A 111,927-nucleotide genomic window follows, 5' to 3' on the forward strand; every position below is an offset into this window, starting at 1 on the left:
GACGTGGATCCGCCGCTAGTCGAGGTCGAACCGCCGCTGGTCGAAGTCGAGCTGCCGCCGGTGGAGGTCGATCCGCCGCTGGTGCTCGAAGTCGTCGACACGCCACCGGTCGAGGTGGAGACGCCGCCCGTCGAGGTGCTGGTGGAGGCGGTGAAGATGGCGTTGCCGCCGCCGCCGCCGAAGAAACCGCCGCTGAAGAAGCCGCCGCCGAAGCCGCCGCCGGGGAAGCCGGGGCCGACGATCACCGCAGGGACGCCACCGCCGCCGCTGACCACGGGGGCCACGGGCGGGAGCGGGTATGGCACCGGAGGCGGCGCGATGCCCGGATAGGTGATGGTGCGGGTGGTGGTGGTCGTGCCCGGCGTCACCACGCATTCGGTGCGCTTGACCTGGGCGACTCGCTTCACGCGCTTCGGACCCTTGGTCTGCCCCTTCACATAATAATCGGCGGGCTTGGCCTTCGCCTTCTGGATCAGCGCGGGCCGGGCCGGCGGGTTCGCCGCCGTATAGACCGCGCCGCCGCCGATGATCGCTCCGCCGGCGGTGCAGGCGCAGAGTTTCGACAATGCCATTTTGACGGACATGCTACGCACCCTGTTCCTGGGCGGCCGCGAATAGAGGAGGATCCGCTACTCTCAGGCTGCCTCTAACCTCTCTCGACCAATGCCAAAGCGGCCCCGGAGTTCAAGTCGTTAACCAGTAAAAGCGCCCCGATTCGAGCCGTCTGACTGGTTCCGTCCCATAACTGAACAGAGTGGCGGACCTTATGAACTTCAGGGCTGCCGCACTTGACTGAACGACATGGTTAATGGCCGGGACGAGGAGCTTTGTCGCAGCTGCGGCGGCTTCGAGTCGGAGGCGGCAGAATAGTGGTCCCGCCGCACGCCGCCGCCCGTCAACGGGACAAATATGTCACGCCGCCGCCTCAAAATGGGAGAGCTTTTCGACCGCTTTTTGAGTGACTTGTATGATGCCGTTCGCACGCGTATAGGCGCGCTGGGGCAAGCGCCGACAAATCCCGCTTACAAAGACGGGCGGCGCACTTGGTTCGCGGCTCGGTCCGTACCACCGGCCGCAGAGGAGCGGAGGGGTTATGGCTACGGCAATTAGCGGCATCTACGACAGTCAATATGGCGTCGCGCGCGGGGTGGTTCCGGAGACGGGTTACCAGCCGAGCGCGAACGAGGAATTCATGAATCCGCTTCAGCTGGAATATTTCCGGCAGAAGCTGCTCAACTGGAAAGAGGCGATCGTCAAGGAATCGCGCGACACCATGGCCCAGCTGAAGAGCGGGCCGATGCGCGAGCCCGACCTCACCGACCGTGCGTCGAGCGAGACCGATTGGGCGATCGAGCTTCGCACCCGCGATCGTCAGCGCAAGCTGATCAGCAAGATCGACGCAGCGCTGCGCCGGATCGAGCAGGGCGAATATGGCTTTTGCGAGGTCACCGGCGAGCCGATCTCGCTGGCCCGCCTGGAAGCGCGTCCGGTCGCGACGATGACCGTCGAGGCCCAGGAGCGGCACGAGCGCAACGAGCGCGTCAGCCGCGACGACTGAATTGGATTCTCCCCTGCTTCGGCAGGGGAGGCCTTCGGGGACAGGCTTGGGCGGTTGCCGCCTCTCAGCTCCTTTGCGGCAATCTCAGGCTTCAGCCCGTCGCCGGCGTTGAGCCATTATGAAGCGGCTACTCAGCCCCGACTCAATCGAGTGGGGCTGAGGCTGTTCAGGTTATCGGATGTCGGTCAGTTCAGGCGATGCCGACGATCGCTTCCTTGACCCTCAGCTTTTCTTTCTTGAGGCGGGAGAGAGTCGCATAATCGGGGTGCGGTCGCAAATTTTCCTGGCTGATGCGGGCATCGAGATCAGCATGCTTGCTCTGCAGTGCCGAGATATGCGCGTTCTGCATTCCCATCTCCTTCGCTTGTGATGTGGCCGTTAGAACATCCCCTGAGACCTTTGTCTCCCGCCGGTCGGACGGTCGCCCGATATATACGACGATCCGTTGATGGACTATCTATAGCCCAGTTGCGGAGCGTTGAGTAGCGGCCGTTGGGGGCATGAGCGATATGGAAGCACAGGAGGCGGCCGCGACGGCGCGGCTCGCCACGCTGAGGATGGAGCATCGTGATCTCGACGCCGCGATCGAGGCGCTGCGCGCAGCGGCGGGCCAGGACCAACTCCAGATCGCCAGGCTGAAGAAGCGCAAGCTGAGGCTCAGGGACGAGATCAGCGCGCTCGAGGACATCCTCATCCCGGACATAATTGCCTGAGCTTCTGTTCTGCGGCGGGACGAGTGCCCGTTCGCATTGATTGGCCGTTCACCGCCGCCGCCCGCTGTGGCAGGCTCTGCATCCATGAGCACGACTCCGATCCGCGCCCGCCTGACACCCAAGCTCGTCGACTCGCTTTACGTCGAGGCGATGGTGCTCGCCGACGAGGCGCGCGCCTATTTCGACCGCAACGGCCGCGACGACCGGATGGCGCTCGACCCGCTGCTGAGGGTCGGCTTTTCGGTCGAGTCGCTGAAGGTGACGACGCGGCTGATGCACGTCATCGCCTGGCTGCTGACCCAGCGAGCGGTCGAGGCGGGCGAACTGACCCCGGCGCAGGGTCGGGCGAAGACGCGGCGACTCGGCGATGCGCCGGTCAGCGACGAGACGGTGGTGGGGAAGCTGCCGGACGGCGCAGTCCATCTCGTGAAGGCGAGCCAGGAACTGTTCGCCCGTGTGAGCCGCCTCGACGAAGGCAGCGTCGAGGCCGAGCCGAAGCCGAGCCCCGCGCGGAGCCTGATGAGCCGGCTGGAGCGCTCGCTCTGATCTTGGACTCGGTCTCCCGCGCCCGCTAAGCCGGGGCGATGAAGGCGTACGAATTCACTTACGGACCGAAGCTGATCTCCGGTGCGGGGTCGGTGGGAAGACTCGGTGGGCTGTTGCCGGGAGGGCAATGCCTCTTCGTAACCGACGCGAAGCTTCGGGAGCTCGGCCTCGCCGACGCCGCGTTGGAAGCATTGAGCGAGGGCGGGATAGAACCTGTCATCTTCGACGCGGTGGAACCAGATCCTTCACAGGCTACGTTGCTGGCTGCGGTGGAGGCGGGGAAGGACTGTGCCTCGGTGGTCGGGTTCGGCGGCGGCAGTCCGATGGATGTCGCCAAGCTCGCTGCTTATCTGATCGGCAGCGGCGACGATCTCGAGGAGATCTGGGGCGTCGGCAAGGCGACGGGTGCACGGCTGCCGCTGGTGCTGGTGCCGACCACGGCGGGGACGGGTTCGGAGGCGACGCCGATCAGCGTGATCACCGTCGGCACCAGCCTGAAGCTCGCCGTCAATAGCTGGCCGCTGGAACCCGACTGGGCGATCCTGGATGCGGAGCTGACAATCGGCCTGCCGCGCGAGGTGACGGCGGCGACCGGCATCGACGCGATGGTCCATGCGATCGAGGCCTATACGTCGGCGCGGCTCAAGAACCCGATGTCGGACCTCTTGGCGCGCGAGGCGCTTCGGCTGCTCAGGGAGAATTTCCTGCGGGCGTGCGACGAGCCGAATGATCGCGAGGCGAGGGGGGCGATGCTGCTCGGCGCACATCTCGCCGGCGTCGCCTTTGCCAATGCGCCGGTGGCGGGGGTGCATGCCCTGGCCTATCCGCTCGGCGGGCATTTCCACGTGCCGCACGGCCTCTCGAACGCGCTGATGCTGCCGCATGTGCTGGGGCACAATATGCATGCGGCGATGCCGGCTTATGCGGAGCTTGGCGTGCTGCTCCAGCCGGCGCTGGCGGCGCAGGGCATGCAGGCGCAGGCGAACGGGCTGATCAAGACGCTGGAGACGCTGTCGGCGGCGGCCGGCGTGCCGCGGCGGCTGCGCGAGGTGGGAGTGGGTGCCGAGCATCTCGACCTGCTCGCGAGCGAAGCGATGAAGCAGGATCGGCTGCTGGTGAACAATCCGTGTCCCATCACTGAGGCGGATGCGCGGCGCCTCTACGAGGCGGCGCTTTGAGCCGCGCGCCGTTCAAGGGCCGGGAGCATTACAAGGTCTGGCGCGAGATCGGGACGCGCTGGGCAGACAATGACGCCTATGGGCACGTCAACAATGTCGTTTTTTATGCCTGGTTCGACACCGCCGTGAATGCGTGGCTGATCGAGCAGGGGCTGCTCGACGTGGTGGGCGGGGATCCGATCGGCCTGGTCGTGGAGACCGGCTGCCGCTATGCGAAGCCGCTCACTTACCCGCAGCCCATCGAAGTCGGCTTGGCAGTCGAGAGCGTCGGGACGTCCAGCGTCCGGTATCGCCTCGGGGTCTTTGCCCGGCAGGACGACGAGGCTGCCGCGGAAGGGCATTTCGTCCACGTCTATGTCGGCCGCGAGAGCCGCCGTCCGGCTGAGCTGCCGCCTGCATGGCGTCAGGCGTTCGAAAGCATTACCGGCTAGAAGCGGGTCTTGCGGCTGAGTTCGGCCTTAGCGGCCTCATATTCGCGGGCGAGGCGGGCGATATAGTCGGCCGCCGGCTGGACCTCGCGGATCGCGCCGATGCCTTGGCCCGAACCCCAAATGTCGCGCCACGCCTTCTTGGCGCTCTCGCCGCCGCCGAAGTCCATCGTCTTGAGATCGCCTTCCTGAAGCTTGTCCGGGTCGAGCCCCGAGGCGGCGATCGACTGGCGGAGGTAGTTGCCGTGCACGCCGGTGAAGAGGCTGGAATAGACAATATCGGCTGCACGACCTTCGACAATTCCGCTTTTATATTCGGTGCTTGCAGCGGCTTCTTCAGTCGCGATGAAGGGGGAGCCGATATAGGCGAAGTCGGCGCCCATCGCCTGGGCAGCGAGAATCGAGCGGCCGTTGGCGATCGCCCCTGAGAGGATCAGCGGCCCCTCGAACCACTCGCGTATCTCCTGGACGAGCGCGAACGGCGAGAGCGTGCCGGCATGGCCGCCGGCGCCCGCCGCGACGGCGATCAGGCCGTCGGCGCCTTTCTCAACCGCCTTGCGGGCGAAGCGGTCGTTGATGATGTCGTGGAGGGTGATGCCGCCCCAGCCGTGCACCGCCTCGTTCACCTCGACCAACGCCCCGAGCGACGTGATGACGATCGGCACCCGCCACTTGGCGCAGGTCGCCATGTCCTGCTGGAGCCGGTCGTTGGAGCGGTGGACGATCTGGTTGACGGCGAAGGGCGCTGCCGGCCGGTCAGGGTTGTCGCGGTCCCAGGCGGCCAGTTCCTCGGTGATGCGGTGGAGCCATTCGTCGAGCAGCGACTGCGGCCGCGCGTTGAGCGCCGGGAAGGAGCCGACGATCCCGGCCTTGCACTGCGCGATGACCAGGTCAGGATTGGAAACGATGAAGAGCGGGGCGCCGATCACCGGCAGGCGAAGGCGGGTGAGCGGCGGCGGCAGCGTCATGGCGACACCCTTAGCGACGGCGCCTTGCGCGTCAACGTGACGGGTTAGAAACGGCTGCCGATGACGAAGGACAGCCGCGGGTCGTGCGACTCGCCGAACGCGCCGTCTTTCAGAGGAACGCCCACTTCGAAAGCCGCCTCATGGCTGGGTCCGAGCCGGATGCGGACGCCGCCGCCGGCCGAGACGAGCGAGCCGCCGCCGCTGCCGCCGTCATAATTGCCGACGCTTCCGGCATCAGCATAGGCGTAGAGCTGGGCGCCGCGGAGCGGGGTCGCCGGGCGAGGAAGATCGAAGCGCAGCTCGGCCGAACCGGCAATGCCCTTGTCGCCCGAAAATTCGCGATAATCGTAGCCGCGCAGGAAATAGCGACCGCCGAGGCCCATTTCCTCGCTGGAGAGCAGGGCGCGCGAGGCAGCCTGCGCTTCGCCCGTAAGCTGAAGGCTGAACGGGCCGCCGAGCGGAACATCGAGGCGCGTCCAAAGGTCCATTTTTGAGAAGACGGCGCTTCCCTCGTCGCGCGAGGCGAGCGGATCGCCTGCGTGCGTCGCATCGAAGATGCCGAGGCCGCGGGTGAAGGTAAGGCGTGCGCGCAAGCGTGCTTCGCCCACTCTGGCAACGACGAAGCTGCTGGCCCGGAGCATGGCGAGGCGATCGTCGCGGACGAGGATGTCCTCCCGCGTCTGCTCGGCGTCGCGCAGGTTGAACTCGACGTCCGTCCACAGGCTCAAAGCACGGCGACGGAGGACGGGGTGGCTGACGCCCACGGTCGCTTCGAGGCTGCGGCCTTCGAAGTCGCGATCGGAGAGGATGCCGCCGGGCTCGGACCGTGCGGCATAGCCGCTGACGCTGATCACCGTGCCTTCGCTGTCGACGACGGTGTCGTAAGCCGCGCGGACGAGCCCGAACTCGTCGGGCTGCAGCGGCGTGCCGACGGCGCTCAAGGTGAGTCGGTCGCCGATGCCGAGCAGCCGGTTGAGCGCCAGCGCGACCTGCGCTCGGACGGGACCGACCGTGTCGGAACCCCAATTGTCGAGAACGACGCCGCCTTCGGTCCGGTCCAGCCAGGTACGGACCACCAGCAGGTTGCGGCCGTTGCGGCGCTCGAGCCGTGCCTTGCCCACCGTGACGCCGGGAAGGTCGCCGGCGAGGAGAAGCCGCTTCTCCAGCCAGCGGGTCGGGATCGGGTTCCCCGTAGCGAGTGGGGCGAGCAGCGCCTCCACCGAAGCGGTGGCGGCGCCCGATGCGGAGATCTCGTCCACGCGTCCTTCGTCCACCACCAGGACGAGTTCGCCGCCCTCGATCGTCTGCTCCGGGACCCAGGCGGTGGCGAGGCCGTAGCCGGCGCGGCGGGCGACGCGCGCTATCGTGGAGGCAAGTGCGCGCAGATCGCGGGCAGCGAGGTCACGGCCGAGGAATGGCGCGGCGGCGGCCAGGTAAGCAGAGCTGGGGATGGCGACCGAGCCGCTGATCCTGAGGGTGTCGATCCTGACCGGCCGAGTCAGCGCGGATTGACCCGCTCCATCTCGATCGAGGAGCGGAGTCGCGGCGCCGTCTTCCTTCCGCAGGACCTCGCGCGGGTCCTTCAGCTCCTGCTCGACCACGGAAGGATCGGAGCGATCGACGGGATTCTGCGCGCCGGTCGTCGTAGCCGCTGCCGGCACCGCCGCGAGGCTCATCAGCATCCAGGTTAACAAGGTGTATCGCATCCGCCCGCTCGCCGTTCAGAGGGCAAGCTAATTGGGAGAGTTGAATTTTTCGTTATCTCAAAGACTTGGTGAGGACCGCGTTAACCGCTGGTTTTCACTTCCCGGCAAGCTTGAACGCATACTTTTTGGTCATCGATCAACGCGGCCGCGCATCCTTTTGCGGCTGATTTCCGGGGGACCGCCCATGATTCGGAAGCTGATACTGGGGACCGTGCCGGCTCTCGCACTGATGAGCACCAGCGCCATCGCCGCCGTTCCCGAATGGAAGGTGAGCGAAGTCAGCGGCAATGTGCAGCTTTCGGAAGGCGGGCGATCCCGTGCGGCCACCAAGGGCGCGCTGCTCGCATCGGGAGCGATGATCACGACGGCGCGCGGGGCGCGAGCGGTGATCGTGCGCGGCCAGGAATTCGTGGTGATCTCGCCGGGCACCCGCATCCGCGTGCCGGCGGCGGACAGCCCCAACAAGATCATGCAGCTGATCGAGGATTGGGGCTCGGCCCTGTTCAAGATCGAGAAGAAGAGCACGCCGCATTTCGGCGTCCAGACGCCGTACCTCGCCGCAGTCGTGAAGGGCACGACCTTTACCGTAACGGTCGGCCAGGAAGGCGCGGACGTGAAGGTGACCGAAGGCGCGGTCGAGGTGTCGACGCTGGACGGCGGCGCTTCCGATCTGGTGCGGCCGGGCGTGGTCGCGACGGTCGGCAAGAGCGACGTCTATAAGCTGACGGTGCAGGGCGACGAGACCAAGGTGCTGAGGTCGGAGAATGCGCCCGCGGCCAGCCTGGTAACCACGCCGGCGGTGCCGGAGCCGGTCCGCATCGCCGCGGTCATCACCGAGGAGCCGTTCTCGCTCGAGGAAGCGACCGGGGGCATGCTGGAAGGCGGATCGGCGGCCGAGATGGTGCAGGCCGACTTCATCGCCCAGAGCCGCGCGGCCGAGGAAATCGAGCTGCCGACGTCCGGCGGCGGCGGCGGCGCACAGCCGGAAGATCCGGGCAAGCCGGATGATGTCGGCAAGCCCGATGATGCCGGCAAGCCTGCCGATCCCGCCAAACCGGAAGAGCCCGGCAAGCCCAATGATGCGGACAAGCCGGGCGGCGGCAAGCCGGAAGATCCGGGCAAGCCGGGCGACCCTGGCAAGCCGGACGATGCTGGAAAGCCGGAAGATCCTGGCAAGCCCGGCGACCCGGGCAAGCCTGACGATGCGGGCAAGCCTGCCGATCCGGGCAAACCCGGTGAACCCGGCAAGCCCGCTGATCCCGGCAAGCCCGATGATAGTGACAAGCCGGATAATCCGGAGAAGCCCGATGACGTCGGCAAGCCCGACGACAAACCAGGCAAGGACGACGATGGCGACAAGCCGGGCAAGGGCGACGGTGACAAGCCCGGCAAGGACGACGACGGCGACAAGCCCGGCAAGGACGACGATGGCGGCAAGCCCGGCAAGGACGACGACGACGACGACAAGCCCGGCAAGGACCACGACCACGACAAGCCGGGCAAGGATGACGACGGCGGAAAGCCCGGCAAGGACGACGACGGCGACAAGCCCGGCAAGGACGACGACGACGACAAGCCCGGCAAGGACGATGATGGTGGCCGCGGCGATGATGACGACGATGATGGCGGGCCGGGCAAGGGCGGTGACGACGATGACGATAGCGGCCCGGGGAAGGGCGGCGGTGACGACGATCGCGGCGATGACGACGATCGCGGCGATGACGATGATCGCGGCGACGACGACGACAAGAGCAGCCGGGGCAAAGACAATGTCGATGCCCAACTGATCACGGAAATGCCGAGCATTCTGACCGACACCGTCGGCTGAGCCAGTGTCGTGGCTGGAGGCTCAAGCTCTCATTTGATCGATCGACGGCGGCCCCTCCTGCTCGGGGCCGCCGCTGGATTCGGGCTGCTCTCGCTGGCGACCGGCCTCGTCGGCGGGATCGATCACAGCCTGCGTGAGCTCCGCGACGCCATCCGCTCCCATCCGGCGAGCGGCGAGGTCCACGTCATCGAGATCGACGCCCGCAGCATCGCCAGCATCGACCGCTGGCCGTGGCCGCGCAGCGTTCATGCCGCCGCTATCGACCGCCTCCATCAGGCGGGCGCGCGTTCGATCGCGTTCGACGTCGACTTCTCGGCCACGTCCGATCCGCGCGAGGATGCGGCCCTTGCTGCCGCGTTGCTCCGTGCAGACCGGAGCGTGATCCTACCGACCCTGCGCCAGCAGGCGGGCGCCGGAAGCTCGGACTATGTCGACAGCGTCCCCGCCAAGGCCTTTGCGGACAAAGCGTTTCTCGCCGCCGTCAACGTCGTTCCCGACGCGGACGGAAGCGTCCGAAGCATGCTGCTGGGCGTCGAGACCAAGGGCGTGCCACGACCTTCGCTGGCGAGCATGATCGCCGAAAAGAATGCGGAGATCGGCAGGGATTTCGAAATCGATTTCTCGATCGAGCCGAGCTCCATCCCCCGCCACAGCATGATCGATCTGATCAACGGGCGAATTCCGAAGGAGCAGCTCGCCGGCAAGCGGATCGTGGTTGGAGCGACCGCTGTCGAGATCTGGGATCGCTATGCGGTCCCGCGCCATGGAGTCATCCCGGGCGTGGTGATCCAGGCGCTGGCTGCCGAGACGCTGATGGCGGGCCCGGTGCCGACCAGGGCGAGCGGATTGTGGCCGCTGCTGATCGCGCTGCTCAGCATCCTCAACGCTGTGCGTCCCGGACCGCGGGCTCGCCGCATCGCCGCCTTCGCCGCGGCGGGGGCAACGATCCTGGCGCTGCCGCTGGCGACGGAGGCGGCGTTCGCGATGACGCTGCCGGTCGCGCCGGCGCTGGCGGCGATGCTGATCGCGGCGATGATCGCCGGGGCCTATCTCTACGACGAGGCGCGGCGCTCAACGAAGGATCCCGATACCGGCCTGCCCAATCTTCGCGCGCTCGCCAAGGTGGCGTCTGACCGGCGCGGGTCGGCCAACGTTGTCGTGGCACGGATCGACCGCTTCGCGACCATCGCGGCCGGGCTCGGGCCGGCGGCGGCGGCGAATCTCGTCAACCGTATCGCCGACCGGCTGCGCTTCGCCCATGACGAGAAGACGATCTTCCGCGTCGACGATGCGACCCTCGCCTGGATCGAGGGCAGCGGCGACGAGATCAGCCTGGAGGACCGGATCGAGGCGATCGCGGCCGTGATGCGCTCCCCCGTCGACTGCGGGCGGTTGGTCGACGTGTCGCTTAACTTCGGCCTCGCGACCGGCGGCGGCGATCCGCAACAGCTCGTGGCCAATGCCTCGCTCGCCGCTTTCCAGGCCGTGCAGAAGGGTGCGCGCTGGCAGCGCTTTACCGAGGAGGATGGCGAGACCGCCAACTGGCATCTCTCGCTGGTCGCCGAACTCGACCTTGCGATGACGTCGGGCCAGCTCTGGAATGCCTATCAGCCCAAGCTGGATCTCGCTTCAGGGCGCATCATCGGCGCCGAGGCGCTGGTGCGCTGGCTCCACGACGAGCGCGGTCCGATTGCGCCCGACAGCTTCATCCCGCTGATCGAGGAGCATGGCCGCGCCCGCGACCTCACCGTCCATGTTCTCGAGCAGGCGATCGAGGATGCGCTCGAATGGGAGGAGGCCGGGCACCCGATCGGCGTGGCGGTGAACGTTTCCGCGACCCTGCTGACCGATCACGAATTCATCGAGATCGTCCGCCAGATCCTCCAGGGCAGCCGGCTGCCGACCGACCAGGTGACGATCGAAGTGACCGAATCGGCCGCGATGGACAGCCCGGAGCGGGCGATCGCCGCGCTGGAGAGCTGGCGCGCGCTTGGCGTCAACATCTCGATCGACGATTACGGCACCGGACAGTCCTCGCTCAACTACCTGCAGAAGCTCCCCGCGACGGAGCTCAAGATCGACAAGAGCTTCGTCCAGACGATCGGCAGCGATCCACGTAACGCCATCATGGTCCGCTCCACCGTCGCGCTGGCGCATGAGCTCGGCATGAAGATCGTCGCGGAAGGCATCGAAGATGCAGACTGCCTCAGGCTGTTGACGGAGATGGGCTGCGACACCGCGCAAGGCTATTATATCGGCCGGCCTATGGCCGCCGATGCCATGGCGGACTTCCTGCGCGAGCAGACGCGGCCCGCCGCCGCAGCCTAACGGCCGTAGATCCGGTCCAGCGCCTCCGCCACGTCGACCAGTCGCTCGGCCTCCGGATCGAAGCGCTCGCCGGCGGCAAGGCGCGTCGCCCAATTGCCGGCGGCGCGCCCGCCCCAGGCGTCCGGCGGCTCGGCGAGCATCTCGCGCGCGGTGCCGCGGAAGCGCTCGGCCGTGAAGTCGTAGAAAGAGCCGCCAGTGTTGGCGAGCCGGGCGCCGCCTTCGGTGCCGTAGAAGGCCGCCGAGATGATCGCATCGGTCCCCGCCTGCAGCCGCCACGAGCAGGAGAGCTGGACCACCGCCCCCGTCTCCAGCTCGAGCGTCGCCAGCGCATAGTCCTCCACCCGGTCGGCTTGATTTCGGAGCGGCTCTCCACCTGAGAACAGCTTCGAGGTAGCACCCACAAGCCTTGGAAAATCAAGGCTCCATAGCGCGAGATCGACGAGGTGGACGCCAAGATCCATCACGCAGCCGCCGCCGGCGAGGGCAGGGTCGTAGAACCACGCTTTGTCCGGCCCGTAGGCGTTGTGGAACACGAGATCGGCCGCGTAGACGCGCCCCAGTTCACCCGTATCGATCAGCTCGCGGATGCGGCGCATGCCTTCGGTGAAGCGGTAGGACAGGTCGACGGCGAGCAATCGGTCCGCAGTGCGGGCGGCGTCGACCACGGCCCGCGCCTCGGCAGCGTTGCGGCCGAGCGGCTTCTGGCAGAAGACCGCGGCGCCTCGTTCGAGCGCAGCGATAGCCTGCTCGGCATGCATCGCGCTCGGCGTCGCAATGACGACGCCGTCGAGGCTGCAGTCGAGCAGTTCTTCGAGAGTGGAAGCATGCACGGCGTCGGTCGCGAGCTTCGCCGCCTCGGCCAGCATTTCGGGCGACGGGTCGGCAATCGCGGCGACGTCGATGGCGCCGGTGGCAAGCATCGCCTCCATCCGGTGCCGGCCGATCCAGCCGACGCCGAGGAAGCCGATCCGGGGACGCGGCGTCAAGGCGTCACCAATGCCTTCAGGAACCCGTCCGGCCGGTCGCGGGTGGCGTCGAGCGCCTCGCCGAGCCGGTCGAGCGGATAGCGGTGGGTATAGAGCGGGGAGGGATCGAGCCGTCCCGAGGCAACCGCCTCAACCGCTTCCCTGATGCCCTCGGCATAAGCCCTGGGATCGCGCTCATGGGCGTTGATGACGTCGATGCCGCGCCAGTTCCAAAGCCACATGTTGACCTGCCGCGGTCCGTCCTGATGGTAGCCGGCGACGATCAGGCGCCCGCGCTCCGCGGTAAGCTCCCCGGCGAGGTCGAGCGGCCATTGCTTGCCGACAGTCTCGATCACTCGGTCGCAGAAGCGGCCGCCGGTCAGTTCCTTCACCTCGGCGATGATGGCGTTGTGATCCTCCATCGGGATCGTCTCGCCGGCGCCGAACCGGCGTGCCACGTCGAGCGAGAAAGGGCGCCGGGAAATGGCGATGACACGCGCGCCCGCATCGGTCGCCAGCCGCGTCAGGTTCGCGCCGAGGAAACCAATGCCAATAATCGCAACATCTTGCCCAGCCTTGATGTCGGCGCGTCTGAAGATGTTGAAGGCGCAGCCGAGCGGCTCACCCGGAAAGGGTTGGCTGGCGAGCGAGGCGGGCAGGGGCACCACCGCCTCCGCTTCGGCGAGATCATATTCGGCGTAGCTCTTGTACGAGAGCGCGGCGACGCGGTCGCCCACTTTCAGCTCTTCGACACCGTCACCAACCGCGTCGACTACGCCCCAACCCTCATGCCCCAGAGCGCCCGGCTCGGTCGGAAACTGCATCCATTCGGGACCCGCCCATGGCGTCAGGTTGGACGCGCAAACGCCGCATCCCTCGAGCCGCACGCGCACCTGCCCCGGCCCCGGCTCCGGCCGCGCCACATCGTCGATACGCACTTCGCCCGGCCCGGCGAGCACCGCGGCCTTCATCATGTTCATGCTGTCTGAAATCTCCATCCTCGTTCGCCGTTACAATGCGCCGCGGAAGGGCTTGTTCCAGCGGTGAAACGAAGGAGCGGTGGTGGACGCACTAGGGCTCGAACCTAGGACCCGCTGATTAAGAGCGGGAACAAAGGGTGTCCGAGGACGTCCCAGCATCTTTTCTTCCCAATAGCTTGCGAGCTATTCTTTCCAAGAGTTTCCCAAGGCGTCCCGGGCAGGTGCTACCTAAGGTAGCGGCTTTTCCGGCGGGACCCGCTGATCGGAAAGGCGCCGGCCCATGTCCAAGGTAGCACCCCCCGAACCCGTCGTCCTCACGGACGCCAAGATCCGCGATCTGAGGCGGCCCAAGTCCGGTCAGATCGAGGTGCGCGACAAGTCCGTGCCCGGCCTTCGCGTGCGGGTCGGCACATCCGGGACGAAGTCCTTCGTCCTGCGCAAGCGGGTAGCGGGCAAGTACCGCAACATGGCCCTGGGGCGCTTTTCCGGACGCTTCGGCCTCGCCGAGGCGCGCAAGAAGGCGCGGCAGCTTCTCTCGGACATCGAGTCCAAGGCTGATCCGCTCGCGGCCCTGCCGCAGCCGCGCCGCCGTTCGGCCGCTGCCCTGACGGTGAGTGCGCTCTGGCCCGAATTCAAAGCGGCCAAGGCGCAGCTGCGGTCGATCGGAGAGATCGAGCGCGTCTTCAAGCGGCACATCCTCCCCGAGTTCGGTGACCGCGCGGCCGATCAGATCACGCGCAGCGAGATCACCAGGCTCATCGACGAGATCGCCCGCAATGCTCCGGTCATGGCTCGCCTGACGCTGGGCTATCTCTCTTCCTTCTATGGGTGGGCAATGCCGCGCCTCGACCGGCTGCAGGCCAATCCATGCCGCGACGCGGGGCGGCCGCCGGCGCCGAAGGCGAGGGAACGCGTGCTCAGCGAACAGGAAATCGGCGCATTGTGGCACGTGCTCGAAGGGGAGGGGAAGCCGTTCGGGCCTGCCATCAAGCTGCTGCTGCTGACGGGGCAGCGGCGCAACGAGGTGTTCGACGCGGACCGGGCGGAGTTCGACCTGGAGGCGAAGCTTTGGACGATCTCGCGGGAGCGGGCGAAGAATGGCGCAACCCACCTTGTGCCACTGACTCCTGCGCCGCTAGCCATTGTGAAGGAGCTGCTCAAGGACACGCGCAGCGAGAAGCTGCTGCCCGCCCGCGGCAACTGGGACATGAGCCCCAGCGGGTTCAGCAAGGCCATGCGGCGGATCAGGGAGTCGCTCGAGAAGGAAGTTGGGCACCCGGTGCCGCATTGGACGCTGCACGATCTGCGGCGGACCCTCGCGACGGGATTGCAACGGCTGGGAGTGAGGCTTGAGGTTACCGAGGCCGTCTTGAACCACCTCTCCGGATCGCGATCAGGGATCGTCGGAGTCTACCAGCGCCATAACTACTTCCACGAGAAGAAAGCAGCTTTGGCTGCCTGGGAACGGGAGCTGAAGCGGCTCGCACGCTTGCACAGGGCGAGGTCTCGGACGCAGCTCACCGCGCTGGCGGCGTGAACTGCCGATCTTGGCCGTTTGCCGACGGGCAGCTATCGGGCGCCGCAACCCGAATAGTTGCCGACAGCGCGTCGCTTTGTTTTTCCGTCCCATACCGTGTTGGGAAGTACGGCTTCATGGCTAGCAGAACATCCGTCTTCTGAAGCGGACGCCACGCATGCTTGACGCTCAGGCGAGCGCTCGCCGGAAGTGATCCGCGATGAGGGTGGCGGACTGGCGGATCGTTTCGGCGTCGTCGTAGAAGTCGAAATGCTTGCCTTCGGCCCAGCGCAGTTCCTTAGGCCCAGCCAAAAGGCGGTATGCCTTGCGAGCCTGATCCGGGAACGCAGCCTCATCCGAATGGATTAAGAGCGCAGGGGCTCTGACGCGGGCTGCTTGTGAGATCGGATCGAACTCCAGCCAGCGCTCCCATCCCATCACCGCGAACTCGTTGCGCCAAGGCCGGACGCCGCCGCCACGCTTTTCGTCCATGTAATACTCGCTCGCGCTGGCGCTTACCGCCTGCGGGTTGCCGGGTTCATAGGTCGGCACGATCTCGATGACGCCTGTCTCATCGTAGCGGACGCGCGCGGCCATGCCGGCGGCCTTCCGCTGATCCACGGCTTCCTGCCCCATCATGGTTACCATGAGCGACGGCTCACCGAACATCCCTGCGACGGCCGCGATCGCGCCGACATTGGGATCCTTGGCCGCAGCATACATGATCGTGCCGCCTGACGTGCAGATGCCCAGCAGACCTGTGCCGGAAACGTCGGAGCGCCTCTTCAGGAAGCGGAGCGCGGCGGACAAATCCTCGGCCTTCGATTCCTGGTCCTCATATTGACGCTTCGCGCCGCTGCTCTCGCCATAGTTGCGATAGTCGATGGCGAGCGCGATGATGCCCCGGCATGCAAGCTCGCCGGCGTAGAGGCCGCCCATCATCTCCTTGACGGAGCTCAACGATCCACCGACGGCAACCGCCGGATAGCGACGCGAAGGATCGTAGTCTTGCGGGAGAAACAGGTTCGCGACGGCCACGCCATCACCGCTCGAAAAGCTGACCTTCTCGGGCTTGGGTTCGTCTCGCTCGGTGAGTGGCTTCGACATGGCGTTTCCTATGCTGAGGAGAACGGCGCTCGCGCCGGCGCCGACTCCGAAAGCTCGACGCGTGAGTGATATGGACAAGAGCGCCCTCCTGTTGCGGCCTGCCGACAAGATGGTAATCTCCATCAGGATTGATAATCGCAGCTGACTTTCACGCGCTTTGAAGGCTGATTTGAAAATGAGGCCGGATCTACTCGACGGAATACTGGTCTTCACGCGCGTAGCGGAGCGAAGGAGCTTCACCGCCGCCGCCAAAGAGCTGGGTGTCACCCCGGCGGCGGTAAGCTGGAGCGTGAAGAGCTTGGAAAAGCGCGTTGGCGCACCGCTCTTGACCAGAACCACGCGTTCCGTCGGCCTGACCGAAGCCGGCGAGCTCTTCCTAGAACAGGCGCTGGTCGGAGTGACTCAGGTTGAGGCGGCCTTTGAGGCGGCCCAGCGGGTCGGGGCGAGACCCCAGGGGCGGCTGCGCCTCAGCGTCCCCTATGTCGCACATACCGTCTTGGTCCCGGTATTGAAGGGCTTCGCCGCCGCGTACCCAGATATCGAACTGGAACTGGTCTTCGAAGATCGCTTCGTGGATGTGGCGGCGGAAGGATACGACGCCGGCATTCGGATTGGCGAGATGATCGCTCAGGACATGGTCGCCGTCCGACTGACCCCACCCTGTCCCAAGGTCGTGGTGGGTTCGCCAGCCTATTTCGCGGAGCACGGCAAGCCGGAGCGGCCCGAGCAACTCGAACACCACGCCTGCATCAACGCACGATTGTTCGGCGGATCGCTCCATCGATGGGGGTTTGTCGAGGATCGAGGGCGGGAGGGCCAACGAACCTTTTCGATCGCGGTCAAGGGGCCACTCATCGTCAACGGACCCGCGATGTGCGTCTCGGCGGCGGTGTCGGGGGTGGGCCTCACCTACATCACTGAGGATGCCGTTCGACAGCTGCTCGACGAGGGGGCTCTGACGAGCTGCTTGGAACCGTTCCTACCCGAAAGCCCAGGCCTCTTCATTTTCTTTCCTAGTAGGAAGCACGTGCTTCCCAAGCTACGGGCGTTCATCGAGTTCTGCCACACGAAGCCGGATCTAAACGGATGAACAGGGTCGAGAACTCGGACCCTTCTCATCCTGTGTGAACTGACTGAATGGCAGCTTGCAGGAACTCGGCACCGCCGTCTAAACGGCTCAGAAGGGCACATAATCGACGCGGGACGTGGACGGCGGAAAATGGCCGTTTGCGGAATGGCGGGTTCCGGGGGCAAGAGGCGAATAGCTGCCCTTCCAGTCCGCCACTCAGCGACGGCAGCTTCCGACGAGACGGCGCCCGGTCATCACACCGGGAGTCCGCCACTCACATGAACAGCGCGCGGGCGATCTTCACGACCGTCTCGGCGTCAGGAGACGCACGCTCGCCCACCCGCTCCGCGAACACCTGCGCGGAGATGTCGCGGCGTCGCGGAAGGCGCTCGCGCTCCGCCGATGCCAGTGCCGGCGCCAATTCGTCATGAGTCAGGTCGGTGATGTAAACGGGCGAGCCGGGCTGCTGCCGCCAAGAGTCCGCAAGCTCGCCGGCGTCGAAGGCATCGAAGCCGGTGTCCTCCACCAGCGCCATCGCCACTTCGCGATCATGCGCCCGGTCACCGGCGACCGGCAGCGCAATACGACCTGCTTGCCCCTTAGGCAGGCCCTTCGTCTCGAAGGACACCATACCGATGTTGTTCCACGCTTTGGCGATCGGCCGTCCGAAATAGTCGCGGACAAACTCGCTCTCCGCTTTGCTCCCGTCGAGCTCAGGGTTCACGGGGTCGCGCCCGGGGAAGTAGTTGGAGATGTCGATCACCACCGTCTCCTCGGGCAACCCTGAGATCAGGGCACGGATCTTCTCGTGCCCCGGGTGGGGCATGGCCAGGATCACGACCTCCGCATCGAGCACCACGTCATCGGCGGTGGCTGCGGTCGCACCAGTCTCCAGCACCTCGGCTTCGATCGTGTCCGGGCCACGCGAATTTGCGGCCTTCACGTCATGGCCCGCCGCAGCGAGCTTGCGGGCAAGGTGCTTACCCATGAAGCCTGTTCCGAGAATACCAATCTTCATTGTGCCTGTTCCTTCTATTTGGGAATCGTCGTGCGACGGGCGGCGCAGCGCGCGCCGAGTCTCACATCTGCAGGACGCGGCTGATCCTGATGATCGTGGCGGCGTCGGGGTCCATCCCTGGGCCGAAGCGCTCTGAGAATATGGCGACCGAGAGGTCGCGACGCTTCGGGAGCCGGTCCCGCTCGGCTGCTGCGAGCGCAGGCGCGATCTCGTCATACCTCAGATTGGTGCAGTAGACCGGCGAGCCGGGTTGCTGGCGCCAAGAATCTGCAAGCGCCCCCGCGTCATAACCATCAAAGCCGGTGTCATCCATCAGCGCCATGGCGACTTCACGGTCACGGGCGCGGTCACCTGCTATGGGGATAGCGACCCGGCCCGGGTGCCCCTTGGGTTTCCTGTTCTCTGCAAAGGGCACGGTGCCGATCGCGTTCCAGGCCTTGACCACCGGTCGTCCGAAATAGTCCTGGATCCACTCGCTCTCGACCTGTCCCGCCTCAATCGCCGGGTTCACGCCATCGCGTTGCGGAAAATAGTTGGAGGTGTCGATCACCACGGTCTGCTCGGGCAAGGCCGCGACCAGCGGTCTGACCTTTTCGAAACCTGTGTGCGGCATGGACAGGATCGCAACGTCCACATCCCTCACCGCTTCCTCTGCCGTGGCGGCGCGCGCGCCGGTCTCCAGCACCTGGGGCGCGATCGTCTCCGGTCCGCGTGAGTTCGCGACCTTCACCTCGTGTCCGGCAGCAGCGAGCTTACGGGCCAGCGTGGTGCCGATGGTTCCGGCTCCGAGAATTCCAATTTTCATGGCTGCATATTCCGTTGAGCGAAAATCATTCGGCGGGGTGGCCCAGCGCCTCAAGCGCACGGTGAAGATCGCGAATGCCGGCTTCCGACAGCTGGCAGGCTGCCTTGATCTGGCCGTTGACGGCGCGGACCTCCGCCTCGATGGCGCGGCTCGCCTCGGTGAGGTCGACCAGCACCCGGCGCTCGTCGTTCAAATCGCGCGTGCGGGTCACCATGCCGGCGGCTTGCAGCCGCTTGAGCAAAGGGGTGAGCGTGCCGGTGTCCATGCCTAGGCGCGTGCCTAGCTGGCCAACAGTGCGTGGGGCGCCGTTCAGCAGCTCCAGGATCACCAGATATTGCGGAAAGGTAAGCCCCAGCGGCTCGAGCAACGGCTTGTGAAGCCGCACCACCCGGTTGGCCGCGCCGTACAAGGCAAACGACAGCTGCGCTCCCACGCTCTCCTGATCGACCGACATTCCCAATCGCCCTATTATGTTGTTCACTATTTAATGTCGCATTGCGGGATTGCAAGCTGCCCGTTCAGTCCTAATTGAGAGACACGCAATGCTTTTGCCCCTCGCAACTTTCTCACGGAGAGGTCCCAAGTGCCCGAGTCCAAGCTGTTCCGCGACGTTGTTCGTGAACGCCATTCCGTCCGCAGCTTCCTTCCCACGCCCGTAGCGGACGCATTGATCCGCGCCGTCGTGGAAGATGCTCAGCACGCGCCGTCGAACTGCAACACCCAGCCGTGGCAGGTCCACATCGTCTCAGGAGCGAAAAGGGATGCGCTCAGCAGAGCCATCCTCGCCGCCGACGAGGCCGGGCAACTGACACCGGATTTCAGCTTCGACCTCGGCCACTACCATGGAATCTACAGCCAGCGCGCCAAGTCGCAGGGAGCCGCTTATTACCAGGCGATCGGTGTCGCGCGCGAAGCCATTGATGATCGTCGGACTGCGGCTCGGCGCAACCTCGACTTCTTCGGCGCCCCGCATGTGGCCCTGCTGTTCATGCCCACCTTCGGTGACAATGTGCGAGCGGCTGGCGACATCGGCATGTACGGCCAGACGTTCCTGCTGTCCCTGACCGCCCACGGGCTCGGCGGAATCCCGCAGACGATGCTGGGGTTCTACGCCGAGACGATCCGTGAGGTGCTCGGCGTCGACCCATCCATGAAGATGCTGTTCGGCATCTCGTTTGGCTATCCCGACACCGAGGCATTGGGCAGCGCATACCGGATCGACAAGGCGCCTGTCGAAGACAGCGTCGTCTTCCATCATTGAAGCCGATGGCGAGGCGCCTAACAGGACGAACGATGTCATGACCGCTTTATCGATTCTCGAACTGGGCAGGGTGCGACAGGGGAGCGACCGGCGTGCCGCCCTCGACGAGGCGAGAACGCTCGCCCGCCACGCCGAAGCCTGGGGATACGAGAGGTTCTGGGTCGCAGAGCATCACAACATGCCGACCGTCACGACCGCCGCGACGTCGCTCGTGATCCAGCACATCGCTGCCGGAACCTCGACCATCCGGGTCGGAGCAGGCGGCATCATGCTGCCGAACCACGCTCCCTATGTGATCGCCGAGCAATTCGGCACCCTGGCCACGCTCTTCCCCGGGCGTATAGACCTCGGGCTCGGCCGGGCACCGGGCACCGATCAGATGACGCTGCGAGCCTTGAGGCGCGATCCGAGCAATTCGGATCACTTCCCCGAGGATGTGCTCGAGCTGCAGGCGTTCCTAGGTCCGGTTCGGCCCGGGCAGCGGATCGAGGCCGTCCCCGGCTCGGATACGAACGTCCCGCTGTGGATCCTGGGCTCGAGTCTCTTCGGAGCGCAGCTGGCGGCCGAGCTGGGGCTGCCCTACGGCTTCGCTTCCCACTTCGCGCCGCAAGCCTTGGACACCGCGCTCAGTATCTATCGCGAGCGGTTCAAGCCTTCGCAACAGTCAGGTGCACCCTACGCGCTGGTCGGGATCAATGTGATTGCCGCCGAAACCGACGAAGAGGCTCGCCGGCTGGCGACCTCACAGCAAATGTCGTTCGCCGGCATATTCAGGGGTGCGCGCAATCTGATGCAGCCGCCGATCGATGACATCGAGCTCTACTGGACCCCACTTGAGAAGACTCAGGCCTCGCAGATGCTGGCCTGCAGCGTCGTCGGGAGCCCCGAGACTGTCCGGCATGGAATCCGGAGCATGATCGAGCGAACCCGGGCCGATGAGCTCATGATCGTCTCGGACATCTTCGACCCGGAAAAGCGGCTGAGATCCTTTGAGATCATCGCGGACGTGAGCTCCTCCTTTTCCCGCTAAGAAGCCGTGCGGATGTCCGCTTCTGGCAGCTGCCCTTGCGGGTTTGAGTGGCTGCTGTTGCGCTTTGCGGACATTGTCGACCAAGCAGTCAGTCTTCGCTCGGCCACGATCGTGCTACCGTGGTCGCAAGGGCTCCGCTGCGACATAGTCGAGTGCCGAGCCATCACTGTTCGGGATGATCACCCGCGCTGTAGAACATGGGATTGTTGAGCCACGCGTCAACGGCGGATTGCCGCCAGCCTGCGCATCGCTCCGCGATGCGGATCTGCTTTGGAAAGGTCCCTTGGCCGATCTTCCTGTAGAGCGTCGACCGGCTGAGGCCGGTGCGCTCGAGAACTGTCTTCAGGCGGATGATGCGCTCCTCGCTATTAGACACGGCTTGCTCCTGAGATTGTGGCATCCCCTTGGGCGGCAGGAGCCGTCTTGCGATGTCCCGGCGCAAGGGGTTGGTGCACAGGATTCCATGAAGACGTAGTGCGATGCGTCGGGCGGGCATGTTCGCTGCGCCGCCCGAAGGCTGCCAGGCAGAGCCCCCCGCGCAGCGGCGGTGGGTTTCCGCTTGCGCTCCAGACGCGAGTCGCGGCCCTCGCTCGCGAAAACGTTCGGCGGCTGAGGGCCGAAAGGAGAGGGAGCCCCGGCGAGCTGCCGGGCGGGAGCGCCATCGTTCACGTCCCGGCGTCAGTTCGGGAAGCGGGTTCGCAATCATCTCCGTACTTCGGAGAAGCTGGCGCAGGCGCATGACTCTGTCAGGAAGGGGGTCAAGGAAATCCTGCACGACGGGCACGTGCCGATCTTTGAGGTGCTCGAACGCCAGCCGACCCGGCTTCTGTCGCTCGTCTCTGAGACCAATTTCGCGCGCGCCTGCCGCGGGCGCGGCTATGACATCGCCAATCTCCGGCGCCTCCAGAACGAGGCCGGGCCGCCGATCACCACGCGCGACATACCTACGGACTGGCTCTGGGAGTTCAGCCTCGAGGAGGCGATCGCTGACGCAATCCGCATCCGCCTCGCCTGTAAGGCCTGCGGAGAGGCCCTCATGATCGACGCCTCCCGCTTCCAGCAGCTGGACGCCGCGCCGAAGGATCTCCGAGAGATCAGGGAAGATCCTCTGTGGCGCGCCGAACCTTGCACCTCCTGCGGGCGGCGCGGCAGCCGGTTCGTCGACCTGGAGGTGCCCTGATTCGGCTCGGTTGGCGCGGCTGGGGCGCGCCTGGAGGGGAGGGGGCGGTCACCGGACGAGGGACGGGTGCGGAGAGGCCGCACCGGCTCTTCTCCGGAGACCATCAATGATCAGGACGATTCCTCTTAACAAGCTCATGCCGAGCCCCCGCAACGTGCGGCGGGCAATCGATGAGCAGGCCGACCTTCAGCTGAAGGCGGACATCGAGGCGAGGGGGCTGTTGCAGAACCTCGTCGTGGCCCCGGCGCGCAAGTCCAGGGGTCGATTCACCGTCGAGGCAGGCGGCCGCCGCTTGCGGGCCCTTGCCAGCCTCGCCGAGGAGGGGAAGCTGGCGGGGGACCACGAGGTCTGCTGCCTCGTCGTGGACGGCGGTCCCGCGGCGGCGCAGGAGGCAGGACTTGCCGAAAACTTCCAGCGGCTCGCCATGAACCCGGCTGACGAGTGCCTGGCCTTCCAGCAGCTGATCGAGCAGGGCGCCGACGTCGAGGGCATCGCCAGGCGGTTTGGACTTACCGCGCGGTTCGTCGAAGGACGGCTGCGCCTCGCGAGCCTCGCGCCGGTGGTGTTCGAGGCGCTCGGCGCCGGCGAGATCACGCTCGACGTCGCCAAGGCCTATGCGGCGACGCCGGATCGGGAGCGGCAGGAGTTCGTGTTCGAGCAGGTGAACCGGAGCTACATGGCGCAGCATCCCGACAGCATTCGCCGGATGATGACGCAGGCGACGGTGAGCGCGTCCGACCGGCGGGCCAAGTTCGTGGGCGAGGAAGCCTATGTCGCCGCCGGCGGCCGGATCGAGCGCGACCTCTTCTCCGACGAGGACGGCGCGCGTTGGCTCGACATCGCCCTGCTGGAGCGGCTCGCGACGGAGAAGCTGGAGGCGGTCGCCGCCGAGACCGCGGCTTCGTCCGGCCTCGCTTTCGTGCGGCCGACGCTGGAGAGCTGGGCCGGCTACGACGTCACGCGCGGGCTCCAGCGGGTGCAGCTCGAGTCGCCGCCGCTGGCTGACGAAGAGAACGCCGAGGTCGAGGCGCTCGAAGCCGAGACGGAAGAGCTGATCGGCCAGCTCGAGGACGAGGAGACGTCCGAGGAGGCACGCGAGGCTGCCGAGGCGCGGGTGCGGGAGATCGGCGCCCGGATTGATGCGATCACGGACAAGCCGCCGGTGATCCCCGACGACCTGAAGCCGCGGATCGGCACCTTTCTGCTGCTCGACGAGGCCGGTCAGCCGCGGCTCGACACAAGCTATTACGTGGAGCCGTCTGACGAGCCCGAGGAGTCGGACGAAGCCGGCACTACCGACGCGGGCGCCGACCGGCAGGAGGCGCCGGTCATCGTGGCGCCGCCGCCCAGCAAGGAGGTGACGCTCTCCCAGGCGCTCGCCGACGAACTGGCGATCCAGCGGCGCGACATCCTCGCCGTCCATGTGGCGGCCGATCCGGCGCTGGCACTGGACCTTGCCATCTTCCTGATGATCGACCGCGAGGCGGGCTACTCGTCGGGGAAGAGCGGATCGTCGCTCGTCGCGCTGCCGCCCTCCGACCCGGTGTTCGGCTTCAAGACGCCGGATGCGGCAGCGACGCGCGCCCGCGCGGAAGCGGCCGAGGCGCTCGACCGCAGCTGGACGGCGGCGGACACGCGCGCCGGCCAGTTCGACGCCCTCCGTGCCCTTCCCAACCAGGCACGGGCAGCCTGGCTCGGCCATGCGGTCGCCCGAACGCTGGAAGCGAGCATCAACCTGCCCGCCGGCCGGACCTGTCCGTTCCACGATCATCTCGGGCATCTGCTCGGGATCGACGTCGCCAAATGGTGGAGGCCGACCGGCGCCAACTTCTTCGACCGGGTGCCGAAGAGCGTGACCCTCTCCGCCCTGGAGGAGATCGGCGGCGCGGCCTTCGCCTCCGGCTATTCGAAGTCGAAGAAGGCGGAGCTCAGCGAGACGGCCGAGCGCATCTTCGGCGGGCACGTCGCTCCCGCCGATGTGAAGGAGCGGGCGCTCGCATGGGTGCCGGACGCGATGCGGTTCGCCGCGGCGCCGGAAGCAGCGGCGAGTGTCCCGGATGAAAGTCCGCCGTGGGAGGATCCGAGCGAGGATACGCCCGATACGGCGGAAGTCGGCTCCGGTGCGGAGGAGCATAGTGGCGGGGAAATCGCTCCGCCGGCGTCAATCGCACCGGAAGGAGAACCATGCGTCGGCCGCGGGTCCTCGCGTCGGAGGAAAGGGAGCGGCAAGGAAGCGGACGGCGGCGTGCCGCCCGTAATGCTGGAGGAAGCGGCCTGACGTCTGCGGCCGGTTCCTTCGGGGTGGCGCTTCGGCGCCGCCCCGCCTCGCCACGGGCTGGGGACGGTGACCGGAATTAGTCAAAAGCGGCCGCAGGGATCGCCCAAAGGGATATGCAGGCGCTCCCCACTATCCGCCGCGATCGACCCCGGACAACGCGCCTAGCTGAGGTGCCTCACTGAACAGTCGGCCATCACCCCAGCCGGAAGGGGCGGCGACGCTTCACAGGAGATTGGCAAGGATGGCGCAACAGCCGGAACGGATCGCCGCCCGGAATCCCCGCCGTCCCCACCCCGTGTCGAGAATTTGCTGAGTTCGGTCTTCCAACGCTACTTGTGCGCCAACGGATAGGCTGGTGCGAGGTCCGTCCAGGGCCCCCATTTTCAGCCAAGGAGAGTCCGCCGCAGAACGTTCGATGTGCCATCGCTTCGTTGTTCCTCTTCGACCACGCGGGAAAACCGAGTATCAGGGGGCATGTCCGACGACATTGAATATCTGGCGAACTACAAGCCAAACCAGCTGTACACGCACCCCGCGCCCAAAGGGGCGTTCGCCACCATCGTGGCGGAGAGCGAGGACGACCTAGGCGAGGTGGAAATCACGCCCCGGTGCAAACTGGCAGTCAAAGCCTTCTACGTCTCCGACCGACGGGACTTCGGCTCGCTCAAGATCACCAAGCTCCGCTACCACAAGCGGCATCAGTGGGTCGAGGACGGCCATATCCAGGTGAACTACTGCCAAGCCGCGCAAATGGCGCAGCTGCTGTCGATCATCTCGCGCCTTGACCTCTCGGAAGCTACGAAAACGAGAGTCTCCCTCGAAAATGTCGATGTTGCCGCGCTGGGCACGCTGTTAGCAACCGACAAGGGCCCGGCAATCGTCAAGGCACTCGCCGAAACGCCGTCGCTCCACCAGGACATCTACGCCGTAGCGGCAAAGCGACAGGCGCTCGGCGAATTCGAACGGATGTTTGGCGCAGGCCACAATGAGCGCGAATGGCAGGCGTACTTCGAACGAAATCCTTGGGTATTCGGCCACGGCTTGAATTACGTCTTCCTAGACAAAGTGGGGCCGAAGCTAGAGACACGCACAACCGGGAATGCATTCGACCGGCACGGCAAGACCGTCGACGCGCTTATGAGGACCCGCGCTGAAATCAGCCAGTACGTTCTGATCGAAATCAAAAAGGACGCCACGGACCTGTTGCACAAGGACACGTACCGTGCGGGCTGCTGGGCTGTGTCAGGCGAGCTTTCCGCCGCCGTAACCCAAACGCAAAAGACGGTGTTCGAGTTCGCGCGCGACCGGTTTCGGGACGTGCTGAAGGATCCTGACGGCAACGATACCGGCGAACTCGCTTATTCGCTCGAACCGCGCAATTACCTCGTGATTGGCAACATGGCTGAACTGCTTGGGAATGACGACAAGATTGCGTGCTTCGAACTCTACCGTCGGAACACCAGGTCACCAGAAATCATCACGTTCGACGAACTGTATCAGCGGGCGCGTTGTATCGTTGAGAATATCAGCGCCGAAGCTGGCGACACGAGCGACGAGGCGAGCGACCGAGCATACAACGCAGGCGACGATTGGGAACCGCCGTTCTAAGCTACCTACCCAGCGCGGCCGGGTTCGCGTGTGGGCGGCTTGGTAGGATCGTCAAGCATCCCCGTTCGTCGTACGAACGCCCACCATTCGGTCACCATCCCGTACAAGCTTTCCGCGGGAGCGGGAACATCGGCTTTTGCCAAGGCTTCGGCGCACTGGACCATATCGAACATCGCACAATGCAGGGCGAGAACGATCGGCATGTACGGATCGGGGGCGAGAACCAGCCCTCCCGGACCCTCGTGGAGGCCGAGCATATTGATGCTGTACAGGTCGTAGTGGGCGACCGAACTCCCCTGTCGATAGATGCTGTCGTAGAACCCGAATAGCTTTTCACGATCAACGCGGCTGGCAGTGATACCAGCGAGATCGTCCCTTCGCCGCGCCATTTGATCGATCGGCGTATTCCGCCAGTAGGCGAACCGCTCCCGCACATAAGGCGGCGCTTCGTCGAGCCCGTCGTCTAGATCGACGACCGGATCGATGCCCGTTTGCTTGAAGGCGTGCTTGAGCCGGTTCCGCGTCAGGTAGTAGTCGGCGATGTAGCGATACCATTCGCGGGCGTCGGATTGCCGCGCAAGCCACGAAAAGCGAACGCACTGCTCGAAACGATCGCGGCAGAGCGAAAAGGCTGGATGTGTCAGGGCCCAGCTCGCGTTCAGCCGTAATCCCACGCTCGACGCTTCTGCGACGTACATCATGCGGCGGATCAAGTCAGTCAGGGGACGGGACAGGTCCGCTTCGACGATGCGCGAATGGTAGAGACTGAATGCGCGCACGCTCAAACCGTGGAAGGCGCTGAACGCCGGGTTCGACACGTAGTCCCCGAGGTGATCAAAAGCCCGCATACGTTGCGGCAATCTAGCAAGAAGCGGACGCCCCCGTTAGGGGGGCGCTATCGTTTGAATATGTCCATGAAGCTGATCGTGCCGCTGAACAGGGCATGCGCCACTAGCTGGGATCGGCTCACGGCATCGTAGTTGGCGCGGGCGTGCTTCACGTACTGGTGCACCGTCTCCGGGCTTATCCCGAGGATCGTCGCGATTTCTGAATCCGACTTCCCGCGAGCAATCCAGATCAGGCAATCTCGCTCGCGGTCGGAAAATCGCGCGGGGTCGCCTTGCTTCTGATGATCGCGCTTCACCAGGCGCCTAGCGGCCTCGAAAGCGAAGGCGCCGACCAGCTGCGCCGTCGCCAGGTGCTCCGACTGCAGCCGTCTCCCGCCAGCGGTCGCGAACGAGCAGGAGCCGTTCACCTCTCCAGGCACATGCGCAGGGACGGTGAAGCCATCGCCGAGACCTTGTTTCGCCGCAGCCTCTAGTACCGCCCGATCCATGCGCGTGAGAGGGATCATCTTCGGCAGCTGCGACCAGGTGAACCCGACCAGCGTCATCTGACAGGCGCGGTGAACTGGATCCGTCCGCCCCAGCTGCTTCCCGATCGTAATACTGCTCCCACTCCTCGGGATAATTGTGGATGCGGATGGCGGGCTCGGATGAGCTGCGAAGGTCCACATGATGGCTGAGCGCGAAGTGGCGGAAGCCCAGCTCTCTGGTGATTTCCGCGAGGATCGCCCGCAGCTCCGCTTGGGTGCTTGCGGAGCTAACTTCGTCAACGAATGCACCAACTCGTTCGAACATGCCGAACCGCTGCGTTCCGCACGGTCACGAGGGGCGTACCAAGCTCGCCGGGTCCACGTGCCGCCCTCATAGGCCACGCTCCGGGATCTCACTCCGCAACGTGACCGCCAATGGCTGCGGCCGCGCTCACCGAACAAGTCAGCGAGCTTGTCCACCGCGCGACTATGACAGCAGATGGCGTGGCCGCGCAATTCCCCCAATTGGGGGAATAGCTTAGCCTAGGTTGGACTATAGAGGAGAGGGAGCCTCCGCTGCTCGGCTCGACAGGAGCCGGTCAGAATTCGGAGACCCCCCATGAAACATGTAGCCAGCCGGCGTTCGCCGGCCGAAATGATCACGGCCGCCATCGTGGAGCGGCTTGAAGCCGGCACGCGGCCATGGGTACAGCCGTGGACCGGCGCCTCGGTTTCGAGGCCGCTGCGCGCCTGCGGCACGCCGTATCAGGGCATAAACGTCCTCTGGCTCTGGATGGCGGCCGAAGCCGCAGGTCATGCTTCTCCCTTCTGGATGACCTATCGCCAGTCGCAGCTGCTCGGGGGACAGGTGCGGAAGGGGGAACGCGGCACCGTCGGGATCTTCTACCGGGCCTATCAAGCCGAGGAAGCCCACGAGAGCGACGAAGATGCAGGCCCGCGGACCCGCCGCGTCCTCAAGAGCTTCACCCTGTTCAACGCCTGCCAGATCGACGGACTGCCCAGCAGGTTCTTCCCGGAGCCGCGGCCTCTGCCACCGGGGACGGAGCGCGATGTGGCGCTCGATGCGTTCTTCGCAGCGGTGCCTGCGCGGGTCCGCCATTGGGGCGCAGAGGCCTACTATTCGCCGGGCCTCGACCAAGTGACGATGCCCGAGGCCGGGCTCTTCCGAGACCTGGACCATTACCGCGCCACACTCGCCCACGAGCTGTCGCACTGGACCGGCCACGAGAGCCGGCTCGCGCGGCAGATGGGCGGCCGGTTCGCTAGCGACGCCTATGCGATGGAGGAGCTGGTGGCGGAGCTTTCCTCGGCGATGCTCGGCGCCGAGCTTGGGCTGCCGGTGGACCATCTCGACCATCACGCCAGCTACCTCGCTTCCTGGCTCAAGGTGCTGAAGGCTGACAGCAGGGCCATCCTCACGGTTGCGGCTAAGGGCGAGGAGGCGGCCTCGCTGCTCCTGCGGCTGGGGCGAGGCGGGGTCTCGGGCGATTTCGTTGCCGGTGCGGCCGTTGAGGAGGCCGAGGCGCTCGCAGCCTGAGCGGGATCGGCCTCGAACCGAGGCAGCGCCGTTGGAAGTGCAGTCGCGTTGCTCCACACGTGCCGGAGTCGGCGCGGGAGAGGCCCTGCCCCGGCGGCGGTGGACCGCAACCCGCTTCGCCCGCGGCCCGTGTTGGCGTGCCGCTACGCCGACCCGCCTGCCCGCGCCAGCCGCGGCTTCGGGGTGTCCCGCCGCTCTTGCGGCGGTGCGGTCCGACGCCTTTGCCGGTGCTTCGGGCTCCCGGCGCCGATCCCCGGCGCGCTCAGGAGAGCCTATCATGCACACCACTCTTGCCGCCCAGCTCGCCGCTCTGGAACTCGGCCATCTCAACATTGCCGCACTCGATCGGGCGCCCTGCACCGATTCTGTCGATGCGGATGCGGCCGAACAGACCCTCATCGCGGTCTGGTCCGACCTGTTCGCGCTCTTCCCCGACACCGCTCTTGAGGACGATGCCGAAGAGCTCGGCTGGGCCTTCGTCAACCTGTTCCACCGTGCCGCGTTGAAGCGCTTGAGCCAGATCGACCGCGCTACCGACGAGATCAGATGCCTTCTCGCGTCCGGAGACGGCTCGGAGGTGCACACCTCGCAGCTCGAGAACGAGATCGCCCGTGCGCAGGCGGCCGAAGCTGCCATGCTGGCGCTTGAGAGCCTTCGGGAGACCGCTGCTCGCCTCTACCTCAACGAGACTGGCCACTCCTGGCGACCCGCGGGCGGTTCCCGCGCAAACCATGGCGCGGCTTTGACCTCTGCCGTGGTCGATGGCCGCGACTTCCTGCGGGCGCAGGCGGAGAGCCGCCGCAGGGGGGTCATGCCGGAGGGCACACCCGTCGTCTTTGCGGGCGGACGCCTGTCATTCCCGACAGATGAGCAGGCGAAGACGTTCGCCGGCAACGTCTGGGACACGCTCGACAAGGTTCGGGAGCATGTCGCCGATCTGGTCCTGATCCATGGCGGCGACACCAAAGGCGTGGATCGGCTTGCCGCCTCTTGGGCCGAGCGGCGCAGGGTGCCCCAGTTGGCCTTCTCGCTGGACCGGCGCCTCGGGCAGCGCGCGGGCTTTCGCCGCAACGAGCAGATGTTGTCGCTCAAGCCCCGCTACGTGGTCGCGTTTGCCGGCAGCGGCGTCGTGGAGCGGCTCGTTATCCAGGCCAAGGAGCAGGGCCTCAGCGTCGTCGATCGGCGCGGGCCGCTCGGAACCCATCCGAAGCGCGCGGCCCGTGAGGCAGCGGCGGCCTAGGCGCCCGCAGGCCGGACCGGCTTCGGCCGGTCCGGCCTCTCACTGGCCTCCAGAGGAGAGGCCGCGGCGTGGCCTGCGGAGGTGCAGGCACGTCGCTTGGACGCGGCCGGCCCCCAACTTACGAGAGGAACGCCGCCATGTCCGACAGCCCCGATCCCGATCTCCTGCGCCGCCTGGAGGAGGCCATGCTGAATATCCCTAAGCTGCAGCGGGAGATCTTCATGGCCCACCGCCTGGACAACATGCCCTACGGTGAGATCGCCCGCCGCACCGGCCTTACCGTGCGTCAGGTAGAACGTCACATGGCCCGAGCGATCTACAAGCTTTCGAAGCAGCTGGACGGCCGGAAGCTCAGCTGGTGGGAGCGCCGGTTCTGACCATCACGGGACGCTGTCTTGCCCTCGCCAGCGGCGTCCCGACCCCTTAGGATCGATACCAATGCGAACCGATCTTGATCATCTCCCTCCGGCAAAGCAGCGAGAGCTGGCGCGCGTTGTGCACATCCTAATGTCCGAGTTCGATGAGGTGACCGCCCGGGCCACCCAGCCTTGGCGGCGCAACGGCAAGATCTACAAGATCATCCTGTTCGGCAGCTACGCTCGGGATGATTGGGTCGACGAGCCGGAGAATGGCTACCAGTCGGACTTCGACCTTCTGATCGTGGTGAGCCACCGGGACCTGACGGAGATCGCGGACTACTGGTACATTGCCGAGGACAAGATCCAGCGCGATCCGGCGATTGGACGCCTCGTTAACATCATCGTCCACTCCATCGACGAGGTGAATCAGGCTCTGAAGCGGGGGGAATACTTCTGGGTCGATATCGTCCGCGACGGAATCGCGCTTTACGAGTTGCCGCAGCACGCGCTGGCCACGCCGATGCCGCTGACCCCGGCAGACGCTTACAGCATGGCTGCGGCCTACCTTGAGGATTGGCTCGGGAAGATCGACAGCGCAATAAAGCTTGCGTCATACGCCGTTGCCGAGGGTGAGTCGAAGGACGCAGCCTTCTTGCTGCACCAAGCGACTGAACGCGCCTACGATTGCTTCCTTCTCGTGCGTACGCACTACTTTCCGCGATCCCACAACATCAAGTTCCTGCGCTCTCTGGCAGAGGACATTGAGCCAACGCTGATCGAAGCGTGGCCCCGCGCCACGAAGCAGGATCGCCGCCGGTTCGAGCTGCTGAAGCGGGCCTATGTCGAGGCTCGCTATTCCGCGAGCTACACGATTGAAACGATCGATCTCGAGGTTTTGACGGCCTCGGTTCGGCGGCTGCGCGACATCGTCGAAGAGGTCTCGCGCGAGCGTTTGGAGCACCTACGAACAGAGGCTGAAGCGGGACAACCGTCCGCTCCGCTGCCTTAAACGCGTGGGGAGGGGTGCGCGTTAGAAACCGACCGGAAGCGGATTTAGTCGGCGAATCTCCTCGGTAGCCACCAGGCCACACCCATCTCCTTTCTCAGCCCTATGGCGCGGCGGCGACGGTTCGCAACCCGCGGCCCTGCGGCCCGTGTTGCCCTGCGGGCTGCCCGCGCCGGCCTTGGTCCGGGGTTCCCCTGCGGCTGCGCCTTCGGTGCATTCCGCCGCTTCGCGCGCGCCCTTCTTGGGGCTGTCGACGGGGTGGTCCCGGCGGCAGAACAGGAGATTTTCGATGACCAACACCGTTCTTCTCGTCGGCAACCTGGGCGCCGACCCCGACCTCCGCACCGCCAACAGCGGCACCGACATCGCCTCCTTCAGCCTCGGGACCAGCCGCCGGAAGCGCGACAGCGAGGGCAAGACCTACAAGGATGCCAGCGGTTTCACCGCCAAGGACACCGAGTGGCATCGCATCACCTGCTTCAACGGGCTGGGCAGGATCATCGCCCAACACGCGACCAAAGGCATGCTCGTCTCGGTCCGGGGACGCCTCCATTACACCCGCTGGACCGACAGCGAGGGCATCGAGCGCTACGGCTGCGAGATCATCGCCGACGATGTCCAGTTCCTCAGCCGGCCGCGGCAGTCGGGCGCCGGCGGCGGGTCGGAGCCGCAGCAGGATCTGGACGACGACGTGCCCTTCTGAGGCCGTCCATCGCCCCGGCGGCTTCGGTCGCCGGGGCTCCTTGCATGTTCTCTTGTGCTGCCATTCCACCGTCGAGAGGCTCCCTGGGCTCGCGCATCTTGGTGCGAGAGTGGAGGCGGCGGGGAGGAGGGTCTCGTCTCGTAGAGGCCTAGTGTGGCGGGCAGCGAAGCGGCTGATCAAGGCTGCGCGGTGCCCCCAATTTGCTGCGCAAATCGGCTCCCCCACGCCCCGCTCTGCGGCGCCTTCGGCGGCCCTGACAGCCGCCTCGCCGCCCGCTCCGCAGGCGCTGTCTTCGATCGGAAGACGATGCTGAGGAGACGGCAGATGAACATGATTTCGACCATCGGACGAGGGTGCGATGCGGCGCTTGAGGCGCTGAGGGCGGAGTTCGGGGCGGCTTTGGCGGAGCGGATCATCGAGGCTGAAGCGCTCGACTTCCTATGGGAGGCGCGCGTTCGAGAGCGGTATCTGGGACAGCAGATTGGCTGGGATTTTGACGATGAAGATGCGTCCCGGGAGCTCTCCCGGGTCGTGATTCTGACAGTTCTGGACGGACGCTGGTACGCTGGGATGTGCCTCGTCGATGGCAAAGGAGCCGCGGTGGAGCTGCTCTGGAAGCGGCAGTTTGGAAGCCGGGGAGAGGCTGAATTCGAGCTTCTTCGGGCGCGATAAGAGCGTCGGATCAGCTCTTGCGGGGGCGGCGCGGCAGCGTCGCTCCCGCTTTCTTTTTGCTCGCTCGGGTGCAGCTGCGCGCGCGATCGGTGGTGCTGGGGTGAGACGTCCTGGGAAGGATCTGCGCTAGGAGACAGAAGGGAGCAGGGGAAGGCAAGATTAAAGCAGTGCCTCCCTGAGGCCCTGAAAGTGGCGTCTGCACATCGTTTTTTGTGGAGGCATGCGAGGACGCATGCCTCCATTTGCTCCAAAAGTGGCAGAATTCTGCGGCTCTCGGTGGAGGACCTTGAAGCCGGTCCCTAAGCTCGCCTCATATCCTGTCATGGCGCAGGAAGAAGATTTTGAGCTGTGGCTTGGCCGCATCGGCGATCGCGGCCGTGGGAGCGGCAAGCGCTTCGCCAGTCGAATTCGGCAGGCGGCCCAGCTCGCCGGCGGCTCGAGGGCTCGTGGCGGTGCTCGGAAGTTCGACGGTAGCCGCATCGGCCGCGGTGCCGGGGCTGGGCGGGTGCTGTCGACCGCACTGAGGTACAGGGGCCCGACGGCGAGGCGCGTGCTCGTGAAGGCCAGCATTGTAAAGCTGGGCCGGAAGGGGCTTGCGCGAGCGACGGCACACATGCGCTACCTGCAGCGCGACGGGACAACGCGTGAAGGCGAGCGCGGGTCGCTCTACTCGGAGCGGGAGGATCGAGCGGATGGCAAGGACTTCGTCGCCCGGGGCGAGGGGGACCGCCATCAGTTCCGCTTCATCGTCGCGCCGGAGGACGGCTCGGAATACAAGGACCTGAAGCCGCTCGTCCGGCGGTTCATGGCACAGGCGGAGAAGGACCTCGGGACGAAGCTCGACTGGGTGGCCGTCGACCACTTCAACACCGGTCATCCGCACAGCCACGTGATCGTCCGTGGAAAGGATGATCGCGGCAAGGACCTGATCATCGCCCGCGAGTATCTGACGCAGGGGCTGCGGGAGCGCGCGGCCGAGCTGGTCAACCTCGACTTGGGGCCGCGCACGGAGCGGGAGATCTTTCGCTCGCAGCTGCGGGAGGTCGAGCAGGAGCGGCTGACTAGTATCGACCGGCGGCTGATCAGGTCCGTGGACGCGGAAGGGCTGGTCGATCCGCGGCGCGGGAGCTGGATTGAGCAGGACCTGCGCACGGCGCGGCTGCGGACGCTCTCGGGCATGGGACTGGCGAGCGAGCAGCGCGGCGGCCGATGGATGCTCGACCCGAAGCTGGAGACGACGCTGCGGGCAATGGGCCGGCGCGGCGACATCGTTCGCACGATGAACCACGCGCTCCAGGTTGCGATGCAGCCGCGGGCGCCGCAGGACCAGGCTATCTACGATCCGGATGCACCCGATGCTCGGCCGGTGGTCGGGCGGCTTGTCGCTTCCGGACTGGCCGACGAGCATGCTGATCGACGGTTCGTCATCATCGACGGAGTGGATGGGCACACCCACTATGTGGACGTCGGGGCCAGCGTCCTAGAGGCGCGACCAGGAGCGATCGTCCAGATCGAGGCGCGGCAGGCGGGCGTGCGGGAGGTGGATCGTACGATTGCGGCGATCGCCGCCGCGAGCAAGGGATGGTAACAGTGTCGAGCTTCATCAGTTCCGCGACCCGACGGCCTCCGAGGCGTTCGCCACGGCGCACATCCGCCGGCTGGAGGCCCTTCGTCGCAGCGGGCTTCCTGTCGAACGCGAGGTCGCTGGCTATTGGCTGATCCCGCCCGATCACTTGGAGAAGGTCGAGGCGCACGAGCGGCGACTTCGCGCCAGGATGCCTGTCACCGTTGCGCTCCTCAGCGGTGACCGGCTTGATCTCCTGCCCGAGCGCGACGGGACGACCTGGCTCGACCGGGAGATCGTTGCTGAGAAGCCGGTGGAGCTCGGGCGCGGATTCGGAGCTGAGGTTCGAAAGGCTATTGATCGGCGGATGCAATGGCTGGCGGCGCAGCGGCTGATCGATCTGGAGGGGGAGGATTACCGGTTCAGGTCGGACTTGGTGGATCAGTTGGAGAGGCGGGAGCTCACGGCCGCCGCCGCCAAGATTGGTCGCGAATCCGGGCGAGCCTTCCGCGAGCACGGGATCGGCGATCACGTGGAGGGGATCTGCCGCGGCAGGGTCCAAGTCGGCGACCGGAAGTTTGCGCTGGTCGAGCACTCGCTTGAGTTCAGCCTGGTGCCGTGGCGGCCGGTGCTGGAGCGGCAGATCGGCCGTGAGATTTCGGGCGTCGTGCGCGGCGGCGGTATCAGCTGGACGATTGGCCGTGAGCGGCAAGGCCCCAGCATCGGCATGTGAGCCGGGGACACGTGCGGCGAGCGGGCGCCTGATGCGTCGGAGGCGCCGTTTGGCCGAGCGCCGTCTGCCTCCATACTGGCGCTCCCATGAAGACCTTCAAAACCCGCCACCAATTCTACCTGCCCGACGATCTGTCGGAGGCTCTCGATCGGCTCTGCGCATCGTCAGGCTCATCGAAGACGGCGGTGCTCACCGAGGCGCTGAAAGCGGTGCTCGAGCGGCGCGCTGGGCACGAGCTGGACCAGAGGTTCGGCGTTCGCCTCGATCGCATGAGCCGCGGGCAGGAGCGGCTCGAAAACAAGGTCGACTTATTGGCCGAAGCCTTCGGCACGTTCGTTCACCATCAGCTGACGATGGTCGCTCACCAGCCGCCGTTCGATGATGAGACGCGGCAGCTCGGGCTTAAGCGATACCAGGCATTCATCGACCTTGTAGGGCGCCGGCTCGCGTCAGATTCGAAGCTGCGATTGGCGAGCCTCCGCGAACAATCCTCTGGATTAGAAGAGCATCGTCCGGGGTAGCTAGTGGCACCAACACCGGACGGCCGGAATTCTTCGTCATCGGTTCGCCCGCTTCGGCCGCCGCTCGGCGAAAGCAGACGTTCGTTCAGCCGCACCGTGACTGCAGCTATGCGCCCGTCCTTGTCGTTCAGCAGCCCACAGCCCATGGGCACTTAGCGCCAACAGCGGTCACTCAGCTGTCAGCCTGAGTTGCCCGATAGCGGAGAAGGCGGCTCGGCGCCGCGAGAGTGGCAGGGTCCTGCCTCCTGGCAGTTGTGGACGAGATCAAGATGATAGCCGGCAAGCTCGTAATGCGCTCGAACGCCGTCTGGATGATCCGCAAGCTGGGCGCGCCTGACTTCCTGCTCGCGCTCCCTGATAGAGTGAATGCGCGACAGATAGCGGAGTGCGGCGAAACTATCGCGGCCGGCCTTCCGACCTCGTCCACGACGGATTGGATTTTGGCTTATTTGGTGCTTGTTTGAATGTTAGACAGCGGCTCCTAGGAGCAGGGTGAGAGATGAGATTTCTTGATGTGTCACAGCGGATTAGGAGACGAGTCAGGCCGGATCGTCTTGCCCCAGGCCGAGTAAGGGGACGCGGGTCACTCACCGCCTGCTGTTCATGACGGGGTACTCGTGGGTCAGGATCGACACCCGAGACGATTACGACCAGTTGATCGGGCTGGTTGAGCCCCCGTTCGCGCCGGACAGGGTTGTTACCCAGCTCAAGGCGGCAATTCGCGACACGGTGCGCGGTGTGCTAGTCGAATTCGACTATATCGATAAGGACTACCGGAGCACCTATTACCGCTTTTACGCAAAGAAGGGCCGCACGTACCGCGACGATTGTGTGAGGCTGCACTTCTTCGATGCGGAGGTTGGCTTCGATGAGGCCACGACGGATCTCAAGTGGTCCACGGGCTCCCTCGATGAGCATTATTTCGGGTTCATCGTGCTCCGGCCGACGCTGATCGCCACAATCGGTCGCTCCATACTTTCTCCTGACGTGCGTGCCGGAGCTCGCGGTGTAGCAATTCAGGCAAGACACCGGGTGCATCTCCTCGGGCACACCCTGTCCGTGTGGGGTTTCCCTTCGATGGCGCAGCATACCGACATCTCGGTATGTGCCCATGTGTCCTGCTGGGCCATCCTGCGCCACTATAGCGAGCGCTACCCGCAGCATCGTGAGCTTCTGTTGCACGATATCACAATGTTAGCGAAACCATTCGACCCAGGTGGGATCACGCCGGCTCACGGCCTCACTATCGTCGAGGCGGAGCGTATCTTCCAGGCGGCGGGCACGTACCCAGTCATCGTGGGCAAGCGAAAAGGGGAGGAGGACCGCTTTTACGCGCAGATGCTCGCCTACCTCGAATCCGGGTTTCCCCTGTTCGGAGTGATGCGCAATCAGAAGCATGCAATCGTGCTGGTCGGCTATTCCTGGTCCATGCCGCCGGCGGGTCCGCCCTTCACGATCTCGCATGCCTGGGAGCAGGTGGAAAGCTTTCTGACAATTGATGACAACCTCTTCCCCTATGGCTGCGTCCCTGTGGACGCCGCACTCCCGGCGCCGCCGGACTCAGGGCCGCAGCCTGGCTACAGTTCGATCGACCTCGATGGCTTTGTTGTCCCGCTGCCCGAGAAGATCTTCTACCCTGCTCAGGCGGTTGAGACGCAGTCGGCCGAGTTCCACAAGCTGCTCAGCAAGGTGGAGCCATTGCCGGCGCATTCGCACCTGCTGCGTCGATATTTCGTCACGACCGTGTCTGCGCTGCGCCGGTTTGCACGCGACCGACGCTCGGAACTTGGGGACGAGCTCGTAAACATGATCATGCGCCTGAAGACGGCGCAGTTCGTCTGGGTGGTGGAATATGCCTCGCATGCGCAGTGGTGCGCCGGGCACATCGCCGCCCGGACAATCCTGGATGCGACGGCCAGTCCGCGTGATCCGATGCCTGTCTGGTTCGCTCATGGCGAACAATATGCCATTCATTTCGACCGCTCTTCCGCATCGCTCAAGCCAACGGCAGCGAAGCTCAACCGCCCAGCCGGTGCGCCGCTCGGACGGATGGAGCAGAACCTGCGACCGATTAGGTAAGACTTGGAAGACTAGAGTTGCTATTATGATCGTGATTGGCGAGAGGAAGGGGACCTCGCATGAATCAAGCGCTGAAAGCCTATCTAGAGAAGAGCGAAAAGCTCGAGCTCGATGTCGAAGCCTTCGAGGAGCATCTGCGCGCGATGACCGACACGGTAGTGCCCATCATCGTTGAAGACATCATGGAAGGTGAGCGCGTAGCCGCGGAACTCCGATATTCTCCCGTGACGACGAGTCGCAGGGACGGCTGACTCGCGGCGGGAGCTTCAGTCTTTCTTGAGTCGCTGGTAGGCGGCCTGCAGCATCGCCTCCAGCGTCTCAGCGCTGTTCGTATCCAGATTTGGATCCTCCCGGAGGATCTTGCCGACAAGCGCCAACGGCTCGGGCCGGGCCCGGGGACCGCTCACGAACTCCACTGGGTTAAGGCCTGACCAAGCGGCAAGCGCCGTCAGGCTTTCGGCGTCCGGCTGGCGCCCACGTCCCATCCTCGACAATGTCGTCTGCGAGACGCCGGTCGCTTCGCTGACCTGCTTCCAGTTCGCGCCGCGGCTGGCGAGCGTCGTCACGAGCGCCTTGTAGAAAGACGTGAAATCGAAGGTCGGCTTATCGATCACGGACAGCTCCGGCACGCAGTTGCTAAAAAGCAATTGAAAGGCGAATAGGCAAGTGCTACATAATTGCTCATCAGCAACCGAATGTCAAAGGAGACATCGAAATGATTGAGCAGCACGGCCCGAGTCCAGGCAGGGACCAAACGGAGGAGGATCGGGAGCAGGGCGGCGGCAAGAAGCCGAAGGACATTGAGATTCGGGTGAATAACAAGCCTGTGACTGTCGAGGAGAAGGAGCTTACCGGCGCCCAGATCAAGGAAGCCGCGGTCCGGGACGGCGTCAGGATCCAGCTGAACTTTGTTCTGCAGCAGGAGCTGGCGAACGGCTCCAGCAAGGTGATTGGCGACGCCGATCCGGTTCGGGTGCACCCGAAGATGAGTTTCACCGCCATCGCGCCCGACGACAACAGCTGAGGGTGGCGACGCGATGAACCAGGATGTTGCCGAAGCGGTGGAGGAACTGAAGCGCGCCTTCAGTCCCTCTGCCGTGACCGTCACCGAGGACAATGTGGGCGGAGCTTACGTCATCGTCGAGATCGTCGATCTTGGTCCTCAGTTCACGCCGCGACAGACCTGGATGGGGGGGCACATTCCCTCCCTGTATCCGGCGGCAGACATCTATCCCGTCTTCATCGGCGCCGACGTGCAGCGGGCGGGAGGGCGAGCCTTCGAGGTGCCCGTCACAATGGGGCACAGCTTCAACGGACGCCCCGCAATCCAGATTTCCCGGCGCAACAACCAGATCCACCTGGCCAGTCAGACGGCCGTGGCAAAGTTCATCAAGATCCTCGACTTTCTGGAGAAGCTTCCATGACCGCCACCTGTGACCTCTGGATCACCGCGCGAGACCATGATCAGCTGATGGCACATCTTTATCCCGGCGATGATGATGAGCACGGCGCTGTCCTCCGCGCCAGCTTGGTCGAAACCTCACGTGGGCCGCGCCTGCTCGTATCCGACGTGATCCCGGCGGAGGAGGGTGTCGAGTATGTCGAAGGGCAGATCGGCTACCGAGCGCTGACGCCGCGGTTCATCCACCGCCAGATCCTCGCGTGCCGCGAACGCGGCCAGGTTTATCTGGCGGTTCATAATCATGATTGCGAAGACGAGGTGGCATTCAGCCCCATCGATCTTCGCTCACACGAACGCGGTTATCCCGCGCTGCTCGACATTGCCGATGGCCTGCCGGTGGGGGCGCTCGTCTACGGTCGGCGGTCCGTCGCCGCGGATGTGTGGCTCCCGGAGGGGCATCGGCTGGCGCTCGGCGAGTATCGTATCATCGGACCGACGCTCAAACGGCTCTATACGAAGCCGCGCAGCGGCGCCGCCCCAGCGCGCCGGCATGATCGTCAGGTCCGGATGTTCGGTGCCGCCGGTCAAGCTCTGCTTGCCGAGGCGAAGGTGGCGGTGATCGGCCTCGGCGGCGTTGGATCTCTCATTGCCGAGCAGACGGCTCGGCTCGGCGTGGGCGAGCTGGTGCTGGTCGACAACGACGTGATCGAGGATACCAATCTGACACGGGTGGTCGGAGCGACCCTTGCCGACGTCGAGAGCAAGCTCCTCAAGACACAGATCGCCATCCGCCACATCCGGGAGGCTCGTCCCGACGCGGTGATCAGGCCCGTGGCAGGCGATGTCGCGAGCCGGGCTGTCGCCCGGGAACTTCGCGATTGCGACTTCATCTTCCTCGCCGCCGATTCCATGCGAGCCCGGCTGGTGGTGAACGCGCTCACCCATCAATATTTCGTGCCGGCGGTTCAGCTGGGCGCGAAGGTGCGCCCGGGCGATCATGGCGAGCTCCTCGATGTGATGAGCGTCATTCGCCACGTCCGGCCCGGCCAGGGCTGCCTCTGGTGCAACGGCTGGATCGACGCGACCCAGCTGGCAATCGAAGCCAAGTCCGATCAGGAGCGCAAGGATCAGGCCTATGGCGTCGAGGAGCCGAATCCGAGCGTGATCTCGTTGAACGCCGTTGCCGCCGCGCACGGCCTGAACGACTTCCTGCTCGATTTCCTCGACCTCCGACCGCGCGGGAGTGAGCATCTCTACGAGCATCACCGCTTCCTCGAGCAGACCGTCCAGCGTGTGATCCCGCGCCGCGATCCTGCCTGCCGCGAATGTGTCCGGCGTTTCGGGCGAGGCGATGCGCTCGAACTGCCGAGCATGAGCAAATGAGCGGCGGAAATTTCACGTTTGCGGGCGGTGGTCGTGCCCGGAGCCTGTCCGATGAAACTGCGACGAACCGAAATGGACCTTTCGCCAGTCGGTTCCTGCGCAGCCTGGGTCCTAATGGACCGGTTAGAAGGAAGGAGCTTTGAGATGACGTTCGAAGAAGGACATTATGTCGTGCGGTTCAGCACGCCCTTGGGGGACGGCGCGGGTGTCGCCTATCTGGCCGGCGGCAAGCTGCGCGGTGGTGACAGCATGATGGCTTATGTCGGAAGCTACAATGAGGCCGGCGGCCGAGTGGAGGCAGACGTTCGGGCCTACAAGCATACGGACGTTCCCGGCATGGCGTCGGTCTTCGGAGCCGATGAGGTGGACATCAATCTTTCCGGGACCGCGAGCGGCGGGAATCTCGCTCTGACGGGGACGGCTCCTCAAGCGCCTGGCGTTCAACTCCAGGTGCAGATGGAGCGGCTTCACGACTAAGCGGCAGACGATCCAAGGCCGGAGTGCAGCGAAGTGCCGCCTCCGACTAGGGACAAATCCGGGAGCCGCCGCACGTGACCCCACTGCAGGGTGCTGGCGCAAGCGCAGCAGCTCATGGCTGGCGACGACCGGTGACACAACTGCGCGTCCGGAAGGTTCGTCGCCTCGAGACAAAGCTAGGAGAAAACATGACGGATGAAGAGAAGGAGATCATGGCTGCGGTCGAGCGCTTCGCGGCGACTGTGACTGTGCCGATATTGTTCGAGATCCGCCCGGATGTCGTTGATCAACTCGGTACGGGAACCCTGTTCGAGCATGAGGACCGCTTGTTGCTCATCACCGCCCGGCATCTGTTCGATGAACATTCGCCAGACGATCTCGTGATCCCCAGCACCAACACCACCCAGCTTCACGGCATTGGCCCGTATGATCTATACCGTGCCGACGTTTCCGACATCGATCTTGCGGTTATAGAGATGAAGCACGCCTCGGCCATAGAACGTGCGCGCGCAAGTTGGTCGGTGCTCAGTCTCGACAATGTCGGCGTCGCCTCGCCAGCCGGGCATTTCGTGATGGCCGGGTACCCGTCAGTGAAGAGCAAACGCGTAGGAGGAATGCTTGGAAGCACTCTCCTTACGCTCCACACGGGCCGGCTTGCGGAAGTGCCGGCGCAAGCCGATCTGCCCGTCCATCCCGACCTCGACCTCTTCTTCCATTATGAACCCACCGGCGAAACGCTCAACGGGGACACGGAGGCCGTGCCGAAGCTGCCGGGATGCAGCGGCGCTTCCGTGTGGGAATATCGCGAGCCGGAAAACATGCTCTTCTGGACCCCGGCTCAGTGTCTGAGGATCGTGGGCGTGCAATCGGGTTACAAGCCCAGCGCCGGCTATTTTCGTGCGAAGAGCTGGAAATATGTGCGCTCGATGCTCGAGCGGCTGACTCCGGAAGTGGTGGGAGCTTAGGGATCTGGCTCGCGAGTGCCCGGCTGGTATGTGCTCTCCGGTTTATACCGTTTCGCCAACCCTCTTCCGTCCACGCAGCTCGGAGCCATAGGCGAGAAACTCCTTGTCAATGTCGCGCGGGCGGACCTGCGCTATTCCGGATGTGCCGTGATCAACACTGTCCCGCGCAGACTAACGGAAGAGCTGCTTGCATTTTGCCGCAGCCTGTCCCCCGAGCGCCCGGTCTTCGTTCGATCCAAACCGTCTTCGGACGCACAGCGGTCCGCGTGTTTCGACAATGTACAGCGGAAGGTTGAACGGGCTGGCGGAAGTGTCGCCTATGGCTGGGCAATCTGGAATCTCCCAGGCGCCTATTTCGAAGCCGAGCACCATGGCGTGTGGTGCGATCGCCACGGGCGGCTCATGGACGTCAGCCCTCAGCCGGCTGGTTTCCAGAAAATCCTATTCCTGCCGGACCCGGCCGCAGTGTATGACCCGCAGACCTTCCGCAGCAACGTCATCGCCGCCGAAAGCGGGAACGACGCAGCAGCGGCGTTTGTCGAACTCGCACGAGCCAGATATGCGATTTTGGATACTTACCGGGCCAAGGGTGCTCGCGTGGCATGGCTCAGTCCGGCAGACCAGGCGATGCTGACGAGGATCGAAGGCCAGCTGCAGGCGCTGTGGCCGCTCCTGTCCCGGGGAGTAGCCGGAACTTGATCATGCCGTTGTCGACAGTGAGGCGGCTGCAGCCAGAGCGTCTGCTTAGCGCAGAAGGGGTCTCCCCCGCGGCAATCTCCAGCGACCACTCGTCTTCCGTGCCCGACAGAATGGCTGCAGTGCTTCTCCACAGCGGCGCTGGTTGTCGGCCAACTACGGATTCGTGGAGTAGCGCGATTATTGACCAGCCCTCAGGTCCCGGCGGCGGCCCGCAACAGGCTTTTCCGCGTGTGGTTCGCCTCTGCTAAGGCTGCGATACTTCCAGACGCTCATCAGCCTCACATCGTCCGGCAGAGATCTGAGCAGTCTTGTCGTTCGGCGATGCACGACCGCTTCGCGCCCATGGCCGCCGTTCCGATGAGCGCGCTGGAACGTTGCTATGGGCGCTACCCGGTCGCGACTGCTTGGCGCTCGTAGCTGCCGCTCAGGAGAGCATCCTAGGACGACAAGGTAGTCTCGGCAATGAGCTGATACGCGTACTTGAGCGCATCGCTTTGACTCAAACCAGCTCGATGTCTTGCTGTCTTGCGTCGACCATTTCTCCTGTAATCGACCTCCCAAGTCGTGCCCTTCGAGGTGATGATCAATTGCTCAGACGATCCGCTGTAAAGGCACTCCCAAGTGTCTGGGGCAATCCTTCGCCAGTCACGGGCGATCTTAAGTCCCTCAAGCGCATCGCGGAACGCAGCCGCGGTGGGGTATCTCTTCGACGGCTGCTTAGCGCATGCCGTCTTCACCACCTTTTGCAGCCGTTTCGGCACTCGTGGATGGAACCCCAGACCGTCCACTAAAGTGCCGGCCTGCATTCGACTGAGCACGCCCCCCGGACTCCCGAAGGCGGTAAGCAGGGTCGCTTTCCAATTGGCGATCAAGTTGAGAGCACGGAATAGTGTCAGACCTGCCGCAAAAATGTCAGTCGACACGTCGTACGTTGGCGTTGGCGGAAAGCACTCGGGCGCGCGATTTAGCACATACTGGAGGTTACTCACGGACGCACCAGTGGCGGCGACCATCGCAATTCCGAAGTCCGAAAGCTGCCCACCGCCGCCCAAGAGAATGTTGGCTGGTTTAACGTCGCGGTGGATGACGGTCGGATGAGCATGATCGAGCCCGAACAAAACGTTCTTCATCAGAGACACCAGTTCACCGAGCGGAATCTCTTTCTTGATGGCATCCTCCAAGCTGCCGCCAGGGACGTATTCCATTTCGATAAGAAGGTATTTGTGTCCTGCGCTGTCCTCCCAAACCGCGGCGGATCTCACTTTGACGATGTGCGCGTGATGGGAAAGGTTCAGTAATTGCGCTTCAAGTGCCGGAGCGTTGCTATTGGCTGGGTCAATCGAGACAACCTTCAGAGCGGATACGTGCGCCATCATCGTGTTGTCGCACAGATAAACATCGCCGAAGTGGCCGCTTCCAAGGCGCTTTTTGAGGGCGAAATGTCCGCCGACCGTCGTGCCGCTTAAATCCGGCCGGCTCACAGCACGGCCCAGGCGGCAAGTGCTGCCAGTCGCTCGCTGTCGGTCCAATTCGGTGGGTGGGTTCCCAGTACCGCGTCAGCGCTCTTGTAGCGGTTCGTAAGCCAACTGGCGCCTCGGTTCGTGAAGAAAGTCTTTGAGAAGTTCAGGGCGATGAATTCTTCACACGACAAAGAGTTGTCCCGTGCACTGACATTCAGAGCTCCAAATGGAAGTACGATCCCCGCTACTTGATCACGAGTTTCAGCATTCATGCTAAGCACGTACGCAAGACGATCGGGTGAGTATGTCGATATTACATTTCCGAAGAGATTTCTCGCATTTTGAATGAACTCTGGGCGATCATCGATCAACGTCAAAGGTCGACGTTCGTGCAGAACAACAGCAGCGCTCGAAGTCTGGCCTTCAAGAACAACGAACCTTATAATGCCTTTAGAAGCGTGAAAACCGATTGTGCGCACTCGACCAACCCCTCTCAAGGAGGCATCTCCCGCCGCCACGTCTTGCTAGCGTCGGTGACCACCCTGGCAGTGACCTATATCAGCTATGACTCATTTATCTTGCGCAATGTAATTGCCATTCCAAGTTGCGTCGCTGGCGCTCGGCCAGGCAAAGGCAGATGACTGCATAGGGCGTATGTGGGACGTGTCGCTGACGCTCAGATTGTGCCACCGAAGCCCAGCAAAATGTTACCCATACGTTATTACCTAGCGGGGCGGTAGGTAACAGAGAAATGGCGGAAGACTGGCGCGCCCGGCAGGACTCGAACCTGCGACCCCAAGCTTCGTGCAGGCTACGCTACCGGATCATGCTTGGGCGCTGAAGCCCAAATATCCCAGCATCTTCACCGACGAGCCGAATCAGGAGGACGTGGTCGAGGAAGGCTGCGCGATCATGGCCCACTCCGCTTGCACGCCCGCTGTTCGCCACGAGGCAGGGGTGCATGCCTGCATCCTGTTCCTGTTTTCCCTCACTCCAATCTCGGATACAGCTCCCGGTGCGCGGGTGGATCAGGCTCAGCCGCCGCGCATAGCCGCCGCGCGCCGCTGTGCCCCAATCGTCCCGCGTCAGCCGCAGTCGCACGTCACCCGACATCGCTTCGGCTTCGTCCCTTCCTTCCAACCCGGCGTAGGGCGCGGCCTGGGTGTCTCCGAGCGCCGTCTGCATCAGCAAATCCACCAACTTCCAGAACTTCGCATCCGACACTGCCGGGGTGCCGGGGAGGTGCGCGTTCAGCTCCAACGACAGGCGGGTTGCCGCTGTCTCCGTCCCTGCAATCCGATAGATGAGCCGATCCTTGAACAGTTCGCCCCCGACCTCAACAGAAGGAGATTCCGCCCACCATTCCCCATCGTAGCCGTGGTGGTAATCGCCGGTAACTAGGCCCTGGCTCTCTAGGAAGGCCTGCGCCGCATAGGGGGACCAGCCATTCACCCATGCCACCGGGGGCGGATGCCGCTCACGCCTGCGCAGCTCGCGCAGCTGCCGGATCGCGCGGCGGATGCCTTCCCGGTCTTGCATTTCTTCCTGCTGGATATTGCGCATCAGTCGCCGGAACAGGTCCATGTCCGTCCGAGCCGCCGCCATCCCCCGCCAGATGGCGTAGCGGCGCAGCTTGCGGTCACCCATCGTAGCCCGCAGCCGCAAGCTGGCGTTCTCGTAGCTGACCCACAGAATCAGCAGGTACAGGAAGGGCAGAAACATGAGCGACAGCAGCATCGGCACCGCCAGCTCGCGCGCCGTAGCCAGGGTGGCGAAGTCGCGCAGCTCCTGAACGATGTGGCCGAGGCTGTAGATCAGCAGGCTCGATCCCGCCAGGACCTGGAGGAACGTGAGCAGCCGGACGGCCGGCGCGGCGTTGGGCATCGACTCGCCAACCACGATCATGCCGCCGATCATGACGAGTAACGGCACCAGGATTAGCTCGCCCCACAACGGGAAGGTGTAGAACTCCGCGACGAACACGATCAGCGCCGTGGCATTAACCGCTTCCTTGCCAAGGCGGCGCAGCGGGCGTGGCTCCGTCTCGAGCTTGGCGACATCCATCATAGTGACGAAGGCAAAGGTGAGGCCCCAGAGCAGCGTCGTTTTGAGGTTCGCCCACTCCCACAGGCCCACCTGCCACAACAGCCAGACGCAGGCCGCGCTGTAGAGGGCCGCTCCGCCAAGGCTGAGCAGGATTTTGTGCTGGAGGAAGGCCTTCACCAAGCCGAGCAGCGAGCGCCGAACCTCGCCGCTGCGCATGGAGTAGGCGAGCACCAGCCCGAGCCAGATCAGAATTGCTATCTCTCGGCTATTCAGCTCCATGGCCGAAGCTTTTCCTCGGCCTCAGAGAAGTCGTCCAGAGAAACTGGATCCGCACGAACAAGCTCGGGGCCATCACGCTTATTCCGGTCTGCGCTCAAGCCGATCTTCTCGGGATGGACCGACAATAGCACCTGCCAGACACACGCGACCCGACTAGGCCTGCTCAGGGCAGCATGTTGAGCGCGGCGACCGTGCCCGGATCAGCGATCCGCAGGCGCTGCGGCCAGCACCTGCGTCGAACTGGCTTCTCATTTGGCTTAAGGAAGGCTGAGCTCGTCCCATATCGCTCGCTACCTAGCCTGCTACCTATTGATTTCGAGCAGGAGGAGAGGGGGCTGCTAAGTGTTTGAAAAGGTGGTGGACGCACTAGGGCTCGAACCTAGGACCCGCTGATTAAGAGTCAGCTGCTCTACCAACTGAGCTATGCGTCCATGCCGAAAGGCAGATGCGGCGGTGTTCGCCGGAGGCGGCCCGCTAGCATGGGCCATCTGGGGGCGCAACCTTGGAAAGTCAACGCCTGCGGTTGCGGCGGGTGTCGCGGTCGATCGACATCAGGATGCCGAGGCAGATCATCACCGTCAGCATCGCCGAGCCGCCATAGGAGAAGAGCGGCAGCGGAATGCCGACCACTGGCGCCAGGCCCATCACCATCAGCATGTTGATAGCAAAATAGAAGAAGATCGTCATGGTGAGGCCGGCTGCGGTCAGGCGGTTGAAACGGCCCTTGGCCTCGCTCGCCACGTTCATCCCCCAGCGGAAGAGCAGGTAGAAGCAGGCGATCAGGAACAGACCGCCCGCCAGCCCCCATTCCTCGGCCATGGCCGGGAAGATGAAGTCGGTATGCTGCTCGGGCAGATAATGGAGGTGGCTCTGGGTGCCGTTGAGGAAGCCCTTGCCGAAAATGCCGCCCGATCCGATCGCGATCTTGGACTGGGTGATGTGATAGCCGGCGCCGAGCGGATCATCCTCGGGACTGAGGAAGATCAGCACCCGCTTCTGCTGGTGCGGCATCATCAGCACATTGTAGGCGAACGGGATAGCGGCAGCGACGGCGAGCCCGCCACCGACGAAATACCAGAGGGGCAGGCCGGCGAGGAACATCACCGTGATCGCCGCGAACAGCAGCAGCAAGGTGGTGCCGAGGTCGGGCTGCAGGATGATGAGCGCAACCGGCACGACGAGGATCGCGATCGGCGGCCAGATCGCGCTGAACTTTCGGATCTCGCCAGGCGGCAGCGAGCCGTAGAAGCCGGCCAGCAGCAGCACCGAGACCGGCTTCATCAGCTCGGAGGGCTGAATGCGGATCGGGCCGAGCTCCAGCCAGCTCTTGGCGCCGCCGCCGATCGTCCCGATCACGAGGGTCACGATCAGCAGCAGGATGACGACGAAATAGGCTGGCCAGGCAAGCTCGCGATAGGTTTCCGGCCGCACGTAGGACATGCCGACGGCGATCCCGAGCAGGAAGAAGAAGCGCACAAAATGGGGCAGCGCCCACGGCATCAGCGAGCCGCCCGCGGCCGAGAAGAGGCACATGCCGCCGAACGTGCCGATCGCGAGCACGACGAACAGAAGCTGCCAGGGCTGGTGGGCGAGATTGCCGGGGACGATCGAGGTCGTGCTCATGTCCGGGACGCCAGTCTGGTTTCGCTTGCCGTCGGCGCCTTCGGCTTGGGCGGGTGGGCGGCGGCCCATTGCTCCGCCTCGCGCTTCATCCGGGTCGCGATGTCGCCGCCCCAGCCTTCCTCATGCTTCAGCAAGGCTTCCATCGCCTTGTTCCTGTCGAACAGGTAGGTGAGCACATCCTTCGCGACCGGCGCGGCGGCGCGCGAGCCGCCCATGCCGTGGTCGATCACTACGGCACCTGCGTAGCGCGGGTTGGAGGTCGGCGCGAAGAAGACGAACAGCCCGTGGTCGCGATATTTCCATTCGCCGCTCTGGCCGCGCTGGCCGCCGGTGATGCGGCGCACCTGCGCGGTGCCGGTCTTGCCGCCCATCTCGATCCCGGGGACTTCAAGCCGGCTCCGCCCGGCAGTGCCGTTGCCGTTCACCACCTCCCACATCCCGGCCCGCGCGGCCTGAAGATGCTGCTCCGGAATGCCGAGCGGCTGCGGGAGCGGCTGGTTGCGCCGCAGCAGCAGGGTTGGGAGGATCTGCCGGCCGGACGCGATCCGTGCCGCCATCACCGCCAGCTGGAGCGGATTGAGGATCACATAGCCCTGACCGATCGCAGCGTTGAGTGTATCGGATTCGCGCCAGCGGTCCTTGTACTTGCGCTCTTTCCAGGCGCTGTTCGGATAGGTGCCGTAGCTTTGCGAGACCACCGGCAGGTCGTATTTCATGCCGAGCGTCATCTGCTCCGCCATCGCCGCCATCTTGTCGATGCCGATGCGGCGGCTCATCGCGTAGAAATAGGAATTGCAGCTCTTCGCAATCGCGCGGTGCATGTTCATCGGCCCGTGGCGGCCGAGGCAGCGGAAGAAGCGGTTGCCGAGCTGATAGCCGCCGCCGCAATAGACGACGTCGTCGGGATCGACCCCGCCTGCCTGGAGCGCGAGGCTCATCATCGGCTTCAGCGTCGAGCCCGGCGGATAGAGCGAGTTCAGCGTCTTGTTGAGCAGGGGCTTGCGCTCGTTGGCCGAATACATGGCCCATTCGCTGCGGCCGATGCCGTCGGAGAAACTGTTGGGGTCGTAGGCCGGCATCGATGCCATGCACAGGATGTGGCCGGTGAGGCAGTCGATGACGATGCAGGCGCCGGATTCGGTGCCGAGGCGCCGCGCCGCATAGGCTTGGAGGCCCGCATCGATGGTGAGGGGGAGGGTATCGCCGCTCTCGTCCGATAGGGTGGAGAGCTCGCGCACCAGCTTGCCGCGGGCGGTAACCTCGAGCCGCTTCGCGCCCGGCTTGCCGCGCAGGCGCTGTTCCATCACCTCTTCAAGACCTTCCTTGCCGATCTTGAAACCGGGCGTGATCAGAAGGGGGTTCTTCTCCTTCTGATATTCCTCCTTGTTGGCGGTGCCGACATAGCCGACCAGATGCCCGACCGCGGCGCCTTCCGGATAGAAGCGGCTGAAGCCGCGGAGCGGCGCCACACCCGGCATCTCCGGCAGGCGCAGGGTGACGGCCGCATATTTCTCGAACGGCAGGTTCTCGGCGACGGCGACCGGCTGATAGCCGGCGGCCTGGTCCAGCTCCTTCTGGATGCGCTCCACCTCTTCCAGCGGCAGCTCGAGCAATTGTGCCAGCCGCGGAATGATCCGCTCAGGCTCCTTGAGCTGGTCGGGAATGAGGTCCACCCGATAGTCCGAGCGGTTGATCGCGATCGGTCGGCCGCTGCGGTCGACGATCCAGCCCCGCCGCGGCGGCACCAGCACCATCTGCACCCGGTTCTCCTCGGAGAGGAGCTTGTAACGGTCGTTCTCGGCGATCGAGATATAGGCCATGCGGCCGGCGAGCAGGGTGGCCACGCCCGCCTGCAATCCGCCCAGCACGAACGAGCGCCGGGTGAAGGTGTAGACCTGGCTGTTCTCTGTAACGAGAGGCGGCGGCTTCTTCCGTCTCATCGCGTCAGCCGCCATCTGTCGAGCATCAGCACGATCCGGGCGACCACCGGATAAAGCAGGATCGAAGCGCCGATCTGCGGCCACAATATGCCGAATTCGGCCGTGCTGCCCATCCAGCGGCCGATCACCCAGTCGCCATAAGTGTAAGCGAGGATGAAGAGGGCGGCGAACAGCCAGTCCATCCAGTAATCGCGCCACACGACGCGGCTGTCGATCACGTCCATGATCAGGAACGTCGCGGTCCAGAGCGCCACCGACTGGCCGAGCGGATGCCCGGCGAGAAGGTCGTTGAGCAGGCCGAGCCAGATGGCGGTGGTGGCGGACCAGATTTCCGGCCGCAGCAGCCGCCAGGCGAGCAGCACCAGGAAGGCGAAATCGGGTACGACCGGCGTGCTGACGATGACCGGCAGGATGTTCAGCAGGCAGGCGAGGATGGTCGAGGCGATCGGAACGTAGCGGCGCCTCAGATCCTTTCGCCGCACATCGCCTTGGGTGAGGGCGATCCGGGCCATTATTCCACCGGGACCGCTTCTGCCGGGGCGGCCAGCGGAGGCGGCGGCGGCGCTTCGGGCGCGGCGACCGAGAGCGGCTGGTTGGCGGCGGGCATGAAGACGCGCTGCACGATGGCGCGGTCGACCCGGGACGGGTCGGCGATCGGCCTCGCTATCGTCGTGTCCTTGTCCACCTTCACCACCATCGCCACGGGAATGCCGGGAGCATAGATGCCGCCGACGCCCGAAGTAATGAATATATCACCGGCCCTGAACGGATTCTTGCCGACTTCCAATGGCTTGATGTCGATCGTGCCGTCGCCGCGGCCGGTTGCCATCGCCGGCGTCCCGTCGCGGACCAGCCGCACGGGAACGTTGCTGGCGCCGTCGGTAACGAGCAGCACGCGCGCCGCCCAGCGGCCGGTCTCGACGACCCGCCCGATCAACCCTTCGGGCGCGCGCACCGGCTGCCCGATGCGGACGCCGTCGGAGGAGCCGGCCGAAAGGGTGCCGAGCCGGCGGCTCGAATCGAAGCTCGAGCCGACGATGCGGCCGACCGTCACCTCATCGGTGACCTGTTCCTTCAGCTGCAGCAGCATCTTCAGCCGCTTGTTCTCGAGCTCCGTCGCGCGCGCCTGGAGCAGGCGCTGGCGCATCGACTTAATGGTCTGCTCAAGCTCGGCGTTCCGGCGCGCCGCGAAGAAATAATCGGCAACGGCAGAGCCGCCGCCAGCGACGGCGTCGACCGCGCCGCGGCCGCCGGCGGTCACCGGGCTGGTGATGTCGAGCGCGGTGCCGCGCACCGCGTTGAACGTGGCCGGATTGAGATAGGCGAGCAACAGCAGCAGAGCGGCGACGACGACGCCGCCGATCGCGGCGACATAGCCGAAGAACATGCTGTATTGCGCCTTGCGGGAAAAGCCCGGGCGCCGTGTCTTGGGCGGCGCCATCGCCTACCCGCCTCTCTGGCTCAGGCCGTCGTCAGGACGCCGCGGAAGATCTCTTCCTCCAGCGCACGTCCGGTGCCGAGCGCGACGCAGGTCAGCGGATCATCGGCGACGGTGACCGGCAGCCCGGTCTCGTCACGCAGCACCTCGTCCAGTCCCTGAAGCAGCGCGCCGCCGCCGGTGAGGACGATGCCCTGGTCGACGATGTCGGCGGCCAGTTCCGGCGCGGTATTCTCGAGCGCGATGCGGACGCCTTCGACGATCGTGCCGACCGGCTCCGACAGGGCCTCGGCGATCTGGCGCTGGTTGATCGTGATTTCCTTCGGCACGCCATTGACCAAGTCGCGGCCCTTGATGTGGACGGTGAGGCCGTCCCCGCCATCCGCCGGCGGCTTGGCAATGCCGACCTGCTGCTTGATCCGCTCGGCCGTGGCTTCGCCGATCAGAAGATTGTGGTTGCGGCGGACGTAGGAAGAGATCGCCTCGTCCATCTTGTCGCCGCCGACGCGCACTGAAGTGGTGTAAGCGAGGCCGCGCAGCGACAGCACGGCGACTTCGGTGGTGCCGCCGCCGATGTCGACGACCATTGATCCGATCGGCTCGGTAACCGGCATGTCGGCACCGATCGCGGCCGCCATCGGCTCCTCGATCAACCACACCTGGCGGGCACCGGCATTGGAGGCGGCGTCGCGGATCGCGCGGCGTTCGACCGAAGTCGAGCCCGACGGCACGCAGATCACGATCTCCGGCCAGCGCGGGAAGCGGCGCTTGCCGTGGACCTTCTGGATGAAGTGCTTGATCATCTGCTCGGCGACGTCGATGTCGGCGATGACGCCGTCGCGAAGCGGACGAATCGCCTCGATCTGGTCGGGGGTCTTGCCCATCATCAGCTTGGCGTCGTCACCGACGGCCTTGACGCGCTTGACGCCGTTAAGGGTCTCGATGGCGACCACCGACGGCTCGTTGAGGACGACGCCGCGGCCGCGGACGTAGACCACGGTGTTGGCGGTGCCGAGATCGATCGCCATGTCGTGCGAAGGGAACTTCAGGAAATTCAGGAACGACATCTTACAAATCGCCTCATCACCGTTCGAGCGCCGCTAAGGGCCGGCACCCCGCCCGAAGTCCATCCTATAGGGTGCCCGAAAGGCGCCCGTCCAGAACACATTAACCATGTCGCGAAGGCGCGGCAGTTGGTCTACAGGATCGGCAATGTCAATAAGGCGACTCCCCGAACAACTGGTTAACCGGATCGCTGCGGGCGAGGTCGTCGAAAGGCCGGCCAGCGCACTGAAAGAATTAATAGAAAATGCGATCGACGCGGGTGCCACGCGGGTCGCAATCGCGCTCACAGAGGGCGGCATCGGACGGATCGAGGTGGTCGACGACGGCTGCGGGATGGGCCCTGCCGACATGGCGCTGGCGCTGGAGCGCCATGCCACCTCCAAGCTCCCCGACGACCGCATCGAGGCGGTCGCCACTTTGGGCTTTCGCGGCGAGGCGCTGCCGTCGATCGCCAGCGTGGCGCGGCTGACGGTCGAGAGCCGGGTGCGGGGCGCCGACGGCTGGTCGCGGATCGTGGACAACGGCCGGGTCGAAGGGGAGGGGCCGGCCGCGCTGCCGCCGGGCACCCGGATCCTGGTCGAGGAACTGTTCGGCCGCGTGCCGGCCCGCCGCAAGTTCCTGCGCTCGGCACGCTCCGAATATGCCGCCTGCGTCGACGTGGTGAAGCGGCTCGCCATGGCGCGGCCGGACATCGGCTTCAGCCTCGATCATGACGGCCGCCGCTCGCTTCACGTCCAGCCCGGCGAGAGCCGCCCGGAGCGGGTCGCGGCGCTGACCGACCGCGGCCTCAGGAACAACAGCGTCGCTGTCGATTACGAGCGAGGCCCGGCGCGGCTCGGCGGTGTCGCCGGGCTGCCGACCTTCAGCCGCGGCGTCGCCGACCATCAGTTCCTGTTCGTCAACGGCCGACCGGTGAAGGACCGGCTGCTGATCGGCGCCGTCCGAGCCGCCTATCAAGACCTGCTCGCCCGCGACCGGCACCCGATCCTCGCCTTGTTCATCGACCTCCCCGGCGAGGAAGTCGACGTCAACGTGCACCCGGCCAAGACAGAGGTCCGCTTCCGCGACGCCGGCAATATCCGCGGCCTGATCATCGGCGGCTTGAGGAATGCGCTGGATTCGGCGGGTTTTCGCAGTGCCCAGCGGCCCTCGGCCGACGCACTGGGTGCCTGGCAAACCCCCTCTCCCCCGGGGGGAGAGGGTCGGGGTGAGGGGGTACGATCCCTTCAATTTGCGCTCAACGGTCAGCGCCAATCCTCGTACGCCGGAGCCCCCTCACCCTATCCCTCTCCCCACTGGGGAGAGGGGACTCTCAGCGACAATCATCTCGCTTTCGCCCCGGCCGCGCGTGCCGAGCCGGCTGTCCAAGCGGTGCCGGAAACGGCGCGCTTCCCTCTCGGCGTCGCGCGCGGGCAGGTCGCCGCCACCTACATCGTCGCGGAGGCGGAGGACGGGCTGGTGCTGGTCGACCAGCATGCCGCGCACGAACGGCTGGTGCTGGAGCGGATGCGCAAAGGGCTGGGCAATGGCGGCATCGCCCGCCAGGCCTTGCTGCTGCCGGAAGTGGTGGAGCTGGACGAGGTCGCCTGCGACCGGCTCGAGACCCGGGACGACGAACTTGCCGAAATGGGGCTGGAGCTCGAGCGCTTCGGTGTCCGCGCTATGCTCGTTCGGTCCGTCCCGGCCCTGCTTGGCACGAGCAGCGTCCAGGGTCTCGTCACCGACCTCGCGGACGAGCTCGGCGCCTATGACGAGGCGCTCTCGCTGAAGGAAAAGCTCGACCATGTCGCCGCCACCATGGCGTGCCACGGCTCGGTCCGCGCCGGACGCATCCTCTCGGTCACCGAGATGAATGCCTTGCTGCGCGAGATGGAGGCGACGCCTCACTCAGGCCAGTGCAACCACGGCCGCCCGACCTGGGTGAAGCTCGCCCATGGCGACATCGAGAAATTGTTCGGCCGCAAGTAGCGGCCGGGATCAGCAGCGGCGGTCGTAATCGTAGCGGACGTCGCCGTCGCGCTCGACATAATAGCAATAGCCGCGGCGGTCGCGATACCAGCGCCGGCCGTTGTCGTCCGTCGCTGCCGCGATCGCACCGCCGGCAATTGCGCCGACCGCTGCGCCCTGGCCGACGCTGACGCCGTCCACGACGCCGCCGACCGCAGCGCCGGCGGCCGCGCCGAGCGCTGCACCCGTGGCGGCGCGGGCGAGGCCGCTATTGCCGTTGTCATAATAGCGGTCGTTATAGCCGTAGCGGTCGTTGGTGGCGCAGGCGCCAACCGACATCGAGGCCGCGAGCAGAATTCCGAGAGTTGCTGTTTTACGCATGGCTTGAACCTTTCGCATGAGTGCGAGCGGCAGCGTGGTTCAGGCTGTTGCGCGGCCCGTTCCTCCGGTCGCCGCCCCTTCTGCATTAAGAACGGGCCCTGCGCGCCATTGTTCCGGGAACGGAGCAATGGCTTCTATTGATGTGGATCAGCGAGATTTTCGCAGCGCCTTTACGCTTTTTTCGGCGCTTCTCCCGCATTCGGCCGGCATTCGGATGGCTTAAAGGGAGGAGTGCCGTGCTCCAGCTCGTTTATATCAGCACGTCGCGCGAGACGCCGACGGCGCAGGCGCTCGACGCGATCCTCGCGGCCTCGCGCCGGAACAATGCGGACGCCGGAGTGACCGGCCTCCTGCTGTCCGGCGGCCGCCGTTTCCTGCAGGTGCTGGAAGGAGGCGAGGCCGAGGTGCGGTCGACGTTCGACCGGATCGCCGCCGATCCCCGCCATTTCGCGATCGTGCAGCTGAGCCGCCGCGAGGTGAAGGAGCGCCAGTTCGGTGCCTGGGCGATGGCCTACAATGCCGGCGGCGAGGCAGGCGAGGGCGCCGACCTGCGCGAGGTGGTGAAGACCTTGATCGGCCCGCTCGCGGACCGCGACCTCCGCGCCCAGTTCACCGGCTTCGCCGAGATCCACGCCCGAGCCGCCTAAGGCGTCAGATTCCTTAAGCGCCGCCCGACCTCCTCGATGGGGTGAGCGGCGGCGCGCGCGCGACTTGCCTTGAGACGCGGATAGCCCGCAGCCGCATCCTCGATCAGCTCGCGGGCGAAGCTGCCGCTGCGGACTTCCCGCAGGATCCGCCGCATCTCGGTCCGCGTCTCCTGATCGACGATGCGGGTGCCGCCCTTCAGCGCGCCGAACTCGGCCGTGTTCGAGATCGCCTCGCGCATCCCGGCAATGCCCCGCGCGTAGATGAGATCGGCTATGAGCTTCACCTCGGTAAGGCACTCGAAATAAGCGATTTCCGAGGAGAATCCCGCCTCGGTTAGCGTCTCGTAGCCGGCGAGGATCAGCTCCGGGATCGCGCCCCACAGCACCGCCTGCTCGTTGAACAGGTCGGCCTCGCATTCCTCGGCGAAGCTGGTCGGCAGGATCCCGACGCGGCCGCTGCCGATCGCCGCGGCATAAGACAGGGCCAGTGCCTCCGCCTCACCGCTTGCATCCTGCGCCACGGCGAAGAGCGAGATGAGGCCGGAGCCGGCGACGAAGCTGTCGCGGAGCGCCGTGCCGGGGCCTTTCGGCGCCACCAGGAATATGTCGAGATCCGGCCTCGGCTCGATCAGCTGGAAGTGGATGTTGAGACCATGTGCGAAGGCGAGGGCGCTGCCCCGCCTGAGGTTCGGCGTGAGGGCGTCGCGATAGAGCGCGGCCTGCTCCTCGTCGGGCGTCAGCATCACCACCAGGTCCGCCCAGGCCGCCGCCGCCGCTGGCGTCATGACGTCGAACCCGTCCGCCATCGCCGTCGCCTGGCTCGGAGCCGCTTCGCGCAGGGCGATGCGAAGCTCGGCGACGCCGCTGTCGCGCAGGTTCAGCGCCTGCGGCCGCCCCTGGTTGCCGTAGCCCAGGATCGCGACCTTGCGGCTGCGCACGAGAGACGGATCGGCATCGGCGTTGAAATAGACCTTCATCCGAGCAGCGCTAGGGCATCCTCGAGACGCTCGCAAACGAGCGGTTCATGGAGACGCGGCCAATCGGGCGGGGGCTGGCGCGAGAACCAGGTATATTGGCGCTTGGCATATTGGCGCGTGGCGGTGCGGCCGGCCTCGATGGCCTCGTCCCGGCTCCGGGTGCCGGACAGACAGGATGCGATCTCCCGCACCCCGATGGCGCGCATCACCGGCAGATCGGGGTCGAGGCCGCGCTCTACGAGGCGACGGACCTCCTCGATCCCCGCGTCGCTCATCATCTCGGTGAAGCGGCGGTCGCAGCGCTCGTAGAGCCAGTCGCGCGGGGGGAGGAGGATGAGCGGCGCAAGCGCCACCTGGCGTGCAATGCCGCCGGTCTTCTCCCTCTGCCAGTCCGCGAGCGGGCGTCCCGTCGATCGGATCACTTCGAGGGCTCTCGCGACGCGCGTCGTGTCGCTGGGGCGAAGGCGGGCGGCGGCGTCCGGATCCTCCGCCTGGAGCGCTTCGTAGCTTCGCTGAACAGGCAGGGCGCGAACCGCTTCGCGCACCTCCGGATCGATCGGCGGAACCGGCGCGATGCCGTCGAGCAGGGTGCGCAGATAGAGGCCGGTGCCGCCGACCAGAATTGGCAGAGCCCCATCCGCGTGCGTGTTCTCGATCGCCTGCTTGGCGTCCTCCGCCCAGTCGGCCGCCGAGCAGGGCCGGGCGCCGTCGCGATAGCCGTAGAGACGGTGCGGCGCGCGACGTTCGTCGTCGGCGTCCGGACGTGCCGAGACGATGCGAAGGTCACGATAGACCTGAGCGCTGTCGGCGTTGATGATCGTGCCGCCCGTCCGCTCCGCCAGCGCGAGGGCGAGAGCCGACTTGCCGCTCGCGGTCGGTCCCGCGATAAGCGCCAGCCTCGGCCTGGAAGGATTCCCCATGTTCATCGCCACGCTGATAGCAGCGGAACGCCTTGGCGGCGGCGAAATCTCGCTGGCCGAGGATGCGGTGCGCGAGGCGGGCATGGAGCCGCGCGGGCGCAGCTGGATCGAAGCCGACAAGGCGTGCGACCTGCTCTTCTCGGGATCGCCGGACCGGGCGCGGATCGCCCTGGAAGGCCTGCTCCCCCGCGCCGACGTGATCGTGCAGGGCGAGGCCGGGCGGCGCCGGCGCCTGCTCGTCGCCGACATGGATTCGACGATGATCACGGTCGAGTGCATCGATGAGCTTGCCGATTATGCCGGGCTGAAGACCGAAGTCGCCGAGGTGACGGAGCGGGCGATGCGCGGCGAGATCCGCTTCGAGGATGCACTGGCGCAGCGGGTGGCGCTGCTCAAGGATCTGGACGAGGCGCTGGTCGGCCGCTGCTATGACGAAAGGGTTCGGATGACGCCCGGCGCGGAGGCCCTCGTCCGCACGATGAAGCGGGAAGGGGCCTATTGCCTGCTCGTCTCGGGCGGCTTCTCGGCCTTTGCCGACCGGGTGGCGAAGGCGCTCGGCTTCGATCGGGCGGTGTCCAACAGCCTCCCAGCCGAGGGCGGCAGGCTGACCGGACGCGTGCCCGAGCCGATTGTGGGCGCCGAGGCGAAGCGTCTCGCCCTTCTCGATGCTGCGGCGGAGCAGGAGGTCGATCTCGCCGATACGCTAGCGGTCGGCGACGGTGCGAACGACATTCCTATGATCGAGGCGGCGGGGCTGGGTGTTGCCTATCGCGCGAAGCCAGCGGTCGCGACCGCGGCTGCGGCGCGCATCGAGCATAACGACCTCACCGCCTTGCTCTTCGCGCAGGGTTACTCCCGCGACGAATGGGCGGCTTAGGCCGCGGGGCGGCTCAGGCCGCGGGGCGGCTCATGTCCGCGCTGATCGCGGCGAGCGCGAAGGCGACCGAATGCTCGCCGACGTCGAAGCCGATCTGAATTCCGTCAGTGGCCAGAGACCGAACTATGGCGGCGATCGCGCCCGCTTCCGGGTGATGGAGCTCGACACCCGCGCCGAGCGGCGGACGGGCATTGGTCTCGAGGAAGGCGCCGGCCGCGGAAACGTCGCGGAGAGCGGCGGGAACCGGCAGGTCGGCGATCAGCACGCACATCGTGCGGCGACGCCAGGGCGAGGCCATCGACGTCGCGCTCCTGAACCTGCGGCGTGCACCCATCGGTCGATCCCCCGTCATTCTCAAGACGCCGAGGATAAGGCTCACCCGCAGAAAAATCCGTTAAACGAGAAGGCTAAGATATGCTTATGCGGCCGTTCAGACGGGGATTTCCGTCGTATATTTGACCTGCCTCAAAGCGAAGTTGCTGGCGGCATTGGCGACGCTCGGATGCGCCAGCACGCCCCGCATGATGAAGCGGTCGTAATCGGCAACGTCGCGCACGGCGATGCGCAGCAGATAGTCCCACTCGCCCGACATGGCGTAGCATTCGACGATCTCCTCGCGCGACTGGATGAACTCCTCGAATTCGGCGCGGGCGGAGATGGTCTGGCGCGTCATCCGTACCTGGCAGAGCACGTTGACGCTGCGCTCCAGCGCATGGGCGTCGGCGAGGCGGACGGTCTTGCCGAGCACCCCGATCTGCTCGAGGTTGCGTACCCGCCGCCAGACAGAGGCGGGCGAGGCGCCGACCTTCTCGGCCAGTGCGGCGTGGCTGAGGCTCGCGTCCCGCTGCAGCTCGCGGATGATTCGGCGGTCGATCTGGTCGATGCGATCAGTTTCTTTCATTCCTCAACTAATATCGAAACGAACTGATCGACACCAGAGCCGTCGCGCTCGACTCTGATACGCAATTGCCCGCGCTTTGGATTAGGCGCACCTTAACCGGCCGGCGCGACAGGAGGGGCTTATGGCGAGCGATTTCATGGTGGCGGAGAAGCCGATGCTGCTGGACCGGCTGGAGGACATGCCGACGGATTCCCTGCTGGCGCTGATCGCGCTCTGCAATGCCGATCCCCGTCCCGAGAAGATCGATGTCGGCGTCGGCGTGTTCAAGGACGCGGCCGGCGGCACGCCGATCCTCAAATGTGTCAAGGCGGCCGAGCGCATCCTGCTCGAGACGCAGGAGACCAAGGCCTATCTCGGCTCGCAGGGCGATGCGCGTTTCACCGAGCTGATCAAGCCGATCGTGTTCGGCGAGGCGGCCGCGCGGGACGACCGGATCGTCGGGGTGCAGACGCCGGGCGGCTGCGGCGCGCTTCGCCTCGGCGCCGAGCTCATCCACGCCGCGGATGCCGGCGCCCGTATCTTCGTCGGTCAGCCGACCTGGCTCAACCACACGCCGCTGATCGGCTCGGCGCGGGTGGAGATGGTCGATTATCCTTATTATGACCGCGACAGCCACACGATCCTGTTCGACCGCATGATGGACGCGCTGCGGGGCGCCCGCCGTGGCGACCTCGTGCTGCTGCACGGCTGCTGCCACAACCCGACCGGCGCCGACCTCAGCCTCGATCAATGGCGCGAGGTCGCAGACGTTGTCTCGAAGCGCGGCCTGGTCCCTTATGTCGACCTTGCCTACCAAGGCTTCGGCAACGGGCTCGAGCCTGACGCGGCCGGCACGCGCCTGGTCGTCGAGGCGGCTGAGCAGGCCATCGCCGCCCAGAGCTGCGACAAGAATTTCGGTCTCTACCGCGAGCGCACCGGCGCTTTGTTCGTGAAGGCATCAAGCGCCGAGGGCGCGAAGGTCGCGTTCGGCAACCTTCTCCAGCTCGCCCGCACCATGTGGTCGATGCCGCCGGATCATGGCGCGGCGATCGTGCGCACCGTCCTTGACGACGCAAAGCTGCGCGCGCAGTGGAACGAGGAACTGGTCGCGATGTGCGCGCGCATTCGCATGCTCCGGGCCCGCCTCGCCGCCTTCGACCCGCGGCTTGCCTTTATCGACGAGCAGAACGGCATGTTCTCGATGCTGCCGCTCAGCCAGGAGGCTGTGCTCGGCCTCCGCAAGAGCCACGGCATCTACATGGCCAATTCCGGCCGCTTCAACGTCGTCGGCCTGTCGGACGAGAATGTCGACCGCTTCGCCGCCGCGGTGGTGGAGGCGATGGATGGCTGAGGATGTGGCGAAGGCCCGGTCGGGGCTCAACTCGCCGGATCCGGATTATGACTGGCGCCGCATCGCCTATCTCGTCCAGGTCAGCCGCGCGCTCGACAAGCTGGAGGAGACGCGGCTCGTCCCGGAGCGGAAGATCAGCTACCAATTCTCGGCGCGCGGACACGACATGGCGCAGATCATGCTGGGCAGCCGGCTCAGCAACCCGCAGGACGCGACCTGCGGCTATTATCGGTCGCGGCCGCTGCTGCTGTCGTTGGGCGTGCCGATCGAGGATGCGCTCGGCTCGGCGATGGGTCGCGCCGGCGGCTATTCGGATGGGCGCGACATCGGCGTCGTGTTCAACTTTCCCAATCCGGGCGGCGTGCCGGCTCTGCCGATGTCGGGCGGCGTGGGTGCGCAATATACGCCGACCGCGGGCTGGGCGCAGGCGATCGACTATTATCGCACGGCGCTGAAGAGCGAGGCACACAAGGATGCGCTTGCGGTCGTGCTCGGCGGCGACGCGTCGGTGGCGGCGAACGGCTTTTGGGCCGCGCTGACGATCGCGACGACGCAGAAGCTGCCGATGCTTTTCTATATTGAGGACAATGCCTTCGGCATCTCCGTTCCTTCGACGTATCAGACGCCCGGCGGAGACATTGCCAAGAACTTGGCGAGCTTCGGCAATCTCCACATCCTCTCCGGCGACGGCACCGAACCGGCGGAAGCGGCGCGGCTGCTGACGCAGGCGACGGCGCATGTGCGGAGCGGCAAGGGACCGGCTTTGCTGCGGCTGACCGTGCCCCGCCTCCAGGGCCACAGCTTCCAGGATACGCAGGCCTACAAGTCCGAGGAGACGGTGCGCTCCGAATGGTCGCGCGACCCGCTGCCGAAGCTCAAATCCTATCTCGTGCCCAGCCTCCTCTCCGATGAAGAATGGCAGCGGATCGAAGGTGACGCGGCGGCTGCTGTCGAACAGGCACGCGAGATCGCAGAAGCCCGGGAGATTTCCCAGCCTGAGGCGGTGCTGAAGAACGTCTTCTTCGAAGGCGAGATGCAGCAGGTCGGTGGGCAGTGGACCCACGGCTACGTTCCGCCGGCGTCGAAAGAGACGCCGAAGCCGGAGGGCCAGCGTATCAATATGGTGACGGCAATCCGCCGCACGCTCGAACGCGAGCTCGAGATCAATCCGCGCGTCCTCCTGTTCGGTGAGGATATCGGCCCCAAGGGCGGCGTGCATGCGGTGACGCTCGGCCTCCAGGAGAAATACGGCATCGAGCGCGTGTTCGATACAAGCCTCTCGGAGGAGGGGATCGTCGGCCGCGCGGTCGGTATGGCGCTCGCCGGCCTGATGCCGGTGCCGGAGATCCAGTTCCGTAAATATGCCGAGCCCGCGCTCGAGCAGATCAACGATTGCGGCACAATGCGCTGGCGCACGAACAACCGGTTCGCCGCGCCGATGGTGCTGCGCATCCCCGGCGGCTTCTTCAAGGTCGGCGATCCCTGGCACAGCCAGACCAACGAGGTGCAGTTCGTGCACAATCCCGGCTGGCTGGTCGCGGTGCCGTCCAATGCCGAAGACGCCGTCGGCCTGCTCCGCACCGGCCTGCGCGGCAACGATCCCGTGGTGTTTTTCGAGCACCGCTCGATGCTCGACGACGTCTGGGCGCGGCGCCCCTACCCGGGGGACGACTACGTGCTGCCCTATGGCCGCGCCAAGAAGATTCGCGAAGGCGACAGCATCACCATCGTCACCTGGGGCGCCATGGTGCCGCGCTGCGAGGAAGCGGCCAAGGACATCTCGGCGGACGTGATCGACCTGCGCACTCTGATGCCGTGGGACAAGGAGATGGTGCTGGAGAGCGTCCGCCGCACCCGTCGCTGCCTGATCGTCCACGAGGACCTGCAGACCGGCGGCTTCGGAGCCGAGATCGCCGCGGTGGTGGCGGACGAGGCGTTCCTCGACCTCGACGCGCCCGTCGCGCGAGTGACCATGCCGGACATCCCCAGCCCGCATAATCCGGTGCTGCTCAACTGGGCCGTGCCGAGCGTCGAGCGCATCCGTGCCAGGATCGACGAACTGGTGGGGTTCTGATGATCGAGATCATTGCACCCATCGAGCAGGAAGGCACCAAGGCGGTCGTCCGCACCTGGCTGAAATCCGTCGGCGACCGCGTCGAGGAGAACGATCCTCTCGTCGAGCTGGAGACCGACAAGGTCGCCGTCGAGGTCCCCGCTCCGGCAGCGGGCGTGCTGCGCGAGATCGTCCTCCACAGCAACGACGAAGCGGCGCCCGGCGCTGTGCTCGGCCGCATCGCGCCGGTCGCGGAAGTAATCGGCCACGAGCCCACCGATCAACCCGTCATCCCGGCGAAAGCCGGGACCCCAAGTCGACAAGTCACGGCAGGTCTCCGCGAAACCCCGGCTTCCGCCGAGGTGACGAGGGTTGGCGACCCCGAGCTGCGCCTCTCGCCCGCGGTGAAGCGGGCGCTGCTCCAGCACAATCTCGACCCGCAGGAGATCGAAGGCACCGGCCGCGACGGCCGCATAACTCGCGCCGACGTTGATCGCCATGCAGAGGCGGCGGCATCGCGGCCCCCGGCCAAGGCGCCCTCTTTCACGCCAAGCGACGCCGCGATCGCTTCCCACTCGATCCCGCACGACCGCATGCGCCTGCGCATCGCCGAGAACATGCTGAACTCGGTCACTCAGGCGCCGCACGTCACCGCCATGTTCGAGTGCGACTTCAGCGCAATCATCGCCCATCGCGCCAAGCACAAGGACGCCTGGGCGCGCCAGGGCGTGAAGCTCACCTACACCGCCTATATCGTCGCCGCGGCGGCCGAGGCGATGAAGGTGGCGCCCGCGATCAACAGCCGCTGGCATGCTGACCGACTCGAAGTCTTCGACGATATCAACGTCGGCGTCGGCACTGCGCTCGGCAACAAGGGCCTGATTGTCCCCGTGCTGCGCCAGGTGCAAAGACTGTCGTTGCAAGGTGTTGCCGCCGGTCTTGACGAGCTGGTTGAAAAGGCGCGAGCGGAGAAGCTCAAGGCAGACGATGTGAAGGGCGGGACCTTCACCATCTCGAATCACGGCGTCTCGGGCTCGCTCTTCGCCTCGCCGATCATCATCAACCAGCCGCAATCGGCGATCCTCGGCGTCGGCAAGCTCGAGAAGCGTGTGGTCGTGCGCGAGGTCGGCGGCATCGACACCATCCAGATCCGCCCGATGGCCTATGTCAGCCTCACCATCGACCACCGCGTCGTCGACGGCCACCAGACCAACGGCTGGCTCAGCCGCTTCGTCGAGACGATCGAGAACTGGCCGATCGACTGAGCAGGACGAAAAGCGCCCCGGGCGGAACGGCCGGAGCGCTCTTCATGGGGGTTAGACCGGCTGCCTTAGCGGCAGCGGCGGCTCAACACATTGCGTTCGACATGGCGCCCGAGCAGTGCGCCGACGGCGCCGCCGAGCACGGTGCCTGTGGTGCGGTTGCGGCCCTTGTCGAGCTCGCGGCCGAGCAGTGCGCCGCCGGCAGCGCCGGCGATCAGTCCGGTCGTGCCGCTGCGCTTCTTGCAGTAGACCTGCTGCTGCGAATGCGAGTGGCGATAGCCGGTCTGGTGAGCCATCGCGGCCGAAGGGATCGCGGGAACCGCGAGGGTCAACGCCGAAGCGGCGAGGATGAGCTTACGCATGACTTGAACTCCTGAACCTTTGAACTCGACACGGAGCCGATACGCCGCTCCGTGCCGATGCCTCCTCTGCCCGATTCGGCTTGAGCCGTTTCTGAATCAATCGGTTAGGTGCGGTTCAGGTGCCTAGGGCCGGTTCATCGTCAGCAGGTCGTAGGTGGCGACCACTTCGTCCTTCTGGTTGAAGATGTAGACGGCCCAGCGCACCTCGCCTTTCTCCTCGTCGCGGACGCTCTTAGATTTGACGGTGAGCTCCACGCGCATCGAGTCGCCGGGATAAAGCGGTGTCTGGAAGCGCAGATTTTCAAGGCCGGTATTGGCGAGCACGGGCCCCGGCGCGGGCTCGACGAACAGGCCGGCGGCGAAGCTCAGGATCAGATAGCCGTGAGCCACACGGCCCTCGAAGATCGGGCTCGCCTTGGCCGCTTCGTCGTCCATATGGGCGTAGAAGGTGTCGCCGGTGAAATGGGCGAAATGCTCTACATCCCCCAGCGTCACGGCGCGGCTGGCGGTCTTGAGCGTATAGCCGACCTCCAGCTCTGAGATGCGCTTCCTGAACGGGTGGACGTCTCCCTCTGGCTTGGGAGCCCCAGGCAGCCATTGCTTGACGATGCTAGACAGCAAAGCCGGCGAGCCCTGGAGCGCGGTGCGCTGCATATAATGGGTGACACCCCGGACGCCGCCCATCTCCTCGCCGCCGCCGGCCCGGCCGGGGCCGCCGTGGACGAGGACGGGGAGGGGAGAGCCGTGGCCGGTCGATTCCTTGGCGCTGGTGCGGTCGAGGATCATCATCCGCCCGTGGTAGGCGCCGGCGCCGAGCACGAACTCCTCGGCCACCGCGGGATCGAAGGTGAAGAGCGACAGAGCGAGGCTGCCCATGCCTCGATTTGCCAGCGCGATCGCATCGTCGAGGTCGCGATAGGGCATGATCGTCGAGACGGGCCCGAACGGCTCGACGTCATGGATTGCGGGTGAGCCCCAGGGGTCGTCCGAGCGCAGCAGGATCGGCGTCATGAAGGCACCATTGCCTTCGACCGGAGTCGCTTCGGGATCGCCGGCGACGATGCGCGCCGACTTCTGGAGCTCGGTAACCGCTTCGCGCACGGCCAGAAGCTGATCACGGCTGGCGAGCGCGCCCATGTTGACGCCTTCCTGCCGTGGGTCGCCGATGCGGACCTTCCCGAGCCGCTCCTTGAGCGCTTCCTGCACGGCATCAATATGCTGCACCGGCGCCATGGCGCGGCGGATGGCGGTGCATTTCTGCCCCGCCTTGACGGTCATCTCGCGCACGACCTCCTTCACGAACAGGTCGAACTCGGGCGTGCCGGGGCCGGCGTCCGGCCCAAGGATCGAGGCGTTGAGGCTGTCGCGTTCGGCGATGAAGCGGACGCTTTCGCGTGCGATCACCGGGTGCGACTGCAGCTTCATAGCGGTCTGGGCGGAGCCGGTGAAGGAGACCACGTCCTGCAGCGTCAGATGGTCGAGCAGGTCGCCGGTCGAGCCCATGATCAGCTGCAGCGCGCCCTTCGGCAGCACGTTCGCCTCGATCATGATCCGCACTGCGGCCTCGGCGAGATATCCCGTCGCCGAGGCAGGCTTCACGATCGCGGGCACGCCGGCGAGGAGCGTGGGCCCCAGCTTCTCGAGCATGCCCCAGACCGGGAAGTTGAACGCGTTGATGTGCACCGCGACGCCCTGCAGCGACGTATAGACGTGCTGGCCGACGAAGGTGCCGCCCTTCGACAGCGGCTCCATCTGCCCATCGATCAGGATGCGCTGGTTGGGCAGCTCGCGGCGGCCTTTGGACGAGAAGGAGAAGAGGGTGCCGGCACCGCCCTCGATGTCGATCCACCCGTCGGTCCGCGTCGCGCCGGTATTGTAGCTGAGCTCGTACAGCTCTTCCTTGCGCGCCATTACCGCATTTGCGAGCGCCTTCAGCATGTGCGCCCGCTCGTGGAAGGTCATGCGCCTGAGCGCCGGTCCACCGACCTGCCGGGCGTGATCGAGCATCGCCTTGAAGTCGAGGCCTTGGCTGCCGGTCGTGGCGATCACCTCGCCGGTCAGCGCGCTCTGCACCTCGGCGAGCCCGCCCGAGGCCTGATACCAGACGTCGCGAGCGTAATTGAGCAGATTCAAAGTCTTCATTGTTGCTCCTAGCGCCCTGTGAAGTTTGGCTTTCTCTTTTCCATGAAGGCGGCGACGCCCTCCCGATAATCGTCGCTAAAGCCGAGCTCGCGCATCGCGTCGCGCTGCAGGTCGAGCTCCTGATCGAGGCTGTGCCCCCAGCTTTCGCGGATCATCTTCTTGATCGCGGCGAGCCCCCGCGTCGGCGCACTGGCGAAGCGGGCAGCGAGCGCATCCACCTCGGCGTCGAGCTGGTCGTCTTGCACCGCCTTCCAGATGAGGCCCCATTCCTCGGCCTTCTCTGCGGGCAGCGGCTCTGCGGTGAGAGCGAGGCCCAGCGCCCGCGCCTGTCCGACGAGCCGCGGCAGCACCCAGGTGCCGCCGCTGTCCGGGATCAGGCCGATCGAGGCGAAGGACTGGATGAACTTCGCCGACCGGGCGGCGATGACGATGTCGCAGGCGAGCGCGATGTTGGCACCCGCGCCTGCCGCGACACCATTCACCCGTGCGATAACGGGGAACGGGAGGCTCGTGAGCCTGCGGATCAGCGGATTGTAGCGCTGCTCCACCGACTCGCCGAGATCGACGCTCTGCCCTGGTGCCACGGCGCGGTCGTTCAGATCCTGCCCGGCGCAAAAGCCGCGGCCGGCGCCGGTCAGGACGAGCACGCGCGCGCCTTCCAGCTTCGACAAGGCGTCAGCCACTTCCTCGTGCATCTGCACGGTGAAGCTGTTGAGGCGGTCCGGGCGGTTGAGGGTGAGGCGGGCGATGCCGCCCTCCAGCTTGAACTCGATGGTCTCGTAAGCCATGGCCGCTTCCCATGAACGCAGATGAGACGGCGGACAAGGTCGCGCGCGCCATGCTCGCCGCCGAGGGCACCGGACCCGCCTGGGGTATCGAGATTGAGGAAGCACGCGAAGGCTATTCCCGCATCCGGATGAAGTTACGGGCCGACATGCTGAACGGCCACCGCAAGGCCCATGGCGGCATGGTCTATGCCCTTGCCGACACCGCCTTCGCTTATGCCTGCAACAGCCGCAACCTGCGCAGCGTCGGCGCGCAGGCGACGATGGTCTTCCTCGACGGCGCCGAGGAAGGGGAGACCCTCGTAGCAGAGGCGCAGGAAGCCGCTCTTGTCGGCCGCTCCGGCGTCTACAATGTCAGCGTGCGCACCGACCGTGGGCGGCCGGTGGCGGAATTCCAGGGCTTCTCCCGATCGATCGGAGGCGCCTTCATCGAGCTTGGAGACAGCCAATGACCGAAGCCTTCATCTGCGACGCGGTGCGCACGCCGATCGGCCGCTATGGCGGCAGCCTCGCTTATGTCCGGGCCGACGACCTCGCCGCGATCCCCATCAAGGCGCTGATCGACCGCAACACAGGCGTGAACTGGGACGAGGTGGACGACGTCATCCTCGGCTGCGCTAACCAGGCGGGCGAGGACAATCGCAACCTCGCCCGCATGGCCGGCCTCCTCGCTGGCTTGCCGCACAAATCGGGAGGCGTGACGCTCAACCGTCTCTGCGGGTCCGGCATGGACGCGGTGACGATGGCCGCACGGGTGATCCGCGGCTCGGAGGCCGACCTGGTCATCGCCGGCGGCTCGGAAAGCATGAGCCGCGCCCCCTTCGTCATGGCCAAGGCGACCAGCGCCTTCGACCGTAATGCTGAGATGTACGACACCACGATCGGCTGGCGCTTCGTGAACCCGAAGATGAAGGGCGCTTATGGCGACGACACCATGCCGTCGACTGCCGAGAATGTCGCTCAGGAGTGGCAGGTAAGCCGAGAGGATCAGGACGCTTTCGCCGTCCGCAGCCAGGACAAGGCCGCCACCGCCCAGGAAAATGGCCGCTTCGCCGCCGAGATCGTCCCGGTCACGATCCCGCAGCGGAAAGGCGATGCCATCGTGGTCGATCGCGACGAGCATCCGCGCAAGACCAGCGTCGAAGCGCTGGCGAAGCTGAGGCCGATCGTCCGCTCCGATGGCACCGTCACCGCCGGTAACGCTTCGGGCGTCAATGACGGCGCCGCCGCGATGATCGTCGCGTCGGAGGAAGCGGCGAAGCGCAACGGCCTCACCCCCCGCGCCCGCATCGTCGGCGGCGCCGTCGCGGGCGTCGAGCCGCGCATCATGGGCATCGGCCCGGCACCCGCCTCGCAGAAGCTGCTCGACCGCCTCGGCCTCAGGATCGCGGACATGGACGTGATCGAGATCAACGAGGCCTTCGCCGCCCAGGCGCTTCCCGTGCTTCGCGAACTCGGCCTCCCCGACGACGCCGGGCATGTAAACCCGAACGGCGGCGCCATCGCCCTTGGTCACCCGCTCGGCATGTCGGGCGCCCGCCTGGCGCTCACCGCCACCGAGGAACTCCACCGCCGCGGCGGCCGCTACGCCCTCTGCGCGATGTGCATCGGCGTAGGTCAAGGCATCGCCCTGGTGATCGAGCGGGTCTAGAGCCTAGCCCCCCAACCTCCGTCCGCCCTGAGCCAGTCGAAGGGCTGTCCTTCTTGCTGAGTTGATAAGGGGGCAGGGCTTCGACAAGCTCAGCCTGAACGGCTAGAGGTGAGGCATGGAAAATCTCACACAAACCGACTGGAGCAGCATCGGCGAAGCCGAGCTCGACGGCGTCATCGCGCTGCGCCGCGAGATCCACGCCGATCCCGAGATCGGCCTCGACTGCCGCCGCACCACCGACAAGATCAAGCAGGCGCTCGAGGGGCTGCCGCTCGAATATCGCGAGGGGCCGTCGACCAGCGGCCTGATCGCGATCCTGCGCGGCGGTGGCGACAATGGCCGCGCGGTTCTGCTCCGCGGCGACATGGATGCGCTGCCGATGGAGGAGGAGACGGGCCTGCCCTTCGCCTCCCGCAACAAGGGCGCGATGCACGCCTGCGGCCACGACGCGCACACCGCCATGCTGGTCGGCGCCACCCGCGCGCTCTCGGCGCGGCGCGAGAGCCTGCCGGGCACCGTCGTCTTCATGTTCCAGCCGGGCGAGGAGGGCTATCACGGCGCCCGCTACATGATCGAGGACGGGCTGCTGGAGGACGTGCTGCCCGGGCGGCGACCGGATGCGGCCTTCGCGCTCCACATTTGGCCGAACATGCCGCGCGGCATCGTCGCCGGCAGGGGCGGGCCCTTGCTCGCCTCCGCCGACACGCTTGGCGCCACCATCACCGGCAAGGGCGGCCACGCCGCCATGCCGCACGAAAGCCTCGACCCCATTCCGGTCGCCTGCGAGATCGTCACGGCGCTCCAGGCGCTGATCGCCCGCACCGTGCCCGTGACCGATCCGGCCGTGCTTTCCATCACGAAGATCAACGCCGGCACGGCGCACAATATCGTTCCGACCTGCGCGGAACTGCTCGGCACTCTTCGCACGCTTTCTGAAGAACGCCGCTCAACCCTCCAGGCTGCCTTCAAGCGCGTGGTCGAGCATGTCGCCGCCGCTCACGGAATGACCGGCGAGGCGCAGGTGAATCCAGGCTATCCGGTGACGATGAACGATCGGCGCGCTGCGGATCTCGCTCGGGCGTGCGCCGGCGAGATCGGCAGCGACTGGGTCGAGCTTGCCGCGCCGATCATGGGAGCGGAAGATTTCGCCTACGTGCTGCGCGAGATTCCGGGCGCGATGGCGATCCTCGGCACCGCGCCCAAGGATACCGATCCGGCCACCAATCCGCCGCTCCACAACACGCGGATGATGCTGGACGAGGAGACGCTGGCGAAGGGCGTCGCGCTTCATTGCGCCTTCGCGAGCCGCTTCCTGGCGAGCGGCTTCGATTGAGTTGAACCGGGCGACGTCGCCGTCCGTTTACATGAAGCACATGCGGGCAGTTCGTTGACCGCTCGGTCGGCGAATGGTAGGAATGGATCATGTACACGACCGAACTCCAGAAGACCCAGAGCGTCCAGAGCATCGAGGATCCGGACAAGCTCGCCGCCTTCGAGGCGCGCGTGGCGGCGGACGAGTTCATCGAGCCGAAAGACTGGATGCCGGAGGCCTATCGCCGCACGCTGACGCGGCAGATGTCACAGCATGCCCATTCCGAGATTGTCGGCATGCTGCCGGAAGGCAATTGGATCACCCGCGCGCCCTCGCTCCGGCGCAAGGCGATCCTGCTCGCCAAGGTGCAGGACGAGGCGGGCCATGGTCTCTACCTCTATTCGGCTGCCGAGACGCTCGGCACCAGCCGGCAGGAGATGATCGAGGCGCTCCACTCCGGCAAAGCGAAATACAGCACCATCTTCAACTATCCGACCTCCACCTGGGCGGACATGGGCGCGATCGGCTGGCTGGTCGACGGCGCCGCCATCATGAACCAGGTGCCGCTGCAGCGCACCTCCTATGGGCCCTATGCGCGGGCGATGGTCCGCATCTGCATGGAAGAGAGCTTCCATCAGCGCCAGGGCTACGAGATCATGATGCATCTCGCCGCCGGCACGGCCGACCAGAAGCGTATGGCGCAGGACGCTCTGAACCGCTGGTGGTGGCCGTCGCTGATGATGTTCGGGCCGCCCGATGAGAATTCACCCAACACCGCGCAGTCGCTGCGCTGGCGGATCAAGCGCGAGACGAACGACGAGCTCCGCCAGAAGTTCGTCGACATCACCGTGCCCCAGGCCGAGGCGATCGGTCTCACCGTCCCCGATCCGGCGCTCGCCTGGAACGAGGCGAAAGGCGGCTATGATTTCGGCGAAATCGACTGGGAGGAATTCTACGCGGTTGTCCGCGGCGAAGGTCCGGTCGCAAGGGAGCGCATGACGGCTCGGCGCGATGCCTGGGAAAGGAACGCCTGGGTCCGCGAGGCGGCGGACGCCTATGCGGCCAAGAGGGCCGAGAGGAAGGCTGCCTGATGTCGAAAGACTGGCCGCTCTGGGAGGTCTTCGTCCGCTCCCGCGCCGGATTGTCGCATCGCCATGTCGGCAGCGTCCATGCTCCCGACGCAGAGATCGCCGTCCGCCACGCCCGCGATACGTACACGCGGCGCATGGAGGGGGTGAGCCTGTGGGTGGTGCCCTCGACGGCGATCGTCGCTTCCGATCCGTCCGACGATGCAGCCATGTTCGATCCGGCCGAGGACAAGATCTACCGCCACCCGACCTTCTACAACATCCCCGATCACATAAAGCATATCTGATGCCGTCGCTGCCGCCGATCCGGCCGGAGGACGAGACCCTGGCCAAGGAACGCCCGGGCGCCGGCGCGTTCGATCCGGCGCCTGCGGAAGGCTTCGACCTCTCGCTGTTCGAATATGCGCTGCGGCTCGGCGACGACAGCCTGATCCTTGGTCATCGTCTCGGTGAATGGACCGGGCACGCGCCCTCGGTCGAGGTCGATCTCAGCCTTGCCAACATGGCGCTCGACCTGGTCGGCCAGGCGACGCACTTCCTCAACTATGCCGGCGAGATCGAGGGCAGGGGCCGCGACGGCGACGCGCTCGCCTTCCACCGCGACGTGCTCGATTTTCGCAACTGCCTGCTCGTCGAGCAGCCGAACGGCGACTTCGCTCAGACGATGGCACGGCAGTTCCTCTTCTCGACCTGGCAAAGGCTGCTTTTCCAGCATCTCACCGCCTCCTTGGACGAGCGCCTCGCCGCCGTCGCCGCCAAGGCGGTGAAGGAGGTCACCTACCATCAGGAGCTGAGCGCCGAATGGGTGATCCGCCTCGGTGACGGCACCGAGGAGAGCCGCCGTCGGATGCAGGACGGCCTGGAGTGGAACTGGCGCTTCATCCCGGAGCTGTTCCAGATGGACGAGCTCGCCATCGAAGCCGCCGCCCGAGGTGTCGGCCCAGATCTCAGCCTGTTCAGGGGCGATTACGACCGTATGATCCGCGGGGTTCTCGCAGAGGCGACGCTCGAGGCACCAGGCGATCAGCGTCCGATCCTCGGCGGCCGCCGCGGCCATCATAGCGAGCATCTCGGCCACCTGCTCTGCACCATGCAGTTCCTCCCGCGCACCTATCCGGACGCGACATGGTAGAGGTTTCCACCTCCTTCCGTTCGCTTCGAGCGAAGTCGAGAAGCGCGTTGCCGGTGCCACGTGTCTCGACTTCGCTCGAAGCGAACGGGGTTTGGGAGGTTCTAGGCAAAGTTCCCGACCCTGAAATTCCAGTGGTTTCGCTGGTCGATCTTGGCATTGTCCGTGAAGTACATCCCGATCGAGTCGTGCTTACGCCCACCTACACGGGCTGTCCCGCAACCCTCGTGATCGAGACGATGGTCCGCATTGCGCTCGACAAGGCTGGCTTGGATCACGTCCGCATCGCGACGACGCTCTCCCCGCCCTGGACCACCGACTGGATCAGCGAGGAAGGGCGGCGGAAACTGCGCGCCTACGGCATCGCGCCGCCGACGCTCGCTGGCCAGCGCGCCGTCGAATGCCCGCAATGCGGCTCCGCGAGCACTGAGGAGATCAGCCGCTTCGGATCGACGCCTTGCAAGGCGCTGTGGCGCTGCCGCGCCTGCGCCGAGCCGTTCGACCATTTCAAATGTCATTGAGAGCCGGATGAGCGTCAGCTTCCACACCCTGAAGATCGCCGAGGTGGTCCCCGAGACCTACGACGCCAAGTCGATCCGGTTCGAGGTGCCGCAGGATCTCGCCGCCACCTTCGCCTTCAAGCCCGGCCAGCATCTGACGCTGAAGGCGGACATTCAGGGCGAGGACATCCGCCGCAACTACTCGCTCTGCGTCGCGCCGGAGGAGGGGCAGCTCAAGGTGACCGTCAAGCGGATCGCAGGTGGCGTCTTCTCCAACTGGGCGAATGACAATTTAAGGCCCGGCGACCAGATGGAAGTGATGCCGCCGCACGGCTCCTTCACGTGGGACTTCGATCCGGCCGCGAGCAATCACTATGTCGGCTTTGCCGGCGGCTCCGGCATCACGCCGGTCATCTCGCTCTTGAAGACGTCGCTGACGACCGAGCCGCAGAGCCGCTTCACGCTCTTCTACGGCAATCGCGACAGCTCTTCGGTCATCTTCCTTGAGGAGCTGTCGAAGCTCAAGAATCGTTTCATGAACCGGCTGCAAGTCCATCATTTCCTTGCCGAAGAAGCTGAAGATATCGAGCTGTTCAACGGCATGTTGGACCGCGTCAAATGCGACCTCATCCTCGGCAGCCTGGTCGAGCCCGAGGACATTGCGGCTTTCTTCATCTGCGGCCCAGGTCCGATGATGGACGCCGCGGAGGAAGCGCTAGAGGCGGTCGGCGTGCCGCACGAGCGGATCTTCGTCGAACGTTTCACCGCCGGCCGTCCCTCGGAGGCCCTCGCCGCGCAGATGCAGGCGCTGCAGAGCCAGGCGCAGGGCCTGACCATGCTGGTCACCCTCGACGGCCGCAAGCGGCGCGTGCCGTTCAGCGCCGAGGCCGGCAACATCCTCGACAGCGCTCGCGCCGCGGGCATGCCGGCGCCCTATGCCTGCAAGGCCGGCGTCTGCGCCACCTGCCGCGCCCGCGTCGTCTCCGGCGAGGTCGAGATGGCCGCGCGCTACGGCCTCAGCGACCAGGAAATCGCCAGCGGCTACGTCCTCACCTGCCAGTCGGTGCCCAAGGGCGAGGGGGTCGAGCTCGACTACGACGCCTGAACGCGCTCGAGCCCATTCAGCATCAGGTCGACTGCTGTTGTCGCAAGGGATTCTGCGCTCATGTTCCCACCCGGTCTGAACCAGGTGTGGGTCCAGTTGATCATGCCGAAGAACAGCATCGCGAGCGGCAGCGTCTGCGGGTTGAGGTCCGGCCTGATCTCCCGGATCAGCTCCTCGACCACCGAAATGATCCGTCGCTGCTTCGCCACCACTTCCGTCCGCCGCTCCGGCGGCAGATTGTCGAGCTCGTTCAGCAGCACCTTATGGCTGTCCTGCGCCCCCACATAAAGTCGCATGAAGGCCAGCGTCAGCGCTTCCAGCCGCTCGCGTGCTCCCCCCGCCTGCATGGCATCGTAGGCAGCATCGACGAGCGCATCGAGATGTGCCGCCATGACTTCGTAGAGGATGTCATCCTTGGAGGGGAAATAGTGGTAGATCAGCGACTTTGATGAGCCGCAGGCCTGCGCCAGGCCGGCTATCGAGGCGCCGGTGAAGCCGCGGCGGGCATAAAGCGCGGCCGCGGCGGCGACGATCGCTTCGCGCCTCTTGTCGTAATCGGGAGACTGGGGCCGGGCCATCGCCGCCGCACCTTAGGAGGGCGGCGGCGATGCCACCAGATCATTCGCCTTCTTCAAGCTCCGCGACCGCCTCGGCGGCGGCGCCGGCATAGGTAGTGGTCGCCGGCGTCGGGGCCGGTGCATTGGCGAAGGTCAGGCCGTGGGTCTGGCGCGAATAATCGATCACGGCGCGCACAGCTTCCTGCATCAGCCGCATCCGGGCCGGGATCGGCGCGCTGGTCTTGCGGATGAAGACGGCCACCGAATAGGAGCGGCCGTCGGGGCCGGTGACGATGCCGATATCGTTGTAGCCGGTCGAGGTGCCGCCCAGGATCTGCCCGGTCCCGGTCTTATGCGCGACGCTGTAGCCCGGCGCGAGGCCGCCGCGCAGGCGCTGCTTGCCGGTCTTGGTGTTCGACATGATGTCGAGCAGACGGCGGGTCGAGGCGGGCGAGAGCAATTCACCCTTCTTGAGGCGCGCGAGCGCTTCGACCACGCCGATCGGGGTGGCGCCGTCGACAGGATCGCCGAGATAGTCCTGCAGCGCCGCCTGGCGGACCGACATCGGCAGCGCGCTGCGCGCTGCGTAGAAGCCGCTGCCGACCATGGAGTCCCTCCATTCCATGCCGGCGATACGCGCCTGCATGACCCGCTCGCCGGGGCCGAAGCGAACACCCTGGATGCCTTTGTCGTAGAGGAATTCGCGCACCGCATCCGGTCCGCCGGTCCGCCACAGCAGGAAGTCGTTGGCGGTGTTGTCGCTGGCGGTGATCGCGCGATACATCAGGTCGCGCAGGGTCGTGCGATAGCCGTCGCCATCGACGAGCGCGGCGATCGGCTGGTTGAACAGGGTGAGGTCTGATTTGCGCACCGTCACCGGCGCGTCGAGGTCGAGCTGGCCACGATCGGCCATGTCGAGCGCGGTCAGCGAAACCCAGAACTTGCTGACGCTCTGCTGCGGAAAGCGCGACATGCCGTCGAAGTCGGTGGTCCAGCCGGTCTGAACGTCCTGGACAGCGATGCCGACGTCGCCGCTGAAGTTGCGGCCCAACTCGTCGATCCGTGCGGCGAGGATCCGCTGGGCCGTCGCCTCGGCGGCGCTGGTCGCCTGGACCGCACGAACCACCGGCAGGCTCTGCGCGGTCATCCGGATCGCCGCGCGACGTGCCGCCTCGGCGCTCTCCGCCTTGTTAGTCGTCTGAGTGGTCTGGGAAGCCTTTTGGATAGGCGCGGGGGCCGCGAGTGCCACGGTCGCGTTCTGGACCTGAGGCACCAGCGCGAGCAGCGCCGCTCCGGCGCCGAGCGCGATCTTATGCTCTTTCTTGATGCGGGAAAGCCGCCGCAAAATGGCGATACGCATACGCGACACTGACACTGTAGCCCCTCCGTTTAAACCTTCTGCCCCAATGATTTGCATCATACGCGAACGAGGCTGGCTGTCAGCTTAATCGGACGATGTTGAGGCGAAACGTTCGCCTCGCGCGGCGAGACGAATCGGGAACGGCTCAGCCGCCCAGATAGTCGTCCGCTGCGCCGCCGATCGGCATGCCGGGCGGCACCTGGGGCAGTCGCCGCGGCTCTGCCAGCGCCTTGTCCAGCGCTTCGCGATCGGTGAGCAGACGGGCAAGGCCGCGGCTCCAGTCCCGCTCGGCCTCGTTGCCGGGCCGCTTGGCGAGCTCGGCACCAAGCCTGCGGAGCCGCTCGTCCAAAGCAAGGGCGAGGGGAGGGGACAAAGCCGGATCCCGCTGCACCCGGGCGAGCGCAAGCGCGGTCGTCGTGGCAACGCGCCGCTGCACGGCCCCGAGCGAACCCTCCGCCGCGGGTCGGAACACGGTGCCGATCAGCCGATCCAGCGTTTCGGCCGCGCCGAGCTGGGCCTCGTTAATCCGGTTCTGCTCGGCGAGCCGGTTCAGGCGGTCGGGTGCAAGCAAGGCGTTCAGCGTCACCATCGCGGCGGCATCGCTGGCGGCGAGGGGATCGAAGACGGGCCCCCCGGCGGTGCGGAAGATCTCGATCTCGAATTGGCGGTCGGGTGCGCCGGACCAGCCGGAGGAGAGATAGGGCAGGAGCCCCGCCGGCACCTGAAGCGCCTCCGGCGCAAGCGTCGCGAGCAGGCCTTCCAGGGCACGGCGCTGCAGACCTTCCTCAACCGGCGCGGCCGCTTCCGTGCCGTCACCACGCACTGCGTAGGTGAAGGTGACGCCGCCCACCAGCTTGGCTGCCGCTTCGACCTGGTAGCGGTGGAGCAGCCAGATCGGCACGAATTTGCGGCGGAGGTTCGCTGCGGGTTCGCCGGCGGCCAGCGCGCCGAGACCGAAGCGCTGCACGGCGGCGCGGCGGACGGCGAGCATCCGTTCCAGCTCCGCCGCAGGATCGGTCGCATCGTCCCAGAGGCTGCCCCACGGTTGCGCCGAGCCGAGCGGCCGCGCCTCATTGTCGCCGACGAAGCGCAGTCCTTCCGCGACCGCGGCGGAGGCTTTCTCGGCCGCCTCCGCTTCGCTGTCGCTGCCGTAGAGCCAGTCTACCACGAAGCCATCCCAGCGGCCGAGGCCGGCACCATAGGCATCGCTGAGATCCGGCGCGCCGTCGACCAGGCTGACGCGCGGCGCCGGATAGTCCATCACCGAGTAGCGGCCCTGGGTGCTGCCGGCGAAATTGTGGGCGAAACCCAACGCGTGGCCGACTTCGTGCGCGGCGAGCTGCCTGAGGCGGGCGAGCGAAGCCTGGATCGGGTCGTTCGGTCCGCCGCGGCCGACCTCGTCGGCGCCGACCAGTCCTTCGAAGATCAGCATGTCCTGCCGGACCCGGAGCGAGCCGAGCAGCACCTGGCCCTTGATGATCTCGCCGGTGCGGGGATCCTCGACAACCTGTCCGTACGACCAGCCCCGGGTGGCCCGATTGACCCAGTTGACGACATTGTAGCGGACGTCGAGCGGATCGATGCCTTCGGGCAGGATCTCGACCTTGAAGGCGTCGATGAAGCCCGCATCCTCAAAGGCTTGCCGCCACCAGCTCGTCCCTTCGTAGAGGGCGGTGCGGATCGGCTCCGGCGCCGAGCGGTCGATGTAGAAGGTGATCGGCTCCTTGACCCGCGAGCGTGGGGCGGACGGATCCACCTTCTCCAGCCGGAAGCGATTGGCCAGGTCATAGACGATCGGCTGCCCGAGCGGCGCCGCGTAATCGAGCACCTGCGTCCCAAAGGCGCCGGTGCGCGGGTCGAAGCGCAGCGGCTGATAGCCGGCATCGGGCAGCTTCACGAAGGAATGGCGGACGATGAAGGTGAGGTTGCCCGACGCAGGCGCGATATTGTTCACCTCGGCTCCGGGCTCGGACGAGACGAAGGTCTGCCGCGCCTCGAACTCCAGATTTTCGGGGAACGCCCTGACAGCGTTCGGGTCTGCCACCGTCAGCTCGCTGGAGAGCGCGAAGCCCTTCTCGCCGGCGCCTTTGAGCGCCTGGGTAATCCCCATCGCATCGCGGGTGAGGAAGGAGGCGATGTCGACCAGCACGCGCCCGTCCGCAGTCTCGGCCGCAACGTCGCCGGTCCAGAGCGTCGAGAAGGCGAACGACTCCCGCGCCGCCGCCTGCTCCGGCGCGGCGGCGTTGGTGGCGCGGAAGCGGGGGTTCTCCACCTCGACGACGACTTTCTTGCCGAGCCGCCGGAAGGCGATCAGCCGCGAGCCTCCGCTCAGGGCACGGTCGAGGCCGACCGGAGCTGCCCCGAGACCCGTTTTCAGCGCCGGGATATATAAATAACGGCCGAGGAGCCCCTCCCGGTCCGGCCGCGGCAGCGAAAGCAGGATGCGTCCGCCCTTTTGGTCGACATGGACCGGGAGCAGGCCCGTCTGCTGTTCCGTCCCGGCAAGCACGCTCCCGGCATCGGCGGCGGCGGCCGGAGCGGCGGCGCCTGTCGTCAGAAGCGCAAGGAGCAAGGCGGCGACGGGAGCTTTCATGATGGCAGAATACCTTTCCGGAGCCGTGCCTATCGCAGCCAAGCGAGGCCTGTCGAGCGGCAGAGGAGGCGACAGACCGTTTCTGCGCAGCGTTGTCTCGACTGTCATCCGAGGTTCATGTGCTTGTGACAATGTAACGTATCGTCTACCTGCCCAGCGACATCTCCCGGAGTTATGATGACCAAGCTCGCGTTGCTTTTCGCCACCACCTTCCTTGCCGCAGCGTCCGCTTCCGCACAGCAGGCCGCTGCCCCGCAGCCTTCGCCGCGCGACCCGCCGCGCGGGGAGGATCATTATCATGGTGAAGAAGAGCCCGGCATCGTCGTAACCGCCAATTTCGTGCGGGAGCTGGACATCCTCGCCGGCACATCGGTGCTGAGCGGCACCGATCTCGTCAGGGACCTCCGCCCGCAGATCGGCGATACGCTGGCGCGACTTCCGGGTGTCTCGGCCACTTCGTTCAGCCCTGGGGCGTCGCGCCCGGTGCTGCGCGGGTTTCAGGGCGAGCGCGTCCGCGTGCTGACCGACGGCATCGGCTCGATAGACGTGTCGAACACCTCCGCCGACCATGCGGTGACGATCGATCCGCTCACCGCCGAGCGCGTCGAGGTGCTGCACGGCCCGGCCGTCCTGCTGTTCGGCAGCCAGGCGATCGGCGGCGCGGTCAACGTGCTCGACCGCCGCATCCCGCGCCGCGTGCCGGACGAGCCGGTCCATGTCGACGTCATCGCCACCTACGGCTCGGCGGACAATGAGCGCAGCATCGGCGGCGGCGTCGACCTGCCAGTCGGCAAGAGCGGCCTCGTCGTCCACCTCGACGGCAGCTACCGCAATACCGACGACCGCGAGATCGGCGGTTTCCTGCTGTCGCCCGAGCTTCGTGCCGAGCAGCTCGAGATCGCCGCCGAAGAGGAAGAGGAGGGGCACGCCCAGGAAGCCGCCGAGGCTCGCGATCTCGCCGATGCCCGCGGCGTCATTCCGAACAGCGCTACCGAGACCAAGACCCTGGGTGGCGGCCTCGCTTATATCGGCGAGCGCGGCAATATCGGGGCGTCCGTCAGCTGGTTCGACAGCAATTATGGCGTGCCCACTCGTCCAGGCGCGCATCACCACCATGAGGAAGAGGGCGGGGAAGAAGGCGAGGAGGAAGGCCACGAGCATGGCGAGGAGCCGGTGACGATCGGTCTGGAGCAGATCCGCGCCGATCTTCGCGGGGAGCTCGAGCTCGGCAATGCCGCCAAGGACAAGCTTCGCGTCCGCCTTGCCTACGCGGACTACGATCATACCGAGTTCGAGGGAGAAGAAGTCGGCACCGTCTTCAAGACCGAGGGAATCGAGGGCCGGCTCGAGTATGTCCAAGGCGATCGCGACGGCTGGCGGGGCGTCACTGGCGCGCAATTCTTCAACCGTGACTTCGCGGCGATAGGCGCTGAGGCATTCGTCCCGCCCAATGACACCAGCCAATATGGCCTGTTCACCCTGCAGGAATTCCAGGTCGGCCGCGTCGAGCTCGAGGCCGCCGGCCGCTTCGAGCATACCGATGTCGCCTCCGACGCATTCGATATGTCACGTGATTTCAATGCCCTGTCGGCCGCCTTTGGCGCGGCCTATGACATCACCTCTCGGGTGAAGATCGGCGCCAACGTTTCACGCGCCGAGCGTGCGCCTTCGGCCGAGGAGCTCTTTTCCAACGGCCCGCACGTCGCAACCCAGGCGTTCGAGCTCGGCGATCCGATGCTCAGGAAGGAGAAGAGCTGGGGCGCGGAGCTCTACGCGCGGGCCCAGACCGCGGACTATCGCCTGAGCGCCAGCCTCTTCGCCAATTGGTTTGACGACTACATCTTCCAGGCCGCGACCGGCGAGGAAGAGGACGAGCTCCCGGTCTTCCAATATTTCCAGCGGGATGCGCGCTATTATGGCTTCGAGGTCGAGGCCTCGGCGACGCTCTACAGGAGCGACGGCTTGCGCATCGTGGGCGATCTCGTCTCGGATTATGTTCGCGCGACGATCAGGGAAGGCAACGGCCCGGTGCCGCGCATCCCGCCGCTCCGCGTCCTCGCCGGGGTGGAGGCGCAGACGGAAAAGGTGGATGGTCGCATCGAGGTCGAATGGACCGCTGACCAGGACCGCGTCGCGACCTTCGAAAATCCGACCGACGGCTTCACCACGGTCAATGCGTCGCTGGCGTGGCGGCCGTGGGGCAAGAGGAACGGCACCGCCATCCTGCTCTCCGCCAACAATATCTTCGACGTCGAGGCCCGCCGTCACGCCAGCTTCACGAAGGATTTCGTGCCGCTCGCCGGCCGTGACATCCGCCTGGGGCTGCGCGCGACCTTCTAGGGCGGGCTCAATCCTCGAACGGCTCCACGATCGTCCGCTGTCCGAGCAGGAACGCGTCGGCTGAGAGGCGCAGCGGCCGCACGTCGACGTGCGAACGGCGCTCGTCGATCAGGTCGATGAACTCGCCATACAGCGCGGGATATTCGTCGGGACCTTCGGTGGTGCGCGGCTCGCCATCCACTTCCAGCCGGCCGCCGCCTTCCAGCAGCGTCACCCTGGTTCCCGTGTCGGTCCGGATGTCGATCGTCCATGACTCGCCGGCGCTGTAACTCCAGTCGAACACGACCGGCATTGCGGCATCCGCGGCGGGGCTGGCGAGCGTGAGGTTGGCTGCGATCGGCGTCTGCCGGTTGGCCGGGAAGAACAGCTCCGCCTCTCGCACGAAAAGGTTGCCCGGGAAGATCCTGGTCAGGATCGACAAGGCGTTGATGCCGGGGTCGAATACGCCGAACCCGCCAGGCTCCCAGATCCATTGCTGGCCGGGATGCCACTTGCGCACGTCCTCCCGCCAGGCGACCTCCATCGAGGCGATCCGCTGCCCCGCGAGCAGCTCGGCCGCGGCGGTGACGGCAGGGTTGGCCTGCGCGTGCCAGGTCGTGAAGAGCGTGAGTTGCTTGCCTTCTGCGATGCAGGCGAGATCCTCGATCTCGCCGAGCGTCACCGCCGGCGGCTTTTCGAGCAGGCAGTGCAGCCCCGCCTCAAGGCAGTCGCGGGCAATGTTGTAGCGCACCGAAGGCGGCGTGCAGATCGCGACGGCGTCCAGGTCGTCCACCTGGCGCAGCATCTCGTGATGGTCGCGGAAGCAAGGCCGGCCCTCCGCGCCCGTCCCCTGGCGACTGGTGGTGGCGGCAAGCTCCAGCCGGTCGTGGAGCGCGATCGAGGGGACGTGCTGGTCCTTCGCAATCTTGCCGAAGCCGATGATCGCGACGCGGAGCGGCCGCATCAGCGCAGGCCCTCGATATAGGCCTGCGCCTGCATCCGCACCTGGTCCGGCGTCTGACCCGGCTTGTAGATGCCGGAGCCGAGCCCGAAGCCCCGCGCGCCTGCGTCGAGGTAGCCGCGCATGTTGCCCGGCGTAATCCCGCCGACGACGAGCAGCGGGATGTGCTTCGGCAGCACCGCAAGCTGCCCCTTTACCACCGCCGGGGAGGCGGCCTCGGCCGGGAACAGCTTCAGCGCATGGGCGCCGGCGCGCACCGCCTCGAACGCCTCGGACGGCGTGTAGTAGCCGGGCGCCGAGACCAAGCCCGCCTTCACCGTCGCTTCAATCACTGGCGCATAGGTGTTGGGAGAGACGATCAGCTTGCCGCCGACGTCCGCCACCCGCTGCACATCGGCTGGATCGAGCACCGTTCCCGCCCCGATCAGTGCACGGTCTCCCAATGCGCCCGCGAGCAGGCGGATGCTCTCGAAGGGCTCCGGCGAATTGAGCGGTACCTCGATGATGCGGATCCCCGCCTCGTGGAGCGCCTCGCCGATGCCTATGGCCTCAGGCGGCGTCACGCCGCGGATGATCGCCACCAGCGGACAGTGGGAGAGCCAGCGATCGAGCGTCTCGGATGGAGTCATTGGATCAGCTCCGCCAGATGCCGGCATCCTGCCAGAAAGGCTTCTTCCCCGTCCACCTCGCGCGATGCCCGTCCGGCGACGCGCAAGGCGGCGGCGTAGAGCCGGGTCAGCTCCGGCCGGCCCATTACGACGATCTCTCCCGCCGGCGCGGTGGCGAGGCCGATCCGCACGTCGGTGCCGATCAGGATTCCGCTGGTATAGGAGGCCGCGCTCTCGCGCGGCGCCTGGCCGAGCAGCACGCGGGCCCGCACCGAGAAGAGCTCTGCCGGGAGGTCAGGATAGGTGAGACAGTGCCGCACCCCCGCCTCGAAAGCCTCGTCGGCCTCGGCCGGCGCGGCCAGAAGGTCGGCGAGGATGCTGTGCTCCTTCAAGAGGCTGAACAGCTCGCCCGTCATGATCGTACGAAACGACGTGATCCGCCCGTCCTCCAGCCGGATCCACTTGTTGTGCGTGCCGGGATGGCAGACGGTCGCGCTCGCCGGCACCAGTCCCTCGCCATAGGCGCCGAGGATCTGCACCTCCTCGCCCCGCATCACGTCAGCGCGCCCGTCGCCGAGGAAGGAGACCCCGGGGACGATCGCGATCCGATCCTTCACCACCCATTTCAGGTTCTGCGCGAGCTCCGGCAGGCCGGCGGGGCAGGGGACGTAAGGTGCCTCGACCCAGCCGCGGTTGGAGCCGATCATCCCCGCCATCAGGAGGGGCCGTTCGCCGAGCCGGCCCTTCAGCTCCGCCACCGCCGCGTCGAAGCCATGATGGCCGACCGCGAGGATGCCGCGATCGTCCTCCATCTCGTCGGTCATGCGTCCGCCGGGTTCGATCAGATAGCCGCGCCGGTTGGTCGTCCCCCAATCGACGGCGATGAAGCTCTCCCAGCGCATGCCCTTCCTCTCGTCTCGTGTCCCAACGCTTTGCGCGGCGGCTCGGGCCGTCTATCGGGAATGGCATGACAGAGAGCAAGACGGTGGAATGCATCGCGGACGTGAAGGCGGTGCTGGGCGAGGGACCGGTCTGGGTGGCGCGGGAAGGTGCCGTCTACTGGGTCGACATCAAGGGCTACAAGGTGTTCCGCTACACCGTCGCGAGCGGCGCGTTGAAGACCTGGAACACGCCCTACCGCGTCTGCTCGCTTGCCCCCCGCGCGCAAGGCGGCTTCATCGCCGGCACTGAGGACGGCTTCTCCAAGGTCGACCTCGCCGAGGACCGGTTCATCCCGCTGGGTAATCCCGAGCCCGACCGGGTGAGCAACCGCTTCAACGACGGCGTGCTCGATCGCGAAGGGCGCTTCTGGGCGGGCACGATGGACAATGACGAGCGGCAGGCCTCCGGCGCGCTCTACCGCCTCGACGCGGACCGCAAATGGACTCGGATCGACGACGGCTACCGCGTCACCAACGGTCCCGCTTTCAGTCCCGACGGCCGCCTCATGTATCACAACGACTCGGCGCGGCAGGTCACCTACCTGTTCGATCTCAGCGAGGCCGGAGAGGCCACTAACCGCCGGACCTTCCTCCAGTTCGGCGAGGGCGACGGCTATCCCGACGGGATGACCGTGGATGCCGAGGGGTGTCTGTGGATCGCCTTCTGGGACGGCTGGTGCATCCGCCGTTTCTCACCCGAGGGAGAGCGGATCGCGGAGTTCAAGGTCCCGGTCCAGCGGCCGACCAGCTGCGTCTTCGGCGGTCCCGGCCTCGACCGGCTGTTCGTCACCTCGGCCAGCATCGGCCTCACCAGCGATGAGAAAAAGGCCCAGCCTCAGGCCGGTGGATTGTTCCTGATCGAGCCTGGCGTCACCGGCCTCGCGGACACGCCGTTCGCAGGCTAGCTCTCAGAAGAAAGTCGCGAAATCGCCGCGGTCATGGCGCAGGAGGAAGATCCCTCCGCCAATGATGAACCCCAGCAACTGCGACGCTATGATCGCGATCATCTGCCGCTCCTTGCCCGAAGAGCCGGGCGATCGAGTGCTGACCTACCCCTAGCGGAAAATGGTTGGCGCCCGGTTAACCAGGCGAAACGGGGCCTGCTTCGAGCCGGACGAGGCGCCGGTCAGGAAACTTTCTGCATCGCAACTCTTTCTTAGGGCAGCCTGCGCCGGCTGGACCGGACGCCGGTTCACGTTAGAGAGCGGGTGGCAAGAGGAGGGTCCTATCGCCAATTTCATGTTCGCGACCGGGATCGAGAACAGCATCCCGACGATCAACAACGGCCGCACCCGTGTCGACCAGATGGAGGTCTGCGGCCATTATGAACGCTGGCGCGAGGACTTCGACCTCACCGAGGATCTCGGCATCCACTATCTGCGCTACGGCCCGCCGATCCACCGCACCTTTCTGGCACCGGGCAAATATGACTGGGAGTTCGCCGACATTACCTTTGCGGAGCTGAAGCGCCGCGACATCACCCCAATCGTCGACCTCTGTCACTTCGGCGTGCCCGACTGGATCGGCAATTTCCAGAACCCTGATTTCCCCGCCCAGTTCGCCACCTATGCCGGCGCCTTCGCCGACCGCTTTCCGTGGGTGCAGGTCTACACCCCGGTCAACGAGATGTTCATCTGCGCGATCTTCTCGGGAAAATATGGCTGGTGGAACGAGCAGGGGAAGACCGACCGCACCTTCGTCACGGCGCTGAAGCACATCGTCAAGGCGAACGTGCTGGGGATGACGGAGATACTGAAGCGGCGGCCGGACGCGATCTTCATCCAGTCCGAATCCTCCGAATATTTCCATGCCGACAGCCCGGCTGCGATCGGCCCGGCCGAGAAGATGAACTCGCGCCGCTTCCTCAGCCTCGATCTCAATTACGGCCGCCGCGTCGACAGCGAGATGTACGAATATCTGATGGATAACGGGATGACGCGGGAGGAGTATCATTTCTTCCTGCATCACCGGCTGAAGCAGCACTGCATCCTGGGTAATGACTATTACTGGACGAACGAGCATCGAGTCCACGCCAACGGCATGACCGAAGCATCGGGCGAGGTGTTCGGTTATACCGAGATCACCCGCCAATATTACGACCGCTACCGGCTGCCGGTCATGCACACCGAGACCAACATGCGCGAGGGACCGAAGGGCGACGAGGCCGTGCAGTGGTTGTGGAAGGAATGGGCGAGCGTGCTGCGCCTCCGCAACGACGGCATCCCGACAGTCGGCTTCACCTGGTATTCGCTGACCGACCAGGTCGATTGGGATACCGCGCTTCGAGAGCAGAACGGCAACGTCAACCCGCTCGGCCTCTACGATCTCGACCGCAACATTCGTGCGGTGGGCAAGGCCTACAAGCAGCTGATCAGCGACTGGCGCGACGTTCTCCCAGCGCAGAGCCTCTGCCTGTCGGTTCCGATCGTTCCTCCCAGCCAGGCGGACAAGCTCCACGCGCTCCGCCAGCAGGTCGAGGCGGCAAATCTCAACGAGCGGCAATCGGCGCAACCCGCCAGCCCCGAAGTCGGCTAGGAGACGAATTGATGAAGATCGGCCGTATCGAGACCTTCTACGTGCCGCCGCGCTGGCTGTTCGTGCGGGTCGAGACCGAGGACGGCGCCGTCGGCTGGGGCGAAGCGAGCCTCGAAGGCTGGGCGGAGGCGGTGGACGGCACCTTCGAGGCGTTGCGCGACCGCTTCATCGGCCATGATGCGCGGCGGATCGAAGACATCTGGCAGGTCGCCTATCGCGGCGGCTTCTACCGCGGCGGACCGGTGCTGATGTCCGCCCTTGCCGGTCTCGAGCAGGCGCTGTGGGACCTCAAGGGTAAGGCCGTCAGCCTGCCGGCGTGGGAAATGCTCGGCGGCAAAGTCCGCGACAAGATACGCGCTTACGCCTGGATTGGCGGCGACCGCCCGCACGAGATTGCCGACGCAGCCAGGGCGCGGCGGGACCAGGGTTTCGGCGCGGTGAAGATGAATGCCACCGCCGAACTCGACTGGATCGGCACGCCCAAATTGTTCGACGAGGTGATCGCCCGGGTCCAGGCGGCGCAAGAAGCGGGGGTGGATGTGGGCCTCGACTTCCACGGCCGCGTCCACCGGCCGATGGCGAAGCAGCTCGCCAAGGTGCTGGAGCCTTTGGGGCTGCTCTTCATCGAGGAGCCCTTGCTGTCGGAGAATCACGAAGGCCTTGCGCAGATCGCGGGGCTGGTCAGCACCCCGATCGCACTCGGCGAGCGGCTCTACACGCGCTGGGACTTCAAGCCGTTCTTCGAGAACCGCGCGGTCGACATCATCCAGCCGGACCTCAGCCACGCCGGCGGCATTCTTGAATGTCGCAAGATCGCGGCTATGGCGGAGGCCTATGATATCGCCGTCGCGCCGCATTGCCCGCTGGGGCCGCTGGCGCTCGCCGCCTGCCTCCAGCTCGCCGCCTGCACGCCCAATGTGGCGATCCAGGAGATGAGCCTCGGCATCCACTATAATGTCGGGCACGATCTGCTGAACTTCGTCACCAACCAAGACGCGCTGTCGCCGGTCGACGGCTATCTGCCGATCCCGGAGGCGCCGGGCCTTGGCGTCACCATCGACGAGGAGGCCGTCCGCGAGGCGCACAAGGACCGTCACCGCTGGCGCAACCCGATCTGGCGCCAGCCGGACGGCAGCTTCGCGGAATGGTGAAAAAGCAAGAGCGGCGCACCCGAGGGCACGCCGCTCTTGCTGGCATTGCTCAAATGACGCTTAGGCGACGATCCGCAGCCGGCGCGAGCGGTTGCGCGGAACCCGGCATTCGACGCCGAGCTCTTCCTGCAGCCTCGACAGCTCACGCTCACGAGATTCGCGATAGGCGTCGGCGTAACGCGCGTCGCACTCCGCTTCTTCGTGGGTCTGCGGCCGATAGAAGGAGATGGACAGCTGGCGGCCGAAAATATCGTCGCCCTTCATCTTCACTTCCGCATCGGACTTGTCGGGCAGGCTGTCCCGCACCGCCGTCAGGCGCTGGATCAGTTCGTCCAGCGTCCCGTAATCCTTGATCTCGATAAAATCCTTGACGAGTCTACTCATACAAACCCCTCCCGAACCCCCGGAGACCTAAATACCTTGCGCCCGAATCCCGAAGCAACCGTTAACTTGGATTTATCCACAGGCCTCTTTTCATGTCGCTGAACGGGACGGTTAAGAATGATTAACAATGACGAACGAAAGACTGTCCGATTGGTCGGCAAATCGCTTGCACTCGAGCTGGCGCCCTGGCTCGGCGGCAGCATTGCAAGGATGGATTACGTAGCGGAAGGCGGCGTGGCGCCGGTCCTTAGGGGTGCGGAGGGGCAGCCGCGGAGCGTGCTCGACACCGGCAGCTTCCCGCTCGTGCCCTATTCCAACCGGATCCGCGGGGGCCGCTTCTTTTTTCGCGGGCGTGACGTAAAGATCGCACCCAACATGGCCCCTGATCCCAGCCCACTGCACGGGCAGGGGTGGCTGGCGCCCTGGGAGGTCGTCTCCTCCAGCGAGTCGGCCGCCGAGCTTCTGTTCCGGCACGAACCGGGCGAATGGCCCTGGCGCTACGAGGCGCGGCAGCTGTTCGAGCTCACGGCAGCGGCGCTCGACATTCGCCTCAGCTGCCGGAACCTTTCGGACGAGCCGATGCCCTGCGGCCTCGGCCAGCATCCTTATTTCCACTGCACCCCCGAGACGCGGCTCGATACCGAAGTGGAGGGCGCTTGGACAATCGACGAGAATGTGCTGCCGACCGGGCGCGTTCCCGCCACCGGCCGCTACGACCTGCGCGACCGCCTCGTCTGCGGTCAGGACCTCGATCACGGCTTCGACGGCTGGGGCGGCCGCGCGGTCATCCGCACGCCGGGGGTCCCTTTCGCAATCGAGATGTCGTCGCCGGACGCATGCTGCTTCCAGCTCTATTCGCCCGGCAGCGGCGGGATCTTCGTGGCCGAGCCCGTCACGCACACCAACGCCGCACTGAATGCGCCGGAGGAGGAGTGGGAGGCGCTCGGCTTTCAGGTCCTGGGACCAGGCGAGGAGATGGCCCTCCACGCCCGCATCGCCGTCCTACCCGCGTAGGAAGGCCCGCACTTCCTCGGCGAAGCGTTCCGGCGCGTCCCACATGATGAAGTGGTAGGCGTCCGGTATCCGGGTCAGCCTGGCCTGCGACACCGCCGCGTAGGACGCCTTGTAATAGGCGTCCATCTGCTCGTCGGTGATCGGGGCGGCGGGGGAGCGGACGTAGAGCACCGTCACCGGCACCTTGATGTTCCCAAGCTCCGGCCGGAGGTCGGTGGTGATCAGCTCGTGCATCGACCGGGCCGACATGCCGGCATCGCTATCCATGCTCTGCTTCACCGCCTCGGCGCGTCGGTTCTCCGTCTTGATCATCGTGGCAATTGTGGCTGCGATGACCTGTTCACGCGCGGCGCCGCTGCTCGCCGCCATCCGGTCCCGGATCTGGTCTGCGACCGGGCGGATGCTCTCGGGAGTCGTGCCCGGCGGACCGAACATGGCGCCCATGAAGGGCAGCATGTCGACGATCATTGCCCGGGAGACGGCCTCCGGATGCCGTGCCGCGACTGCCATGGCGATCCAGCCGCCCATCGAATGGCCGATGATCGCAGGCCGCTCGAGCCGTGTCTCCGCGATGTAGCGCGCAATTTCCTCCGCTACGGGTGCTGCGACCGGACCCGCACTGTTGCCGCCGATCGCGGTGCCGCCGAAGCCGTTCATCTGCACGAGATGATAGCGATAGCCCGGCACCGCCGCGACGGTCTCCCGCCAGACGTCGCGCGAGGAGCCGAGCCCGTGCACCAGCACCACGTCCGGTCCGCTGCCCTGGGTGACGACCGAGATGCGGTCGGACTGGAAGCTCTGCCCCCCTGCCGCCATCGGCCCCGCGCAGCTCGCCGCGAGCAACGCCGCTGCGACGATGAATTGCCGTCTCTTCATGCCACTCCCCTATACCAGTCGCGGTTGAGGCGCCCTGCTGCGAAGAAATAGAGCAAAGAGCTCAGCAGGTAGAAGCCGAGCCCGTAAAGTATCGAATACTGCAGCGCATCCTCACCGTGAAGCGGCGTCATGGTGTCGGACATGAAGCCCAGGAAGAAAATGCCGAAGCCGATCCCGATCAGGTTGTTGATGAACAGGAAGCTCGCGGATGACGTCGCCCGCATGTTCGGTGGAACGATGTGCTGCACCGCCGCGATCACCGGCCCCAGCCAGGCGAGCGCCAGCATCTGGCCGATCGCGAACATGATCCACGCGATCGTCAGCGACGGCGCGAACAGCCCGATGGCGAAGGCGGGAGCGGCGATCAGGAAGCATATTGCCGGAATGAGGGCATAAGCGGCCGGGCGCTCGGCGCCGGTGCGGTCGCCGATCCAGCCGCCGAGCCAGGTCCCTGCGATGCCGCCGACCAGGACGATCGATCCGTAGAACCAGCTCACTTCGATCAACTCCAGCCCGAAGCTGCGGGAGAAGAAGGAGGGCAACCAGAAGATCAGGCCGTAGCCGAGGATCGATCCGGAGGCCGCGCCGAAGGAGAGCAGCCAGAAGCTCGGCGTGCGCGCCAGCGTTGCGGCGACGGTGAGGAAGGGCGGGGCGCCCGCGCTCGCGCTGCCGTCAGCGGTGTCGTAGCCTCCCCGGACGGGTTCCCTGATGCCGATCTTCACCAGCAAGGCCGCCGGCAGGCCGGCAAGGCCGACGATGAGAAAGGCCGAGCGCCAGTCGAGGTTGCTGGCGATCCATCCGCCGAAGAAGACGCCCATCGCCGACCCGATCGGGATGCCGAGAGAGAAGAGGGCGAGCGCCCGCGCCCGCCGTTCCTTCGGGAAGAAGTCCGAGATCAGGGCATAAGAGGGCGCGACGCCGCCCGCCTCGCCGATGCCGACGCCCATGCGGGCGAGAAACAGATGCCAGAAATTCTGAGCAAGCCCGCACAAGGCCGTAAACAGGCTCCACAAAGCGACCGAGAAGGCGATGATGTTGACCCGGCTCTTCCGGTCCGCGAGCCACGCCACCGGAATGGCGATGCCGCTGTAGAAGAGCGCAAAGGCGAGCCCGCCCATCAGGCTCAATTCGGTGTCGCTGAGTTGCAGCTCCGCTTTGATCGGCACCGCGAGGATGCCGATGATCTGCCGGTCGATGAAGTTGAAGATATAGGCGAGGAGCAGGATGGCGAGCACGCGCCCGCCACCCGTCGATCTCGCGTCGTTGCTCCTCGCCATTGCGCTCCCTTAGAAGTTCAGGCCCAGCGAGAGGAAGACCTGCCGCGGATTGCCGTAGAAGGCCGTGACGACGCCCTCGCGGCCGAGGCTCGGCGTGACGTTGCCCTGGGCGTTGACGATGGGCTGGCCGGTCGTCGCATCGACGGTCAGGAACTGATAGCCCGACGTCCTATACTGCTTGTCGGTGATGTTCTTGGCGTGCAGGCCGATCGTGTAGCGGTCGTTGTCGCTGGTCCAGACGATGCTGGCATCCCACAGGGCATAGCCGGGCTGATCGAGGAAAGGGCTCGGCGTCTCGAACTGGAAGGTCTTGCTCCGGTAGGAGACGGTTGTGCTCGCATTGAGATCGCCGGTGCCGACTGGGGTCGCATAATCGAGCGTGCCCGACAGCGTCCATTTCGGTGTGTTCTGGATGCGGCGGAAGTCCGAGACGTCCGTCGCAACGCCGCCGACGGCGGTGATGAACTCATCATATTGCGCGTCGAGATAGCCCAAGGTGCCCGCAAAGTTCAGGCGTGAGCCGGGTCCGGTGAGATCGCGCGCCAATGTGGCGACGAGCTCGGTCTCGATCCCCTTGAAGCTCGCCGCGCCGGCATTCTCGGTGATGCCGCAGAAGGTCGGGATCCCGTTGACGACGCAGCCCACCGATCCCGGCACCTGCACGTCGGTGTAATCGGCGTAGAAGCCGGCGATTGCGAGGCGCAGACGGCGGTCGAACAAGGACGCCTTGTAGCCCAGCTCATAGCTGTCGACCTTCTCCGGATCGAACAGGAAGAATTCGAAGATGTCCTCCTCGTCGATGATGCCGTTGCCGTTGGTGTCGCCCGCCTGCGGCGAGTTGGCGCGCGGATCGAAGCTGCCGCCTTTGAAGCCCTTGGAATAGCTGGCGTAGAAGGTGTGCTCGTCGGTCGGCTCGAAGGTGATCGACGCGCGCGGCGTGAACTCCTTGAAGGTTTTCTCACCCGCGAAATTGGAGACGAGGGCGCCAAGCTGAACTCCGGCGCCGCCAAGTTCGGGCGAAGCACCGCCGATCAAATTCTTCTTGACCACGACCGAGCTGCGCTTGTCATTCGTGTAGCGGCCACCGAGCGACACCGAGAGCTGCGGCGTGAAGCGATAGGTGAAGTCGCCAAACACTGCCCATGTCTTGGTGTCCACATCGCCGAAGGTCGAGGCGGTGAAGCCTGGCGCGCCGATCAGCGCGCCTGTCGTAGCGAGGATCACGTCGAAGATATTGTTTGCGTTGGCGTCCAGATAATAAGCGCCAGCCACGCCCTGCAGGCTCTCGCCTTCGTACAGGATCTGAAATTCGTTCGAGAACTGCTTGTTGCGGTAAATGGCGGGCACGTCGACGTCGGCGGCGGGCAGGGCGTCGAAGTCGATCGAGGTCGCCGTCCGGTCCTTGCGATAGGCGAGGATGTTCTTCAGCGTCACCTCGTCGCTGACCCGTGCCTCAAAGCGCAGCGCGCCGCCATAGGATTCAATATCCTGCTTGGGCGTATTGAGCCCGGCGCGCGTGTCGTAGACGTCCTCCAGCACCGGCGTGTTGGTCAGGCGGCTGGTGATCAGCCGATGGCCGTTGCGCGGCAGCGAATTGTCCTTCGTATAGTCGCCCGACAGGCGCACGAAGATGTCCGCATTGGGTTCGATCTCGATCGTGCCACGGCCCGCCCACACGTCGCGATTATAATTTTCCAGGCCGGTCGTGAGGTTGTCGCCGAAGCCGCCGCGGCTGAGCCGCGCTACCGAGGCGCCGACGCGGGCATATTGCGACAGCGGCGTGCTGGCGCTGGCGATCACGTCCACCTGCTCATAGGTGCCGAGGTTGGCGCGGACGCGGACATCCGTCTCATCGGCATCGAGCCGCCGCGTCACATATTTGATCGCGCCGCCGATCGTGTTGCGGCCGTAGAGCGTGCCTTGCGGACCGCGCAGGACCTCGATCCGCTCGACGTCGTAAATGTCGAGCACCGCCGCCTGCGGGCGATTGAGATAGACATCATCGAGATAGAGACCGACGCCCGCCTCGAAGCCGGCGACCGGGTCCTGCTGGCCGACGCCGCGGATGAAGGCGGTAAGTGTGGTGTTGGTGCCGCGCGACACCTCCACCGTCACGTTTGGCGTCGTGTCGGAGATGTCGGTGACGTCGAGCGCCCCTGACCTTTCCAGCGCCTCGCCCGAATAAGCGGTGACGGCGATCGGCACGTCCTGCAGGCTTTCCGCGCGGCGCCGGGCCGTGACGACGATGTCGGGGTCCTGGGTTGCACCCTGACCCTCGAGCGCCTCATTGGCGGCGGCGGCCTGCTGCTCGTCGGAGACGGCAGTGCCGGCTGGTTGCTCCTGCGCGAAGGCGGGCGCGGCGGTGAGAGCGGCAAAGGCGGTGCCGATCCTGAGGGCGGTGGTGATGCAGGTGCGGGCCATGGAGTCTCTCCTGTTCAAGCAATCGTTTCGGTGTGGCGGACGGGCGGCAGGCTCGCCGCGAAATCACGGATGGTGGCGTTGAAGAGCTCCGGCTCTTCCATGTGCGGGGCATGACCGGAGCGCTCGAAGGTGACGATGCGGGCCTCGGGCAGCGTGTTGGCGAGGTGCCTGGCCGTGTCCGGGCCATAAAGCTGGCTCTTGCCACCGTGCACGATCAAAGTCGGCTGACGGATGCCGGGCAGTTTTGCCCTGTCGTCGGTCGCCACCAGCGACGCCCAGACCGCGCTCATTGCGCCGGGGTCGTTCAGGGCGAATTGTTCGCCGGCCCAGGCGGCGAGTTCACGCTTTCCGTCTTCGACCGGCTGCGCAAAGATATTCTGTCCGGCAGTCAGGGCGAAACCGCGATAATCGGCGCGGATCGCTGCCGACCGCGCCTCGCAGGCTTCCGGCGAGAGACCAAGCTGCCAATCGCCGCTGTTCAGCACGCGTGCCGTCATGTCGACGATGACGGCGCCGGCGAAACGGGAGGAAGCGGGGCCTGTCAGAACGCCCCAAAGGACGGAGGCGCCGAGCGACCAGCCGATGCCGATCGCCCCTTGAAGATCGAGATGCTCCGCCAGCTCCGAAATGTCGGCTGCGATCTGTTCGACGCCGGGCCGCTGGTTCTCGCCGCGCGACGCCCCGTGGCCGCGCAGGTCGATCGAGATCAGGCGGAAGTCCGACGCGAGCGACCGCTGCGTCTCGAAAAAACCCCGATGCGCCATTAGACCATGAAGGAAGAGGAGCGGACGACCGCTTCCGCTCTCCTCGTAGGCGATCCGCGCGCCATCCCTAGCCGAAAACTGCTTCAAGCAACCCCCTCAATCGTCCTTGTCTGAGAAGGCTCGATCAGGTGCTGCTCTTTCACGAAATGAAAGTTGAGTCAATGTTCAACTTTGCGCGGCTTCCCTACAGCCGCATTCCCAAGCATGGTGGCAGCCGTTGGCGAGTCGCGGGGGAGAGATGTCCGGAACAGGAGCGCACGGGAGGTGTGCATCGCCCGAGGAGATCGTGAACTTCAGGTCCGCTCAATGGCTGGGCTGAGGGCTGCCGAAGCTGTCGACAAGACGCCTCGGACCGAGCGCGGACGCAAGACCCTGCGCCGCCTTCTCGAAGCAGCGGCGGCTGAGTTCGGTGAGCACGGCTTCCACGAGGCGGCGATTACCGGCATCACCCAGCGCGCCGGCGTCGCGCTCGGCACCTTCTACACCTATTTCGAGAGCAAGGAGGAAGTGTTCCGGGCACTTGTCCGCGACATGAGCCACGCCACGCGTGCCCATGTCGCCGAGGCCGTGCGCGGAGCGCCCGATCGGATTGCGGCAGAGCGGCTCGGGCTGGAGGCGTTCATCGCCTTCACGCGCAAGCATCCCGAACTTTACCGGATCATCGAGGAGGCGCAGTTCGTCGCGCAAGACGTTTACCGCGAACATTACCTGACCTTCGTCGAGGGCTATAGCCGCAATCTCGCCGCCGCACGCCAGCGCGATGAGATTTCCGACGGTCCGGACGAGCCGCGCGCCTGGGCGCTGATCGGCATGAGCGTGTTCCTGGGCATGCGCTACGGGCTCTGGAACGAGGATCTGTCGCCCGCTGAAGTCGCGGACATCGCCATCGACCTCGTGTCGGAAGGGCTTCGCAAGCGATGAGTGCGGAATATCCGGACCTGATCAGCAAGCGGGCGGAGCTCGGGCCCGAACGCATCGCGCTTGAGGATTATTCCACCGGCCGCACGATGACCTATGCCGAACTTGATAGAAGGGCAGGGCAGGCGGCTTCGCTGATGCGAGCCCGCGGCGTCGTGAATGGCGATCGCGTTGCAATTCTGTGCCGCAATCGGATCGAATTCTTCGAGCTGCTGTTCGCTTGCGCCAAGCTCGGTACGATCCTGGTCCCGCTCAACTGGCGCATGCCTTCGGCGGAGCTCGACCAACTGATCGAGGATGCGGAGCCGAAGCTGCTCTTCTACGGCAGCGAGGATGCTTCGGCCGCGGCAACACTCCGGCGGGCCCCAACCTCGATCGGGCTCGATGAAGTTTATGAGGAGCTGCTCGCGGCGGCACCGGAGGGAAGCTGCCGCCGCCACTGGCCCGCCGACGGCATCTGGTATCTGCTCTACACGTCAGGAACGACAGGGCTGCCGAAGGGGGTCATCTATACGTTCCGCATGGCCATGGCGAACCACGTCAATATCGGCTCGGCGATCGACCTCAGCTCCACCGACAGCACGGCCAATTTCCTCCCGCTCTTCCACACCGCGGGCATCAACCTTCACAGCCTGCCGACCTTAATCGCCGGCGGCCGCGTCATCGTCGTGCCCGGTTTCGACGATGAGGCTCTGGTGCGGCTCCTTGAAGAGCGGCGGCTCACCACCTTTTTCGCCGTGCCCGCGGTCTATCAGTCGCTGCTGGAGCATCCCCGCTTCGCCTCCGCACCGCTCGATCATGTGCGTCACTGGGGCTGCGGCGGCGCGCCGCTGCCGGACCGTCTGGTCGAGCGCTATCGCGGCCTCGGCGTGCGCGTCTGCAACGGCATGGGCATGACCGAGACCGGGCCGACGGCATTCCTCGCCGATCCGTCCGACGCGTGGGACCGGATCGGCTCGGTCGGCAAGCCCCAGCTTCTCTGCAGCGTGCGCATCGTCGACGAGGAGGGAAGGGACGTCCCCGACGGCACCGACGGCGACCTGCTCTTCGCCGGCCCCGGCGTCACGCCCGGCTACTGGCGCAATGCGGAGGCGACGCGAGAGGCCTTCACGCCCGACGGCTGGCTCCGCTCCGGCGACATTGCGCGCCGCGACGAGGACGGCTTCTACTACATTGCGGGGCGGCGGAAGGAGATGTTCATCTCGGGCGGAGAGAATGTCTTTCCCGCCGAGGTCGAGAATGTCCTCTGCACCCATCCCGCCGTCGCGGAGGTCGCTGTGGTGGCGGCGCCGGACGAGCAATGGGGCGAGGTCGGCCGCGCCTTCATCCTGCCGATCCCCGGCGTCGCGGCTCTGGACTATGCCGAACTGGAGGCCTTCTGCCGCGCTCGCCTGGCTGGCTACAAGGTGCCCAGACGCTTCGAGATCGTCTCGGACTTTCCGCGCACGCCGGCCGGCAAGATCAAGAAGCACGAACTGGTCCAGGAACCGCCTGCGCTGCGGCTCATTGGAGCCGGATGATCAAGGCAATCCTGTTCGACGTCGACGGCACCCTCATTGACAGCAACGATCTTCACGCCGCCGCCTGGGGCGAGGCCTTCCGCCATTTCGGCGTCGACCTGCCGCACGAGGTAATCCGCTCGCAGATCGGCAAGGGAGGCGACAATCTCATCCCCGCCTTGCTCCCGCCCGACCTGGGGGAGGCGAAGAAGGACGAGATCGACAGCTTCCGCGGCGACTTGTTCAAGCGCGACTATCTGCCGCGGGTCGTGCGGTTTCCGGGTGTCCGCGCCCTGTTCGAGCGGATCGTGACTGACGGGAAGAAGATCGTTCTCGCCTCTTCGGCCAAGGGCGAGGAGGTCGATTTCCACCTGGGCGTGATCGGCGCAGCGGATCTCGTCCAGGCGACTACCTCCAAGGATGATGTCGAGCACAGCAAGCCCGATCCCGACATCTTCGCTGCCGCGCTCAGGAAGGTGGCGCCGCTCGGCCCGGAGGAGGTCGTGGTAATCGGCGACTCGCCCTATGATGTCGAAGCTGCCTGCAAGCTCGGCATCCGCACGATCGGCTTCAGGAGCGGTGGCTTTTCTGACGACGTTCTGCTCGGGGCGGGCGCGGCCGAGCTTTACGACGGCCCCGAGGACCTTCTCCTCCGTTACGAGCAGTCGCTGCTCGCTAGCGCGGAAGGAGCTGCTCCAGCGTGACCGGCCGGTAATCCCACGCATCCACCCCTATGTCGAACTGACGGGGGAGGGGCTTCAGCCTGCCATGGCTGTGGCCGTGCAGGTTGAGCGAGCGCTTGTGCTGCTGGTTCCAGCTCCGGAACGGGTAGTGACAAAGCACCAGCAGGCGCCCGTCGGCCTCGATCTCGGCATAATTCTGCACGCTCGCCCATCCCGCGGCCTCGCCGGTGCCAGGCGGATCGTTGTTGCCGCGGACGAGGTGCTTTCGGCCATGCAGCCTTGCCAGCAGGTCCGGCACATCGGCCGCCTTTCTGGCAAAGTCGCCGAGATGCCAGACCTCCTCCCCAGGCCCCACCGCCTCGTTCCACCTTTCCACCAGCGCCGCGTCCATCTCGGCGACCGATGCGAACGGCCGCTTGTGTATGTTCAGCGTCCGGTGATCGCCGAAATGGGTGTCGCTGGTGAAGAAGAGGGTCATTGCCCCCGCCGGCGTGCCTCCTCGATCGCAGCGGCGACTTCCTCGGTGGCCGTGTAGTGCACCATGTGGCCGGAGCCGTCGATCAGCACCAGCCTGCTTCCCGGCAGCGCCTCGTGCAGCCGCTCCGCCTGGTCAGCCGGATCGACCATCCTGTCGCCTGTGCCGGCAACGATCGTCACCGGCAGCTCGAGTTTCTCGAAGCGCTTGCTGAGCCTTGCCGCGGCCGGGATCATCAGCGCCGCCTCGGCCGCTTCCGCGCGGATCTGCGAAGGCCGCAGCGCCATGTCCATCGGAAAGCTCTCGAACTTGTCGGGCACCGGCGCCGGGCTGAACACCTTCTTGGCGACCGCCGGGCTCAGCGCCCGCCCGAGCAGTGGCGAAACCGTATAGCGCATCGCATCGCCGATGCCGGGGATTGCCGGCTGCGACGCGAAGAGGACATCGCCGCGTACGCTCGGATAATAATAGCCGCCGAGCAGCACGATACCGGAGGCGAGGCCGGGATTGTCCAGCGCCAGCGCCAGCGTCACCAGCGCGCCCCAGCTATGGCCGACGACCAGGGGCTTTTCGATGCCGAGCTCCTTCAGCGCGCCGGCGACGAGCGCGGCCTGTGCCTCGGCAGTCCAGACAGTCGAACGCGGGCGCTCGCTGTGGCCGAAACCGGGGCGGTCGAAGGCGATAATGCGGTGGGTCCGCGACAGGCGGTTGAGCAGCCCGCTCGCCACCCAATCCTCGATCATCGCGCCGTTGCCGTGCAGCAGCACGATCGGCGCGCCTTCGCCACGTTCAAGGTAGTGGAGACTCACTCCGTCCACTTCGATGAAGCGGCCGGCCGGCGGATTCCGCTCCTCGGCGCGCTTCGCCTGGCGCCGATTGTAAACCGCCGCGGCCCCCAGCGCAGCACCGGCGACAGCCGCGCCCGCACCCCATTTGAAGAGGCTGCCATGTACTTGCTCTGCTGCTGATTTCTTGCGGGTCTTCTGCTTCTGGTCCTGCATGTTCATCCTGACGTGTGGGAGGTTTCAGGGCGAACGATTGTGCAGTGCAATAAGTTCAACTCGTCCCAAGCCCGAGAAGAGCAAATGTGGCGAGCCAATGCTCGCCCATGTAATCGCCGGCCACATGGGGCAGGCTGGCGTCCAGATGCTGGTCCGCAGTGTTCCGGGCGAGCTCCGCCAGCGCCGGGTCGAGGGCGTCGGCAAGGCCGCGCCAACACCAGGCGCGGCTGAGATTGAAGCCGTCGAGATGCGCGATCTTGCCGTCCGCGCGATCGGAAACCGTGGCCGGCGTGAACAGGCTGCGGGGCTCGCCCGCGGCGAGGTGCGGGAGGAAGCCGTCCAGCCAGATGCGGAACCGTTCGGGCGACAGCACTCGCTTCATGCAGAGCGCCTCGATCAGCGCCGAGGAGAGGAAGTCGTCGCCGCCGGGTTCCCAGCCAGGGCAGTTCCAATCTTCGCCATAATAGGCTGCGGCCCGCAGCCGGATCAGGCCGGCGAGGGGAGGGTGCCACTCCTCCGCCCATTCGAGCGCCAGCACCATTGCGAATGCGGTATTGTAGTGGGTCCCGGTACGGATCGGATAGGTGAGCTTCGGCAGATAGGTCATGAACCGCTCTGCGAAAGCCATGGCGAGCGGCTGCAGCGCCTGCGACCAATCGAGCCGGTCCTGCAGCGCCGCCTCGCGATGCAGCCCCAGCAGCCACGCCCAGCCGTAAGGGCGCTCGAACCCCCCGCTATAGGCACGGTCGAGATAATCGAGTTCACCGGCCACCTTGGCGTGCGTCAGCATCTCGTCCGCCAGCCCTTCGATCCGTCCGCACACGGGCAGATCCGAGAAGAGCCGCCGCACCCGCAGCAGCAGCCAGTAACCGTGCACGCAGCTGTGCCAGTCGAAGCTGCCGTAGAAAATCGGGTGCAGCGCCTTAGGCCCCAGCACATCCTCCGGCCCGTCCATGACATGGTCGAGCTTGTGCGGATATTCCTGCCGGACATGCCCAAGCGCGATCTCGGCAAAGCGTGCTGCGATGTCGGGAGTGAGAGCGTGCGTCATGGCTCAGAAGGCCAGCCAGTAGATGAGAAGGATATTGGCGGCCAGCAACGGGATTGCCGTCCCGACCTGCGCCTTAATCACCCCGTTCTTGTCCTTGAGCTCCAGCAAGGCGGCCGGGACCAGATTGAAATTGGCCGCCATCGGCGTCATCAAAGTCCCGCAGAAGCCTGCCAGCATCCCGATCGCTCCGACGACGGCCGGGTTGCCGCCATAGGCCTGGACGAGGAGCGGCACGCCGATCGCCGCCACCATGACGGGGAAGGCGGCGAAGGCGTTGCCCATGATCATCGTGAAGAGGGCCATGCCGACGCCGAAGACGAGCACCGTCAGGAACACGCTGCCCTCGGGAATGACCGAGCGGGTGATCCCGCCGATCACCGTGCCGACCCCTGCGACGGCGAACAGGACGCCGAGCGCAGCGAGCATCTGCGGCAGCACAGCGGCCCAGCCGATCGCGTCGATCAGCCGCCGCCCTTCCTGGAGAGGAGCGAGCGCGGGCGGCCTCAGCCAGGCGAAGATCGCTGCAATCGCGAGCAGAACGCCGAGACCGAGCAGCACATAGGTCTCCCGCTTGGCCTCGATCCAGCCATAGCCGCCAAGCGGCGTATAATTGTAGAGCAGGGTGCCGAAGAGCGCCGTCGCGGGGATGATGAGCGCCGGCAGGAACAGCCGGTTGCCGAGCCGCTCGGACCAGGCCTGCCGCTCCTCATCCGTCGAGGTCGGCGGAGCGCTCCGCCCGATGAAGCCGAAGCCGGCAAGGCCGGCGAGGCCGAGCACGAGCAGACCGTTGCCGAAGTCGCCGATCCGGTCGCCGGCGAGAAGGCTCAGCGCCATCAGCCCCCAAAAAGCGGCATTGCCGAGCCGCTTCGGGTTCGAGCGGTCGAGCGCGCTCAGCAACGCAAACGCGGCGAACATCAGCCCTGCCAGCGTGTAGAGCCACTGCAGCGTGATCATGGCCGCCGATCCCTCAGCTTCCGGTCGAGCAGCATCAGCCGCGCGCCATGGATCAGGAACGCAAGGATCGCGGTCGGAATTGCCCACAAGGCGAGCTCCAGCGGCGCGAGATTGTAGCCATAGGTGGCGAGCGTCTGCTGGATCAGCACGATCGAGCCGATCGCGAAGAAGATGTCCTCGCCGAAGAACAGGCCGACATTGTCGGTGGCTGCGGAATAGGCCTTCACCGTCTCCGCCGTCGCCTCGTCGAGTTCGCCATGCTGCTTCTCCGCCGCCGCCAGCGCCATCGGCGCCACCAGCGGCCGCACCGTCTGCGGATGACCCGCGGTCGAGTGGAGGCCTATCGCCGCCGTGATCTGACGGTAGAGCAGATAGAGGACCAGCAACCGGCCCGTCGTTGCATTCCTGAAGCCGCGGATCACCGCCGCCGCACGCTGCTGCAGACCGAACCGCTCGAGAAGGCCGATCACCGGCAGCACGATCCAGACGATCGCGATGATGCGGTTGTCGTTGAACGCCTTGCCGAAAGTGGAGACGACCTCGACCGGGTCCATGCCGGCGATGAGGCCGGTGACGATCGCCGCCGCGGTCACCACCAGCATCGGATTGAGCCTTAGCGCAAAACCCAGGACGACGATCAGGATGCCGAGGAGGACCCAATAGTTCATTCGGCTCCGAAGCCTCCACCGCCGGGAGTCTCGATCACGAACATGTCGCCGGGCCTCATCTCGGCCGAGGCTGTCCCGCTCAGGGTTTCTACAGTACCGTCCGCCCGCACGATCTGGTTGAGGCCGGGCCGGGCGTCGCTGCCGCCATCCAGCCCTGCGGGCGGCACCTCTCGCCGGTTGGAGAGGATGTTCGCGCGCATCCGCTCGCGGAAGCGGATGTGGCGCTCGACGCCGTCGCCGCCTTTGTGCCGTCCGTATCCGCCCGAGCCGCGGCGGATCGCGAAGCGCTCCAGCAGGACGGGGAAGCGCGTCTCGAGGATCTCGGGATCGGTGAGGCGACTGTTGGTCATGTGGGTCTGGACCGCGCTCGCTCCGTCATGGGTGGGGCCGGCGCCGGCACCGCCCGCGATCGTCTCATAATATTGCCTGGCCTCGTTGCCGAAGGTGAAGTTGTTCATCGTCCCCTGGCTTGGGGCGAGCGCGCCGCAGGCGGCGAAGAGGGCGTCGGTGATCACCTGGCTCGTTTCGACATTGCCGGCGACGACCGCCGCCGGGTAGCGCGGGTTCAGCATCGACCCTTCAGGCACGATCAGGGTAATCGGCCTCAGGCACCCATCATTCATCGGGATGGCGTCGTCGACGAGGGTGCGGAACACATAGAGCGTCGCTGCCCGGCAGATGGAAAAAGGCGCGTTGAAATTGTTCGGCTGCTGCGCGCTGGTGCCGGTGAAGTCGACTGTGGCCGACCGGCTCTCCCGGTCGACGGAGATGCGCAGGGACACCTGCGCGCCATTGTCCATGCGGTAGGTGAACTGCCCCTCCGGGAGGCTCGAGATGAGCCGGCGAACCGCCTCCTCCGCATTGGCCATGACGTGATTCATGTAGGCGTCGATCACCTCGCGCCCATATTCGCGGGCGACGCGCCTCAGCTCGTTGGCGCCGCGGGTGCAGGCGGCGACCTGCGCCTTGAGATCCGCGATATTGCGGTCCGGATCGCGCGCGGGCCATTGGCCGGAGCCGAGCAGTTCCCGCATTTCCGCTTCGAGAAAGCGGCCGCCATCGACCAGCAGCACATTGTCGATCAGCACGCCTTCGTCATGGACGCTGACGCTGTTCGGCGGCATCGAGCCGGGCGCGATCCCGCCGACGTCGGCATGATGCCCACGCGCCGCGACATACCAGGCGGCAACGGCGTCGCCTTCCACGAACACGGGCATGATCACCGTGATGTCGGGAAGATGGGTGCCGCCGCGATAGGGTGCGTTCAGCACGTAGACGTCGCCGGCTTTCATGCCGCGCCCGTCCCGGGCGTCCCCCCGCGCCGCGATAATGGTGCGGATGCTGTCGCCCATCGATCCGAGATGCACCGGGATGTGCGGTGCGTTCGCGATCAGCGCGCCCTCGCGATCGAAGATGGCGCAGGAGAAGTCGAGCCGCTCCTTGATGTTGACCGAAGAGGCCGTGTTCTGAAGCGCAACGCCCATTTCCTCGGCGATCGCCATGAAGAGATTGCCCACGATCTCCAGCGTCACCGGATCCGCTTCGGTGCCGAACGCCCGGGACGAAGCGCGAGGCTCGGTGCGCGAGAGAATGAGGTTGGCCGCCCAATCGACAGTCGCTACCCATCCGGGCTCCACGACCGTCGTGGACGACGGATCGATGATGATGGCAGGCCCTTGGATTGTCTGTCCCGGCGTGAGTGTCTCCCGATCCAGGACGGGCATCCGGGCGCTTTCGCCTGGTGAGCTCGATGGGTGCTGCACGGGCGCCGAGCGCTCCTCGACTTCCTCTCGAACGAGCGAAACCTCTTCGGACGACTTGCCGACCGCTTCGACAACAGCCGTTTCGACGACGACCTGCGTCCCCTCCGATACGAAGCCGAAGCGCGCCTTGTGCAGTTCTTCGAAATTTCGGCGCATCGCTTCGGCATCTCCCGCGGCGACCTCAAGGCTGGTATCGCTGCCCTCGTAGCGCAACGCCGCGCGCCGACGGACATCGATCCGCTCCACGCCTTGCGCGCGCAACGCCGAAGCGGCCTCTTGGGCCAGTCCGTCGAGCACGGGCTCCAGCTCCGCCCCGCCGAGCGTGCGCTGCCGCAGCTCGACCATATCGGCGAGCCCCATGCCGTAGGCCGAGAGCACTCCGGCGAGCGGGTGGATCATCACCTGGCTCATGCCCAGCGCATCGGCGACCAGGCACGCATGCTGCCCGCCCGCGCCACCGAAGCATTGCAGCGTGTAGCGGCTGACGTCATGCCCGCGTGCGATCGAGATCTGCTTGATGGCGTTCGCCATGTTCTCGATCGCGATGCGGACGAACCCCTCGGCGGTCTCGCGGGGGCTGAGGCCGGCCCGTTGCGCGACTTCCGCACAGCGGGCGAGCGAAGCGCCGGCGTCGATCGCCTGATCGCCGCCGGGGCCGAAGGCGGTGGGGAAGTGCTCCGGCCTGATCTTCCCCAGCACCACGTTGCAGTCGGTGATCGTCAGCGGACCGCCGCGGCGGTAGCAGGCCGGACCCGGCACCGCGCCTGCGCTGTCGGGGCCGACGCGGAAGCGGCTGCCGTCATAGTGGCAGATCGATCCGCCGCCCGCAGCCACGGTGTGGATCTGCAGCATCGGGGCACGCACCCGCACGCCAGCGACGATGCTTTCGTTGGTGCGCTCATAATCCCCGGCGAAGTGCGAAACATCGGTGGAGGTGCCGCCCATGTCGAAGCCGATCACCTTGTCGAATCCAGCCTCCGCGGCCGTCCGAGCCATGCCGACGATGCCGCCCGCCGGTCCCGAGAGGATCGCGTCTTTGCCCTGGAACGCGCTCGCGTCGGTGAGGCCGCCGTTCGACTGCATGAAGAAGAGGTGCGTATCGGTGCCGAGCGCCGCCACCACGCGATCGACGTATCGCCTCAGCACAGGCGAGAGATAAGCGTCGACCACCGTCGTATCGCCTCTCCCCACCAGTTTGAGCAGCGGCCCGACCTGGTGGCTCGCCGACACCTGGGTGAAGCCGATCTCCCGTGCCACCTCCACGAGCGCCGCCTCATGCGCCGTCCAGCGCCAGCCGTGCATCAGCACGATCGCAACGGCGCGGCAGCCGCGCTCATAGGCGCCGCGAAGCGCAAGCTCCGCCCCACGTAGGTCCAAGGGCCGTAGCACCTCGCCTTCGGCGGTCAACCGCTCGTCAATTTCGATCACTTCTCTGTAGAGCGGCTCCGGAAGCACGATATTCCGCGCAAAGATGTGCGGCCGCGCCTGGTATCCGATCCGAAGCGCATCGCCGAGGCCGCGCGTGATCGCCAACGCCACCGGCTCGCCCTTGCGCTCGAGCAGCGCGTTCGTGGCGACGGTGGTCCCCATCTTCACCGCCGCGACCGGCCCCTCACCATGCTCCGCCATTAGCGCCCGGATACCGGCCACCGCCGCATCCTCGTAGCGCCCGGGGCTGTCGGACAACAGCTTGCGGGTCACCAGCCGCCCTTCCGGCATCCTCGCCACCACGTCCGTGAACGTCCCACCGCGATCGATGAAGAAGGACCAGACGCCCATAAAACGCGCATAGGGAGAAGGGGGTCTTACACGCAAGCCGGCGGGATTTAAGAGTCCCACACGGCTCATCGATTAACTTCGATTGTGTCGCTCGCGCTTCAGGTCGCACAGCAATCGGATAAATCCGATAAATCCTTGTCGCTCCGGGAAAGCCATTGCGTTATGACGGCGCAGTAACGGTCCCATAGAGGGCTGCGCGTCGCATGACAGGGGAGTCGAACCATGCGCTTCAAGACTTTCGTCCTTTGCACCTCCTCGGTTTTGGTGACTGCCGCGTCCCCGGCTTTGGCGCAGGACACCGAGGCGCAGCCACAGGCGCAGGAGCAGCCCGCAGATCCGGACGCCGGCGCGACGCAGACCGACGACCCGGTTCAAGCAGCGACGGGGGCTGACGCCCCGGCTGGGGAAGAGATCGTCGTCACCGGATTTCGGCAGAGCCTGACTTCCACCCGCAACATCAAGCGAAATTCGGACCAGATCGTCGACGCGATCGTGGCCGAGGATATCGGCAAGCTCCCGGATCTCGCGGTCTCCGACACTGCCGCGCGCATTCCAGGCGTTCAGGTTGTCCGGCAGGGCGGCGAAGCGTCGAGCGTGCTGATCCGCGGCCTCCCCGATTTTTCGACGACCTATAATGGGCGCGAGATCTTCACGGCCGAAACGCGCGTGGTTGCCCTGCAGGATTTCCCGTCCGCCAATATCGCCGCGCTTGAAGTGTTCAAGACCAGCACCGCAAATCAGGTCGAGCCGGGTCTTGCCGGCCTCGTCAACGTCCGCTCACGCCGGCCGTTCGATTTCAAGGAGCTCGAGATCGCCGGTTCCGTCTGGGGCCTCTACACCAACCAGTCGGGCGAGATCACGCCGAACGGAAACTTCCTGTTCTCGAATCGCTGGGACACCGGGATCGGAGAGATCGGTGCGCTGGTGAACGTCTCCTACACGCGCCTTAAGTTTCTTGATTCCGAGCCGTCCAACACGGATTTCATCGCTGATCCGGATTTGAATGGTGCGGCGCCCGGCGGGGGCGTGCGGTTCCCGGACGTGCAGCGCCTCTTCTATCGCGAAGGCGACCGGACCCGTCCGTCAGTGAACGCATCGCTACAATGGCGCCCGAACGACGCCCTCGAATTCTACGGCGAGTTCCTCTACCAGGGTTTTCGGAACCAGATTTCGGACCGGCGGCTGGACGCTCTGCTATTCGGCGGTCAGTCCTACACCGACCTAGTCTTCCGAGAGGGCACCAACCTGCTCTCGAGCGGAACGGTGACAAATTCAGCTCCGCTCTTCTCTTTCTCGGGCGGCACCTTCAACAAGACCAACACGTATCAGTATGCGGTCGGGGGGCGCTATGAATCCGGACCGTTCACCCTGACGGCGGATCTCGCTCGCACCGAAAGCCGCTTCACCGGGTCGACTGAATCCCTCGACCGCCGCTACTGCCTGGACGGCTACACGGCCGACTTTGACCTCGAAACGCCGCAATTCACCATCCGCGATTGCGACCTCAACAACCCGGCGAACCAGGTCTTCGAGGGCTTGTACGAGGAAGCTCAGGTCTCCCAAGGCGCCGATTATCAGGCTCGCCTCGACGGTGAATATGAGTTTGAGGATGACGGCTTCTTCCTGCGCAGCATCCAAGCGGGCGTGCGCTACACGGATCGCGATGCGCACCGCGAGTTCGGCAACCGCTTTGCCGGTTTCGATGCGGGGCGCCGCATTCCGATCACCGCGCTGCCGGTCGACTTCCACGTGCCGCGGCGCGGCTTCCGCGGCACGAATGTGCAGTCAGGCACCGAGACCTTTCTCGTGCCGACCTATCGCAGCATTCGAGACAACTTGGCGGAGCTGCGCAGCTTTGTGATCGGCACAGGCCCTAATTCCGGCTTTTCGCCGCTCGGCGGGCCGACCTTCACGATCGCGCCGGTCACCCCGAATCCAACCTCCGTCTATGACGCTCAGGAGGAAACGCTCGCCGGTTATGCGCAGCTCAATTATCGGTTCGGCGAGATGATCGATGGCGCGATCGGCCTTCGCGCCGTACGCACCAAGGTAGGCGTGGTCGGAACCGCCAACGTCGATGGCGTATTCACGCCTGTGGCCGAGGATCAGGAGTTCACTGACTACCTGCCCAATGCCAGCCTTCGAGTACGCTTCACGCCGCAGCTGCAACTACGCCTGTCTGCCACTCAGACTCGCACCAGGCCGACGTTCGAGCAGCTCAACCCCTCGGTGAACCTTGGCGCCCCCGATCCGTCCCGCGGCGGCCTCCGGACCGGGACGGGCGGGAATCCGTTTCTGCAGCCCGTCAATTCGGACAATTACGACGCTTCGCTCGAATATTATTTCTCGCGCACCGGCTTTGCCGCGGTCGCCGGCTTCCACCGCGATTTGCGCGGCTTCATCCAGAACCAGACCGTGTCCCGCATCGACCCGACGGTTGGCCCGATCGAGGTCACCGCGCCCGTCAACACCCGAAGCGGCGATATTACGGGGTTTGAAGCCCAGGTTTCGACCTTCTTCGACTTCGGGTTCATTCCGGACTTCTTCCGCAACTTCGGTGTTCAGGCCAATTACACTTATATCGACGCCGAGGTGGACATCGAGGATCCAACCAATCGCGGAACCTTCTTCCGTGACCTGATCCTGACGCCCGGCAATCCCAACAACGGCGTTTCGAAGCACACGTTCAATCTGGTCGGCCTTTACGAAGGCGGACCCTTCTCGGCGCGGCTGACCTACAACAAGCGCAGTGACTATCTGGAGCGCCGCGACGAACGTGGCGATGAGGAGGGCGGCTTCTATCGGGAGTTCGCGGATCCGGCGGGGCGGCTCGACTTCTCGGCTAATTTCACCATCAATGAGCATGCGACGGTCTTCTTCGACGCGACCAATCTCACGGGCGAGCCGTTTCGCGTGAACTTCAGTTCCGCCCGAAACGGCGCGCCGCGTGCTGAATATGTCCGCTTTCTCCGTTATGAGGAGCAGACCTTCTCGCTTGGCTTCCGCTTCCGCCTCTGACGAACGAGGCAGATTACCTACTTGTTGGCGCCCGGCCTCAGGCTTGGGCCGATGACGGGTTTGCCATCCTTCCACGAGAGCGGCGCGACATAGAGGAAACGCTCATCGTCGCGTTTGCGGCAACCGGCCGTCGCCGACCAGGCATGGAACGCGATATAGCTGCTCCCGCGCGTGTTGAGGACGCTGGGATGCCCAGGGCCACTGAGGCAGCCGGCGTCCTTCCTGTTGTAGCTGTGGAGGATCGGGTTTTCCGGAGCGTCGGTGCACGGCCCCATCGGCCCCTCGCAGGCGGCATAGCCGGTCGCGTAGCTGGACAGGCGCTGGTCCGCTTCCCAGCCAAAATGATTGGCCGAGAAGAACAGGGTGTAGCCGCCCGGATGCCGCACCATCGCGGGGGCTTCGACCACCCGCCATTCCCAATGCACGTCGTTGCGCACCAAGGGTGCCGGTTCGCCGACAAGGCTCAGTCCGTCCGGCGAAAGGCGCTGCGCCCAGAGGTAGGAGGGCTTGAGGACGTTCGGATTGTTTCCATCGTTCTTGTAGTAAAGGTAGAGCTGGCCGTCGGCGTCGCGGAAGGGTTGGGCATCGATCGTGCCGCCTAGCGCGTCCTGGCAGACCAGAGGCTCCGCGGACGGGTCGAAGAACGGACCAATGGGCGCATCCGCGATGGCGAGGCCGACGCACTGGCGATCCATCTTCTCATGATGCGCCGTATAATAGAGCAGCCATCGTCCGCCGACCTCGATCACCTCCGGCGCCCAGGTGCGGCCCTCCTTCACCCAGGAGGCGAGCCGGGGCATGCCGTCCAGCAGCTTCTTCGGTCGGGCGGGGTCGCGCACCATCTGCCACGTCACCAGATCCCGCGATTTCGCCATCGGCAGGTTGAGGCCCCGGTTGGTTGCATAGGCGATATATTCGCCCTCATGCTCGAGTACGAAGGGATCGGCGAAATCCTGCTTCAGTACGGGCGCGTGGAGCGACCCGGCCGAAGCCGTAGCCCCGCACCCGATGAGTAGCGCCGCCGCAAGCAGGCGGCGAAGCGAGGACGGCCAAATTATCATATCAATTCCCTAGACCAGGTCGAAGGAGAAGGAGAAGGGTGTTATGCCGCTTGCGATGCGCCCGCTGCTTCTGCTCGCCGCCGCTGTCGCCACCCTGAACGGCTGCGCGACGCCGTCTTTGCCCGCTGCCGGGACATACATGAACCCGGTGCTCGATGCGGACTTCCCCGACCCCGCGTCGCTCCGGGCCGAAGGCTTCTACTATGTTTATGGGACCCAGGGCGGCGGCGAAGGCGCAAGGCGCAACATCCAGGTCGCGCGATCCTCTGACCTGGTCAGCTGGCAGCTGCTTGGAGACGCGCTGCCGGAGAAGCCTGCATGGGCGAGCAAGACGCAGGATTTCTGGGCGCCACACGTCCATCAGGCTAGCGGCCGCTACTATCTCTATTACTCGGCCAAGCCCGACGCGGCGCTGGCGGATGAGAGCAGGGGCCTCTGCCTCGCCGTCGCCACGTCCGACCGGCCGGAAGGGCCGTTTCGCGACAGCGGCCGGCCGCTGCTATGCGGCGCCGGCTTCGTCAACATCGACCCGATGGCCTATGACGATCCCGCGACGGGCAAGCGGCTGCTCTACTGGGGCTCCGGCTTCGGACCGATCAAGGTGCAGGAACTCGGCCCGGACCGAATGTCTTTCGCGCCCGGCAGCGCGCCCATCGATCTCATCCCGGTAGTGAAATCCGAGGATCCGGACGAATATCAGCGGCTGATAGAGGGCGCGTGGGTGATCCGGCGGGGCGATTATTACTATCTCTTCTATGCGGGGGACAATTGCTGCGGGCCTAAGGCGCATTATGCCGTGATGGTCGCCCGCTCCCGCAGCGCCACCGGACCGTTCGAGACCCTCGCCGCTGCCACTGGCGCGCCGAACAGCGTCATCCTGGAGCGGCGCGGCATCTGGGTTGCTCCCGGTCATAACGCCGTCGTGCGGGATGCTAGAGGTGAGGACTGGATGCTCTACCATGCGGTGGACTCGCACCGCCCGCGGTCGAAGCCCGCGGATGACGTCAATACGCGCCGCGTCATGCTGCTGGGCAGGATCGTCTGGAGGGATGGATGGCCGCGGGTCGAGGGAAACGGCCCGTCGACCGGACCGCAGCCGGCGCCCGCGGTGCGCTAAGCGGCGCGCTCCGCCTCGGCGATCAGGACCATGACGTCGGCGATGATCTGGCGCATCGCATCATGTGCGCCCTGCGCATTGCCGGCCGTGATGGCGGCGAGCACCGCATGGTGCGCGGGCAGGCTCGCGGTGCGGCCCTGGAAGCGATTGGTGAACCGGATCGAGGTCTGGAGCGCGGTCGTCACGACATCGCGAAACTGCATGTAGAAGGGATTGGCGGACCCGTTCAGCACCGCGATGTGAAAGGCGATGTCTGCGTCCAGACTGTCGTCGGCGCCCGCCTCGGCGGCTTCCATGCGCTCATAGCCGCTCCGGATCGCCTCCACGGCCGCCGCGTCCGCGGCCCGCGCCGCCAGTGCCGCCGCCGCGGGCTCGATCGCGATCCTGAGCTCGCTGAACTGCCGCAGCAATTCCAAGGAGAACTTGCGCTCGAGCAGCCAGCGCAGCACGTCGGGATCGAAGAGGTTCCAGGAGGAGCCGGGCTGGACGGTCGTGCCCTTACGGGGCCGGGCAGTAAGAAGGCCCTTGGCGGTGAGCATCTTCACCGCCTCGCGGGTGACGGAGCGACTGACGCCATGCTCGCGCGCGAGCTCCGCCTCGGTCGGAAAACGGCGCGAGTCATAGCCGCCGGTGACGATGTCGCGACCGAGCGCGTCGAGCATCGAGTAGGTCAGGTTGCGACCCTGCAGGCTCAAGCCCCGCGGCGCTCGTCCTTCCCTCATCGCGACCTGCCTTGCCTCGTCGTCACGAGGTCAAGCATGTCGGATCAAGCTGACAAATGTAACCCGCAAAACCAAATGGCGAGGCGGGGTTACTTCAGTTGCCGCCGGCGCACTCGCTCCGGGATGAACCGCATCCGGCGCGAACGTTCGCCCAGGATGCGGTCGCGCCGCATGCTGAAGCCCGCGTGCCAGAACATGTAGATCATCATGAGGATGATAAGGATCGGCAAAGCATACATCATGTCCAGTCAACCGACGGACGACGCGCAGGTTCCGCATGAGGCCTGCGCTGAACCGGCGGTCATTGCTCCGCCAGGGCGGCCTCGATGATACGGATGAGCCGGCGGCGAACGGGCTCGCGGTCGCAGTCGCAGAGTGGGCCGACGCCCATGATCGTCTCGAGGATGGTCGTTCCCATCAGCACCGCCAGTGACAGGCTGGCGCGCAGATCCGCCTCCGGGCCTTCGAGGAGGCCGGCGATCGGCCCCAGGACATCATCGCTGAAGGCGTCGCGCACGATGCCGGCCGCCGTCGGCGAGGAGGCCGAGCGGAGGATCAGGATCAACCTCTCGACATGCTCCCGATCATCGGCCGCGCTGTGGCGGGTGGCGAGGTTGGCGAGGAATTCGGGCAGGGCGGTACCCTTCGGAAGGTCGTCGAACTTGCCCGGCTCGGAGCCGCGCAGGACCTGCTTGAACAGCTCTTCCTTGCCCCCGAAATAACGGCCGACCAGTGCCACATCGACACCGGCGTCGCCTGCAATGTCCCTGAGGCCCACCGTCTCATAGCTGTCGCTGAGAAACCGGGTTCGGGCGGCGCGGAGGATCGCCTCGCGGGTGGTGGCCGCGTTGCGGGCGCGGGTTGCTTCGGGGACGGGGAGCGGCATCGGCACCTTCTAGTTAGGCAGGCGTCAGGGATGGGTCAACAAATGTTGACTGCATAAGTCCACGGCTGTTGACATGGCCTGAACGGCTTCTTAGGTCCGCCCCCGCCGGATGAAAAAGGCAGCTGCGGGGGAGGGGATCGCCGCCCCTCGTCCAATCGGAAGCGAACCTGTAATGAAGACCTCCAAGCCCGCCGCCCGCCGCGGCCCGCTGTCCCTTCTCGCCGTGCTGCTGCTCGCAGGCTGCTCCGCGGGCGCTGAGGAGCAGGCCGGTCCTCCGCCCGCGCCTCCGGTCACGGTGGCGGCGCCGGCGGTACAGGAAGTGGTCGATTGGGACGATTTCGTGGGCCGTTTCGAGGCGGTGCAGAGCGTCGAAGTGAAACCCCGGGCGACCGGCTATCTGCAGGGCGTTCACTTCACCGATGGCCAATTTGTGCGGCAGGGCCAGCTTCTCTTCACGATCGACCCGCGCACCGCGCAGGCGGCGCTTGCCCAGGCGCAGGCGCAGGTCGCCCGCGCCCGCGCCACGCTGGCCAATGCCCGCACCGAGCTGGCCCGTTCCCGCACACTGGAGGCGCAGCAGGCGGCGAGCACCGAAGAGGTCGAGC

The 111,927-nt window shown here is 65.7% G+C and carries 107 protein-coding genes, 1 tRNA gene and 1 pseudogene (2 of these 109 running past the window's edge); 58 read left to right on the plus strand and 51 right to left on the minus strand.

From position 1 onward, the window contains the following. Positions 1-330, plus strand: partial view of a hypothetical protein gene (locus AC5JBD_RS14405; RefSeq protein WP_495722503.1) — the final stretch only. It extends 357 nt beyond the left edge of the window; only the last 330 of its 687 coding nucleotides appear in the window; its start codon lies off the left edge, out of view; it ends in the stop codon at positions 328-330. 763 nt (positions 331-1,093) lie between these two features. Next, positions 1,094-1,558 carry an RNA polymerase-binding protein DksA gene (gene dksA / locus AC5JBD_RS14410; protein ID WP_495722504.1) on the plus strand — a complete coding sequence of 155 codons (465 nt, stop codon included), beginning with the start codon at positions 1,094-1,096 and terminating at the stop codon, positions 1,556-1,558. A gap of 190 nt (positions 1,559-1,748) precedes the next feature. Here the strand turns inward: dksA and AC5JBD_RS14415 are convergent, their stop codons facing one another. Beyond that, a complete protein-coding gene (locus AC5JBD_RS14415; protein ID WP_495722505.1) occupies positions 1,749-1,907 on the minus strand; it encodes a YdcH family protein in 159 nt (52 codons plus the stop codon). A 151-nt stretch (positions 1,908-2,058) separates the two neighbouring features. Between AC5JBD_RS14415 and AC5JBD_RS14420 the strand changes: the two genes are divergently transcribed. The 4 genes from AC5JBD_RS14420 (at position 2,059) to AC5JBD_RS14435 (ending at position 4,426) form a co-directional block, all read left to right on the plus strand. Continuing rightward, complete coding sequence (locus tag AC5JBD_RS14420; RefSeq protein ID WP_495722506.1) at positions 2,059-2,271, plus strand: DUF465 domain-containing protein; 213 nt, start codon at positions 2,059-2,061, stop codon at positions 2,269-2,271. 84 nt (positions 2,272-2,355) lie between these two features. Continuing rightward, positions 2,356-2,817: a DUF1465 family protein gene (locus AC5JBD_RS14425; RefSeq protein WP_495722507.1), complete on the plus strand. Its 462-nt coding sequence runs from the start codon at positions 2,356-2,358 to the stop codon at positions 2,815-2,817. 38 nt (positions 2,818-2,855) lie between these two features. Next, the gene (locus tag AC5JBD_RS14430; protein ID WP_495722508.1) at positions 2,856-3,995 is read left to right on the plus strand and encodes an iron-containing alcohol dehydrogenase; all 1,140 of its coding nucleotides are present in this window, start codon (positions 2,856-2,858) and stop codon (positions 3,993-3,995) included. Continuing rightward, positions 3,992-4,426, plus strand: coding sequence for an acyl-CoA thioesterase (locus tag AC5JBD_RS14435; protein WP_495722509.1), 435 nt, complete (start codon positions 3,992-3,994; stop codon positions 4,424-4,426). Before AC5JBD_RS14430 ends, AC5JBD_RS14435 begins: the two co-directional genes overlap by 4 nt. Here AC5JBD_RS14435 and AC5JBD_RS14440 read toward each other — a convergent pair. Together AC5JBD_RS14440 and AC5JBD_RS14445 are read right to left on the minus strand one after the other, a co-directional pair. Further along, the gene (locus AC5JBD_RS14440; RefSeq protein ID WP_495722510.1) at positions 4,423-5,391 is read right to left on the minus strand and encodes an NAD(P)H-dependent flavin oxidoreductase; all 969 of its coding nucleotides are present in this window, start codon (positions 5,389-5,391) and stop codon (positions 4,423-4,425) included. The genes AC5JBD_RS14435 and AC5JBD_RS14440 overlap by 4 nt on opposite strands. A 44-nt stretch (positions 5,392-5,435) precedes the next feature. Then, positions 5,436-7,097 (minus strand): ShlB/FhaC/HecB family hemolysin secretion/activation protein, encoded by a 1,662-nt coding sequence (locus AC5JBD_RS14445; RefSeq protein ID WP_495722511.1) that lies wholly within the window; start codon positions 7,095-7,097, stop codon positions 5,436-5,438. A gap of 184 nt (positions 7,098-7,281) precedes the next feature. Between AC5JBD_RS14445 and AC5JBD_RS14450 the strand changes: the two genes are divergently transcribed. Continuing rightward, positions 7,282-8,925: a FecR family protein gene (locus AC5JBD_RS14450; protein WP_495722512.1), complete on the plus strand. Its 1,644-nt coding sequence runs from the start codon at positions 7,282-7,284 to the stop codon at positions 8,923-8,925. 33 nt (positions 8,926-8,958) lie between these two features. Beyond that, the gene (locus AC5JBD_RS14455; RefSeq protein ID WP_495722513.1) at positions 8,959-11,253 is read left to right on the plus strand and encodes an EAL domain-containing protein; all 2,295 of its coding nucleotides are present in this window, start codon (positions 8,959-8,961) and stop codon (positions 11,251-11,253) included. Here AC5JBD_RS14455 and AC5JBD_RS14460 read toward each other — a convergent pair. After that, positions 11,250-12,239: a Gfo/Idh/MocA family protein gene (locus AC5JBD_RS14460; protein ID WP_495722514.1), complete on the minus strand. Its 990-nt coding sequence runs from the start codon at positions 12,237-12,239 to the stop codon at positions 11,250-11,252. The genes AC5JBD_RS14455 and AC5JBD_RS14460 overlap by 4 nt on opposite strands. Then, on the minus strand, positions 12,236-13,198 hold the full coding sequence (locus AC5JBD_RS14465) for an MDR/zinc-dependent alcohol dehydrogenase-like family protein (RefSeq protein WP_495722515.1): 963 nt from the start codon (positions 13,196-13,198) through the stop codon (positions 12,236-12,238). Before AC5JBD_RS14465 ends, AC5JBD_RS14460 begins: the two co-directional genes overlap by 4 nt. A 280-nt stretch (positions 13,199-13,478) precedes the next feature. Between AC5JBD_RS14465 and AC5JBD_RS14470 the strand changes: the two genes are divergently transcribed. After that, the gene (locus AC5JBD_RS14470) at positions 13,479-14,735 is read left to right on the plus strand and encodes a tyrosine-type recombinase/integrase (protein WP_495722516.1); all 1,257 of its coding nucleotides are present in this window, start codon (positions 13,479-13,481) and stop codon (positions 14,733-14,735) included. A gap of 168 nt (positions 14,736-14,903) precedes the next feature. Here the strand turns inward: AC5JBD_RS14470 and AC5JBD_RS14475 are convergent, their stop codons facing one another. Then, positions 14,904-16,034: an alpha/beta hydrolase gene (locus tag AC5JBD_RS14475; protein ID WP_495722517.1), complete on the minus strand. Its 1,131-nt coding sequence runs from the start codon at positions 16,032-16,034 to the stop codon at positions 14,904-14,906. On the opposite strand from AC5JBD_RS14475, the gene AC5JBD_RS14480 reads away from it, so the two are divergent. Then, positions 15,997-16,911, plus strand: coding sequence for a LysR family transcriptional regulator (locus AC5JBD_RS14480; protein WP_495722518.1), 915 nt, complete (start codon positions 15,997-15,999; stop codon positions 16,909-16,911). The two genes, AC5JBD_RS14475 and AC5JBD_RS14480, sit on opposite strands and share 38 nt — an antisense overlap. Positions 16,912-17,164: 253 nt before the next feature. On the opposite strand, the gene AC5JBD_RS14485 is transcribed toward AC5JBD_RS14480, so the two are convergent. Genes AC5JBD_RS14485 through AC5JBD_RS14495 form a run of 3 tightly spaced genes read right to left on the minus strand, consistent with a single transcriptional unit; the run spans position 17,165 to position 19,167 of the window. Continuing rightward, positions 17,165-17,956 (minus strand): NADPH-dependent F420 reductase, encoded by a 792-nt coding sequence (locus AC5JBD_RS14485; RefSeq protein WP_495722757.1) that lies wholly within the window; start codon positions 17,954-17,956, stop codon positions 17,165-17,167. Between the two features lie 13 nt (positions 17,957-17,969). Further along, positions 17,970-18,767: an NADPH-dependent F420 reductase gene (locus AC5JBD_RS14490; RefSeq protein WP_495722519.1), complete on the minus strand. Its 798-nt coding sequence runs from the start codon at positions 18,765-18,767 to the stop codon at positions 17,970-17,972. Next, positions 18,739-19,167, minus strand: a complete 429-nt coding sequence (locus AC5JBD_RS14495) for a MarR family winged helix-turn-helix transcriptional regulator (RefSeq protein WP_495722520.1) — start codon at positions 19,165-19,167, stop codon at positions 18,739-18,741. The genes AC5JBD_RS14490 and AC5JBD_RS14495 overlap by 29 nt, the downstream gene beginning before the upstream one ends. A 129-nt stretch (positions 19,168-19,296) precedes the next feature. Between AC5JBD_RS14495 and AC5JBD_RS14500 the strand changes: the two genes are divergently transcribed. Beyond that, positions 19,297-19,974, plus strand: a complete 678-nt coding sequence (locus tag AC5JBD_RS14500; RefSeq protein ID WP_495722521.1) for a nitroreductase — start codon at positions 19,297-19,299, stop codon at positions 19,972-19,974. A gap of 37 nt (positions 19,975-20,011) precedes the next feature. Continuing rightward, the gene (locus AC5JBD_RS14505) at positions 20,012-21,004 is read left to right on the plus strand and encodes an LLM class flavin-dependent oxidoreductase (protein ID WP_495722522.1); all 993 of its coding nucleotides are present in this window, start codon (positions 20,012-20,014) and stop codon (positions 21,002-21,004) included. Between the two features lie 163 nt (positions 21,005-21,167). Here the strand turns inward: AC5JBD_RS14505 and AC5JBD_RS14510 are convergent, their stop codons facing one another. Then, positions 21,168-21,380: a helix-turn-helix transcriptional regulator gene (locus tag AC5JBD_RS14510; protein ID WP_495722523.1), complete on the minus strand. Its 213-nt coding sequence runs from the start codon at positions 21,378-21,380 to the stop codon at positions 21,168-21,170. Between the two features lie 408 nt (positions 21,381-21,788). Here AC5JBD_RS14510 and AC5JBD_RS14515 point away from each other — a divergent pair, with 408 nt between their 5' ends. From AC5JBD_RS14515 to AC5JBD_RS14525, 3 genes are all read left to right on the plus strand, one after another. Further along, entirely contained in the window at positions 21,789-22,184 is a 396-nt protein-coding gene (locus AC5JBD_RS14515) for a hypothetical protein (protein WP_495722524.1), read from the plus strand. Positions 22,185-22,290: 106 nt separating this feature from the next. Next, positions 22,291-24,462, plus strand: coding sequence for a ParB/RepB/Spo0J family partition protein (locus tag AC5JBD_RS14520; RefSeq protein WP_495722525.1), 2,172 nt, complete (start codon positions 22,291-22,293; stop codon positions 24,460-24,462). 474 nt (positions 24,463-24,936) lie between these two features. Further along, positions 24,937-26,070, plus strand: a complete 1,134-nt coding sequence (locus AC5JBD_RS14525) for a Shedu immune nuclease family protein (protein ID WP_495722526.1) — start codon at positions 24,937-24,939, stop codon at positions 26,068-26,070. Between the two features lie 5 nt (positions 26,071-26,075). Here the strand turns inward: AC5JBD_RS14525 and AC5JBD_RS14530 are convergent, their stop codons facing one another. From AC5JBD_RS14530 to AC5JBD_RS14540, 3 genes and pseudogenes are all read right to left on the minus strand, one after another. Then, positions 26,076-26,918 (minus strand): hypothetical protein, encoded by an 843-nt coding sequence (locus AC5JBD_RS14530; RefSeq protein ID WP_495722527.1) that lies wholly within the window; start codon positions 26,916-26,918, stop codon positions 26,076-26,078. Between the two features lie 47 nt (positions 26,919-26,965). After that, positions 26,966-27,463: a helix-turn-helix transcriptional regulator gene (locus AC5JBD_RS14535; protein WP_495722528.1), complete on the minus strand. Its 498-nt coding sequence runs from the start codon at positions 27,461-27,463 to the stop codon at positions 26,966-26,968. A 100-nt stretch (positions 27,464-27,563) separates the two neighbouring features. Further along, positions 27,564-27,710: pseudogene (locus AC5JBD_RS14540) on the minus strand (transcriptional regulator); the annotation flags it as partial. 294 nt (positions 27,711-28,004) lie between these two features. On the opposite strand from AC5JBD_RS14540, the gene AC5JBD_RS14545 reads away from it, so the two are divergent. The 12 genes from AC5JBD_RS14545 (at position 28,005) to AC5JBD_RS14600 (ending at position 38,071) form a co-directional block, all read left to right on the plus strand. Then, entirely contained in the window at positions 28,005-28,943 is a 939-nt protein-coding gene (locus AC5JBD_RS14545) for an ArdC family protein (RefSeq protein ID WP_495722529.1), read from the plus strand. A gap of 277 nt (positions 28,944-29,220) precedes the next feature. After that, positions 29,221-30,183 carry a DUF2493 domain-containing protein gene (locus AC5JBD_RS14550; RefSeq protein ID WP_495722530.1) on the plus strand — a complete coding sequence of 321 codons (963 nt, stop codon included), beginning with the start codon at positions 29,221-29,223 and terminating at the stop codon, positions 30,181-30,183. 137 nt (positions 30,184-30,320) lie between these two features. Continuing rightward, complete coding sequence (locus AC5JBD_RS14555) at positions 30,321-30,560, plus strand: sigma-70 family RNA polymerase sigma factor (protein WP_495722531.1); 240 nt, start codon at positions 30,321-30,323, stop codon at positions 30,558-30,560. A gap of 61 nt (positions 30,561-30,621) precedes the next feature. Next, the gene (locus AC5JBD_RS14560; RefSeq protein ID WP_495722532.1) at positions 30,622-31,551 is read left to right on the plus strand and encodes a HEPN domain-containing protein; all 930 of its coding nucleotides are present in this window, start codon (positions 30,622-30,624) and stop codon (positions 31,549-31,551) included. Between the two features lie 286 nt (positions 31,552-31,837). After that, complete coding sequence (locus AC5JBD_RS14565; RefSeq protein WP_495722533.1) at positions 31,838-32,251, plus strand: single-stranded DNA-binding protein; 414 nt, start codon at positions 31,838-31,840, stop codon at positions 32,249-32,251. Positions 32,252-32,575: 324 nt separating this feature from the next. Further along, a complete protein-coding gene (locus AC5JBD_RS14570; RefSeq protein WP_495722534.1) occupies positions 32,576-32,923 on the plus strand; it encodes a hypothetical protein in 348 nt (115 codons plus the stop codon). Positions 32,924-33,245: 322 nt separating this feature from the next. Next, positions 33,246-34,511, plus strand: coding sequence for a DUF3363 domain-containing protein (locus AC5JBD_RS14575; RefSeq protein ID WP_495722535.1), 1,266 nt, complete (start codon positions 33,246-33,248; stop codon positions 34,509-34,511). Then, positions 34,477-35,220: a DUF3363 domain-containing protein gene (locus AC5JBD_RS14580; RefSeq protein ID WP_495722536.1), complete on the plus strand. Its 744-nt coding sequence runs from the start codon at positions 34,477-34,479 to the stop codon at positions 35,218-35,220. The genes AC5JBD_RS14575 and AC5JBD_RS14580 overlap by 35 nt, the downstream gene beginning before the upstream one ends. A gap of 86 nt (positions 35,221-35,306) precedes the next feature. Continuing rightward, positions 35,307-35,741: a ribbon-helix-helix domain-containing protein gene (locus tag AC5JBD_RS14585; protein WP_495722537.1), complete on the plus strand. Its 435-nt coding sequence runs from the start codon at positions 35,307-35,309 to the stop codon at positions 35,739-35,741. 254 nt (positions 35,742-35,995) lie between these two features. Further along, positions 35,996-36,205 carry a hypothetical protein gene (locus AC5JBD_RS14590; RefSeq protein WP_495722538.1) on the plus strand — a complete coding sequence of 70 codons (210 nt, stop codon included), beginning with the start codon at positions 35,996-35,998 and terminating at the stop codon, positions 36,203-36,205. 139 nt (positions 36,206-36,344) lie between these two features. Continuing rightward, positions 36,345-37,820, plus strand: a complete 1,476-nt coding sequence (locus AC5JBD_RS14595) for a hypothetical protein (RefSeq protein WP_495722539.1) — start codon at positions 36,345-36,347, stop codon at positions 37,818-37,820. A gap of 59 nt (positions 37,821-37,879) precedes the next feature. Next, complete coding sequence (locus AC5JBD_RS14600) at positions 37,880-38,071, plus strand: hypothetical protein (protein ID WP_495722540.1); 192 nt, start codon at positions 37,880-37,882, stop codon at positions 38,069-38,071. 15 nt (positions 38,072-38,086) lie between these two features. Here the strand turns inward: AC5JBD_RS14600 and AC5JBD_RS14605 are convergent, their stop codons facing one another. Next, complete coding sequence (locus AC5JBD_RS14605; protein WP_495722541.1) at positions 38,087-38,449, minus strand: hypothetical protein; 363 nt, start codon at positions 38,447-38,449, stop codon at positions 38,087-38,089. A gap of 86 nt (positions 38,450-38,535) precedes the next feature. Between AC5JBD_RS14605 and AC5JBD_RS14610 the strand changes: the two genes are divergently transcribed. The 6 genes from AC5JBD_RS14610 to AC5JBD_RS14635 all read left to right on the plus strand — a co-directional run bounded on the left by AC5JBD_RS14610 (position 38,536) and on the right by AC5JBD_RS14635 (position 42,746). Next, positions 38,536-38,844 (plus strand): multiubiquitin domain-containing protein, encoded by a 309-nt coding sequence (locus tag AC5JBD_RS14610; RefSeq protein ID WP_495722542.1) that lies wholly within the window; start codon positions 38,536-38,538, stop codon positions 38,842-38,844. A 13-nt stretch (positions 38,845-38,857) separates the two neighbouring features. Next, positions 38,858-39,244 carry a hypothetical protein gene (locus AC5JBD_RS14615; RefSeq protein WP_495722543.1) on the plus strand — a complete coding sequence of 129 codons (387 nt, stop codon included), beginning with the start codon at positions 38,858-38,860 and terminating at the stop codon, positions 39,242-39,244. Beyond that, the gene (locus AC5JBD_RS14620; RefSeq protein WP_495722544.1) at positions 39,241-40,605 is read left to right on the plus strand and encodes a HesA/MoeB/ThiF family protein; all 1,365 of its coding nucleotides are present in this window, start codon (positions 39,241-39,243) and stop codon (positions 40,603-40,605) included. Before AC5JBD_RS14615 ends, AC5JBD_RS14620 begins: the two co-directional genes overlap by 4 nt. A 144-nt stretch (positions 40,606-40,749) precedes the next feature. Continuing rightward, on the plus strand, positions 40,750-41,082 hold the full coding sequence (locus AC5JBD_RS14625; protein WP_495722545.1) for a hypothetical protein: 333 nt from the start codon (positions 40,750-40,752) through the stop codon (positions 41,080-41,082). Between the two features lie 188 nt (positions 41,083-41,270). Next, complete coding sequence (locus AC5JBD_RS14630; protein WP_495722546.1) at positions 41,271-42,047, plus strand: hypothetical protein; 777 nt, start codon at positions 41,271-41,273, stop codon at positions 42,045-42,047. A 15-nt stretch (positions 42,048-42,062) separates the two neighbouring features. After that, positions 42,063-42,746, plus strand: coding sequence for a hypothetical protein (locus tag AC5JBD_RS14635; RefSeq protein ID WP_495722547.1), 684 nt, complete (start codon positions 42,063-42,065; stop codon positions 42,744-42,746). A 437-nt stretch (positions 42,747-43,183) separates the two neighbouring features. On the opposite strand, the gene AC5JBD_RS14640 is transcribed toward AC5JBD_RS14635, so the two are convergent. From AC5JBD_RS14640 to AC5JBD_RS14675, 8 genes are all read right to left on the minus strand, one after another. Continuing rightward, positions 43,184-44,227, minus strand: a complete 1,044-nt coding sequence (locus AC5JBD_RS14640) for a serine/threonine-protein kinase (protein ID WP_495722548.1) — start codon at positions 44,225-44,227, stop codon at positions 43,184-43,186. Between the two features lie 795 nt (positions 44,228-45,022). Beyond that, complete coding sequence (locus tag AC5JBD_RS14645; protein ID WP_495722549.1) at positions 45,023-46,531, minus strand: hypothetical protein; 1,509 nt, start codon at positions 46,529-46,531, stop codon at positions 45,023-45,025. A gap of 355 nt (positions 46,532-46,886) precedes the next feature. After that, a tRNA-Lys gene (locus AC5JBD_RS14650) sits at positions 46,887-46,962 on the minus strand. A 79-nt stretch (positions 46,963-47,041) separates the two neighbouring features. Beyond that, on the minus strand, positions 47,042-48,154 hold the full coding sequence (rodA, locus tag AC5JBD_RS14655) for a rod shape-determining protein RodA (RefSeq protein ID WP_495722550.1): 1,113 nt from the start codon (positions 48,152-48,154) through the stop codon (positions 47,042-47,044). Continuing rightward, positions 48,151-50,094 (minus strand): penicillin-binding protein 2, encoded by a 1,944-nt coding sequence (mrdA, locus tag AC5JBD_RS14660; protein WP_495722551.1) that lies wholly within the window; start codon positions 50,092-50,094, stop codon positions 48,151-48,153. Before mrdA ends, rodA begins: the two co-directional genes overlap by 4 nt. Further along, a complete protein-coding gene (gene mreD / locus AC5JBD_RS14665; RefSeq protein WP_495722552.1) occupies positions 50,091-50,606 on the minus strand; it encodes a rod shape-determining protein MreD in 516 nt (171 codons plus the stop codon). The genes mrdA and mreD overlap by 4 nt, the downstream gene beginning before the upstream one ends. Continuing rightward, positions 50,606-51,535 carry a rod shape-determining protein MreC gene (locus AC5JBD_RS14670; RefSeq protein ID WP_495722553.1) on the minus strand — a complete coding sequence of 310 codons (930 nt, stop codon included), beginning with the start codon at positions 51,533-51,535 and terminating at the stop codon, positions 50,606-50,608. Before AC5JBD_RS14670 ends, mreD begins: the two co-directional genes overlap by 1 nt. A gap of 20 nt (positions 51,536-51,555) precedes the next feature. Beyond that, complete coding sequence (locus AC5JBD_RS14675) at positions 51,556-52,599, minus strand: rod shape-determining protein (protein WP_495722554.1); 1,044 nt, start codon at positions 52,597-52,599, stop codon at positions 51,556-51,558. A 145-nt stretch (positions 52,600-52,744) separates the two neighbouring features. On the opposite strand from AC5JBD_RS14675, the gene mutL reads away from it, so the two are divergent. Further along, the gene (gene mutL, locus AC5JBD_RS14680) at positions 52,745-54,565 is read left to right on the plus strand and encodes a DNA mismatch repair endonuclease MutL (RefSeq protein WP_495722555.1); all 1,821 of its coding nucleotides are present in this window, start codon (positions 52,745-52,747) and stop codon (positions 54,563-54,565) included. 9 nt (positions 54,566-54,574) lie between these two features. Here the strand turns inward: mutL and AC5JBD_RS14685 are convergent, their stop codons facing one another. After that, complete coding sequence (locus AC5JBD_RS14685) at positions 54,575-54,925, minus strand: YMGG-like glycine zipper-containing protein (RefSeq protein WP_495722556.1); 351 nt, start codon at positions 54,923-54,925, stop codon at positions 54,575-54,577. A gap of 236 nt (positions 54,926-55,161) precedes the next feature. Here AC5JBD_RS14685 and AC5JBD_RS14690 point away from each other — a divergent pair, with 236 nt between their 5' ends. Next, on the plus strand, positions 55,162-55,572 hold the full coding sequence (locus AC5JBD_RS14690) for a BLUF domain-containing protein (RefSeq protein WP_495722557.1): 411 nt from the start codon (positions 55,162-55,164) through the stop codon (positions 55,570-55,572). Here the strand turns inward: AC5JBD_RS14690 and ilvC are convergent. Together ilvC and miaA are read right to left on the minus strand one after the other, a co-directional pair. Continuing rightward, complete coding sequence (gene ilvC, locus AC5JBD_RS14695; protein ID WP_495722558.1) at positions 55,569-56,549, minus strand: ketol-acid reductoisomerase; 981 nt, start codon at positions 56,547-56,549, stop codon at positions 55,569-55,571. The genes AC5JBD_RS14690 and ilvC overlap by 4 nt on opposite strands. Further along, a complete protein-coding gene (gene miaA / locus AC5JBD_RS14700; RefSeq protein ID WP_495722559.1) occupies positions 56,546-57,469 on the minus strand; it encodes a tRNA (adenosine(37)-N6)-dimethylallyltransferase MiaA in 924 nt (307 codons plus the stop codon). The genes ilvC and miaA overlap by 4 nt, the downstream gene beginning before the upstream one ends. On the opposite strand from miaA, the gene serB reads away from it, so the two are divergent. Further along, positions 57,468-58,346: a phosphoserine phosphatase SerB gene (gene serB, locus AC5JBD_RS14705; RefSeq protein WP_495722560.1), complete on the plus strand. Its 879-nt coding sequence runs from the start codon at positions 57,468-57,470 to the stop codon at positions 58,344-58,346. The genes miaA and serB overlap by 2 nt on opposite strands. 13 nt (positions 58,347-58,359) lie before the next feature. Here the strand turns inward: serB and AC5JBD_RS14710 are convergent, their stop codons facing one another. Then, complete coding sequence (locus AC5JBD_RS14710; RefSeq protein ID WP_495722561.1) at positions 58,360-58,698, minus strand: hypothetical protein; 339 nt, start codon at positions 58,696-58,698, stop codon at positions 58,360-58,362. Positions 58,699-58,776: 78 nt separating this feature from the next. After that, on the minus strand, positions 58,777-59,247 hold the full coding sequence (locus tag AC5JBD_RS14715; protein WP_495722562.1) for an Lrp/AsnC family transcriptional regulator: 471 nt from the start codon (positions 59,245-59,247) through the stop codon (positions 58,777-58,779). 121 nt (positions 59,248-59,368) lie between these two features. Here AC5JBD_RS14715 and AC5JBD_RS14720 point away from each other — a divergent pair, with 121 nt between their 5' ends. Genes AC5JBD_RS14720 through AC5JBD_RS14730 form a run of 3 tightly spaced genes read left to right on the plus strand, consistent with a single transcriptional unit; the run spans position 59,369 to position 63,895 of the window. Then, positions 59,369-60,577, plus strand: a complete 1,209-nt coding sequence (locus AC5JBD_RS14720) for an amino acid aminotransferase (protein ID WP_495722563.1) — start codon at positions 59,369-59,371, stop codon at positions 60,575-60,577. Next, the gene (locus tag AC5JBD_RS14725; RefSeq protein WP_495722564.1) at positions 60,570-62,651 is read left to right on the plus strand and encodes an alpha-ketoacid dehydrogenase subunit alpha/beta; all 2,082 of its coding nucleotides are present in this window, start codon (positions 60,570-60,572) and stop codon (positions 62,649-62,651) included. The genes AC5JBD_RS14720 and AC5JBD_RS14725 overlap by 8 nt, the downstream gene beginning before the upstream one ends. Next, positions 62,651-63,895 (plus strand): dihydrolipoamide acetyltransferase family protein, encoded by a 1,245-nt coding sequence (locus AC5JBD_RS14730; protein WP_495722565.1) that lies wholly within the window; start codon positions 62,651-62,653, stop codon positions 63,893-63,895. The genes AC5JBD_RS14725 and AC5JBD_RS14730 overlap by 1 nt, the downstream gene beginning before the upstream one ends. A 65-nt stretch (positions 63,896-63,960) precedes the next feature. On the opposite strand, the gene AC5JBD_RS14735 is transcribed toward AC5JBD_RS14730, so the two are convergent. The 3 genes from AC5JBD_RS14735 to paaG form a co-directional block, all read right to left on the minus strand. Further along, positions 63,961-64,254, minus strand: coding sequence for a glycine zipper 2TM domain-containing protein (locus tag AC5JBD_RS14735; RefSeq protein WP_495722566.1), 294 nt, complete (start codon positions 64,252-64,254; stop codon positions 63,961-63,963). 123 nt (positions 64,255-64,377) lie between these two features. Then, the gene (gene paaZ / locus AC5JBD_RS14740; RefSeq protein WP_495722567.1) at positions 64,378-66,396 is read right to left on the minus strand and encodes a phenylacetic acid degradation bifunctional protein PaaZ; all 2,019 of its coding nucleotides are present in this window, start codon (positions 66,394-66,396) and stop codon (positions 64,378-64,380) included. Between the two features lie 8 nt (positions 66,397-66,404). Next, on the minus strand, positions 66,405-67,184 hold the full coding sequence (gene paaG / locus AC5JBD_RS14745; RefSeq protein ID WP_495722568.1) for a 2-(1,2-epoxy-1,2-dihydrophenyl)acetyl-CoA isomerase PaaG: 780 nt from the start codon (positions 67,182-67,184) through the stop codon (positions 66,405-66,407). An 11-nt stretch (positions 67,185-67,195) separates the two neighbouring features. Here paaG and paaI point away from each other — a divergent pair, with 11 nt between their 5' ends. The 8 genes from paaI to paaE all read left to right on the plus strand — a co-directional run bounded on the left by paaI (position 67,196) and on the right by paaE (position 73,966). Then, the gene (paaI, locus tag AC5JBD_RS14750; RefSeq protein ID WP_495722569.1) at positions 67,196-67,633 is read left to right on the plus strand and encodes a hydroxyphenylacetyl-CoA thioesterase PaaI; all 438 of its coding nucleotides are present in this window, start codon (positions 67,196-67,198) and stop codon (positions 67,631-67,633) included. Beyond that, entirely contained in the window at positions 67,630-68,832 is a 1,203-nt protein-coding gene (gene pcaF, locus AC5JBD_RS14755; RefSeq protein ID WP_495722570.1) for a 3-oxoadipyl-CoA thiolase, read from the plus strand. Before paaI ends, pcaF begins: the two co-directional genes overlap by 4 nt. 115 nt (positions 68,833-68,947) lie before the next feature. Next, positions 68,948-70,165 carry a M20 metallopeptidase family protein gene (locus tag AC5JBD_RS14760; protein ID WP_495722571.1) on the plus strand — a complete coding sequence of 406 codons (1,218 nt, stop codon included), beginning with the start codon at positions 68,948-68,950 and terminating at the stop codon, positions 70,163-70,165. 89 nt (positions 70,166-70,254) lie between these two features. Then, positions 70,255-71,235 carry a 1,2-phenylacetyl-CoA epoxidase subunit PaaA gene (paaA, locus tag AC5JBD_RS14765; protein ID WP_495722572.1) on the plus strand — a complete coding sequence of 327 codons (981 nt, stop codon included), beginning with the start codon at positions 70,255-70,257 and terminating at the stop codon, positions 71,233-71,235. Further along, the gene (gene paaB / locus AC5JBD_RS14770) at positions 71,235-71,519 is read left to right on the plus strand and encodes a 1,2-phenylacetyl-CoA epoxidase subunit PaaB (protein ID WP_495722573.1); all 285 of its coding nucleotides are present in this window, start codon (positions 71,235-71,237) and stop codon (positions 71,517-71,519) included. The genes paaA and paaB overlap by 1 nt, the downstream gene beginning before the upstream one ends. Next, entirely contained in the window at positions 71,519-72,364 is an 846-nt protein-coding gene (gene paaC, locus AC5JBD_RS14775) for a 1,2-phenylacetyl-CoA epoxidase subunit PaaC (protein WP_495722574.1), read from the plus strand. Before paaB ends, paaC begins: the two co-directional genes overlap by 1 nt. Continuing rightward, positions 72,358-72,882: a 1,2-phenylacetyl-CoA epoxidase subunit PaaD gene (paaD, locus tag AC5JBD_RS14780; RefSeq protein WP_495722575.1), complete on the plus strand. Its 525-nt coding sequence runs from the start codon at positions 72,358-72,360 to the stop codon at positions 72,880-72,882. Before paaC ends, paaD begins: the two co-directional genes overlap by 7 nt. A 7-nt stretch (positions 72,883-72,889) precedes the next feature. Continuing rightward, positions 72,890-73,966: a 1,2-phenylacetyl-CoA epoxidase subunit PaaE gene (gene paaE, locus AC5JBD_RS14785; RefSeq protein WP_495722576.1), complete on the plus strand. Its 1,077-nt coding sequence runs from the start codon at positions 72,890-72,892 to the stop codon at positions 73,964-73,966. Here the strand turns inward: paaE and AC5JBD_RS14790 are convergent. The 3 genes from AC5JBD_RS14790 to AC5JBD_RS14800 form a co-directional block, all read right to left on the minus strand. Beyond that, positions 73,954-74,544 (minus strand): TetR/AcrR family transcriptional regulator, encoded by a 591-nt coding sequence (locus tag AC5JBD_RS14790; RefSeq protein WP_495722577.1) that lies wholly within the window; start codon positions 74,542-74,544, stop codon positions 73,954-73,956. The genes paaE and AC5JBD_RS14790 overlap by 13 nt on opposite strands. A gap of 40 nt (positions 74,545-74,584) precedes the next feature. Continuing rightward, the gene (gene bla / locus AC5JBD_RS14795; protein ID WP_495722578.1) at positions 74,585-75,883 is read right to left on the minus strand and encodes a class A beta-lactamase; all 1,299 of its coding nucleotides are present in this window, start codon (positions 75,881-75,883) and stop codon (positions 74,585-74,587) included. A gap of 145 nt (positions 75,884-76,028) precedes the next feature. After that, positions 76,029-78,476 (minus strand): zinc-dependent metalloprotease, encoded by a 2,448-nt coding sequence (locus AC5JBD_RS14800; RefSeq protein WP_495722579.1) that lies wholly within the window; start codon positions 78,474-78,476, stop codon positions 76,029-76,031. A gap of 177 nt (positions 78,477-78,653) precedes the next feature. Here AC5JBD_RS14800 and AC5JBD_RS14805 point away from each other — a divergent pair, with 177 nt between their 5' ends. Beyond that, the gene (locus AC5JBD_RS14805; RefSeq protein ID WP_495722580.1) at positions 78,654-80,816 is read left to right on the plus strand and encodes a TonB-dependent receptor; all 2,163 of its coding nucleotides are present in this window, start codon (positions 78,654-78,656) and stop codon (positions 80,814-80,816) included. 7 nt (positions 80,817-80,823) lie between these two features. Here the strand turns inward: AC5JBD_RS14805 and AC5JBD_RS14810 are convergent, their stop codons facing one another. The 3 genes from AC5JBD_RS14810 to AC5JBD_RS14820 are packed head-to-tail and all read right to left on the minus strand — an operon-like array spanning position 80,824 to position 83,266. After that, positions 80,824-81,759, minus strand: coding sequence for a Gfo/Idh/MocA family protein (locus tag AC5JBD_RS14810; protein WP_495722581.1), 936 nt, complete (start codon positions 81,757-81,759; stop codon positions 80,824-80,826). Beyond that, complete coding sequence (locus AC5JBD_RS14815) at positions 81,759-82,385, minus strand: 2-dehydro-3-deoxy-6-phosphogalactonate aldolase (protein WP_495722582.1); 627 nt, start codon at positions 82,383-82,385, stop codon at positions 81,759-81,761. Before AC5JBD_RS14815 ends, AC5JBD_RS14810 begins: the two co-directional genes overlap by 1 nt. Continuing rightward, on the minus strand, positions 82,382-83,266 hold the full coding sequence (locus tag AC5JBD_RS14820; RefSeq protein ID WP_495722583.1) for a 2-dehydro-3-deoxygalactonokinase: 885 nt from the start codon (positions 83,264-83,266) through the stop codon (positions 82,382-82,384). The genes AC5JBD_RS14815 and AC5JBD_RS14820 overlap by 4 nt, the downstream gene beginning before the upstream one ends. A 65-nt stretch (positions 83,267-83,331) precedes the next feature. Between AC5JBD_RS14820 and AC5JBD_RS14825 the strand changes: the two genes are divergently transcribed. The 3 genes from AC5JBD_RS14825 to dgoD all read left to right on the plus strand — a co-directional run bounded on the left by AC5JBD_RS14825 (position 83,332) and on the right by dgoD (position 86,991). Beyond that, complete coding sequence (locus AC5JBD_RS14825; RefSeq protein WP_495722584.1) at positions 83,332-84,210, plus strand: SMP-30/gluconolactonase/LRE family protein; 879 nt, start codon at positions 83,332-83,334, stop codon at positions 84,208-84,210. Between the two features lie 334 nt (positions 84,211-84,544). Further along, entirely contained in the window at positions 84,545-85,840 is a 1,296-nt protein-coding gene (locus AC5JBD_RS14830) for a family 1 glycosylhydrolase (RefSeq protein WP_495722585.1), read from the plus strand. Between the two features lie 11 nt (positions 85,841-85,851). Further along, positions 85,852-86,991, plus strand: coding sequence for a galactonate dehydratase (gene dgoD, locus AC5JBD_RS14835; RefSeq protein ID WP_495722586.1), 1,140 nt, complete (start codon positions 85,852-85,854; stop codon positions 86,989-86,991). Between the two features lie 60 nt (positions 86,992-87,051). On the opposite strand, the gene AC5JBD_RS14840 is transcribed toward dgoD, so the two are convergent. Continuing rightward, entirely contained in the window at positions 87,052-87,375 is a 324-nt protein-coding gene (locus AC5JBD_RS14840) for a hypothetical protein (RefSeq protein WP_495722587.1), read from the minus strand. A 117-nt stretch (positions 87,376-87,492) separates the two neighbouring features. Between AC5JBD_RS14840 and AC5JBD_RS14845 the strand changes: the two genes are divergently transcribed. Further along, the gene (locus AC5JBD_RS14845; RefSeq protein WP_495722588.1) at positions 87,493-88,389 is read left to right on the plus strand and encodes an aldose 1-epimerase; all 897 of its coding nucleotides are present in this window, start codon (positions 87,493-87,495) and stop codon (positions 88,387-88,389) included. Here AC5JBD_RS14845 and AC5JBD_RS14850 read toward each other — a convergent pair. From AC5JBD_RS14850 to AC5JBD_RS14865, 4 genes are read right to left on the minus strand one after another with little or no spacing between them, the layout of a single operon-like run. After that, positions 88,378-89,265 carry an alpha/beta fold hydrolase gene (locus tag AC5JBD_RS14850; RefSeq protein WP_495722589.1) on the minus strand — a complete coding sequence of 296 codons (888 nt, stop codon included), beginning with the start codon at positions 89,263-89,265 and terminating at the stop codon, positions 88,378-88,380. The two genes, AC5JBD_RS14845 and AC5JBD_RS14850, sit on opposite strands and share 12 nt — an antisense overlap. After that, the gene (locus AC5JBD_RS14855) at positions 89,262-90,542 is read right to left on the minus strand and encodes a spinster family MFS transporter (protein WP_495722590.1); all 1,281 of its coding nucleotides are present in this window, start codon (positions 90,540-90,542) and stop codon (positions 89,262-89,264) included. Before AC5JBD_RS14855 ends, AC5JBD_RS14850 begins: the two co-directional genes overlap by 4 nt. A gap of 9 nt (positions 90,543-90,551) precedes the next feature. Next, positions 90,552-92,963: a TonB-dependent receptor gene (locus AC5JBD_RS14860; protein ID WP_495722591.1), complete on the minus strand. Its 2,412-nt coding sequence runs from the start codon at positions 92,961-92,963 to the stop codon at positions 90,552-90,554. 14 nt (positions 92,964-92,977) lie between these two features. Next, on the minus strand, positions 92,978-93,814 hold the full coding sequence (locus AC5JBD_RS14865; RefSeq protein WP_495722592.1) for an alpha/beta fold hydrolase: 837 nt from the start codon (positions 93,812-93,814) through the stop codon (positions 92,978-92,980). Positions 93,815-94,033: 219 nt separating this feature from the next. Between AC5JBD_RS14865 and AC5JBD_RS14870 the strand changes: the two genes are divergently transcribed. The 3 genes from AC5JBD_RS14870 to AC5JBD_RS14880 are packed head-to-tail and all read left to right on the plus strand — an operon-like array spanning position 94,034 to position 96,848. Further along, positions 94,034-94,648, plus strand: coding sequence for a TetR/AcrR family transcriptional regulator (locus AC5JBD_RS14870; protein ID WP_495722593.1), 615 nt, complete (start codon positions 94,034-94,036; stop codon positions 94,646-94,648). Next, a complete protein-coding gene (locus AC5JBD_RS14875) occupies positions 94,645-96,165 on the plus strand; it encodes a class I adenylate-forming enzyme family protein (RefSeq protein WP_495722594.1) in 1,521 nt (506 codons plus the stop codon). Before AC5JBD_RS14870 ends, AC5JBD_RS14875 begins: the two co-directional genes overlap by 4 nt. Continuing rightward, complete coding sequence (locus AC5JBD_RS14880) at positions 96,162-96,848, plus strand: HAD family hydrolase (protein WP_495722595.1); 687 nt, start codon at positions 96,162-96,164, stop codon at positions 96,846-96,848. Before AC5JBD_RS14875 ends, AC5JBD_RS14880 begins: the two co-directional genes overlap by 4 nt. Here the strand turns inward: AC5JBD_RS14880 and AC5JBD_RS14885 are convergent. From AC5JBD_RS14885 to AC5JBD_RS14910, 6 genes are read right to left on the minus strand one after another with little or no spacing between them, the layout of a single operon-like run. Continuing rightward, positions 96,820-97,305 carry a metallophosphoesterase family protein gene (locus tag AC5JBD_RS14885; protein ID WP_495722596.1) on the minus strand — a complete coding sequence of 162 codons (486 nt, stop codon included), beginning with the start codon at positions 97,303-97,305 and terminating at the stop codon, positions 96,820-96,822. The genes AC5JBD_RS14880 and AC5JBD_RS14885 overlap by 29 nt on opposite strands. Next, positions 97,302-98,303 carry an alpha/beta fold hydrolase gene (locus AC5JBD_RS14890; protein WP_495722597.1) on the minus strand — a complete coding sequence of 334 codons (1,002 nt, stop codon included), beginning with the start codon at positions 98,301-98,303 and terminating at the stop codon, positions 97,302-97,304. The genes AC5JBD_RS14885 and AC5JBD_RS14890 overlap by 4 nt, the downstream gene beginning before the upstream one ends. Positions 98,304-98,358: 55 nt before the next feature. Next, the gene (locus tag AC5JBD_RS14895) at positions 98,359-99,354 is read right to left on the minus strand and encodes a DUF2891 domain-containing protein (protein WP_495722598.1); all 996 of its coding nucleotides are present in this window, start codon (positions 99,352-99,354) and stop codon (positions 98,359-98,361) included. Between the two features lie 3 nt (positions 99,355-99,357). Continuing rightward, entirely contained in the window at positions 99,358-100,308 is a 951-nt protein-coding gene (locus AC5JBD_RS14900; protein ID WP_495722599.1) for a DUF979 domain-containing protein, read from the minus strand. Further along, positions 100,305-100,976, minus strand: a complete 672-nt coding sequence (locus AC5JBD_RS14905) for a DUF969 domain-containing protein (protein ID WP_495722600.1) — start codon at positions 100,974-100,976, stop codon at positions 100,305-100,307. The genes AC5JBD_RS14900 and AC5JBD_RS14905 overlap by 4 nt, the downstream gene beginning before the upstream one ends. Further along, positions 100,973-104,518 (minus strand): hydantoinase B/oxoprolinase family protein, encoded by a 3,546-nt coding sequence (locus AC5JBD_RS14910; protein WP_495722601.1) that lies wholly within the window; start codon positions 104,516-104,518, stop codon positions 100,973-100,975. Before AC5JBD_RS14910 ends, AC5JBD_RS14905 begins: the two co-directional genes overlap by 4 nt. Before the next feature lie 222 nt (positions 104,519-104,740). Between AC5JBD_RS14910 and AC5JBD_RS14915 the strand changes: the two genes are divergently transcribed. Further along, positions 104,741-107,536: a TonB-dependent receptor gene (locus AC5JBD_RS14915; protein WP_495722602.1), complete on the plus strand. Its 2,796-nt coding sequence runs from the start codon at positions 104,741-104,743 to the stop codon at positions 107,534-107,536. Between the two features lie 17 nt (positions 107,537-107,553). On the opposite strand, the gene AC5JBD_RS14920 is transcribed toward AC5JBD_RS14915, so the two are convergent. Then, on the minus strand, positions 107,554-108,597 hold the full coding sequence (locus tag AC5JBD_RS14920) for a glycoside hydrolase family 43 protein (protein WP_495722603.1): 1,044 nt from the start codon (positions 108,595-108,597) through the stop codon (positions 107,554-107,556). 43 nt (positions 108,598-108,640) lie between these two features. On the opposite strand from AC5JBD_RS14920, the gene AC5JBD_RS14925 reads away from it, so the two are divergent. Further along, on the plus strand, positions 108,641-109,714 hold the full coding sequence (locus AC5JBD_RS14925) for a glycoside hydrolase family 43 protein (protein ID WP_495722604.1): 1,074 nt from the start codon (positions 108,641-108,643) through the stop codon (positions 109,712-109,714). On the opposite strand, the gene AC5JBD_RS14930 is transcribed toward AC5JBD_RS14925, so the two are convergent. The 3 genes from AC5JBD_RS14930 to AC5JBD_RS14940 form a co-directional block, all read right to left on the minus strand. Next, positions 109,711-110,436 carry a FadR/GntR family transcriptional regulator gene (locus AC5JBD_RS14930; RefSeq protein ID WP_495722605.1) on the minus strand — a complete coding sequence of 242 codons (726 nt, stop codon included), beginning with the start codon at positions 110,434-110,436 and terminating at the stop codon, positions 109,711-109,713. The two genes, AC5JBD_RS14925 and AC5JBD_RS14930, sit on opposite strands and share 4 nt — an antisense overlap. Positions 110,437-110,525: 89 nt before the next feature. Continuing rightward, complete coding sequence (locus tag AC5JBD_RS14935) at positions 110,526-110,678, minus strand: hypothetical protein (protein ID WP_495722606.1); 153 nt, start codon at positions 110,676-110,678, stop codon at positions 110,526-110,528. Between the two features lie 59 nt (positions 110,679-110,737). Further along, positions 110,738-111,322 (minus strand): TetR/AcrR family transcriptional regulator, encoded by a 585-nt coding sequence (locus AC5JBD_RS14940; RefSeq protein WP_495722607.1) that lies wholly within the window; start codon positions 111,320-111,322, stop codon positions 110,738-110,740. A 172-nt stretch (positions 111,323-111,494) separates the two neighbouring features. Here AC5JBD_RS14940 and AC5JBD_RS14945 point away from each other — a divergent pair, with 172 nt between their 5' ends. Further along, a protein-coding gene (locus AC5JBD_RS14945; protein WP_495722608.1) for an efflux RND transporter periplasmic adaptor subunit crosses the window boundary here: on the plus strand, positions 111,495-111,927 show its 5' end (the start). It continues 773 nt past the right edge of the window; only the first 433 of its 1,206 coding nucleotides appear in the window; it begins with the start codon at positions 111,495-111,497; the stop codon falls past the right edge of the window.

It is taken from the genome of Allosphingosinicella sp. (assembly GCF_059502505.1).

Bases quoted from the DNA above. Each gene is read 5' to 3' on its own strand.
- dksA (WP_495722504.1), top strand. From the start codon at position 1,094: ATGGCTACGGCAATTAGCGGCATCTACGACAGTCAATATGGCGTCGCG.
- AC5JBD_RS14415 (WP_495722505.1), bottom strand. From the start codon at position 1,907: ATGCAGAACGCGCATATCTCGGCACTGCAGAGCAAGCATGCTGATCTC.
- AC5JBD_RS14420 (WP_495722506.1), top strand. From the start codon at position 2,059: ATGAGCGATATGGAAGCACAGGAGGCGGCCGCGACGGCGCGGCTCGCC.
- AC5JBD_RS14425 (WP_495722507.1), top strand. From the start codon at position 2,356: ATGAGCACGACTCCGATCCGCGCCCGCCTGACACCCAAGCTCGTCGAC.
- AC5JBD_RS14430 (WP_495722508.1), top strand. From the start codon at position 2,856: ATGAAGGCGTACGAATTCACTTACGGACCGAAGCTGATCTCCGGTGCG.
- AC5JBD_RS14440 (WP_495722510.1), bottom strand. From the start codon at position 5,391: ATGACGCTGCCGCCGCCGCTCACCCGCCTTCGCCTGCCGGTGATCGGC.
- AC5JBD_RS14445 (WP_495722511.1), bottom strand. From the start codon at position 7,097: ATGCGATACACCTTGTTAACCTGGATGCTGATGAGCCTCGCGGCGGTG.
- AC5JBD_RS14450 (WP_495722512.1), top strand. From the start codon at position 7,282: ATGATTCGGAAGCTGATACTGGGGACCGTGCCGGCTCTCGCACTGATG.
- AC5JBD_RS14465 (WP_495722515.1), bottom strand. From the start codon at position 13,198: ATGAACATGATGAAGGCCGCGGTGCTCGCCGGGCCGGGCGAAGTGCGT.
- AC5JBD_RS14470 (WP_495722516.1), top strand. From the start codon at position 13,479: ATGTCCAAGGTAGCACCCCCCGAACCCGTCGTCCTCACGGACGCCAAG.
- AC5JBD_RS14480 (WP_495722518.1), top strand. From the start codon at position 15,997: ATGAGGCCGGATCTACTCGACGGAATACTGGTCTTCACGCGCGTAGCG.
- AC5JBD_RS14495 (WP_495722520.1), bottom strand. From the start codon at position 19,167: ATGTCGGTCGATCAGGAGAGCGTGGGAGCGCAGCTGTCGTTTGCCTTG.
- AC5JBD_RS14505 (WP_495722522.1), top strand. From the start codon at position 20,012: ATGACCGCTTTATCGATTCTCGAACTGGGCAGGGTGCGACAGGGGAGC.
- AC5JBD_RS14520 (WP_495722525.1), top strand. From the start codon at position 22,291: ATGATCAGGACGATTCCTCTTAACAAGCTCATGCCGAGCCCCCGCAAC.
- AC5JBD_RS14525 (WP_495722526.1), top strand. From the start codon at position 24,937: ATGTCCGACGACATTGAATATCTGGCGAACTACAAGCCAAACCAGCTG.
- AC5JBD_RS14530 (WP_495722527.1), bottom strand. From the start codon at position 26,918: ATGCGGGCTTTTGATCACCTCGGGGACTACGTGTCGAACCCGGCGTTC.
- AC5JBD_RS14535 (WP_495722528.1), bottom strand. From the start codon at position 27,463: ATGACGCTGGTCGGGTTCACCTGGTCGCAGCTGCCGAAGATGATCCCT.
- AC5JBD_RS14545 (WP_495722529.1), top strand. From the start codon at position 28,005: ATGAAACATGTAGCCAGCCGGCGTTCGCCGGCCGAAATGATCACGGCC.
- AC5JBD_RS14550 (WP_495722530.1), top strand. From the start codon at position 29,221: ATGCACACCACTCTTGCCGCCCAGCTCGCCGCTCTGGAACTCGGCCAT.
- AC5JBD_RS14555 (WP_495722531.1), top strand. From the start codon at position 30,321: ATGTCCGACAGCCCCGATCCCGATCTCCTGCGCCGCCTGGAGGAGGCC.
- AC5JBD_RS14560 (WP_495722532.1), top strand. From the start codon at position 30,622: ATGCGAACCGATCTTGATCATCTCCCTCCGGCAAAGCAGCGAGAGCTG.
- AC5JBD_RS14565 (WP_495722533.1), top strand. From the start codon at position 31,838: ATGACCAACACCGTTCTTCTCGTCGGCAACCTGGGCGCCGACCCCGAC.
- AC5JBD_RS14570 (WP_495722534.1), top strand. From the start codon at position 32,576: ATGAACATGATTTCGACCATCGGACGAGGGTGCGATGCGGCGCTTGAG.
- AC5JBD_RS14575 (WP_495722535.1), top strand. From the start codon at position 33,246: ATGGCGCAGGAAGAAGATTTTGAGCTGTGGCTTGGCCGCATCGGCGAT.
- AC5JBD_RS14585 (WP_495722537.1), top strand. From the start codon at position 35,307: ATGAAGACCTTCAAAACCCGCCACCAATTCTACCTGCCCGACGATCTG.
- AC5JBD_RS14595 (WP_495722539.1), top strand. From the start codon at position 36,345: ATGACGGGGTACTCGTGGGTCAGGATCGACACCCGAGACGATTACGAC.
- AC5JBD_RS14600 (WP_495722540.1), top strand. From the start codon at position 37,880: ATGAATCAAGCGCTGAAAGCCTATCTAGAGAAGAGCGAAAAGCTCGAG.
- AC5JBD_RS14610 (WP_495722542.1), top strand. From the start codon at position 38,536: ATGATTGAGCAGCACGGCCCGAGTCCAGGCAGGGACCAAACGGAGGAG.
- AC5JBD_RS14615 (WP_495722543.1), top strand. From the start codon at position 38,858: ATGAACCAGGATGTTGCCGAAGCGGTGGAGGAACTGAAGCGCGCCTTC.
- AC5JBD_RS14620 (WP_495722544.1), top strand. From the start codon at position 39,241: ATGACCGCCACCTGTGACCTCTGGATCACCGCGCGAGACCATGATCAG.
- AC5JBD_RS14625 (WP_495722545.1), top strand. From the start codon at position 40,750: ATGACGTTCGAAGAAGGACATTATGTCGTGCGGTTCAGCACGCCCTTG.
- AC5JBD_RS14630 (WP_495722546.1), top strand. From the start codon at position 41,271: ATGACGGATGAAGAGAAGGAGATCATGGCTGCGGTCGAGCGCTTCGCG.
- AC5JBD_RS14645 (WP_495722549.1), bottom strand. From the start codon at position 46,531: ATGGAGCTGAATAGCCGAGAGATAGCAATTCTGATCTGGCTCGGGCTG.
- rodA (WP_495722550.1), bottom strand. From the start codon at position 48,154: ATGAGCACGACCTCGATCGTCCCCGGCAATCTCGCCCACCAGCCCTGG.
- mrdA (WP_495722551.1), bottom strand. From the start codon at position 50,094: ATGAGACGGAAGAAGCCGCCGCCTCTCGTTACAGAGAACAGCCAGGTC.
- mreD (WP_495722552.1), bottom strand. From the start codon at position 50,606: ATGGCCCGGATCGCCCTCACCCAAGGCGATGTGCGGCGAAAGGATCTG.
- AC5JBD_RS14670 (WP_495722553.1), bottom strand. From the start codon at position 51,535: ATGGCGCCGCCCAAGACACGGCGCCCGGGCTTTTCCCGCAAGGCGCAA.
- AC5JBD_RS14675 (WP_495722554.1), bottom strand. From the start codon at position 52,599: ATGTCGTTCCTGAATTTCCTGAAGTTCCCTTCGCACGACATGGCGATC.
- mutL (WP_495722555.1), top strand. From the start codon at position 52,745: ATGTCAATAAGGCGACTCCCCGAACAACTGGTTAACCGGATCGCTGCG.
- AC5JBD_RS14685 (WP_495722556.1), bottom strand. From the start codon at position 54,925: ATGCGTAAAACAGCAACTCTCGGAATTCTGCTCGCGGCCTCGATGTCG.
- ilvC (WP_495722558.1), bottom strand. From the start codon at position 56,549: ATGAAGGTCTATTTCAACGCCGATGCCGATCCGTCTCTCGTGCGCAGC.
- serB (WP_495722560.1), top strand. From the start codon at position 57,468: ATGTTCATCGCCACGCTGATAGCAGCGGAACGCCTTGGCGGCGGCGAA.
- miaA (WP_495722559.1), bottom strand. From the start codon at position 57,469: ATGGGGAATCCTTCCAGGCCGAGGCTGGCGCTTATCGCGGGACCGACC.
- AC5JBD_RS14710 (WP_495722561.1), bottom strand. From the start codon at position 58,698: ATGACGGGGGATCGACCGATGGGTGCACGCCGCAGGTTCAGGAGCGCG.
- AC5JBD_RS14715 (WP_495722562.1), bottom strand. From the start codon at position 59,247: ATGAAAGAAACTGATCGCATCGACCAGATCGACCGCCGAATCATCCGC.
- AC5JBD_RS14720 (WP_495722563.1), top strand. From the start codon at position 59,369: ATGGCGAGCGATTTCATGGTGGCGGAGAAGCCGATGCTGCTGGACCGG.
- AC5JBD_RS14725 (WP_495722564.1), top strand. From the start codon at position 60,570: ATGGCTGAGGATGTGGCGAAGGCCCGGTCGGGGCTCAACTCGCCGGAT.
- AC5JBD_RS14730 (WP_495722565.1), top strand. From the start codon at position 62,651: ATGATCGAGATCATTGCACCCATCGAGCAGGAAGGCACCAAGGCGGTC.
- AC5JBD_RS14735 (WP_495722566.1), bottom strand. From the start codon at position 64,254: ATGCGTAAGCTCATCCTCGCCGCTTCGGCGTTGACCCTCGCGGTTCCC.
- paaZ (WP_495722567.1), bottom strand. From the start codon at position 66,396: ATGAAGACTTTGAATCTGCTCAATTACGCTCGCGACGTCTGGTATCAG.
- paaG (WP_495722568.1), bottom strand. From the start codon at position 67,184: ATGGCTTACGAGACCATCGAGTTCAAGCTGGAGGGCGGCATCGCCCGC.
- paaI (WP_495722569.1), top strand. From the start codon at position 67,196: ATGAACGCAGATGAGACGGCGGACAAGGTCGCGCGCGCCATGCTCGCC.
- pcaF (WP_495722570.1), top strand. From the start codon at position 67,630: ATGACCGAAGCCTTCATCTGCGACGCGGTGCGCACGCCGATCGGCCGC.
- AC5JBD_RS14760 (WP_495722571.1), top strand. From the start codon at position 68,948: ATGGAAAATCTCACACAAACCGACTGGAGCAGCATCGGCGAAGCCGAG.
- paaA (WP_495722572.1), top strand. From the start codon at position 70,255: ATGTACACGACCGAACTCCAGAAGACCCAGAGCGTCCAGAGCATCGAG.
- paaB (WP_495722573.1), top strand. From the start codon at position 71,235: ATGTCGAAAGACTGGCCGCTCTGGGAGGTCTTCGTCCGCTCCCGCGCC.
- paaC (WP_495722574.1), top strand. From the start codon at position 71,519: ATGCCGTCGCTGCCGCCGATCCGGCCGGAGGACGAGACCCTGGCCAAG.
- paaD (WP_495722575.1), top strand. From the start codon at position 72,358: ATGGTAGAGGTTTCCACCTCCTTCCGTTCGCTTCGAGCGAAGTCGAGA.
- paaE (WP_495722576.1), top strand. From the start codon at position 72,890: ATGAGCGTCAGCTTCCACACCCTGAAGATCGCCGAGGTGGTCCCCGAG.
- AC5JBD_RS14790 (WP_495722577.1), bottom strand. From the start codon at position 74,544: ATGGCCCGGCCCCAGTCTCCCGATTACGACAAGAGGCGCGAAGCGATC.
- bla (WP_495722578.1), bottom strand. From the start codon at position 75,883: ATGCGTATCGCCATTTTGCGGCGGCTTTCCCGCATCAAGAAAGAGCAT.
- AC5JBD_RS14800 (WP_495722579.1), bottom strand. From the start codon at position 78,476: ATGAAAGCTCCCGTCGCCGCCTTGCTCCTTGCGCTTCTGACGACAGGC.
- AC5JBD_RS14805 (WP_495722580.1), top strand. From the start codon at position 78,654: ATGACCAAGCTCGCGTTGCTTTTCGCCACCACCTTCCTTGCCGCAGCG.
- AC5JBD_RS14810 (WP_495722581.1), bottom strand. From the start codon at position 81,759: ATGCGGCCGCTCCGCGTCGCGATCATCGGCTTCGGCAAGATTGCGAAG.
- AC5JBD_RS14815 (WP_495722582.1), bottom strand. From the start codon at position 82,385: ATGACTCCATCCGAGACGCTCGATCGCTGGCTCTCCCACTGTCCGCTG.
- AC5JBD_RS14820 (WP_495722583.1), bottom strand. From the start codon at position 83,266: ATGCGCTGGGAGAGCTTCATCGCCGTCGATTGGGGGACGACCAACCGG.
- AC5JBD_RS14825 (WP_495722584.1), top strand. From the start codon at position 83,332: ATGACAGAGAGCAAGACGGTGGAATGCATCGCGGACGTGAAGGCGGTG.
- AC5JBD_RS14830 (WP_495722585.1), top strand. From the start codon at position 84,545: ATGTTCGCGACCGGGATCGAGAACAGCATCCCGACGATCAACAACGGC.
- dgoD (WP_495722586.1), top strand. From the start codon at position 85,852: ATGAAGATCGGCCGTATCGAGACCTTCTACGTGCCGCCGCGCTGGCTG.
- AC5JBD_RS14840 (WP_495722587.1), bottom strand. From the start codon at position 87,375: ATGAGTAGACTCGTCAAGGATTTTATCGAGATCAAGGATTACGGGACG.
- AC5JBD_RS14845 (WP_495722588.1), top strand. From the start codon at position 87,493: ATGATTAACAATGACGAACGAAAGACTGTCCGATTGGTCGGCAAATCG.
- AC5JBD_RS14850 (WP_495722589.1), bottom strand. From the start codon at position 89,265: ATGAAGAGACGGCAATTCATCGTCGCAGCGGCGTTGCTCGCGGCGAGC.
- AC5JBD_RS14855 (WP_495722590.1), bottom strand. From the start codon at position 90,542: ATGGCGAGGAGCAACGACGCGAGATCGACGGGTGGCGGGCGCGTGCTC.
- AC5JBD_RS14860 (WP_495722591.1), bottom strand. From the start codon at position 92,963: ATGGCCCGCACCTGCATCACCACCGCCCTCAGGATCGGCACCGCCTTT.
- AC5JBD_RS14870 (WP_495722593.1), top strand. From the start codon at position 94,034: ATGGCTGGGCTGAGGGCTGCCGAAGCTGTCGACAAGACGCCTCGGACC.
- AC5JBD_RS14875 (WP_495722594.1), top strand. From the start codon at position 94,645: ATGAGTGCGGAATATCCGGACCTGATCAGCAAGCGGGCGGAGCTCGGG.
- AC5JBD_RS14880 (WP_495722595.1), top strand. From the start codon at position 96,162: ATGATCAAGGCAATCCTGTTCGACGTCGACGGCACCCTCATTGACAGC.
- AC5JBD_RS14885 (WP_495722596.1), bottom strand. From the start codon at position 97,305: ATGACCCTCTTCTTCACCAGCGACACCCATTTCGGCGATCACCGGACG.
- AC5JBD_RS14890 (WP_495722597.1), bottom strand. From the start codon at position 98,303: ATGCAGGACCAGAAGCAGAAGACCCGCAAGAAATCAGCAGCAGAGCAA.
- AC5JBD_RS14895 (WP_495722598.1), bottom strand. From the start codon at position 99,354: ATGACGCACGCTCTCACTCCCGACATCGCAGCACGCTTTGCCGAGATC.
- AC5JBD_RS14900 (WP_495722599.1), bottom strand. From the start codon at position 100,308: ATGATCACGCTGCAGTGGCTCTACACGCTGGCAGGGCTGATGTTCGCC.
- AC5JBD_RS14905 (WP_495722600.1), bottom strand. From the start codon at position 100,976: ATGAACTATTGGGTCCTCCTCGGCATCCTGATCGTCGTCCTGGGTTTT.
- AC5JBD_RS14910 (WP_495722601.1), bottom strand. From the start codon at position 104,518: ATGGGCGTCTGGTCCTTCTTCATCGATCGCGGTGGGACGTTCACGGAC.
- AC5JBD_RS14915 (WP_495722602.1), top strand. From the start codon at position 104,741: ATGCGCTTCAAGACTTTCGTCCTTTGCACCTCCTCGGTTTTGGTGACT.
- AC5JBD_RS14920 (WP_495722603.1), bottom strand. From the start codon at position 108,597: ATGATAATTTGGCCGTCCTCGCTTCGCCGCCTGCTTGCGGCGGCGCTA.
- AC5JBD_RS14925 (WP_495722604.1), top strand. From the start codon at position 108,641: ATGCCGCTTGCGATGCGCCCGCTGCTTCTGCTCGCCGCCGCTGTCGCC.
- AC5JBD_RS14930 (WP_495722605.1), bottom strand. From the start codon at position 110,436: ATGAGGGAAGGACGAGCGCCGCGGGGCTTGAGCCTGCAGGGTCGCAAC.
- AC5JBD_RS14935 (WP_495722606.1), bottom strand. From the start codon at position 110,678: ATGATGTATGCTTTGCCGATCCTTATCATCCTCATGATGATCTACATG.
- AC5JBD_RS14940 (WP_495722607.1), bottom strand. From the start codon at position 111,322: ATGCCGCTCCCCGTCCCCGAAGCAACCCGCGCCCGCAACGCGGCCACC.